This is a genomic window from Celeribacter sp. (assembly GCF_048266405.1).
Classification (GTDB): domain Bacteria; phylum Pseudomonadota; class Alphaproteobacteria; order Rhodobacterales; family Rhodobacteraceae; genus Celeribacter.
The window spans coordinates 510367-618338 of record NZ_JBLWZO010000001.1 but is presented as its reverse complement, the minus strand read 5'-3'; the positions used below and the strand labels follow the sequence as shown (position 1 = coordinate 618338).

The following is a 107972-nucleotide window of genomic DNA, read 5'->3' as shown; positions in this document are numbered from 1 at the left end:
GTCGTTGAGCCCGTATTCAATACGCCCGTTATCAATGCTCGCGCCAAAGGACATGTCCGAGGGGATCACAGGCACACCCAGATCGGCAAACATCGCGGTCAGATGCGGATAGTTGGCGTAGTTGAACACGATAAAGCCCGTGTCCACAGGTTGATCACCCCGCAGCCCTGCCATGACGGTGCGCGCATGACCGCCCAAGCGCGCCTCGGATTCATAGACGGTGACGTCATGGGGTTCGGCAAGCAGATAGGCGGTGGCAAGGCCGGAAATACCCGAGCCGATGATGGCGATACGCGGACGGGGAAACGGGACGGCATCAAAGGACATGGGCACTCTCAATTTTGTTTAACATACCACAGTTACGCACGGTCGCTTAGATCGGATCACTCATAGGTCAAATCATTTCCTCGCTGACGCCACGCCACCCAAAAAAGTTGGCCTTAGACTGATCCAACTCTCGACGTGCCCCGTAAGAGAGATATGCTGACCCATGAACATAAAGCTTCAGTCGATGTGTCCCCCGCCATTCTTGAGGGCGCGCGTTTGCTGATTGCGCCTCAGGGGGAGGCCCGCGTGCAAGACACCGAGCCAACAGTCTATTCGGAGCAGACGCAATGGATGCTTGCCGTGCGTGATCAACGTGATCGCGCGGCCTTTTGCGCCTTGTTTGATTATTTCGCGCCACGGATGCGCGGGATGATGATGAAGTCGGGATGCTCTGCGGCGCAGGCCGACGACATCGTGCAAGATGCGATGCTATCGGTGTGGCGCAAAGCGGGCAGTTTCAATCCCGAACGTGCCGATGTGGCAGGGTGGGTGTTTCAAATCGCCCGCAACCGCCATATCGACATCATCCGCAAGGAGCGCCGTCCCGTGCCCGAGGAACTGGCCACGCCAGAGACCACGGGCGAACACGCCGAACAGGTGGTGGCGATGGAACAAGAGGCGAGCAAGTTACGCGCCGCTTTGGCCACGCTGAAACCGGAGCAGCGCGATTTGGTCGAGAAAGCCTATCTCGGTGAGCTGACGCACGCTGAAATTCAAACACAGACGGGACTGCCGCTTGGCACGATCAAGTCCCGTATCCGCCTCGGCCTCGAACGGCTGCGGCATGAACTGAAAGGAGCGCGGTAGCCGATGAGCGGTATCCGTCACCATATCCCTGAGGCGCTTTTGGCCTCCTATGTCGCGGGCTCTTTGCCCAAGCCGTTTGCCTTGGTCGTTGCGGCCCATGTGTCGCTGTGCGAGACGTGCCGCGCCTCGCTGGCCGCGCATGAGGCCGTCGGCGGTGCGCTCCTTGCCGACTTCGAGCCGATCGAGGTGGGTGATGCGCTGCGCGACCGCGTGTTGGCCCAGCTCGACGAAGAGGTCGCCCCCGAGCCACATTTCGCCGCGCAAGGTCCGTTCCCCGCGCCTGTGGTTGAGGCTTTGGCGGGCAAGGCACCGAAATGGCGCTCGCTTGGCCCCGGGGCAAAGCAATGCATTCTGTCTGACGACGACCAAGGATCGCTGCGCCTGTTGCAGATCAATCCGGGGATGGCGATGCCCGACCATGGACACGGCGGGTTGGAGATGACCCTCGTGTTGCAAGGCGCGTTTTGCGATGAGACGGGACGGTTCGGGCGGGGCGACTGCGAAGTGGCCGATGACGATCTCGAGCACACGCCGATTGCCGAAGCGGGCGAGGTCTGCATTTGTCTGGCTGCCGCCGATGCGCCGCTCAAATTCAATTCGCTGGTCCCGCGCTTGCTTCAACCGTTTTTCCGGATCTGATGTGATTTGCTGTCGAGGTGGCGTCTGTCACGTTGCCCGACAGATGCCCGACAGATGCCCGACGCAAAGCCGACATACAAAACGCCGCCCCATTCAGGGCGGCGTTCTTCGTGAGATTTGTCATGGATCAGTGCTTACGCGCGCCCATCTGTGCGCCTGTTTCCATCCCTTGCAAAAAGGCGGAGGTGAGGCGGTCCATCGGGTCGGCAGGTGGAGCGGAGGCCGCAGTCTGTGCCGCGTGAGGTCGACGTTGCGACCGCGAGCCACTCAGGCCCAAGATCACAAGCCCAACGCCCGTATAGCCGCCGCCAAGGATCAGCGCCGCGATGGCAGGCGTTGTGACGAGCAAAAGCGCGAACCATGCCGAGACGGTCAACATCACCACGCCAACCGCCACAAGGACCGAGCCGAGCGCGCCAATAGCGGCGCGACGGGCGGTGTCTTTGGCAGCATATTTGAGGTGGTCAAACATCGCGCGGTCCTTAGCGACGCGCCGCGACAAGACCCGCGAGAAAGCCCAAACCGGCAGCAATGCCAACAGAGGCAGATGGGTTGTCGCGCACTTTGTCCTCGACCTGTTCATAGGTGGCTTGTGCGTGTTTTTGCATGACTTCGGCCTGCTCCGCGCCCTTGGCTTTGGCTGCGTCAAAGGCCACTTGCGCGCTTTGTTTGAGCGCCTGTCCATTGTCCTGTGCCTTTGAACTCAGGGTCTCGGTCAGAGTATGGATGTCCTCTTTGAGGGCGGTAATCTGGTCTTGAAGATCTTGAGTGGTGACGTCTTTGGTAGAGGCTGTAGCGCGTGCCATTTGAACTTCTCCTTTTCGATTGCTTCACCAATCCAACGCGGCGTCTTAGCCACATGTTCCGCTCTTTCGGAAAAAGATATTTTGGAACCCGATGTGCCTCCCACGGGTTGAGTTACCAGATAGCGCGTTCAAAGCGTGCAGCGTAACCCAATAGAATAAAAGGAGAATACCAATGCTTGGTTGGGCACTTACATTCCTTGTTGTGGCACTCATAGCGGGTCTTTTTGGCTTTGGGGGGATCGCCTCTGCCTCGGTCGGAATCGCGCAAGTTATATTCTTTGTCTTCTTGTTGCTGTTCGTCATCGCGATGGTCGCGCGCGCCGTGCGTGGCAAGCCACCGCTTTAAAACAGTGCAAAAGAAAACACCCCGCAGATAGGTCTGCGGGGTGTTGGCTGTCGAAGCGGACGCGTGCGTTCTAGGCGTGAAGCGTTTCGGTCGAGGCAAAGAACATCGCTTGGCTCACCGCAGATTGCACCTGCTCTTCCGAGTAGGGCTTGGTGATCACAAAGGCAGGTTCGGGGCGGTCGCCCGTCAACAGGCGCTCGGGGAATGCGGTGATGAAAATCACAGGAATATCGCCCGCGCTCTTGAGGATTTCGTTGACCGCGTCGATGCCAGAGGAGCCATCGGCCAATTGGATGTCCGACAAGATGAGATCGGGCTTTTCTTTCTCCGCCAGTGTGACGGCGCCGGAGGCTGTCCGGCCCACACCCGTGATCTCGTGGCCCATATCGGAGACAATGGATTGCAGGTCGAGCGCAATGATGGCTTCGTCCTCGATAATGAGAATGCGGCCCGCAATGCTATCTTCCATTTCGGTGCGCGCAGAGTTGAGCAGGGCTTCGACCTCGGCTTGGTCGATTTCCATAATCTCCGCGATCTCTGAATGCGAAAAGCTCTCGATTGTGGAGAGCAAAAGGGCTTCACGCGAGTTTGGTGTCAGTGACTTGAGGTGTTGCTGGGCGCGACGGGCAAGGTCGCTGTTTTCCTCGGCAACCGGCGCACCTGCGCTGTTCCAGATCAGGTGAAAGGCGCGAAACAGGGCGACTTTGGTGTTCGACGTCCCCTCAGCCGTGGAGCGGTCGGAGATGAGCGCCTCCAACGTCGCCGCAGCATATGCATCGCCGCTGTTCTGACTGCCCGTGAGCGCACGCGCGTAGCGGCGTAGGTACGGCAGGTTTTGCGCAATTACGTCGGCGAAGCTTGCGGAGGCTCCTGCGTTCGCTGTGGTGTTGGTCATTATCTCACCTAATTTTTTTGCTTTTCTCGGGAACTAAACGCCTTAGCTTCGAGTTTAGTTCCTAAGCCGTTGAAAAAAGTTTTCTAGGACACCCGAATGACGCAAAGAAATATGAAATCCAATCTGAATGATCAGATTGAGGAAAATCTTCGCAAGGTCTACGAAGCAACCGTAGAAGAAGATGTTCCGGATCGCTTTGCGCAACTCCTGGCGCAACTCAAGGCACAGGATGCCGAACAGTCTACGGGTGATGATACGCCTGATGATGGCGCAGAGCAATGAGCGGGCGTGACACTGGCAAAGTTGCCCCCGACAAAGCTTCCGCTTCCTCTAAAGACCCACGTGACGAAATCACCCAACATTTGGGGCCAATGCGGGCCTTTGCGCTCTCATTGACCCGCAACGGCGCTGCGGCGGATGATTTGGTTCAGGATACGATCGTGAAAGCATGGACCAACATCGAAAAGTTTGAAGATGGCACCAATATGCGGGCATGGTTGTTTACCATTTTGCGCAATACGTTTTATTCCGGTCGTCGCAAATCCAAACGCGAAGTGGCGGATGTCGATGGTGCAATGGCTGCGACACTGTCGGTCAAACCCTCTCACGATGGCAAACTTGCCATGCGCGATTTCCAAGCTGCCTTTTCGCAATTGCCCGATGAACAACGCGAGGCTCTGATCCTCGTGGGCGGCGGCGGGTTTACCTATGACGAGGCCGCCGAGACCTGTGGCGTCGCTGTGGGCACGATAAAAAGCCGCGTGAACCGTGGTCGTTTGCGTTTGGCTGAATTGTTGAACCTCTCGGAAAACGAAACAATGGACATGACGGATAAATCGACACTTGCAGTGGTTTCGGACCAGATGATTTCGTCACGGTATAGCTCATGATCACCCGTCTGCGGCGCCGTGCGGACAGTTTGGCCGTTCGCGTTTCTGCGATCCTTGCGGTCGTTTTGCTACCCGTTGGCGTGATCGCCTTTGCCCAGACGGCAGGGCTGTTGCGTGAAAACCGGTCCCAGTCGGAAAGCAATCTGTTGGCGCTCACCTCCGAAGCGGCGTCGGCCGAAGAGGGGTTGATGCGTTCGGGGCTTGGCGTGGCTGAAACCATTGCGGCATTGGTTCCCAAATTGCTCGGGGAAGACAGCGAGAAGGAAGGGGAGGTGTGCGATTCCTTCCTGAATGCTTTTGTGACGTCATCCAACCAGTTTTCCTTTGCTGGGTATGTGAGCAATGATGGTGCATTCGTGTGCAGCTCGAACGGCACGCGCGCGCAGACAACTATGGTCGATTTGGCGCAAAACATGGCCAAAAATCCCGTTCCGCACACCACCGTGAACCTGAACGCGCCCTTCTCCGAAACCTCTGTGATTGTTGTGGCTCACCCTGTTTGGGCAAGTGATGGCACCTATCAGGGGTATACCGTGGTCTCCTTGCCGCACTACAACCTATACCGGCGGTTGAAAAAAATGACCAAGGACCGCCCGATTGATCTCATCACGTTCAACCGTAACGGTGAATTGCTGTCTTCAGAAAACGGCTTGACCGATGTGGAAAGTCATATTCCTGTTGGTCGTTCGCTTCAGTCTTTTGTCGGTGGTCGCCAACATGCGTTTACGGCAATGACGGCGGACGGCCAACGGCGCGTCTTTGCATTTGTGCCCATTGTCCCGGGGCTGGTCTATGGATTGGGCAGTTGGGATGCGGCTGAATTGGGGTTCACTTGGAATCGCTTGGCCGCAAGTGTGCAGCTTTTGTTTCCCGTATTGATGTGGGTGGCTAGCCTCGTTGTCGCCTATGTGGCGATCCGCAGTCAGGTCATCCAGCCTACGCGCAACCTGCGCGCGCGGATGCTGTTGTTTATGCGCTCCCGTCGCTTGGAGCCGACATCAATGGATATCATGCCTGCCGCTGAATTCCGCGAAATCGAAGAGACATGGAACCGGTTGGCCACGAGCATTCTGCATGATGAGGCCGAACTCGAAGATGCTATTCACGACAAGACCGTGCTGTTGCGCGAGGTGCATCACCGCGTCAAAAACAACCTGCAACTGGTCTCGTCGATTTTGAACATGAAGATCCGCAAGGCCCCATCCGAAGAGGTCCGCGAGGCTTTGCGCAATATCCAAGGTCGCGTTTTGGGTATCGCAACGGTTCACCGCAACCTCTACGAGACTTCGATGCAGGGCCGTGTGCGTGGTGATGAATTGATCAAAACCATCGCGCAAAGTGTGATCGCCGCGGGCCGCATGGAGGAGAGATCGTTTTCGGTCAAAGAGACGTTTGAACCCGTGATCGTTTACCCGGACCAGGCCGTTCCCTTGTCGCTCGTAACCTCAGAAGCGCTTGGAAACGCAATGAAATATGCCGGAGCGTCAAGTGCAGATGCGATTGCCTTGGAGGTGACGCTGCGCAAGGTGGACGAGGCGACAGGGATGCTCGAAATCCGCAACACCAAAGGCGATGTGACCTTGGCGTGTAGTGTGCCGGAAGGCACAGGGCTTGGCACTCAACTGATCGCGGCCTTCACCGCGCAGCTTGAAGGGACGCTAGAGGTCGAGGATGGCGCGGATGAATATGTGATGCGTATTATTTTCCCGCTCAAGGATTTTGAGGGCGATGAGAAAACTGAGGAGGAGGCGTAAATTACGTCTCGGTATCTAACCAGATTGTCACAGGCCCATCGTTGATCAGAGATACTTTCATGTCCGCGCCGAAGACACCTGTTTCGCTTGGAACGCCCGCAGCCCGAAGCGACGCGGTGAAGTGTTCATAAAGCGCCTTGCCCTCATCGGGCGGGGAGGCTGTGGAAAATCCAGGGCGGTTGCCTTTGGTGTCTGCGGCCAATGTGAACTGGCTCACGACAAGGGCGCTGCCGCCGACGTCACGTAGGCTAAGGTTCATTTTTCCCGCATCGTCTTGGAATATCCGCAGCTTGGAGATTTTTGTGGCGAGCTTGTCTGCCTGCGCTGTGGTGTCGCCACGCATCGCGCAGACCAGTACCAATAGACCCGCACCGCATTGGCCGACGACGGCCCCGTCGACACGGACACTGGCCTCGCTGACCCGTTGGACGAGCGCTCTCAAAGTTCAGATTTCCACGGCGGATTGGCACCCGCCCGCGATACAGTGATCGCGGCGGCTTGAGAGCCCAGCGATAAGGCCGCGCGGATGCTGTCCTCATCAAGATCGGCCACGGCGTCTTTGGTCAGTTTTCCTGCCGCGTCCAAAGAGGCCAGAAGTCCCGCGTTGAAGGTGTCGCCCGCGCCGACCGTATCGACGACCTCAACCTTGTTGGCCTTGACCTGAACGACCTTGCCCGTGGATGTGAACCCGCGCACGCCCTCGCTGCCCTCGGTGAGGCAAACAAGTTTCGGTCCTTGGGTCAAAAGGGTCTGGATATGGGCCTCGATATCGCCGTCTCCCATCAGCCAGATCAGGTCTTCGTCGGAGACTTTGACGATATCGGCAAGCGATAGCAAATGTTCGATACGTGCACGAAAACGCGGCTCGTCGCTAATAAATCCAGGTCTAATGTTCGGATCTATCATGGTGACGCATGTGGGGGCCGCCTGTGCGAACAGGGCTTCATAGGCTGCGCCGCAGGGTTCAACAGGCAAGGAAATCCCGCCACAGAACAGCGCGTTAACCGTGTCAGGCAGGGCAGGCAGATCATCTTGCGATAGCATCCGCCCTGCGGTGTTTTCGTCGTAAAATGCGTATGTTGCATGCCCGTTTACGAGTTTGACAAAGGCCACCGTACAGGGGCGATCTGCCGTCACGGATAGGGAGGCATCAACCTCGCTTTCGGCCAGTTTGGATTTCAACAACTCGCCAAAGAAGTCGTTTGAGAACCCCGAAAAGAACCCCGTTTGTGCGCCGAGGCGCCCCAAGGCGATGGCGGTATTGAATACCGCGCCGCCTGCATAGGGGGCATAGGCATCTTCGCCCTGCGTGGACTGACGCGGCAGCATGTCGATCAGAGCTTCGCCTGCACAAAGGATCATGTTGTTCTCCTCGTTGAATTTGGACTTCGTTCTAATTCTGTTACCGCTATCAACGCAAGCAGTTCTTGAGCAATAACGTTGGTGGCGAGCAATTGCTCACTTGCCGTGCTGTCGTGTAGATTTATTGCGGAGGTTGGTTGATTGCGATCAGATAGCCGACAGCACCCGCAAGCAGCGCGACGCCTAAGGCCGCAAAGGCGATTTTCCATGCCGAATAGGGGCGCTCGCCCTGAACCCGCCCCGTGCGGCCGTTAACGACAAAACGGTATGTCTTGCCACGATACTTGTATGCGGCCATCCAGACGGGCAGCAGGATATGCTTGAACGTGACAGCGCGGACTTGGGTCTGGATGTTGTGAACCCGCTGGCGGTCGCCACCGATGTCAAATTTCACATCGCGTAAAATCACACGGTCCATATGCTCGCGAGCGGCGGCAAAGCCCTCGTCGATCGTCACCGAATAGGCTTCCGAGCGAAACCCCGCGAGGTAATCAGGCACATAGGGCTCCATTTCCGAGAGATCCCACGGTTCCAACCCTTGTGTGTATTTGCGCGGCAAGGCGTGGGAGGCGAGCACCAAGATGTCGTCAAAAAACCGTGCGACATGGCCCGACCTGTTGCTCCAGCGCGTTTTGCGTTGGCGGATCGTCTTGGTCTCGCCATTTCGTCTGACAGTGCGGGTGACGTAATAATCGTCGCCACGTTGGCCGCTATATTGTGATGACGTGTCGGCATCAAAGGTCCAGTAGGGGACGTAGATCCCGTCGAGTTTCCGACCTTTGCGTGCGTATTTTCTCAGGCCATTGGGCGCAAACCATAGTCGTCCGAGCCAATCGGACATGGCGTCATGGGCCTGTGGCTCGGTTAAGGCAAAGGGCAATAGGCCGCGGGGTTTGATCTGGCGGTGCATCCCCGTGTCTGTAACGACGGGGGTGGCGCAATAGGGGCACTGGGCCGCGTGGACCGTGTCGCTAAATTCGACCCGCGCCCCACAGTTGGGGCATTCGGACATGCGGGATTCTACGATGTCCTGAGCGGGAAGCTCTGCCGATAGGGCCGTGCGGTAATCAAGCTCGCGCAGTGGCAGCGCCGCGTCCCGATCAAGGGCCTCGTGGGCCCCGCAGTGATCACAGGCCAGATCGCCGCTTTCAGGCGCAAAGCGCATGTCTGCGCCACATGTGCCGCAGGGAAAGCGGTGGTCCTCAACAACAGGCGTTGGCTCATCTGGGGTTAGATCACGGGTCATGTGTCAATCCGTCTACTCGAATACCGCTGTAAGATGCCCGCGTCCGAGTGCGGCTGCAAGTCAGCACAGTTGCGGCGGGTCGCAATGGGGTTGCGGCGTTTAACGTTCACGTTGTTCAAAGCTCACCAGTTGCGCAATGTCATGGCATTGGGCGGTGGTAAATCGGATGATGTGGCAAAACAGATGCGTGCCTGATCCGTCGCGGGTGAGACGGCCTGAGACTGTGCCCGCTTTGCCATGTGTGACCACTTGGTCGATGGTGATAGAGACAGGGGCTTCGTTGTCGGCGAGGGCTGCCACAATAACATCACGCCCCACGGCACAGGGCGCATCCGAGCGATCCCATGTCGCTGTCACCGCCAACCGCGCCTCGGGCAGGGTGCCAACGCCCATCAGAGCCAGTGCGATCTGCTCGACGGCTTCGCTCTCGGGGGCGATGGCGGCCTTTGCGGAGCGGCGCACTTGGGTTTGCATGGAGGGGCCTCTTCGGTCAGACCGTTCAGTCTTGTGGTGACGAATAGTATCGACACGCGACCTTTAGGGGCCGCGTGTGCGTGCTGGGATGGTTTAGGCCGCGCAGGAGCGTGTGCTTACGCGCCTGGAGGTGGTGGGGGCGGTGGTGCGATGGTGAACAGTTGCGCCAACTCCGTTACCTCGTCGGCCTTGAGCCAGCCGTCCTGACCTGGGGTCCAGACATGGCTGTCGCGTGTGAGTGCGCCACTGGCGACCTTCTGACCCATCTCGGCCTTGGAGAACGGTCCTGTCGTGGTGCCGTTTTCAGCAATGTGCCAGACATGCTCAACAGGGGGCGGGGGCGGTGTCTGAGCAGCTGTGGTGGGACGTGGGCCCCAAGGGCCAGCAAGTCCGCCAGACTGAACGCCCGCGTTTTGTGCCGATTGCGTGGCCATCGCCATGCCCATCCCCGCACCAAGACCCGCGCCCATGCCGGAGGCCATTGCGCTGTCGCCTGCACTCATGGCATCGGCGGCGGAGAACTTCATGTAGTTGTCGAGATTGCCGACAATGCCCATCGAGGTGCGCTTGTCCAACGCTGCCTCAACGGCATCGGGCAGCGAGATGTTTTCGATGTAAAACTCAGGGATTGTCAGCCCGTATTCTGCCACGATCGCGGAGATTTCTGTGGCGACCAATTTGCCCAGATCGGCGGTATTGGCCGCCATATCAAGCACGGGAATACCGCTGCTTGCGATGATGCGCGAAAAGGCCTGAACGATGATGTTGCGGATCTGGTAGCTGATCTCGTCCATCGTGAATTCGCCGTCCGTGCCGACGATTTCGGTGAGGAACCGCGCAGGGTCCGACACTTTGACCGCGTAGGTGCCATAGGCGCGGATGCGCACGGGGCCAAACTCGGGGTCGCGGCACATGATCGGGTTTTTGGTACCCCATTTGAGATTGCCGAAACGGGTGGTGTTGACGTAATAAATTTCCGATTTGAACGGTGATTTGAACCCGTGATCCCAATGGTTGAGTGTCGTCAGGATCGGCATGTTGTTGGTCTCAAGCATATAGAGACCGGGGGTAAACACGTCCGCCAACTGTCCTTCATGTACGAATACGGCTGCTTGGCCCTCGCGCACGGTCAGTTTGGCCCCGTATTTGATCTCATGGGCTTCGCGCTCAAAGCGCCAGACCATCGTGTCACGGCTGTCGTCGACCCAGTGAATGACGTCGATAAATTCGCCGGAAAGAAAATCGAAAATTCCCATGTCGGACTCCTGTCTTATGAAGATTCGCCCATCAATTCGCGTGCGATTTGGGTCGCAATGACGCGGGCAGTGTCGGGTGGCATGCCGGCTTTTAGCCGGTCGTCGTATAGGATGCGCAAAAGCAATTCGTCGTGACGCGTGAGCAGCGCGAATTCCTCGTCATCGTTGAAGATGGACGGGCGCGCGCGGGGGCTGTCATTGGCCAGGCCAAGCCCCTGTGCGATTTCCTCGTGGAAGCAGGATTTGCGCATAAGGTCGGGGTGTTCGCCGCGAATAACCGCTACGGCGGTGGTGTAGGCGCCGTCATCGTCAGGATCGGAAGCAATCACGAGGCAGTAGGCCGAGGAGGGCATGTTAACGACCGAACGGATCGCTGCCTTTGGCAGACCGGGGATCAGTTGCGTGAGGCGGGGAGCAGCGGCGCGGCGCTCGTCTTCGTTGAGGACAAGCACATGGAAATTCGGGCGGTCCGAGACGGAAATGGGGTGACCCGTGGCGCGTCCCAATTGTGCGCTCAATGCACTCAATGTGGCTCGGTCCTTGGCGCGTTGGGCTTCGGGGACAGAGGCCCCGAATTCAAGCCCGAGCCGCACTGGGATATTCCATTTGTGTAAGGACGAGCTCTGGGTGCGGGCCACATAGTGTCCGCCCACATCTGTATATTCGTCGTTAAGCGCAATGGCCTCGAAATTGGTGGCCAACTGTCGCGCGCCAAAGGGCGTGTCTGGCCCGCCGCCATCGGTGCGCATCAATTCGTTGCGCAACAGGTCTGCTTGGACCTTGGCGTAATAGCGCGACATTTCAAGGCTTGCCGCCGAGCGGGTGGCTGGGGTTGACGGGGCGGGTGTAGATGAAGGCACGCCTGCAGGGCGCGGCGTTGGAGCCGATTGCGGAGGGACAGACGCCACGCAGGCGCTTAGGGCGAGCGCCACCGCGCCCGCACCCACCGTTTTCATGATCCCGCTGCCGCCCATATCAGGACGGAACGGACGTGGCTGCGTTGTCGCCTGTGCCCGTGCTCTTGGATTTGGCAGAGGCCAGAGCATCACGCAGCTCGCCTTCCATTTTCTTAAGCTCTTCTTCAGCGGAGGCGCGTTTGCGCTTGCCCTCGTCGGCGATTTGGAGGCTTTCCTCAATGGTGGCGATCAACTCGGCATTGGCCGTTTTGACGGCTTCGATGTCGAACACGCCGCGCTCCATTTCCTCGCGCACAACCTTGTTCGCTTGGCGCAGGTTCTTGGCGTTTGAGGTCAACAACTCGTTGGTTAGATCATTGGCCTCTCGCACCGCATTGGCGGCTTCGGCTGACCGCTGTATGGTTACGGCTTGGGCCAGTTGCGTTTCCCAAAGCGGAACGGTGTTCACAAGTGTGGAATTGATTTTCGTGATCAACGATTTGTCATTTTCCTGCACCAAGCGGATCGAGGGCAGGGATTGCATGGTGACTTGGCGTGTCAGTTTGAGGTCGTGAACGCGACGTTCGAGGTCGTCACGTGCCGAACGCAGATCGCGCAATTCCTGCGCCAGCATCACCTGCTTTTCCTCGGCGGCGGCGTTGACCTTCATCTCCTTGGCAGGGATGGTTTTGGTGTCGAGTTCTTGAAGCTTTTTCTCGCCCGCGCGGATGTAGACGGCCAGTTCGTCGTAGAAGGCCAGTGTTTTCGCGTAGAGAATGTCGAGCGATTTGACGTCTTTGAGCAGCTTGTGCTCGTGGCTCAGGAGATTGTCGGTGATCTTGTCGATCTGTTCCTGAACAGTCTCGAAACGAGCGATGAATTTCGCCATGGGGGCGGCGCGTCCCAACAGTTTTTCCCACCATGACCGTTCGCGGCGCACGTCTAGTTCGGAGACGGAGAAGCCGCGAATGGTGGAGACGATGCTGCGCAGGCTGTCACCTGCGGGGCCAACGTCCTTGTTACGGACTTCAGCGAGCATGGATTGGGAGATTTCTTGCAATTCGGCCTGAGCGCCCGAGCCAAAGCGAACGATGGAGCCCGTGTCGGTCATGTCGATTTCGGCCATCGCACGTTTGACGTCTTCGGCGGCGGGCGCATCTTTGCCGCGCACAGGTACCAATTCGCCTTTAGGTTCAGGAAGAACCACCGCGGTGATTTCTTCGACGTCTTTGAGTGTTGCTTCTGCCTTCTGGCGCACGGTGTCCGACATGTGTTTACCCTTCGTCCGATATGGATGTGTAATGTTTAATTCTTTTGGCCCGGCGTGTCATGCAGTGCGCGCCGTGGCTTGTGTTTAGCGGATGCCTTCGCGAGACAATCGTTCGCGAAGCACGTCGATCTCAATGTCGAGATCGGTTTTGTTATCAATGAGGAGCTTGTCTGTGCGGGCTGCAAAGTTCGCCTCCAGATCGTCCAAGAGTGCAAACCATGAGCTTCGCGCCTCGGCATTGCGCGAGCGCTCCCACAGGTCCACGAATTTGGTGGTCGCATCCCGTGCGCCCAATAAGTAGACGCCCAAATATTTGCGGGCGGCGGTGAGATCGCGGGGGTCTTCCTCTACGGTGCGGCACATGGTGCGGGCGGTGGTGATGAATTGATCCAGACGACGCTGTGCTTCGCGGTCGCGGGTGCGCAGCATCGCTTGGTGCATGATTTCGAGATGTCCCTCGGCCTCATCCACAACGCGCGCCACGCGGTCTTGTTGAAAGGTGTCGATCCCGTCCATGCCTTTGTTTTTGAGCGGATCAAGGCCAAAGGCGAGACTGTGCAAAATCGTTCCGAGAACGGCAAAAATCACCGTTTCGGCCACACCCCAACCGAACCACCCGACAAGGCCAAGACCGAGGCCAGTGAGGAGTGAGCCGAAAATTTTGCGCGGAAACGCAGGGCGGCGGGAGACTTTGCGGGCTTCATAGGCCTCTTGGGCTTTTAATCCTTCGCGGGTCAGGAATCCTGCTCCGACAAGACAGCCCAATGCGGCGAGATAGCCCGCCATCGTCTCAGGGTCGGCCTGAAAGGCTTTCCATGCCAAAGGGATCGCGGCGAAGAACAACAGGTTCGAGCGTGCTCCGACATGCGTGGGGCGCTTGCCGTCAAACGGGCGTTTGTCGGTGGGGGCCGAGGAGGGCGTCGTCGTGGTGGCGTTGTCCTCGGGTGAAAAGGTAGAGCCGTAGCGTTTGGCCATGCTCACATTCCCTGCGCTTTGATCGTTGCGTAAAAGGTTAGCGCCACCAAAAGGTAGTAGGCCAGTTTTGAAAACTTACTGTCACTCATCCGTGCGTCTCTTTCCCTCACGCGATCGTTATTCCTCCAGATATAGGAAGGAATGAGGCCTCTTGAAAGGGTTAAGGCGTCAAGGGCGGTTTGTTGCCGCCCTTTTACGTTAAGTTTTTCGCTCTTGTGCGTTTAATCGCGCGATCTGGGTTTGCCTGAAGGCTTGCCGTGGGATTTGAAGCCGCCCGAGCGGGGTTTGCCGTCAGATCCGCCGCCATGAGACTTGAACCCTGCTGAACGGGGTTTGCCATCTTTGCCACCGCCGTGGGATTTGAAGCCTTTGGATTTGAACCCGCCAGCCTTGCCATCGCGATCTCCGCCACGGCCTGCGCCATCACGATCATCGCGGCGCGGCCCGCCTTTACCTTTAAACCCGCCGCCTTCACGCGGTTTGAAGCCACCGTCACGATCGCCATCGCGTTTTTTGAAGTCACGATCCCCGTCACGCTTTTTGAACCCGCCATCGCGGTCCCCGTTACGAGGTTTGAACTCGCGGCCTGCGTCACTGTCGCGCCCGTCACGGGAGACTTGGCGCTTGGGTTGGCTGCCATCTTCGATGTCGATGCCAAGTTGGTCTCGCAATATACGGGGTTTCACTTCTTCGACCTCGCCTGGCTTGATAAATCCAAGGCGGAAGGGGCCGTAGGAGATGCGGATCAGGCGGTTCACGGTCAATCCGACGTGTTCCATAGCACGGCGAATCTCGCGGTTCTTGCCCTCGCGGATGCCCACGGTCAGCCATGCGTTCGCGCCCTGTTGGCGGTCAAACACCACTTCCATCGGTTGGAAATTCTCGCCGTCAATTGTGATGCCTTTGCGCAGTGGTTCAAGGGTGGCCTCTGTCGCGTTGCCTTTCACGCGGACGCGGTACTTGCGCATCCAACCCGTGTCGGGCAGCTCCAACAGGCGTTTGAGTTCGCCATCATTGGTGAGCAGCAACAAGCCCTCGGAGGTGATGTCGAGACGACCCACCGACATGACGCGGGGCAGATTTTTGGGCAGGTTCGCAAACACGGTGTCGCGGCCCTTTTCGTCTTTCTCGGTTGTCACCAAGCCAGTGGGCTTGTGATAGAGCCACATGCGCGGCGGCTCGGCGTCGCCCACCTCTTTGCCATCCACCGTGATGCGATCCTTGGGCAGGACGTTGAGGGCAGGGGAGACAACTGTGCGGCCGTTGACCGTTACGCGGCCTTCTTCGATCATCACTTCGGCGTCGCGGCGCGAGGCGATGCCCGCGCGGGCCAGAACTTTGGCAATCCGATCACCGGGACGTGTTTCACCCTCTTTGATCTTCTGATCGCGCTTGGCATCTTGTGGGCGGAATCCCCGTTTGAAGGTCTTACCGCCTTTGGAAGCGGGGCCTTTGGACGATGGACGAGCGGGTTTTTTATCTGTGGGGCGTGTCATACGCCTGCCATAGTGCGCTTTGATGCACTTGGGAAGGGGGCACGACTTGCGTTGTGCGCATTTCCGCGTCACGAAAGGGCATGACATTTCGATCTTATATGGATTTGGCCTTTGAAGAGGCCCGTTTAGCCCAGGAGCGCGGTGAGGTGCCCGTGGGCGCTGTTGTGATTTCTCCGAGCGGAGACGTCATCGGGCGTGGCGGCAACGAGACCCGCGCGGGCTATGACCCGACCGCCCATGCCGAGATCGTGGCAATTCGCGCGGCCTGTGCGGCTTTGGGGGTGGAGCGCCTTACGGGCTGTGATCTTTACGTAACGTTGGAACCCTGTCCGATGTGTGCTGCGGCCATTTCAAACGCGCGGATTGCGCGGCTCTATTACGGGGCGGGCGATCCCAAATCGGGCGGCGTTGCGCATGGAGCCAAGGTTTACGCCCATCCTCAATGTCACCACACGCCCGAAGTTTATGACGGGATCGGCGCGGGCGAGGCCGAGGAGATGTTGCGCGCGTTTTTTGCGGTTCGCCGCTAAGGCGTGGTGGTCTGTACCGTCACACTTGCAGTAACGCCCCTGTTGGGGTAGAGATCATCGGCGCGGCCAATTTGGGTGCGCATATTCCTAAATCATTGAAATGACGCCCGTTTGTGGGGCCAGAGACCTGCGCATCTTTTGGTGTGGGCCTGCCGCGCTATGGGCATTTGCACGAGAGTCGAGATGTTTGAGATGACCCTGATGCGCTATGAGCGCGCTTTGAAAAATGCGGCTTTGATCCTTGGGATCTTGTCGACCGTGGCGATTGTTCAAAACTGGTACCCGTTGAATATGTTCCTCTCCTTGCCCTTTTGTATGATCTGGATGGGCATGGGGTGGCTTCACACCGAGCGCCAGTTAAAGTGGATCAACATTCTCTTCGCGGGCTTTTATGCCTATGGCATCGCGCGGTATTTCTATTTGGGAGCCTAAATCATGGCATGGTCCACGCAGATCGACAGTTATTGTGAGCGGGTGGATTTCACCTTTTGGTCCGAGCCCGTCAATGCGTTGACCAACGCCGCGTTTTTGATCGCCGCTCTTTATGTGTGGCCGCGCGCCAAGGCGACCCCGATGGGGCGCGCTCTTGCGGTCATCCTGTTTGTGATCGGGCTTGGCTCGTTTGCCTTTCACACCTTTGCAACGGGGTGGGCGTCTTTGGCGGATGTCCTGCCCATCGTTGCCTTCATCCTCACCTACATCTTCGCGGCCAATCGTGATTATTTCGGACTGTCTACGGGTCGGGCCGTTTTGGTGACATTGCTGTTCTTTCCCTTTGCGGCCGCCACAGCGCCGCTGTTTGCCCAACTTGGTCTGGGGTCGTCGGCGGCTTACGCGCCTGTGCCGCTGTTGATCTTTATCTATGCCTATCTGCTCAAGGCCCGTGCGCCCGAAACGGCGCGGGGCATGGCGGTGGGGGCGGTGATTCTGTGCATCTCTATCGCGCTGCGCGTGGCCGATGCGCCGCTCTGTGGTCGCCTCCCGCTTGGCACTCATTTTGCATGGCATATCCTCAATGCGCTCATGCTCGCCCATATGATCCGCGTTTATAGCCGCCACATGCTTGAAGCGGGCGGTATGACGCGCTAAAGCCTGATCCAACTAAATTGACGGAGCCTCCCCATGTCCATCGACATTGATACTGCACGCCGCGTGGCCAAACTGGCCCGCATCCGCGTCGAGGAAGACGCGCTTCCCGCGCTCGCCCAAGAGTTCAACGCCGTGCTCGGCTTTATCGAGCAACTGCAAGAAGTCGATGTCGAAGGCGTCGAGCCGATGACCTCCGTGACGCCGCAGCGGCTCAAGCGCCGTGGTGATGATGTCACCGATGGCAACCAACAAGAGAAAATCCTCGCCAATGCGCCCGATGCGCGCGAAGGATTTTTTGCCGTACCCAAAGTGGTGGAGTGAGCCAATGACCGATCTGAACAAACTCACCCTGTCTGCGGCCCGTGACGGCCTGCGTGCGAAAGAGTTCACATCTGTGGAATTGACCGAGGCCTGTCTTTCCGAGATTGAGGGGGCGGGCGCGCTCAACGCCTTTGTCCACAACACGCCCGAGGTTGCCCGCGCACAGGCCGCCGCCGCCGATGCGCGTCTTGCGGAGGGCGATGCGCCTGCGATGTGTGGTCTGCCCATCGGGATCAAAGACCTGTTTTGCACCAAGGGTGTCGCGACCCAAGCCGCCTCGCGCATTCTCGATGGTTTCAAGCCCGAGTATGAAAGCACCATCACCACCAAGCTGTTTGACGCAGGCGCGGTGATGCTCGGCAAGCTCAATATGGACGAGTTCGCGATGGGCTCGTCAAACGAGACCTCTGTCTACGGCGATGCGGTGAACCCGTGGAAAGTCGATGATCGCAACCTGACCCCTGGAGGTTCGTCGGGTGGGTCGGCTTCGGCAGTGGCCGCTGACCTGTGTCTGGCTGCAACCGGCACCGACACGGGTGGCTCGATCCGCCAGCCCGCCGCCTTTACGGGGATCGTCGGGATCAAACCGACCTACGGGCGTTGCTCGCGTTGGGGCGTTGTGGCCTTTGCCTCCTCGCTCGATCAGGCGGGTCCCATGACCAAATCCGTGCGTGATGCCGCAATGATGCTTGAGACCATGTGTGGTCACGACGCGATGGACAGCACCTCGGCCGATATTCCTGTGCCGAACTTTGAGGCGATGCTGACAGGCGACATCAAAGGCAAGAAAATCGGTATCCCGAAAGAATACCGCATCGAGGGCATTTCCGACGAGATCGCCAAACTTTGGGACGATGGTGTGAAAATGCTGCGCGACGCAGGGGCCGAGATCGTTGATATTTCCTTGCCGCACACCCAATATGCGCTGCCCGCCTACTACGTGATTGCGCCTGCGGAAGCCTCCTCCAACCTCGCGCGCTATGATGGTGTCCGCTACGGCCACCGCGCCACTTTGGCGGCGGGTGAAGGCATTGACGACATGTACGAGAAAACCCGCGCCGAGGGCTTCGGCCACGAGGTGCAGCGCCGCGTGATGGTCGGCACCTATGTGCTGTCCGCGGGCTTCTACGACGCCTATTACAACCGCGCGCGTCGTGTTCGCACCCTGATCAAGCAGGACTTTGAAAACGTGTTCGCGCAGGGCGTCGATGCGATTTTGACCCCTGCCACCCCGTCTGCGGCCTTCGGTTTGGGCGAGATGTCCGAGACCGATCCGATCCAGATGTACCTCAACGATGTGTTTACCGTGACGGTGAACCTCGCAGGTCTTCCCGGGATTTCCGTGCCTGCTGGGCTGTCGGCGGAGGGTCTGCCCCTTGGTCTGCAACTGATCGGCAAGCCGTGGGAAGAGGGCGATCTGCTGAATATCGCACATTCTCTTGAGGATGCCGCAGGGTTTGTTTCCAAGCCTTCTAAATGGTGGTAGGTGAAAACATCTGTTCATTTTTCTGGAGTGTTCCCGATGATCGGTCGCGCCTCTCTTTTGCTTGTGTCTTTCGCCGCGCTGAGCGCCTGTGATCAACCCACTGTCCCTGATAGCGGGGCAGGCGTGGGTTTCGGGTCATATACGGCCTATCAAGCACAGCGCGAGCAGGAGTTGATTGCGGGCGGCGAAGGCAGTTCCGTTTCTGTGCTGCCTCCGCGTGCTTCGACTGACAGTTCTACCGATCAATTGATCGCGGATGCGGCTGCGGCGATTCCGAATACGGCAGTCCCTGCGACAGTAGAGAATTCCGTTGGTATTTCGGCGGAGAATGATTTCGACGCCGTTGCAGGCGAGCGCTCCATTGAGGAAGACGCGGCCCGTGTGGCAGCCAACCGTTCGCAATATCAGGTCGTCGAACCCACTGCGCTCCCAAGTCGTCCGAGTGGTTCGACCACCTCGCTTGTGACTTTCGCCTTGTCGACACAGAACAATGTGGGCCAACCGATCTACAAACGTTTGATTCCCGGTGCTGCGGCCCGTCAGGCACGCAATTGTGCGAAATACCCTTCGCCTGATCTGGCGCAAGAGGATTTCCTCAAAAGTGGTGGACCCGAGCGCAATGCCAAGGGGCTTGATGCCGACGGCGACGGGTTTGCCTGTTCGTGGGATCCGGCACCGTTCCGTCTGGCCGCATCTGCTCGCAACAACTGATCCATGTCTGATCTGACGATCATTGATCATCCGTCGCCAAACTTTGGCGAACGGCGTGGTGGTGTGCGTCCCGATATGGTCGTGATCCACTACACCGCGATGGCCTCCGCCGCCGAGGCCTGTGAGCGGTTGTGTTCCAATGAGGTCGAGGTCTCCGTACATTATCTGATCGACGAGCAAGGCCGTGTGCAGCGTCTTGTGGATGAGGCGATGCGAGCATGGCACGCGGGCGCAGGGCAATGGGGCGATGTGTGCGACGTCAACTCCCGCTCTATCGGTATTGAGCTTTCCAACACGGGCTCCACGCCGTTTTCAGCGCTGCAAATGGACGCGCTTGAGGCGCTGCTCGCGGGGATACTTGCGCGGCATTCCATTCCGTCTGAACGCGTCATTGGTCATTCCGACATGGCCCCCACACGCAAAATCGACCCGGGACCACGATTCGATTGGCGGCGCTTGGCGCGTCGTGGCTTGTCGGTTTGGCCCGACGTCGCGCGCACACCTGCGCAAAAAGTCTCACAAGCGGCCTTTGATGCGGCGCTCGACGCCTTTGGCTACGCGCCATGTGACGTCCCCGTAGCGCGCCTCAATGCGTTTCGCGACCGCTTTCGCCCGCGCCACACTGGCCCGCTTGATGGCGTTGATCTCGCGATGGCCCAAGACCTCGCGCGGCGCTTTCCCGTTGACCGCAGCCCTTCCACCGCCTAAGTCCCAACCCGCACGGATGGCTGGATGACCGCGGGTTTTGGGAGCGCAAGCTTACTGGGACGCGAGGAAAGTCCGGACTCCATTGAACAACAGTGCCGGGTAACGCCCGGCGGGGGCAACCCTAGGGACAGCGCCACAGAGAACAGACCGCCTTCTATACGGAGGTAAGGGTGAAACGGTGGGGTAAGAGCCCACCGCGCGAGCGGCAACGCAAGCGGCACGGCAAGCCCCACTGGGAGCAATGCCAAATAGGGGTCTCGTGTGAGGTCTGTTGTGCGTTCGCGCATACCGCTCACAGGGAGGTTCAAGCCCGAGAGACCCGGGTTGGCAGCTTGAGCGTATTGGTAACAATGCGCCTAGAGGAATGGTCATCGAGGGGGCAACCCCAGACAAAATCCGGCTTATAGGCCATCCGTGCAAATTATGATCAGACCTTTGATGTGACACCTTCGAGGCGACAGAGATCAGATCATCGCGGTCACATCGGCGTGAGGGTGCTGCCCCTCTTGAATGCCGCCCATGTCTTCGTATATGTGGCCTGTGAGGACGACCTCCCCAAATGGACAAATTTCTGGGACGACCCAGAGCCACAATTGAGGTTGCTATGCGCTCTCCGCTTGATCGTCTTCGTCACGCTATCTTCTTTGAAATCCTCGCTCTTGTATTGGTTGTTCCGATCGGCGCCGTCGTCTTTGGACTGCCGATTCACGATTTCGGAGTTGTCGGTGTTGTTAGCGCTACGCTCGCGATGCTTTGGAACGGGATCTATAATTACGTATTCGATCTGGTGCTGCGGCACCTTACAGGCACCACGCTGAAGGCTGGACGCGCACGTATTTTGCACGCTGTTCTCTTTGAGCTTGGTTTGTTGATCGTCTTGATTCCGTTCATCGCGTGGTATCTCGCCATCCCACTTTGGCAGGCCTTTTTGATGGATGTGTCCTTGGCGGGTTTCTACATCGTTTATGCCCTTGGCTATAATTGGGCCTATGACAAGATATTCCCCCTGCCGGAATGGAGCCAGCCGTTGGAAGCCGAGTAGAGCTGCGTTTGCGTCGCTGACAGCCGCTGTAGAGGCTGGGTGGTGGCATGCCGCCCAAAGCGCAGCTTCCAAGGGTGCAAGCGCTTGGAATTTGCTCTCAACGTCCCCATATTGATCTCAATAGTTATTCCACAGAGGGAAATCCGTATGAGTTTCGTGAAAACACTGGCCACTTTGGCTGTCGGCTTTGCGGCCGCAAAGGGCGTTAGCAAAGTAAAGGCGATGGGCGGCATGGACGGCGTGCGTGACGCGTTGCGCAAATCCGGGTCTGAGGGCGGCATGGCTGACCAAATGGGCAAGATGGCGGAACAGTTCGGCGTTCCCGGCGGGGCTGATGTCGTGCGCAACATGATGGGCAAGTTCGGGAATCAGGCCGCGGATATGTCCGAGGCGACCGAAGCGGGTCTTGGCTCGCTCATGTCCGCAATGGGTGCGGCGGCAACGGCGGGGGCGGGCGGTCTGTCCGAAATGTTCTCGGCTGTGACCAAAGACACGCCTGTGGGTGAAGTGGCCGAAGAGAACGCTAAACTGATGATCAGCGCGATGATCATGGCCGCTAAATCTGATGGCGAGATCGACGCCGAAGAGCGCACCAAGATTCTCGATCACCTGACCGATGCCTCCGATGAAGAAATTGCCTTTGTCCAAGAGCAGCTCGACGCGCCCGTTGATGCGCTGGCTTTGGCCCGTTCGGCGGGTGAAAACGCCAAGGTTCAGGTGTATACGGCTGCGCTTATGGCGATCTCCGTCGATACGGATGCCGAAAAGACTTTCCTCGCGACATTGGCGCAGGGGCTCGACCTCGACAGCGTGAAAGTGGCGGAGATTCATACCTCAATGGGTAAGCCTGTTTTCTAAGGCTCTAAACCATAGAGAACTAAGTAAGGGCGGCTCATCGGGCCGCCCTTTGCGTTCTACGGGGCCTTATGCGGGCTGCGCCGCGCGGCTTTCCTGTCGCAAGAGATAGAAAGACGCGCCGAGGATCATAAGCGATCCGATCCACATGGAGCCGGGGGGTACAAAGCCAAAGGCAAGGACGCCGAACCCGACATTCAGTGGCAGCTTGAGGTGGTCGAACGGCTGCAAATAGGCCGCGTCCGCGATGGCATAGGCCTTGGCGATGGCATATTGCGACAGCGCGGTCAGTAGCCCCGCTACGATCAAAATCAGGGCCGTCACCCCGCCACCCGGGGCGATGCCGCCTTCGAGCGCGAGGCCGAAGTTTAACGGGGTCAGCAGGAGCAGCAGATAGACGGTGAGGCTCTCAGGGCTCTCTGTGCGGGTCATGCGCTTCGTCAGGAGCGAGGTGAGCGCCCAGAAGGCCGCAGCCCCCACAGGGTAGAGCACATAGAGCGAGAAGCTCTCCGACCACGGGGCAAGGATGATCATGCCGCCAGCGAAGCCCGCAGACACAGCCAGCCATCGTTCAAGCGTTGCTGCCTCGTCGAGAAACAGGTTGGCGCCGAGGGTGACGAAAAAGGGCGAGAGCATGATGAGCGCAATGGCCTGCCAAATCGGCACATGGGCCAGCCCCGCAACCCAAAGCTGCACCCCGATCACAGCGGCGCCGACGCGGATGAGGTGGAGCATCAGGCTATTGGTTTTCATCGCCCGCACCCCTTCGCGGATCACCCAGGGCAGGGAAAACAGCAAGGCAATGAAATACTGCCAGAACGCCATGCGTGCCGAAGGCACGGCCAGCATCATCGTGGCATATTGAGTCATAAGGTTGATCAGCGCGAATAAGGTGCCGGCGATCACCATCAACAACGCACCGGAACGCGCGGGGCCCATGGTCGCAATCAGACCGGTCAGGCGGGTGGGAAGAGTCATGTATCAAGTCCTTTCATCTCTTGCACATAACTCAAGGCATGAGGGACTGAGGCGCGGGCCACTGGCCTTGGCGCTTGATCCTTCTCTCTTTCATCCGGACTATGACCGTCGGCTCCGGAGTTGCACCGGATCTGCTGACCCTGCATCCCTCGTAAGAGAGGCACAGGCGCTCGCGGGCTTACGAAAGGCGTCTGGCCTTTTGCTTACCGCCGGTGGGGAATTTCACCCCGCCCTGAGAGGTTACACGGCCCAACTGGCCGCTCAATCTATGTAGGCGGTGGTGTGCTGACGTGCAAGCGGGCAGGGGGAGAACACGGGTGCTGCGAGGAAAGATCATTCTCTTGGCCGATTTTTACGGCTACCCCATTGACTCGGAGGGTGAAGCCTTTAAAAGGCGGACTTCAAGTATTCCACGGGATGGCCCGACCACCCGTTGCACAGACCAACTGGAGTTTTAAAAATGGCGAAGCCAACCACGATCAAAATCCGCCTGAACTCGACAGCGGACACGGGCCACTTCTACGTGACCAAAAAGAACGCCCGCACCATGACCGAAAAGATGGTCGTAAAGAAATACGACCCGGTCGCGCGTAAGCACGTCGAGTACAAAGAAGGCAAAATCAAGTAAGCCATCTTTTCAGACGAAAAATGCTAAACCGCGTGACCTCCGGCAGGTCGCGCGGTTTTTCTTTGTAAAACACCCACCGCGCCGCCTGCCTCTCACCACCCCAACCCGAGAGAGGACAGACCAATGAGTGAGTGTAATCTAATTGAACCCAATAGCGGGCTTCCCCCGTCATCGTTACCGATCTTGGAGCCGCGGCTTGCAAAGAGCGCGCATATGGCCGTGCCGCCCTTTGTTGTTCGCACTGCGAAGGCAATGGACGCCACCGCCATCGGCGCGCTCTTGCGAACGTGTTATACTGAGGGCCTGAAGGCGGACTATCACCCGAATGTGCTGGCCGCAGCGCTCCCGATTATCTCGCAGCCCAAAGACAGCCTGATCCGCTCTGGTACATACTTTGTTGCCGATAGCGGTGAGGACCATCTGGTGGCCAGTGGAGGCTGGAGTTGGCATGGTCCTGTGGGTGGGGTCGCCCCGCGCGACACCGCGCATATGCGCCACGTTGTGGTGAGCCTTGATCACATGCGGCGCGGTGTCGGGCGTGTGTTGCTCGACTACATCTTTGCTTCGGCCCGTGCGCAGGGTGTGCGGCGGATGATCTGCACATCAACAATCACGGCGGCGGGGTTTTATGAGGCGATGGGATTTGTCAGCCGTGGCGAGGTCGCGTTGACCTTGGGGCCAGGTTTGAGCTTTCCAGCTGTGCAGTTGGTGCGTGAACTGTAACGGCAACCTTACCGGTCTTGCATCGTAGCTCATAAAAAAGGCCGCCCCGTGGGGCGGCCTTTTCATGTCGGGATGGGGTGCGTGTTACTCGCGGTTGCCCAAGAATTGCAGCAGGAACATGAACAGGTTGATGAAGTCGAGATACAGGTTCAGTGCACCCATGATCGCGGACTTTGCAAGCCATTCACCATCCATCGCATGTGCGTGCGCGATGTAGTCGGTTTTGATCTTCTGGGTATCCCATGCTGTGAGGCCCGCAAAGATCAGAACGCCGATAACGGAGATCGCGAAATGCAGCGCCGAAGAGCCGAGGAAGATGTTCACGATCGAGGCGACGATCAGGCCGATCAGACCCATCATCAGGAACGCGCCCATTGCGGAGAGGTCTTTCTTCGTGGTGTAGCCATAGAGCGACAGGCCCGCGAAGGAAATCGCGGTCACGAGGAAGGTCTGCGTGATCGACATGCCCGTAAAGACGAGGAAGATCGACGAGAGCGAAACACCCATCAAGGCGGCGTAGGCGTAAAAGAACGTCTGTGCGCCCGCAGCCGACAAGCGATTGATCGCAGCGCCAAAGGCAAAGACCATGGCGAGCGGCGCGAACATGACGACCCATTTAAGGGGCGAGGCATAGATCGCAACGCCGAGACTGGTGAGGTATTTCCCTTCACCCATCATATATTCGGACGGTGTTGCGGAAACGGCGAGGTTGGACAGAGCCCAAGCGGCCAATGCCGTAATCAAAAGGCCGACGGACATTGTGCCGTAGACTTTGTTCATATGAGCGCGAAGCCCTGCATCGATCTGTGCAGAGACTCCCGTCGCTTGGGTGCTCTGGTGGACGGTGCGATAGTCAGCCATTGACTGTTCTCCCTAAGGCAAACTGGTTGTCGACCTTAAATTGGTCGGTTCTGGTTTGATATTGGCATGTCGGGGGAGGAATTCAAGGCAAAGAGGCGGGAATTTCGCGCGAAACAGAGTGTTGCGCGGTTCATTGTCCTGCAAAGTGTGAAAAAGACCGCGATGCCAAAGGCACCGCGGTTAGGGACAGGTCGGGGGGACCTGATCTTGGGGACGTTAGAATTGAAAGGGCGCGCTTAGGAGATCCAATGCGCGGGCACGTCCCATGCGGGGCGTGCGGCCTCGGAGATGGCTTCTTCGCGGGTCAGGCCGATGTCGCGCAGCATGGCGTCATCAAGCGCGGCAAGGGATTTGCGTTGGCGGGTGACAGAGCGGGCCGCCACAATGCGCGACAGCAAGGACGGTGCGCGGCGCGAACCGAAGGTGCGGGAGAGGGACAGTGACGACATGGGCGGACTTTCATATTTGTGATGTATTGGGGTCGAAGAATCATTTCCTTTGATGTTTATGCCGCAATGGTTTAAATTCTCAAAACGAATGATTTTGCTGATGTGTATCACGGAGATTGATGGATGGTTAGGAATTTGGATATGACGGCATTGCGGTCGTTTGTTGCTGTTGCGGACAGTGGCGGCGTCACGCGTGCGGCGAGCTATCTCAACCTCACGCAGTCCGCGGTCTCGATGCAGCTCAAGCGCCTTGAGGAGAGTCTCGATTGCAAATTGCTTGACCGCTCCGCGCGCACCATCGCGCTCACGGCGCAGGGTGAACAGATGCTGTCCTATGCGCGGCGTATGTTGGATCTCAATGATGAGGCCTACGGGCGTTTGACCGCGCAGGAATTCGAGGGAGAGATTGTCCTCGGTGTGCCCCATGATATTGTCTATCCATCTATTCCGCAGGTCTTGCAGCAATTTCACGCCGCCTTTCCACGGATGCGCGTGACCTTGATGTCCTCGTTCACCAAACAACTCAAAGAGGACTTCGCGCGCGGTGAGTGCGACATGATTCTCGGCACGGAGGATGACGTGGACGCGGGCGGGGAGGTGTTGATCGAGCTGCCACTCGTCTGGGTCGGTGCGATTGATGGCACTGCATGGCGTCAGCGCCCGTTGCGTTTGGCGTTCGAGCATCGCTGTGTGTTTCGCAAAAGCGTCCAAGAGGCCTTGGATGGCGCGGGCATTTCGTGGGAGATGGCCATTGAAAGTGCCCAGTCGCGCACCATTGAGGCGTCCGTTTCGGCAGACCTCGGGGTTCATGCGATGTTGGAGGGGGCGACGCCGCCCCTGTGCGAGCCTGTCCGTCACGGCGGTGCGCTGCCTGATTTGCCCACCAAAAAGGTGACCTTCTATTCCTCCGACCTGATGAAGGGGGAGGCAGCAGACAGGCTGCGTGATCTTATTCGTCAAGCCTATGCACAGCGTAGCGCCATGCGTCTCGCGGCGCAGTAGGCCTTTACGGGTTAATGATAACCTTGCCTGTTGCTTTGCGCTCTTTGAGGAGTGCCAAGCCTTCGGTCGCTTGCGTTAAAGGCAGGCGATGTGAGATATGCGGGGAAATGTGCCCCGAGGCCGCCCAGTCAAACAGCTGCGCCAATGAGGCTTTTAAAGGCGCAGGATTGAACCCGAGATAGGCGCCCCAGTAGAACCCGATCGCGGTGATGTTTTTCACCAACATATGGTTGGGTTTGAGCGTGGGAAGGTCGCCGCTCGCAAAGCCAATGAGCAAGATGCGCCCATCGGGATTGGTGGCGCGGAAACAGGCCTCAAAGAGATCGCCGCCGACCGCGTCGTAGACGACATCCGCGCCGCCGAGCGCTTTGATCTGATCACGGATATCGCCGTCGCTTGCGTCGATTAGGTGGTCAGCCCCTTTGCTCTTGGCGATGGCCAGTTTGTCGGCGCCGCGTGCAATGGCGATCACCTCGGCTCCCATGCGCTTGCCGATCTCAACCGCCGTCAGGCCAACGCCGCCAGCCGCTCCCGTCACCACGAGGCGTTCGCCCTTTTGTAGGCGAGCCTTATAGCTCAATGCCATATGCGATGTGCCATAAGCGATTTGCAGTGCGGCGGCGGTGTCGAAATCAACGGACGCGGGCAGGGGGATGCAGCGCTCTGCTGCGGCATTCGCATGGGTTGCCAACCCGCCCTGACCCGAAAACGCGGCCACGCGATCCCCGATTTTGAAATGTGAAACCTCCGTGCCAAGGGCTTCGACCTCGCCGGTGAGTTCCAGCCCGAGGGTGAAGGGCAGCGTCGGCGTGTCCTGGTAATGGCCTGTGCTCATCAGCAAATCGGCAAAGTTCAACCCGCAGGCCCGCACACGGATACGTACCTCTTTCGCGGCGGGCGCGGTAAGGGGGCAAGTGACCAGTTGTGGCGGGCTTGCGAAATCGATCGTGCGAAATGCCAATGTGGTGGAGGTCATGCCCTAGCCTTTTTCACTGTGTCCAAATATGTGGTGGAGTTACACAAAATATGCTATATTTGGAATATGTATTGGGATTGAAAACCTCTGGTTGTGCGTATAGTAACGAACAGTGTGCAAATTTATGACATGCTCGCGGTAGGGAAATGAGCCGATTTGTCATAGGCTATGAAGGAGTAGGTCACAGGCAGTCTGTTTCTTTAGGTTTTGATTGACCTAGCGTCATGTTAAGTTGCAAATTTTAATTATTATTAATGGTTGAGTAAATAGTGACGTTACGAAATTTTGCAGAATTGCCTGTTATGGATAGGTTCGCCCGCAAAGGTTGTGCTAGGTACAGCGAGTCTCGGTCGAAGCGTAGGTCCAGTGAGATCTCAAGTATCGAGGCAGAGTGAGTTCGAAGGAGCGGTTAAAATGAAGCATCCTGTGGATGTCCATGTGGGGAAGCGTGTCCGCCATCGTCGTTGGATGGTTGGTATGACACAACAGCAATTGGCTGAGAAAGTTGGAATCAAGTTCCAGCAAATCCAGAAGTATGAAACGGGCATGAATCGTGTGTCTGCGTCCCGTCTTTGGGATATCGCAGAAGCACTCGGTGTGCCGGTGTCGTTTTTCTTTGAAGGGGCTGATGACGCTTCGAATGAAAAGCTGCCCGCACAGAACGAGAACGTTCCCGCGGATATTCTGGCGGACAAGGAAGCACTCGAATTGGTGCGATCTTATTACGCGATACCAGAGAACCAGCGACGCCGCTTGTTCGAGTTGGCGCGTGTCCTTTCTGACGTCGCCTAGTCGACATACCAATTGATCTAACAAAGCCCACGTTGCCCTGTGCATCGTGGGTTTTGTTTTGTCTGCGTCTTGACCCGCCTTGCGTCAGGCACTACCGCGAAGGGGACGAAAGCGGTAGAGGGATTACGGGCATGGTGCAACTAAACGACGCGCAGATCGCTGAGGTTATCGAAACGGCACAGGCTGCGGCGGATGCCGCACGTGAGGTGACGTTGCGCTATTTTCGCGGCTCTGAATTAGGCACCTCCTCCAAACGGGCCGATTTTGACCCTGTCACGATTGCCGACCGCGAGGCCGAACGCGTGATGCGCGAGATCATCACAGCCCGCCGCCCAGATGACGCTATTCTGGGCGAAGAACACGGTACAACGGATGGCACATCTGGCCTGACGTGGGTGCTTGACCCCATCGACGGAACGCGTGGCTTCATCTCTGGTACGCCCACATGGGGGGTGCTGATTGCCCTGCGCGACGAGAATAGCGCCCTCTATGGCATCGTTGATCAGCCCTATGTCGGTGAGAGATTCGCGGGCGGATTCGGCACGGCGACGTTGACAGGGCCGCAGGGGACGCGCGATCTTGGCACCAAAACGAACGCGGATTTGGGCGAGGCGCTTATCTTTAGCACCTTTCCCGAAGTGGGCACGAAGGCCGACGCCAAAGGGTTCCAAGCCCTCGCGGCGCAATGCAAGCTCACCCGCTACGGTATGGACTGCTACGCCTATGCGCTGCTTGCGGCGGGACAGATCGATCTTGTCGTTGAGGCGGGATTGCAAAGCTATGACATTCTTGGCCCATTGGCCGTGATCGAGGCCGCTGGTGGAATCGTAACGGATTGGCAAGGTGGTTCTGCGATGGACGGCGGGCGGGTGATCGCTGCGGCCAATGCTGAAATCCACGCAAAGGCCTTGGAAATACTGTCTGAATATTAAAGCGAGCCCTAAGGATGCACCATTGTTTTTTGATCCGGAATGCCGACACCATTTTGACGATGGACGACGGGCGCACCGAACTTAAAGGTGGTGATATCCTCGTGCGTAATGGCGTGATCGAGGCCGTGGGCAAGGGGCTTTATGACGATGATGCGCAGATCGTCGACGGGCGCGGCACCATTGTGACGCCCGGATTGGTAAACACGCACCACCATTTGTATCAAACGTTGACCCGTGCTGTGCCCGCTGCGCAAAACGCGCTGCTGTTCGGGTGGCTGCAAACGCTCTATCCGATTTGGGCCAAATTCGGACCGGAACACATGCGTGTTTCGGCGATGGTCGGCCTTGCAGAACTGGCACTGTCGGGGTGTTCGATGTCCTCCGACCACCTGTATCTCTACCCCAACGGGGCGCGGCTCGACGATACCATTGATGCAGCCCGCATGATCGGGATTCGTCTGCACGCGACGCGCGGGGCGATGTCGATTGGCGAGAGCGACGGAGGCCTGCCGCCTGACAGTCTGGTGGAGCGCGAGGCGGATATTCTCAACGATTGCATCCGCGTGATTGATAAATTCCATGATGCCTCCGAGGGCGCGATGGTGCGCGTGGCTGTGGCTCCCTGTTCGCCCTTTTCCGTCAGTCGCGAACTGATGCGCGACGCGGCCCTTCTGGCCCGTGACAAGGGGGTGATGATGCACACCCATCTGGCCGAAAACGACGAAGATATCGCCTATAGCCTTGAGAAATTTGGCTGTCGTCCGGGGCAATATGCCGAAAGCCTCGGGTGGACGGGGCCCGATGTATGGCACGCGCACTGCGTCAAACTGGATGCCCAAGAGATTGACCTGTTTGCGAAAACCAGGACAGGCGTGGCGCATTGCCCTTGTTCGAATTGTCGTCTTGGCTCTGGCATCGCCCCTGTGCGTGCGATGCGGGATGCGGGTGTGCATGTGGGGCTTGGCGTCGATGGGTCTGCGTCCAATGACGGGAGCAATCTGGTCCTTGAGGCGCGTCAGTCCATGTTGTTGCAGCGTGTGGCCTTCGGCGCAGACAAGATGAGCGCGCGTGAGGCCTTGGAGCTGGCAACACGCGGCGGGGCTGAAGTTCTGGGGCGAGACGACCTTGGCCAACTGGCTGCGGGCAAACGCGCTGATATTGCGGTGTGGGACGTGTCCGACATCGAAAGCGCAGGGTCATGGGATCCCGCCGCATTGCTGCTCGCGGGGCCGACACAGGTTAAGGATCTATTCGTTGAGGGGCGTCATGTGGTGGCCGACGGGTGGCTCACCACCGTGCATTTGCCCGAAGTGTTGCGCCAGCAATCCGCCCTCGTCGAGCGACTGATGGCCTAACAGACCCCGTTATGCGGGTGTGACCTGTTTGCCCATCACGTAAGTCGCCGCAATTGCGCGGTCGTCGCCCATCATTATGGTGGGGAACACCGCTTCCCAAATGTTATCGGCTCGTGTGCTACGTTGCGCAATCGCAGGGGTAGACGCGAGGTCGATCACCGTGAGATCTGCCTCCATGCCCACGGCGATAGAGCCGATTTTGTCTTGCATATGCAACGCATTGGCCGACCCGTAGGTGGCAAGCCACAACAACTGTGCGGGGTGTAGCGCCGTATGGGTGAGCTGTCCGATCTCATAGGCCGCTGCCATCGTGCGCAACATGGAAAAGGATGATCCCCCGCCCGTATCCGTGGCCAGACCAACGCGAAGGCTCTCCGCAGTGCGTGCGCCCATATCGAACAGGCCCGACCCGATAAAGGTGTTGGAGGTCGGGCAATGGATCAACGAGCAGTCCATCGCCTGCAAATGGTCGATTTCGCGCGGTTCGAGATGGATCGCATGGCCAAACAGAGCGCCCTCGCGCACCAATCCGAATTGCTCATAGGTGTCGAGGTAATCGCGGGCCGAGGGGTAAAGACCCTTCACCCATTCGATCTCGTCGGTCTGCTCTGAGAGATGGGTTTGCATCAGGCAGCTTGGATGCTCGGCCCACAGTTTGCCCAAGGCGTCGAGCTGTTCGGGGGTCGAGGTGGGCGAAAAGCGCGGGGTGATGGCATAGGTCGCGCGGCCCGTGCCGTGCCACCGTTCAATCAGGGCCTTGCTGTCGTCATAGGCACTTTGCGCCGTGTCGCGCAGATAGTTGGGGGCCGTGTCGCGATCCATGCAGGTCTTGCCCGCCACGATCCGCATTCCACGGGCCTCGGCGGCGGTGAAGAGTGCATTTACGGACGCGGGGTGAATGGTGCAAAAACTGGTGACGGTTGTGGTGCCATTGGCGAGCAACAGGTCGAGATAGGTTGCGGCGATTTGATCCGCGTAGGCGGGATCGGAGAATTTGGCCTCTTCAGGGAAGGTATAGGTGTTGAGCCAGTCAATCAGCCGTTTGCCCCATGAGGCGATGATTCCTGTTTGCGGATAGTGAGCATGGGCGTCGACGAATCCCGGAGCGATCAAGGCATCTCCGTGGTCAAGATGCTGCGCATCGGGATGGCTGCGGCGAAGGGTGTCGCTGTTCCCGATGGAGGCGATTTTTCCGTCTCGGACGAGAATTGCGCCGCCCCGATGTGCCTGCACGGCTTCGGGGGCGGGGATGTCGAACGGGTTGCCTGTAAAAGTGACAACAGTACCTGAAATCAAGGTTTCCATGCGCGGCGAGCCTTTTCCAATTGCTCCCCACAGACTAGGCGCGGATTTTGCGAAGGTAAATCGCAGTTGGCTCTGTTTCTCTATGGCAAGCTGCCCTAAACTCGCCACCTATCAAGAAACGGGCACATCATGATCGACGAAGACAGCGAATTGCATCCAGAGATTGAGAAGGCTGAGGACGTGTATTCGCTCAGTGCGCGGCGCTTGTCCGCAATTCTCTATGCGCTTGATCGCAATGACCGCGACGAGATGATGGCGGAGATGGAGCCGCTGCACGCGGCTGACATCGCGGACATGCTCGAACAGATCAGCCCTGATGACCGTCATCGCCTGATTGCGCTGTATGGCGAGGATTTCGACGGTGATATCCTCTCCGAACTTGATGAAGGCCTGCGCGAAGAGGTCATCAGCGTCTTGCATCCGAACGTCTTGGCCGATGCTGTGCGCGACCTTGAATCCGATGATGTGGTCGACCTTGTTGAAGACCTCGAAGAGGACGCGCAAGAGGCCATCTTGTCGACCCTTGAGGATGCTGACCGTGTCGCCGTTGAAAAGTCGCTGGCCTATCCCGAGTTTTCTGCGGGCCGTCTCATGCAGAGCAATGTGGTTATGGGGCCGGAGCATTGGACTGTCGGTGAGGCCATTGACTACATGCGCAAAACCGAGGAATTGCCTGACGATTTCTACCATATGGTTCTGGTGGACGCCAAAATGCGGGCTGTGGGTCATGTGACGTTGGGAAAAATCCTTGGCGCGCCACGCGAAAAATTACTGACCGATTTGCTGGAGCCTGGGTTTCGGACCTTCAAGGTGGACGAGAGCGAATCCGATGTGGCCTATGCCTTTAACCAGTATCACATGATCTCCGCTCCGGTGATTGATGAACACGAGCGCGTGGTCGGCGTGATCACCATTGATGACGCTATGAATGTCCTCGATGAGGAACACGAAGAGGACATCATGCGACTCGCAGGTGTGGGTGAGGGGTCTCTGGCCGATAAGGTCATTGAAACCGTACGCGCCCGTTTGCCGTGGCTCGCCGTGAACCTTGTTACCGCCATTCTTGCTTCGCTCGTGATTGCGCAATTCGAGGCGACGATTGCACAGTTTGTTGCCCTTGCCGTCTTGATGCCGATTGTGGCCTCAATGGGGGGTAACGCAGGAACACAAAGCCTCACGGTGGCGGTGCGGGCCATTGCCACACGCGACCTTACGGGGGCAAACGTGTGGCGGGTGATCCGTCGTGAGATTTATGTTGGCTTGGCCAACGGAATCATCTTTGCCGTGATTATGGGTGTTGTGGGTGTGGTTTGGTTCGGCTCGCCCGCGCTCGGGTTGGTTATAGCCGCAGCGATGATTATCAACCTCGTGATTGCGGGGCTTGCGGGTGTTGGTGTGCCTGTCGTGCTTGAAAAAATCGGCGTCGACCCCGCGCTTGCATCTGGGGCGTTCGTGACCACTGTGACGGATATTGTCGGATTCTTCGCATTCTTGGGGTTAGCAGCAATGGTGCTCTTTTGAGTGATACAGTCGATCTCAAAGCGCTGGCGCGCAATGTCGCTCGCGAACGCCGTGCCGAGGCCCACGCGGGGCGGGCGCAAACGGCGCGTCAGGCTCGTCAGATTCTTATGGGGTTTTTGACCCCGTATTTTGGCAAAACTATCGCTGGCTACATGCCGATCCATACCGAGATTGATCCCTTGCCGTTGATGGCGGCGCTTGCGGACCATGGTCCTGTCTGTGTGCCAGTGGTCGAGCGTGACGCGGCCCCGTTGCGGTTTGATCGTTGGACGCCAGAGACCGAGATGGTTGAGGGCGCGTTCGGAGCCGAGGTGCCAGCCCGCTCCACGCCCGTGACGCCGCAGATCGTGATTGTGCCTCTGTTGGCGTTCAACCGTGAAGGGCATCGATTGGGCTATGGCGGTGGATTTTATGATCGCACATTAGCGCAGTTGAGGGCTGAAGGCGGCGAGGTGATGGCCGTTGGCTTGGCCTACGCAGGTCAGGAAATGCGTGATTTTCCCGTTTCATCCTTGGATGCGCCCCTCGATGTGATTGTGACCGAGGCGGAGATTTTGACCTTTTGACCGCACGCAACCTTTGCCCATACCTTGCCAAACGCCTTTGTGACGCCTAAGGAACCGCCATGAAAATACTGTTCCTCGGAGATATTGTCGGAAGCGCGGGTCGTAAGGCTGTGCTTGATCGTGTGCCACGCCTGCGGACGGATTGGGGCCTCGATTTCATCGTTGTGAATGGCGAGAATGCCACCAACGGCATGGGGTTGTCGGGCGATCACGCCAAGGAATTGTTGGAGGCAGGGGTCGATTGTCTGACCCTTGGCGATCACTCTTTCGATCAGCGTGACATGATGCAGTTTTGCGAAAAAGAGACGCGGATCATCCGCCCGATCAACTTTGCCAAAACCGCTCCCGGACGTGGGGTCCGCATTTTTGAGGATGCCCGTGGTCGGCGTATTCTCGTTGCGCAGGTGCTGGGCCAAGTGTTCATGAAACGCGCCTATGATGATCCGTTTTCCGCATTGGATCAGGTGTTTATGAACCACAAAATCGGCGGTCATATCCAAGCGGCCTTGATTGATGTGCATTGCGAGGCAACGTCGGAGAAAATGGCCTTTGGTCATTTCTGCGACGGGAAGGCCTCGGTCGTGGTTGGCACCCATACCCATGTCTGTACAGGCGACGCGCAAATCCTGCCCGCAGGGACGGCCTATTTGACCGATGCGGGCATGTGCGGCGATTATAATTCGGTGATCGGCATGGATAAGGCCGAACCTATGCGCCGTTTTGTGACGGGTATGGCGAAGGGACGGTTCTCGCCGGCACAGGGCGAAGTGACGCTTTCGGGGGTCTATGTGGAAACCGACGACAAGACCGGCCTTGCCACACGGGTCAAGCAAATCCGCGAGGGCGGGCGGCTTGAGCAAAGTATCCCGTAACGCGGTTTTTGCCCGCTCAATCTGAATTGTTGCCCTGTTTTTGAGCAGTTTGAGCCATGCGTCTTTGGGGCGCACTGCGTTTTCTTGCTTGTTTCACAAGAACGTTAGGGGCCATATTGTGCGCAGCGTGAACTAGCGGGCGAGGCCATATGGAACTGTTCAATTTCGACCAAACGACAGAAGCGGTGATCTCGCTTCTCGTGGTCGGGTTCATGTTCGTCCTCTTTGTGCGTGAAATCTATCCTACTGAAGTTGTCGCTATGGCAGGGGCCGCGATTATGCTCGTTTTGGGTATTTTGCCCTACGATGCAGGTCTGGCTGTTTTGTCGAACCCTGCGCCGTGGACCATTGCGATGATGTTTGTGGTCATGGGGGCCTTGGTGCGCACTGGCGGGTTGGAATGGTTCACCTCAAAGGCGGGGCACTACGCCGAAAGCCATCCGTCCATCGCTATTGGCGCCTTGCTGTTTGTCGTGGTCATCTTGTCTGCGTTCGTGGCCAACACGCCCGTCGTCGTCGTCATGATCCCCGTGTTCATTCAACTGTCCACGAAGTTGAAAGTTCCTGCTTCCAAGCTTTTGATCCCCTTGAGTTATTCAGCCATTATGGGCGGGACGATCACCTTGATCGGCACCTCGACCAACCTGCTTGTGGATGGTGTGGCCCGCGCCCAAGGCCTTGAGCCTTTCACGATTTTCGAGGTCTCGATCCTCGGTGTGATCATCACGATTTGGGGCTTTATCTATCTCTATTTCATCGGGCGTCATCTTTTGCCCGAACGCGATAGCCTGTCGGCGATGCTGTCCTCGGGGCGCTCGAAGATGAAGTTTTTCACCGAGGCCGTGATCCCTCCCGACAGCAACCTGATCGGGCGCGAAGTGTCTGGTGTTCAATTGTTCAAACGCGATGGTGTGCGCCTTATTGACGTGGTGCGCGGGGATCAGTCCTTGCGCCACAATTTGAACTCTGTGGTTCTTGAGGTGGGCGACCGCGTTGTGTTGCGCTCGCAGATCGCCGAGCTTTTGAGCCTTCAGCGCAATAAATCGCTCAAACGTGTGGATCAGGTGTCGGCGGTGGAAACCACGACCGTTGAAGTCTTGATCACGCCCGGTTGTAAAATGGTGGGCCGCGCTCTTGGCTCCATGCGGTTGCGTCGTCGCTACGGGGTCTATCCGCTCGCTGTGCACCGTAAAAACCAGAACCTCGGCCAACAGATCAACGACCTTGTGGTGCGCGTTGGCGACACGCTTCTGCTCGAAGGGGCCCCCGCCGACATTCAACGCTTAGCCAGCGATATGGACATCGGGGATGTGACCAAGCCGACCGAACGGGCTTATCATCGCTCGCACGCGCCCATTGCACTCATTGCCATGATGTCGATTGTGACGCTGGCCGCATTGGGCGTGGCGCCGATTTTGGTCTTGGCCGTTCTGGCTGTGGTCATTGTGCTTGTCACGCGCTGCATTGATGCGGAGGAAGCCTTTGCGTCTATTGACGGACGCTTGCTCGCGTTGATCTTTTCCATGCTTGCCATCGGGGCCTCATTGGAAGCCTCGGGCGCAGTGCAAATGATCGTCTCGGCGGCGGCTCCTTTTCTCGAAGGAATGCCCGTCTTCTTTGTGGTGTGGTCCATCTATTTGTTGACCTCCTTTCTCACGGAGCTTGTTTCCAACAATGCGGTTGCTGTTGTCGTGACACCGATTGCCATCGGTCTTGGCCACTCTATGGGGCTTGATCCGCGCGGTCTTGTGGTCGCTGTGATGGTCGCGGCCTCTGCGGCCTTTGCAACGCCGATCGGCTATCAAACCAACACGATGGTCTATGGCCCCGGTGGGTATAAATTCACCGATTACATGAAAATTGGCATCCCTTTGAACCTCTCCGTGGGGTTGTTGACCTCTGCGGTTATTCCGTGGTTGTGGCCTCTATAACCGCGCCAACCCTTGCGGCCCCTGCGTTCCATCGCCTATAGAGGCCCAAAGCCAAAAATTTGATTGACGGAGGACCTCATGGCAGGCCACTCAAAATGGGCAAATATCCAGCACCGTAAAGGTCGTCAGGATAAATTGCGCTCCAAGCTCTTTTCCAAGCTCGCCAAGGAAATCACCGTGGCAGCGAAAATGGGCGATCCTGATCCCGATAAGAACCCGCGTTTGCGTCTGGCCGTCAAAGAGGCCAAATCGCAATCCGTTCCAAAGGATGTGATTGACCGCGCGATTAAGAAATCGCAGGGCGGCGATGCGGAAAACTACGATGAAATCCGCTATGAGGGCTACGGTCCGGGCGGTGTCGCCGTGATCGTTGAGGCGATGACCGACAACCGTAACCGTACCGCATCAAGTGTCCGTTCGATCTTTTCCAAGAACGGCGGCAACTTGGGCGAAACTGGCTCCGTTGGTTTTATGTTCGACCGTAAGGGTCAGGTGATCTACCCCGCGAGTGCTGGCGATGAAGACACCGTGATGATGGCGGCCATTGAGGCGGGCGCAGAGAACTGCGAAACCACCGAAGACGGTCACGAAATCATCTGCGCCGATACGGATTTGAACGAGGTGTCTAACGCCCTTGAAGCCGTTTTGGGGGAATCCGAAAGCACCAAACTGATCTGGCAGCCGACCACAACCACCGAGTTGGATCTGGAAGGTATGCAAAAACTGATGAACCTGATCGAAGCGCTCGAAGACGACGATGACGTGCAGACCGTTACCGCCAATTTCGAAGCCTCCGATGAGGTGATGGCGCAGCTTTAAAAACTGGGTCATGGTTTTGAGAGCCCCGTCTGGAATGGCGGGGCTTTTTCCATTGAGGGGACGCAATGCAGGCAATTCTCGCAGGTTTTTTCACAGGGCTGTCCCTGATCTTGGCCATTGGGGCGCAAAACGCCTTTGTCCTGCGCCAAGGGCTTAAACGCTCACATGTGTTTGCCGTGGCGCTGACCTGTGCGCTGTCCGATGCTATCCTGATCTCTGTGGGCGTCTTTGCTTCTGCAAAAGTCTCCGCCGCCTTTCCGCTTGCCTTGCCACTCATGCGGTGGGGTGGGGTTGCGTTTCTCATAGTCTACGGCGCACGGGCTGCGTTGTCAGCCTATCGTGGCGGTGGACATCTCGATCCTGCGGACGGGAAGGCGCAAAGCCTTGCTGCGGCGGTCATCACGTGCCTCGCGCTGACATGGCTTAACCCGCATGTGTATCTCGATACGGTGGTGTTGATCGGCGCGATTTCTGCGGATTTCGGTCCCGATCGCGGAGATTTCGCCATTGGGGCGGTGACGGCGTCTTTTGTGTTTTTCTTTACGTTGGCCTACGGCGCGCGGCTCTTGGCGCCTGTGTTTGCCCGCGAAGTGTCTTGGCGCGTCCTTGATGGATTGATCGCCCTTGTGATGTGGTCCATCGCCTTCAAACTGGCATCGGGCATATGAGCGCCTCCTCGCCTTCTCTCAACCGCCCCGTAGCGGGTATTGCGTGGATGGCGGCCACCACGATCAATTTCGTGATGGTCAACGTGCTCGTCAAATATGTTGGTGACAGCCTGCCCATCTTTGAAAGCGCGTTCTTACGGTTTGCGCTTGGGCTTGTGTTCCTGATCCCTTTCATTGCTCAAGTGCGCCAGACAACGTTCACGCGCCGCATCGTCAAACTGTCGGTGGCACGCGCGACCTTCCATGCCTTTGCAATGGTTGCGTGGTTCTATGCGATGACCCGAATCCCGATGGCTGAAGTGACCGCAATGAACTTTATGAACCCCGTCTATGTCACGCTCGGGGCGGTGTTGCTCTTTGGCGAGAAAATTGCGCTGCCACGGATCATGGCGCTTTGCGTAGCGTTTCTTGGTGGCGTGGTCATCTTGCGGCCTGGATTGCGCGAACTTGATCCCGGGCATCTGGCAATGATTTTCTCCGCGCTCTTCTTTTCGGGGAGCTATCTTCTTGCCAATGCCCTGTCCAAAGACCTGCCTGCTGCAGTTGTTGTGTTTTTGATGTCGGCAATCGTGCCATTCGTGTTGCTGCCCTTTGCACTGGCTGATTGGGTGGCGCCGTCATGGCATGACATTGGCCTGCTGTTTTTCACCGCGTTTTTTGCCACCGCCGCGCATTACTGCATGACGCGGGCGTTTTCCTGTGCACCCCAAGCCGTGTTGCAGCCCGTCACCTTTGTGCAGCTCGTTTGGGCCACGACCGTGGGTTATTTCCTCTTTGGCGAGGGAATCGATGTCTTTGTGCTTATCGGCGGGGCGATGATTATTGGTGCGGTGACGTTTATCACGTGGCGCGAGGCCCGTCGCAAACGGCGGCTATAGGGCTCTGAAATTCAACGAAAAAGATTGCGCTAACGCTTGTTTGTATTGATCCGCGTCAATGCGCGAAGTGGCTGTGGATGTCACCCTGTAGGCGACGCAAAACACAGGAGACACACGCATGTCACATACACCGCACCGACTGTCGAAGGACTTTCCCGAATTGGCTGACCGCATTTCGGAACTCAAAGAGTCGGACCCGCATTTCGCGCGGCTGTTGGACGACTACAACGCGCTGAACGATAAGGTGCATTTGGTGGAAACCGATGTTGAGCCAATGGATGATCTGGCCCAAGCCGACCTGCGCAAGCAGCGTATGGCCCTGAAAGACGAGCTTTACGCGTTGCTGACGGCACAGGCCTAAGGGCCGGAAAAATACTCTAGGTTCGGGCGCATTATCCTGTGGGTGATGCGCCCTTGTTCTGAGATCGTGGTCCGCGCCGCGGTTAAGACGGTGGCGTGTCGGGATCGGTTGGGCCGTCGATCTGTGCTTGGAAATTATCAAAAAACTGATCCGCCATTTTACGGGCAAAGCTGTCGATGATCCGCCCGCCGAGTTGCGCGAGTTTCCCGCCCACCTTGGCGTCGACCTCATAGCTCAATTCCGTGCCGCCTTCGACTTCTGCGAGGCGCACCTGCGCAGCCCCCTTGGCAAAGCCTGCAACGCCGCCTGTGCCCTCGCCAGTGATGGTGTAGCTTTCGGGGGCTACGATATCCGAGAGGGTGACTTTGCCTTTGAATTTGGCCTTCACGGGGCCGACCTTTTGTTTGACCACTGCCTCGAATCCCTCTTCGGGCGACCCCGTGAGAGATTCGCAGCCGGGAATCGCTGAGGCGAGCGTGTCGGCATCGTTGAGGTGCATCCAAACTGTTGCGCGATCAGCCATAAGAATTCTGGTGCCAGAGAGGTCCATTTTGGTGTCCTTTTTCGAATTTATTTGACTGTGAAGCGGAAGAAATGAGGTTTCAAGCAACAAACTTGCGAGAGAGGCTTGCAAGGTCTCTCAGCTTGGGCTAAACGCCCCTCCAACGGGTCGTTAGCTCAGTTGGTAGAGCGCTTCGTTTACACCGAAGATGTCGGGAGTTCGAGCCTCTCACGACCCACCATTTCCCTCCCCCAAATCAATACCAAATGATTGTCGCTCCGAATGGGGCTCCTTTTGAAGTCCTCGTGATCTATGCGAGTGAAATAGCGCTGTTCGTAGATAAAGTGGCCGTAGCGTATTTGTTCTATGTGCCCGCGCTGTTTCGCAATACGGGGCGGTAAGTGCGTCGGGTAGGGGTGTCTTTGGCTTCTTTCGTTTTTTTTCTCTCAATCGCTCATTGTCTGCTTGACGCGCCCGCGTACCAGACATAGAACGCCCCTCACGTTCAGGACAGTGTTCTGGACGGGTAGCGAGCGGTTGTAGCTCAGTTGGTTAGAGTACCGGCCTGTCACGCCGGGGGTCGCGGGTTCGAGTCCCGTCAACCGCGCCATCGCTGCCCGAAATAGCCTGAAAAGGTACGTCGTAAGACAAATGCGCGGTTGTAGCTCAGTTGGTTAGAGTACCGGCCTGTCACGCCGGGGGTCGCGGGTTCGAGTCCCGTCAACCGCGCCACTTACATCTCACAGAAATGTGGCCCAGATGTTCGACGAAAAAGCCGCTCCTTTCAGGGCGGCTTTTCGCGTTTCAGGGCTTTGAAGGGGCGAACAGGCCGCGTCTATTCGATTTGGTAGGGCAGGGTGCCCCGCTTGTCTGGATCAATGGTCAGACGGCGCTCCAAGGGCGGCACTGAGCGTTGGTGGCAGTTGCGCCGCTCACAGATGCGACACGAGATACCGATAGGCTCAAAGGCTGCGGGTTTGGTCACGTCGAGATCGTCGGCATAGACCATTTCCGAGGCGTGAGTGACCTCACATCCCAAGCCAATGGCGTAGCGGCGCACTGGGGCGTGAAAACTGCCTCCGGATTTGGCCACATCGCGGGCAATCGATAGGTAACGCACCCCGTCTGGGGTCTCCGCCAATTGGCGTAGGAAGTGTCCTGGGCGCTCGAAGGCTTGGTGGACGTTCCACAACGGGCAAGCGCCGCCGTAGCGGGCGAACTGGAGCCGTGTGGAGGAGTGGCGTTTGGTGATTGTGCCAGCTTGATCGACGCGGACAAAGAAAAAGGGAATCCCCTTGGCGCCGGGGCGTTGCAGGGTAGAGAGACGATGGGCCACCTGTTCAATCGACGCGCCAAATTGCTCGCTGAGCATTTCGAGGTCGTGGCGTGTTTCTTTCGCGGCTTCGAGAAAGTCGGTGTAGGGCATGAGGGCCGCGCCTGCGAAATAGTTGGCCAAGCCGATGCGGGCGATTTGACGGCTTTCCTCGGAATGGAACCGCGCCAGATCAAGGGTTGCGTCGAGCAGTTGCGACTGTGTGACCAAGGCCAGTTGGTGCAGCAATTGAAACGTCTGTGTGGAGCGTGAGGCGCGCGATGAAATCGTCAAGCGACCAGTGTCGGGGTCGTAGCGGCGTAGGTCATCGGCTGCATATCGCACGGTGATCGCGTGTTTGGCCAAGGCCTCGGTTGCCAGTGCGGCGACGTCGCGGGTGTCGCCATTCGCGCGGGCAAAGTTCTCGGCGGCACGGTCGACTGAGTCGATATAGTTGTCGCAGTAGTGGAAGAAGTCGCGCACCTCTTCCCATGGCGAGGCGCGGGTGGGGCGGTCTTCGCGGTCAAAGGCTTCGTCCATTGAGGCGAGGCGTTCGTTGGTTTGGCGGTAAGCGCGGTGCAACTCCAAAAAGGAGCGCGCCAAAGCGGGGGCGTTCGAGGCCGCGAGGCGCAAATCGGCCAAGGGTGGTGCGCCATCGGCAAAGACCGGATCAACGAAGGCTTCGCGCATATCGGTCACAAGGCGTTCTGCATCGCCTGTCGACAGTTCGGTGACGTCAAATCCGAACTCTTGGGCAAGGGCCAGAACCACCCCCGTAGAGACGGGGCGATTGTTGTTTTCCATCTGGTTGAGATAGGGCAGGGAGACGCCAAGCTTTTCGGCAAAGGCCCGCTGCGTCAGTCCGAGCCGTGTACGTGTCTCACGCAGTTTCGCGCCCGCATAGAGTTTTTGCTGTGCCATAACCCGCCCTCCCGAGGATTAACCGCCGTCAACCCTTTGCAGGTTTGCTCAACAGTGGTGTTCGGTTTGCAAATTACAGCGGCCGTCGCTGTCACGCAAGGCCGAGGCGTTTCTCGCGTAGCATGACGGTGAGAATTGCCACGATTGCACCGAGCGACATCACGGTCATTAAGAGCAACAGGGGCACTTCGCCTGAGGGGCCATCTAGCAAGGTGCCTGCATAGGCGGAGATCGACGCGCCGCCTGCGAGCATAATAGAGCCGCCAAGCCCCGCAGCGGTGCCCGCCAGTTGCGGGCGTACCAACAGGGTGCCGGCAATGGCGTTAGGGAGTTGCAAGCCGTTGCCGAAGCCCAAGAACACCATCGCCCCAAAGAAAATGTTGACCGAGCTATGGCCAAATGCAGAGAGCAAAAGCGCTCCTGTGATGCCTATCGTTGCGACAATGCCGCCTGCGAGGATCATGCGGTTGATGCCAAATCGACGCGAATAGCGACCCGAAAAGAAGTTGCCAAAGAAATAGCCGAGCGCGGGCGTGCCCATATAGAGGCCGAGCGTGGCTTCGGACAGGCCGAACTGGGTTTTCCCGACATAGGCCGAGCCGCCGATATAGGCGAAAAAGGCACCAGAGGCGAAGGTGACGCTCAGGGCGTAACCGACGAAGCGCTTTGATGTGAGCAGCTCCGGGAAGTTGCGCCATTGGCTCAATAGGGAGAATTCGGATTTCGGCGCGGTTTCTTTGAGGTCAAACCAGATGACGAGCAATAGCAGGACACCTGAACCGAACAGCACCCAGAAAGACGATTCCCATCCGTAGAGATTGGTCAGGAAGCCGCCAATGGTGGGAGCGACGAGGGGGACGAGGGCGGTGCCCATCGTCACGTATGCGATCATGGAGCCCGCTTCATCGGGCGGTGAGATGTCGCGCACAATGGCGCGCGACAAGACCATTGCAGTGACAATGGCAGATTGGCCTGCGCGCATCAGGAGGAAAACCTCTAAACTGGGCGCGTAGATGACGCCTAATGTTGCGATCAAAAACAATCCAATGCCAACAAGGATCACGGGGCGTCGTCCGTATCGGTCCGAGATCGGGCCAATCACCACTTGAAGCACCGCATTGGCAGCGAGAAAGACCGCAACGGAAAGCTGAATGAGACCATAGGTTGTGCCGAAATGCTCTGCCATGCGCGGCAGGGCGGGCAGGTACATGTTCATGGTCATGGCCTGCAATCCTGCCATCATCATCAAGGTCAGGATATGAGGTGGGGTGGCTCGATCGAGGAAGCGTGCGCGTGTTTTTGTCATTGGCTGAGAATAGGCGGGTGGCGCTGTCTGTCCATGCCAATTCGTGCGCAAAACCGCACATGTGGGCGTGCATGGAAAATTGCGGTGCTTGTGCGGGTGATCTACCGAAGTTTGCAGTTTTGCATTTCGCGATGGGGTCTAGTTGCATCCTTTGCAAATCTGCCAGACTCTTCTTTGAGGCGGCGCATTCCACAGATAAGGTGCATGGGAATTGACGAGGAGGCCACCCGTGAAAGACATTATCAAAGAACTACATGACCGCCGCGACGATGCCCGTATGGGTGGGGGGCAGCGCCGTATCGATGCGCAACATGCCAAAGGCAAGCTGACTGCGCGTGAACGGATCGAGTTGCTGCTTGATGAGGGCTCGTTCGAAGAGTTCGACATGTTCAAAACGCACCGCTGTGTCGAGTTCGGCATGGAGCAGAGCAAGCCTGCAGGCGATGGTGTGGTCACAGGATGGGGCACCATCAACGGCCGGATGGTCTATGTGTTTTCCCAAGACTTCACCGTGTTTGGCGGCTCCCTGTCGGAGACCCATGCGCAGAAAATCTGCAAGATCATGGATATGGCGATGCAGAATGGCGCGCCTGTGATTGGGCTCAACGACTCTGGTGGGGCACGTATCCAAGAGGGCGTGGACAGTCTCGCAGGCTACGCCGAAGTGTTCCAGCGCAACATTATGGCCTCCGGCGTTGTGCCGCAAATCTCCGTCATTATGGGGCCATGCGCGGGTGGTGCTGTGTATTCGCCCGCCATGACCGACTTCATCTTTATGGTCAAAGACACGTCCTACATGTTCGTCACTGGCCCTGACGTGGTGAAGACTGTGACCAATGAGGTTGTGACCGCCGAGGAGCTTGGTGGTGCCTCGACGCACACAAAGAAATCGTCCGTCGCTGATGGCGCGTTTGAGAACGATATTGAAGCGCTCAGCGAAGTGCGCCGTTTGGTTGACTTCCTGCCGCTCAATAACCGCGACACCGTGCCGACACGGCCGTTCTTCGACGATCCTGCGCGGATTGAGGAGAGCCTTGATACGCTTATTCCCGACAATCCGAACACGCCTTACGATATGAAAGAAGTGATCCATAAGATCGCGGACGAGGGTGATTTCTACGAGATTCAGGAGGATCACGCCAAGAACATCATCACGGGCTTTATCCGCCTTGAGGGGCAGACCGTGGGCGTTGTGGCGAACCAGCCGATGGTTCTGGCCGGCTGTCTCGACATTGACAGTTCCAAGAAAGCCGCCCGTTTTGTGCGCTTTTCTGACGCGTTCAACATTCCCGTTTTGACCCTTGTTGACGTGCCGGGGTTCCTGCCTGGCACGAGCCAAGAGTATGGCGGTGTGATCAAACACGGCGCGAAATTGCTCTTTGCTTATGGTGAGGCAACGGTGCCGAAGGTGACGGTAATCACGCGCAAAGCCTATGGCGGGGCCTATGACGTGATGTCGTCCAAACACCTGCGCGGCGACTTCAACTACGCATGGCCTACGGCGCAAATTGCGGTGATGGGGGCCAAGGGCGCGACGGAAATTATCCACCGTGCGGACCTTGGCGATGCGGAGAAGATTGCGCAGCACACGGCCGATTATGAGGACCGTTTCGCCAATCCGTTTGTGGCTGCTGAACGGGGCTTCATCGACGAGGTGATCCAACCGCGTTCGACACGTAAACGGGTGGCGCGTGCCTTTGCGAGCTTGCGCAATAAAAAGCTCGAGAACCCGTGGAAGAAACACGACAACATCCCGCTTTAAGGGTGGTTTTGAGGGGCGCATGACACGCAGCACTTGGCATATCCGGACAGAGGGCGACACGCTGACCTTGTCGCGTCGTCTGCCTGCCCGCTTTGATTTCGCGGCCTCGTCCGTGATTGAGGGAGGGGCAGGGCTGCGCCGTGGACGGATTGCCCGTCAGGTGCGTCAGGATATGTGGCGCGCGCTGCAATCTCTGCGCGGGTTCCAACCCGCTGTGGCGGTCCGCATCGTGGGGTCCGACCTTGAGGTGACGGCAGGGGGCGCGGTTGCTGGCGCCTTTCCTAAAGCGCATTGCGAAGCGATCGTGGCGGAAGTGCTGTCCGATCCCGTGCGGCGCAATCGCTGGGTAACTTTTGCGACGCGGGAGGGGGAGCGCCATGCGTAAGACAGTTATTGCATTGTCGATACTGGCCTCGTCTGCCGCTGCGCAGGCGGAGCTGTCCGTTGCGTCCGATCCTTCTATCGCGGTGCCTTCGGGGCAACCCGTAGAGTTTTACGAAAGCCTGTCGGACCGTCCCGCAATGGGGCTGACTGCACGGTTTCGTTTTCTGGCGCCAGAGCTTCCCGCGCGATTGCAGGCGATGAGCTACGAAGATTTGGAGGCCGATCTGGCATATCTGTGCGAGACCTATGCCCTACCGCGCCTCGGTGATCCCGAGCCGTCGATGATTGTGATTTCTTTGGCCTCTGCCCCGTCCGAATTTGGCACGCCCAATCCGGATGTGCCCGAAGTGTTCGAAATGTATCGCCCCGAGAGTGGCACCTGCGCATGGGAGGCGTTCTAATGGCCCCTAAATTCCATCTCTTTGGCAATGGCCCGCGCCCCGTCGCGCCGTTTTCCCATGCGGTTGAAGATGACAGTTGGGTGATCCTGACGGGGCAAATGCCAACCGATCCTGACGCGCCGGACGCACCGTTGCCTGTTGGCATTGCGGCGCAGACCGCCCGTGTGATGGACAATCTCGCGTTGATCTTGGGTGAATTGGGTCTTGATCTGAGCCATGTGGTGCAGTGCCGCTGTTTTCTAACGGAGTTCGAGCGCGATTACGCTGTGTTCAATGACACGTATAAGAGTTATTTCCCCGCGGACCGTTTGCCCGCACGGACGACAGTGGGCGTTACCGCTTTGGCGGTGGGTGCCTTGGTCGAAATCGACTGTGTCGCTCGCCGTCCCGATCAGGAGGCTCTTTGATGGCTCGCGACTATATGCACAAACACCGTGGTTTCCCTGGACGTCTTCCAGGGTCCGATTTCCAATTCACCATTCGCCGCGCAAATCCCAAAGGGGTGACGCCACTCAAAGCGCTTGAACGCTTCAAAGATCGCAAGGCTGTGGACCGCCGCGCGGATAGCGCGTTCATGGAAAGTTTGTGGATTTACTTTGGTGAAGAGCCTTTTGAACGTGGCAACCTCGATGCGGGCCGTTTGTCATGGCTGTTTGGCCGTGAAGTGGTCCCCGCAGATCCCGAGAATTTTGACCCTGCCTCTTATGAGGCGATGCTGATGATCAACACCAAGGTTGCCAAAGTGACCTTTGCCGAAGTGATGGAGCTTGAAGGCGGCCAAGGGCCCGACGGGTTCAAAGAAGACGAGATCTGGGACACCTGATGCGCAAAACTCCGCTCGCATATTCGCCACTTGCGCTGATCACCGCCTGTTTACCGCAGCGTGATGGCCGCAGTCTTGTGCGTTTCGGAGTGCGCCCCCATGTTGGTCTTGTGTCGGACATGCCCAGCACCATGACGGCACATGTTGAAAACCGTTACCCTTCCCCTCTGGCGAGGTCCATGCGCCCTTTGTGTGGTCCTCGCCAACTTTCTCCAGTCGGGTGGGACGGGAATGGTGTGCCGTTCTTTGCCTATTTCCCGCTGGCGTTTAAAAAACGCTTGGCACAGCACGTATTTGGGCGCATCTTTGGAGGGACATTTACCCAACAAAGAGCAAAAAAATGCGTAAAACAATTCTCGCTTTCTCTCTCCTGTCCGCAACAGCCCTCGCAGGCTGCATGGAAAACCAAGATGTTCAACGTGCCGTTGTCGGCGCTGGCCTTGGCTGTGTCGCAGGTGAAATCATTCAAAACGGCAAATGCGTCACGGGAGCTGCCATTGGCGCAGCTGGCGGCGCGTTGCTCAACGACATGTAATTCCGCGACGCCGCGCTTCGCGCACGGCACGCTTACATCACATCACCAAAGGTTCCCGAGCTGGCTCGCTCGGGAGCCTTTTTCTATTGGCGCGTCGCCAATCGCGACGCTTTCGAATGCGCAGGGTCTGCCCGCGCTATCGAGACCACTGTAAAGAGAGAGGGACGGGACATGTTCGACAAGATTTTGATTGCGAACCGTGGCGAGATTGCTTGCCGTGTCATCAAAACGGCGCAGAAAATGGGGATCAAAACGGTCGCAGTTTACTCGGACGCCGACAAACATGCGCTGCATGTGAAGATGGCTGACGAGGCGGTTCATATCGGTCCGCCCCCCTCGAACCAATCCTACATCGTGATCGACAAGATCATGGACGCCGTCCGTCAAACCGGCGCGCAAGCTGTCCACCCCGGCTACGGGTTCCTCTCCGAGAACTCCAAGTTTGCCGAGGCGCTTGCTGCCGAAGGCGTCGCCTTTATCGGGCCACCTACGGGTGCGATTGAGGCGATGGGCGACAAAATCACCTCAAAGAAACTCGCGCAGGAGGCCAATGTCTCTACCGTGCCGGGATACATGGGGCTGATCGAAGATGCTGATGAAGCGGTGAAAATCTCCAATGAGATCGGCTATCCCGTGATGATCAAAGCGTCCGCTGGTGGCGGCGGTAAGGGGATGCGCATCGCTTGGAATGACACCGAAGCGCGTGAAGGCTTCCAAGCCTCCAAAAACGAAGCCGCAAGTTCCTTTGGTGATGACCGCATCTTTATCGAAAAGTTCGTTACGCAACCGCGTCACATTGAAATTCAGGTGCTGTGCGACAACCACGGCAATGGTGTGTGGGTGAATGAGCGTGAATGCTCCATTCAGCGCCGCAACCAAAAGGTCATTGAGGAGGCGCCAAGCCCCTTCCTTGACGCTGCAACGCGCAAAGCGATGGGTGAAGAGGCGTTGGCCTTGGCCAAAGCGGTGAACTATTCCTCCGCAGGGACCGTGGAATTCATCGTCGATGGCGACCGTAATTTCTACTTTCTTGAAATGAACACCCGCCTTCAGGTGGAGCACCCTGTGACCGAGCTGATTACGGGCATCGACCTTGTCGAGCACATGATCCGTGTGGCTTACGGCGAGAAACTGTCTCTCACGCAAGACGACATTGGCATCAACGGGTGGGCCATTGAGAGCCGTCTTTACGCCGAAGATCCTTATCGCGGGTTCCTGCCCTCCATCGGTCGGCTTGAGAAATACCGTCCGCCCGCAGAGATCGCGACAGACGACGACATCGTGCGCAATGATACGGGTGTTTATGAGGGTGGCGAAATCTCGATGTATTACGACCCGATGATTGCCAAGCTGTGCACATGGGGCAAAACCCGTTCGGCGGCGATTGAGAGCATGCGCAATGCGCTCGATGCCTTTGAGGTGGAGGGGATCGGTCACAATCTGCCGTTTCTGTCGGCGGTGATGGATCATCCGCGGTTCAATTCGGGGGATATCACCACGGCCTTTATCGAGGAGGAATACCCCGACGGTTTTGAAGGCGTGACCCTGCCTGACGCGCAACTGGAACGCATCGCGGCGGCCGCGGCCGCCATGTACCGTGTGGCCGAAATTCGTCGTGCCCGTGTGTCGGGTCGGATGGATAACCACGAACGTGTGGTGCCTGACGATTGGGTTGTGCAAATCGACGGACGTGATTTCCCTGTACATATCAATGCCGATAAAACGGGCTCTAACGTGTTGCTGAACGGCAAGACGCTGCGTTGTGAAAGCAATTGGACCCCGGGGGATAGTCTGGCCGTGATCGACATGGAAGGCGGCCCGCTCACGCTCAAGGTCGGCAAACTTCCAGGCGGCTTCAAAATCCGTAACCGTGGCGCGGAGATGAAGGTGTTCGTGCGTTCACCACGTGCTGCTGAATTGTCCAAACACATGATCGAAAAACTGCCACCGGATACCTCGAAGCTGTTGCTGTGTCCGATGCCCGGTTTGGTCGTCAAAGTGGATATTGAGGTCGGTGACGAAGTGCAGGAGGGCCAGTCCCTATGCACGATTGAAGCCATGAAAATGGAAAACATCCTACGCGCAGAACGCAAAGGCGTGGTCACGAAAATCAACGCGGGCGCAGGGGATAGCCTCGCCGTGGACGAGATCATTATGGAGTTCGAGTGATGGCACTTATTCGTCAAATTCAAGAAAAAGAAGAGCACAAAAGAGCAAACATCCACGGAGAAGTCGAAGCAACTTTTGTCATTTTCGAAAAGGACGGCGAGACTTATTTGCAAATTGATACATATGGTTCGCCCAATAGAGCTGAAATGAAGGTGAGCCAGTCTATTCAATTGGGCAAAGAAGGTCGCGACGCTCTTCGGACCCTTTTAGCGAAAATCGAGTAATGTTCTCAACTCGTCATAAAGTGCCACTCACTGTCGGGGCGATGACGGGGGCGCACGGGGGGACACCCTCGTGGCGTGGCTACCCTTCGTCTCGGGCTGCTTCCTTGGCCTCACGCACCTCTTGTTGGCGCAGTGGGGTCTTGTCGATGGCCCGTGATATTTCGCGCACGTCCCACGGGTCAGGCTTGCGCAGCATCACGCGGCTGTCTTTGTCGACGATAACAAGGGAAAATCCCCGTGGGCGCAGCTTTGTGCGTATGGCGGATTTCGCGCTTGGGTCGGCATCTGTCAGCACGACGACATCGCGCTCTGCCAGAATCTCGGGACGGTCCGCGAGCAATTCCAATTGCTGTTGGAACGCAGGATCGCGCGGGTTGTCGGCAAAGACCACCAACACCCGATTGACCCATTTGAAGTCATCCAGAACTGCCTCACCTGCGGGCGCTATGGATAGCTCCATAGGTGTAGGTGTTTCTTGTGCCATGCTTGCCAAAGGTGCGCATAGGCACAGTGCACAAACTGCGGATATAAATGCTTTTTTCATCACGCCTCCCGTTCCTTTCCATATAGGGCCGATTGAGGCGTAAACCAAGGATCATCCCCGTGAATTGGCCATGAACGGGATCAGATGCAACAGATAGGAGCCGCACATGACCGACAGAAAACTCTGGGAAGAGCTCGCTGCAAAAGAATTGCGTGGCAAGCCGTTGGACAGTTTGAACCGTGAGACTCTCGAAGGCATCACCATCAAACCGCTCTACGCCGAGGACGACCTCGAAGGGCTGTCACATTTGGGCAATACGCCGGGTGTTGATCCTTTCACCCGTGGCCCGCGTGCGACCATGTATACGGGCCGTCCGTGGACAATCCGTCAATATGCGGGCTTCTCGACCGCCGAAGAATCCAACGCGTTTTATCGCAAAGCGTTGGACGCGGGCCAACAGGGGGTCTCCGTGGCCTTCGATCTGGCCACGCACCGTGGCTATGACAGCGACCACCCGCGCGTGGTGGGCGATGTCGGTAAGGCCGGTGTGGCGATTGACTCGGTTGAGGACATGAAAATCCTCTTCGACGGCATTCCGCTCGACAAGGTGTCCGTGTCGATGACCATGAACGGCGCGGTGATCCCGATCTTGGCCAGTTTCATTGTCACGGGCGAGGAGCAGGGCCACGACAAATCCGTGCTTGCGGGGACCATCCAGAACGACATTCTCAAAGAGTTCATGGTCCGCAACACCTACATCTATCCCCCTGAACCTTCGATGAAAATCATCGCCGATATCATCGAATACACCGCCAACGAGATGCCGAAATTCAACTCGATTTCGATCTCGGGCTACCACATGCAGGAAGCGGGTGCGAACCTCGTCCAAGAGCTTGCCTTCACCCTTGCCGACGGGCGCGAATATGTGCGCACGGCGATCAAGGCGGGGATGGACGTGGATAAATTCGCGGGTCGCTTGTCGTTCTTCTTTGCCATCGGCATGGATTTCTTCATGGAAATTGCCAAGCTGCGGGCCGCGCGTCTGTTGTGGAGCCGTGTGATGGAGGAATTCGAGCCGAAGCTCGCCAAGTCCAAAATGCTGCGCACCCACTGCCAGACCTCGGGCGTGTCGTTGCAGGAGCAAGACCCCTATAACAACGTGATCCGCACCGCCTATGAGGCCATGTCGGCGGCCCTTGGTGGCACGCAGTCGCTGCATACCAACGCGCTGGACGAGGCGATTGCGCTTCCGACCGAGTTCTCCGCCCGCATCGCCCGCAACACGCAGCTCATCTTGCAAGAAGAGACACAGATCACCCGCACCGTCGATCCGCTCGCGGGTTCCTATTACGTTGAGAGCCTGACCAATGAGTTGGCCGAAAAGGCATGGGCATTGATGGAGGAGGTCGAGGAACTTGGGGGTATGACTAAGGCCGTCAACTCGGGGATGCCAAAACTGCGCATCGAGGAGTCAGCGGCGAAACGTCAGGCCATGATCGACCGTGGCGAAGAGGTCATTGTCGGCGTGAACAAGTACCGCAAAGACAAAGAAGACCCGATTGATATTCTCGATGTGGACAACGTGGCCGTGCGCGAAAGCCAAGTGGCACGCTTGGAACAGATCAAGGCGAGCCGCGATGCAAACGCGGTTGAGGCGGCCCTCGGAGCGCTTGAACGGGCGGCCATGTCGGGTGATGGAAACCTACTTGAATTGGCCGTGGAAGCCGCGCGTGCGCGGGCCACTGTTGGGGAGATTTCGATGGCTATGGAGAAAGCATTCGGGCGTCACCGTGCTGAGGTTAAAACTCTCGCAGGGGTCTATGGCGCAGCCTACGAAGGGGACGAGGGCTTTGCCCAAATCCAGAAGGACGTCGAAACCTTTGCAGAGAAAAACGGCCGCCGCCCGCGTATGCTCGTGGTGAAAATGGGCCAAGACGGCCATGATCGTGGCGCGAAAGTGATCGCCACTGCCTTTGCCGATATCGGTTTTGACGTGGATGTAGGCCCTCTGTTCCAGACGCCAGAGGAAGCCGCACAAGACGCCATCGATAACGATGTGCATATCATTGGCATCTCGTCACAGGCCGCAGGGCACAAGACCCTCGCGCCCAAATTGATCGAGGCGCTCAAGGCTGAGGGTGCGGACGATATTATCGTGATCTGCGGCGGCGTCATTCCACAGCAGGACTACGAATTCCTGTATAACGCAGGTGTTAAAGCGATCTTTGGGCCAGGGACAAATATCCCCGCGGCGGCGCGTCAGATCCTTGAATTGATCTGATTAAACGCACGAGTATCCAACATGGAAAGGGCCAGATGCGTGATGCGTCTGGCCCTTTTTGATGTCTGATGGGGGCGTGTTAGTCCGCTGGCTCTTGCACAACAGGCTTGGTGACGCCGACATCTTTGACGGCGGGTTTTGCAGTCTCAACTGATGGGGCGAATTTCAGGACAGTAAAGCCCACAAGCGCAGAGAGGATCGAGCCAGAGAGCACACCGATGCGCACTTCGTTCATGTGATAGGCATCCTCAAACGAGAGTCCGCCAATAAACAGCGACATGGTAAACCCGATCCCTGCAAGTGCTGCGACGCCAAAGATATGCACCCACGAGGCCCCGTACGGCATTTTGGCAATGCCCATTTTGACCAATAGATAGGTCATGCCAAATACGCCGATGATTTTCCCTGCGAACAGGCCGCCCGCGATGCCGATGGGTAGTGGGTTGAGGAAATCAGAGGCTGAGACACCCGTTAGAACAACACCGGCGTTCGCAAAGGCAAAGATCGGAACGATGAGGAAGAACACATAGGGGGACAAGGCATGTTCCAAGGCGTGAAGCGGTGATTTGCCCCATTTGTCTTTCATCGGGATGAAGAAGGCGGTGATCACACCTGCAAGCGTTGCGTGGACCCCAGATTTCAAAACGAGCACCCAAAGCACAACACCTAACAGGATGATCGGTGCGATGCGGTGAACCCCTGCGCGATTGAGCATGAACATCAAGAACAGCGGAATCGCGGCGAGGAACAAGTAATCGAGATGCAGGTTCGCCGTATAGAAAAACGCGATGATCAAAATGGCCCCGAGATCGTCAAGGATCGCGAGGGTCAACAAGAACACTTTCAGCGAGGAGGGCACGCGGTCGCCCACGAGCGCCAAGACCCCGAGGGCAAACGCAATGTCTGTCGCCGCAGGGATCGCCCAGCCGCCGACAGTTTCAGGCGTTGACAGGTTGAACGCGAGGTAGATCAGCGCAGGTACAACCATTCCGCCCACCGCCGCCATTCCAGGCAGGACAATATCGGAAGGATTTTTCAGCTTGCCTTCAAGCAACTCACGCTTGAGTTCCAGTCCGACGAGCAAGAAAAACACGGCCATCATGCCGTCGTTGATCCAGAGGATCAAAGGCTTCTCGACGCCTGATCCGCTTAATGTAACGGCGACATACGACCCCAAAACTCCGTCATAAAACGGAAAGAGCGATGAGTTCGCGATGAGCATGGCGGCAAATGCCGCCACCATTAATACGATCCCGCCCGATGCGTCGCCGTCAAAAAACTTCTCTAAGCGCCTTAGAAGCATTGCTTTTTCTTTTCCTATTCTATTGGTTTATATCTCTGGATTGAAATGGGGCTTCGTGCTCCTATTTCAATAGAAAAAAGGTCAGGTTTATGCATTGCGCTCTCGATCACCTCGTTATTTCGGCCCCGGACCTCGAAACAGGGCGTCTTTGGGCGCAAAACCTGCTCGATATCCCGTTTGGTACCCGTGGGGTCCATGCCCAAATGGGTACTCATAACCACCTCACAGCTCTAGATCGTGGGGCCTATCTCGAAGTGATTGCCGTCGACCCTGAAGCTGCGGCGCCCGCCCATCCGCGCTGGTTCGATTTGGATAACTTCCGCGGCTCGCCGCGTTTGAGCAATTGGGTGTTGAACGTTGATGATCTCGATGCCGCTATGAGCGTAGCTCCAGAAGGCATAGGGCGTGTCGTCCAATTCGAGCGCGGTCCCTACAGTTGGAAAATGGCTGTGCCGGATACGGGGAAACTGCCCTTTGATGGCTGCTTTCCCGCGCTGATCGAGTGGCAATCGGAGCATCCCGCACCTGCGCTTGACTATCACGGATTGGCACTGCGCCGGCTCAAGCTGTCACATCCGCAAAGCGATGCCCTCAAGACAGCCCTTGAACCTTTTGCAGAGGCGATGGACAATGTCCGGATTGTGAACGCCAGTGTTCCGTCATTGCACGCGGAAATTGGAACCCCATCAGGAGAGATTTGGATCACATGAGCCTACGCAATGCCACCAAAGCCGATGCCGCAGCGCTCAAGGCGATCATGGCCCCCGTCATCGCCAATACGACCGCAACCTTCTCGTCTGTTGAACGCAGCGTGGCCGATTGGGAAACTCTGATCGAATCCCGTATCGCGCGTGGGCGCGCCTTTTATGTCGCGGAGGTGGACGGCGAGGTGATCGGATACGCCACCTACGACCAGTTCCGTCCTGAGAATTACGGCTACCGCTTTACGATGGAGCATTCGGTTTACCTCAGCGACAAAGCGCAGGGCAAAGGCTGGGGGCGTATTTTGATGATCGCGATCGAGGAACACGCGCGCGAAGCGGGGCTGCATTCCATGATTGCTGTGGTCGACGGCGACAATAAGGATTCGATCGCGTTTCATGCCGCTCTTGGCTACAAGGAAGCAGGGCGTATTCCGCAATCCGGCTACAAATTCGACAGGTTCCTCGACGCCTTGTTCATGCAGAAATTCCTGTAACGCGTTTTGTGACCTGACAGTGCCGCAAGCCGCGGTTATGGTGCGTCTATGTCAATCTGGACACGCATATTGGATGCCATTTCGGCACTGGCTGCGGGTGAGAGCCTTGCGGATGTCTTCGCGCGTCTGCGTTCTGCGCCCGAACGGCGTGTGGGATTTGCGATTGCGGTGATCGGGCTTGGCGCAAAGATGGCCAAGGCCGACGGGCAAGTAACCCGCGACGAAGTGACGGCCTTTCGTGAAGTGTTTCAAATCGCCCCCGAGGACGAAGCCGCCGCCGCGCGGGTGTTCAATCTCGCTCGCCAAGACGTGGCAGGGTTCGAGGATTACGCCAAACGCGTGAAAGCGATGTATGGCGATGACTGCCAACCGTTGTGCGATTTGATGGACGGGCTGTTTCACATCGCGATGGCGGATGGGACCTACCACCCGGGTGAAGATGCGTTTCTCGCCCGTGTCGCCGAAATCTTCGAGATAAGCGACCGCAAGTTTCGCGCCATGCGCGCGCGCTATGTGCCCGATGCGACGCCTGACCCCTATGATGTCCTTGGCGTTGATCCGCACTCTGAAACGGCAGAGATCAAGTCCGCCTACCGTGACCTCGTGCGTGAAACCCACCCTGATCGCATGATTGCACGTGGCGTGCCCGAAGAGGCCGTCAGACTGGCCACCGACCGCATGGTGGAGATCAATGCGGCATGGGAAGAAATCCAAGCGGAACGTGCAGCCTGATATGCGGATCGCAACCTACAATGTCGAATGGTTCGACAGTCTGTTTGACCGTAAGGGACGTCCCTTGCTCGATGGCGAATGGTCGGCGCGCTATAACGTGACGCGGCGCGACCAGTTGGAAGCATTGGGTATTGTGTTCAATGCGTTGGATGCCGATGCGATTATGGTCATCGAGGCCCCTGACACCAACCGCCGCCGCGATACGGTGCGGGCTTTGGAGCAGTTTGCCGATTGGGCGGGTCTGCGGGCGCGGGCCGTTGAGATGGGCTTTGTGAACGAGACACAGCAAGAGATTGCGGTGATGTATGACCCGCTCGTGCTGCGGGCGCGCCATGATCCCAAGGGGCTTCCACTTGGCATGGGGGATGGCACCGAGCCGCCCGCGTTTAATTCCGTTTATCGTCTGGACCTTGATACCGATCGGGATCGCGACCCTGTGCATTTTTCCAAACCGCCTTTGGAGTTGGCGATGGAGGTGCGCGAGACGGATTTTGCTTTTCGGATGATTGGGGTGCATATCAAATCCAAAGCGCCCCATGGCGCACGTAACGACCGCGATGTGACACGTATCTCCATTGAGAACAGGCGCAAACAACTGGCGCAGTGCATCTGGTTGCGCGAGCGGGTTGAGGGACATCTACGCGACGGCGAGCCGATCATCGTTTTGGGCGATTTTAATGACGGTCCAGGTTTGGACGAATATGAAAAGCTCTTTGGCCGCTCGGGCGTCGAAATCGTTTTGGGGGAGGGCGAAGAGGGTATATCCCCCGATTTGCATCTCTATGATCCTCATGCCCGCCAAGCGCTTTTGCGCAAACTGGCAGCAGCTCCGACCTCTGCGCGGTTTTATATCGAGCCTGAAAAACGATACCTATGTGCCCTGTTGGACTATGTGATGGTGTCGCCCGATTTGGCCAAAGCGGCCACATGGCGCATCTGGCATCCGTTCGATGATCCTGCGTGTTATCACACGCCCGAATTGCGCGAGGCTTTGCTGACCGCTTCCGACCATTTCCCCGTCTCGATTGATCTGGAGTTCCCTACAAAATCTGAGGGGTGAAAATTGCGCGGGTCGAGGCTATATTAGCTCTATGAAACCGCTCGCCAAATCTCTTTCGCTCGTCGTGACGCTGCTTTTCGGCCCTGTTCAGGCCGAGGAACCCGCCACGCCGCCTGTTGCGGGACAAAATGAGATCGAGGAGGGGTTAGACCTCCTTGGCACGGGAGCGCAGCGCCTTTTGGAGCATCTTTTCAAGGAGATGGAGCCTGCGCTTGAGGACCTTGGTGCGGGGTTGGGGGCGGTGGTCGATAACCTCGACAGCTATCACGCGCCCGAATTTCTGCCCAATGGTGATATCCTTCTGCGGCGCAAAACACCTCCGCCCCGTGCGACACCGCCAGAGGGAACAATTACGCCAAACGACGACGGTTCGTTGGATATCTAACCCGATTTTTTCTTCCCATATTTGATGATTGGCTCGGCGCCCAAACTGGCTGCGAGCGAATTGAACCGGGCAAGCGCCACTTCGCTAAACAGGTCAACGGCCTCTGGTTCGATCGTGAGGGTGAGCAGCTTTTTCTTTGGACGGTAGTCGAGTGCGGCCATCGTGTCTGGCGTGTCGAGTGCGAACATGGCGCCGAACCGCATGGCCTTGCCAAGCACTTCTGCGTTCTGAATCTCTTGCTCGCTCAAGAGCGCGATGAGTGGCTCGAACGGTGTGCCTTGGCGCGAATTCTTGTAGCGATGCAAAAGCGCCAACCCGAGGAAAATGCGCTCTTTGTGCGACAAGCCCCCGAGGTTGGCGCGGGTTGCATTGTCGAAACAGACCTCGGCGCGATAGTCGGGATGGGCGCGCCACGTCACATCATGCAACAGGCACGCGGCACGTACGAGGCGCATTTGTTCGTATTTTCGTGCGCGAAACATTGGCGCGATGAAATAATGCAATCGCTTACCAAACCCGGGCAGGCGGGCGTCTTTGCGTTCGGCAAAGCGACAGGCCTCGATGAGTGGATCGCGTTCACGAATGCTTTGAGGCATCTGCTCATACAAAAGCCCCTCGCGAATCCCGTAGGACGACACGCAAATGTCTTTGGGACGAAAGGTGCGCGTCAGTTGGCGCAGCACTTCGGCGGCATGGGGGACAAGCGCCATACGCGCAGCCGAGGTGCCAATTTGGTTGCGGACCGCCACCATGTCGTTGGACCGGATGAACTCAATCGTATCGGTGACGGCGCGGGTGGTCATGCGGTATTCATGTAGCACGTGCAGGGGGTAATCGCGACGGTGCATGTCGATCCGTGCAATAGCACGCCATGAGCCGCCGACCAGATAGATGCGCTTGTAGGATTTAGCCCCCATCTTTTCCCAGAGGGCCGCCATAATCGGTTTGATGTGTTCCTTGACGCCTTTGCGACCACCTTTGAGGCCTTGAAGTGTAAGAGCGCCGAGAGGGGAGGTCACGCGCTTGCCGATTTTGCCCTTGTGAACTTCGGCTAACTCCATCGACGAACCGCCAATGTCACAGACCAAGCCATCAGCCTCGGGCCAACCGAGCAGCACACCTTGAGCAGAGAGCCGTGCCTCTTCTTCGCCGTCGATCACCGTGATTTTGAGCCCTGTCTCGGCTTCGATCTGTGCCCGAAAGGCGGGGCCATCCTCGGATTCGCGCATGGCAGCGGTGGCGACGGCGGTGAGCGGTGAAATCCCCATGCCATTCGCCAGTTTGGTGAACCGTTTGAGCGCGGCGAGGGCGCGCACTTTGCCTTCCGGGTTCATGCGGCCCGTTTCGCGCAAACCGGCGCCCAAGCCACAGAGGATTTTCTCGTTGTAGAAATAGGCCGGACTGCGGGCCGCGCCGTCAAACACGACCAAGCGCACGGAGTTGGACCCGATGTCGACCACGCCAACGCGTGACAGCGCACGGGCACGGGCATCGTCAAAGAGGGGACGACCGAAGATGCCCCAATCGGTTGATCCATTCGTCGTTGGTATCGTGCTATCGGTTTCTGTCACGTTTCGTCCCAATCGGTTGCGTGTCACGAAAGAATAAAGGGCTTTTCGAGCGCAAACCCTATGGTGGCGCTGCTACCCCGTTGCAAGTTCGTCGTCGTGGGTCAGCTCGGGCACGTCTTTGACGCCTGCTGATCCACGCCCCGAAAGTGACGGGTGTTGCATAAAGAATTGATGGCAGGAAAAGGGTTTTTCCTCTCCGCTAAGGTCAGGGCGCTCCCACGATCCTGTGGGGGATAAAATCCAACTTTGTGCAGTGTCTGCCATGTTGGCCGCCATGATTTGGCGTACGATTTGGGCTTTCACCGTGGGGTTGAGAATTTCCACGAGCGTCTCCACGCGGCGGTTCAGGTTTCGGCCCATCCAGTCGGCAGACGAGATATAGACCCGTGCTTTTTTCGAGGGTAGCCCCTTGCCATTGCCAAAGCAAACGATGCGCGAATGCTCCAAGAACCGTCCGACGATGGATTTGACACGGATGGTCTCCGACAGTCCCTTGACCCCTGGGCGCAATCCGCAAATGCCGCGAATAACGAGGGAGATTTTTACCCCTGCTTTGGAGGCATCATACAGGGCGTCAATTACCTCGGGGTCGATCAGGGCATTCATTTTGGCCCAGATTTCCCCGGGCTTCCCTTCGCGGGCAAGTCGCGCCTCGTTGGCGATCCCTTCGAGCAAGCGCGCTTTGAGGCTTGTCGGTGAAATGGCGAGGTTTTCCAATCCTTCGGGTTCGGCGTAGCCCCCGATATAATTGAACACCTTTGTGGCGTCGCGCCCGAGGGCGGCGTCACAGGTGAAAAAGCTCAGGTCGGTATAAATCTTGGCCGTGATCGGGTGGTAGTTGCCCGTGCCATAGTGGGTATAGGTGGTGAGTTGCTCGCCCTCGCGGCGCACCACGGTGGAGATTTTTGCGTGGGTTTTGTAGTTCGTGAACCCGTAAACCACATGGACGCCAGAACGCTCAAGACGCCGAGACTGGCGGATATTGGCGGCTTCGTCAAAGCGGGCTTTTAATTCGACCAAGGCCGTGACCATCTTGCCGTTTTCTGCGGCGGCGCAGAGGGCGGAGACGATCGGGCTGTCGTGTGATGTGCGATACAGCGTCTGTTTGATCGCCACCACATCGGGATCGTTCGCTGCTTGTGTTAAAAAACGGATGACGAGGTCGAAAGTCTCGTAGGGGTGATGTAGCAGGATATCTTTTTGTTGGATCGCGGCGAACATATCTCCGTCGTGATCCTGAACACGCTCGGGGACGCGCGGGGTGTAGTTGGGCCATTGCAAATCGCGACGGTTTTTGAGGATGAGTTCGCTCAAATCCGACAGGCCGATCATGCCACGCACTTCGATCACCTCATCTTCGGTGATGCCCAACTCTTCCTTGATGACATTGGCGAGGGCATCGGGTGCCCCAGTTGAGATTTTCAATCGGACCACTTCGCCACGGCGGCGGCGTTTGAGCGCGGTCTCGAACTCTCGCACGAGGTCTTCGGCTTCTTCCTCAACCTCCAGATCGCTATCCCTCAACACGCGGAACACACAAGAGCCGATGGCGCTATAGCTTGGAAACAGGCGGTCGATATGGATCAGGACCACATCTTCGAGCGGCAAAAACCGATCAGGCGTTTTGTCCGTCGCGGGCAGGCGTACAAAGCGTTCAAGTGGCGCGGGGATTGGCACCAAGGCCTGAAGCGGCTTGCTGTCTTTCGTGCGCTCCAACTGCAACGCCAACACCAAGCCGAGGTTTGGCACAAAGGGGAACGGGTGTGCGGGATCAATGGCGAGGGGCGACAAAACGGGGAAGATCCGCTCCAGGAACACATTTTGCAAATGCTCCAGATCGGCCTTGGTCAGTTTGGAGCGTGTCAGGATCGAAATGCCCTCGTTCTCCATTTCACTGCGAATTTTGATCGACGCATCGTTTTGCGCGGCCATAAGGCGGCGTGCATCGTCGGCAATAAGTTCCAACTGTTCCGCAGGGGAACGACCATCAGCGGCGGGGGTGGTGTTGCCCGCCTTGGCCAATTCGCGCAGGCCCGCCACGCGCACGGTGTAAAATTCATCGAGGTTGGTCGCTGAAATAGAGACGAAGCGCAGCCGTTCCAACAGCGGCACACGCGGGTTGCGGGCTTCCTCAAGAACACGCCAGTTGAACGCCAGCCATGACAATTCGCGGTTGAAAAACCGTTCGGTCCCTTCGGTCTTGCTCGGGGGCAATTGAATGGGTGTTGCAAAATCGGCGTTCAGGAAATCGGTGGGGAGCGTCATGCTGCGGTCGGACCTTTCGATTATGGATCAGAACCTTGCGGCCCATCTTTCTCTCAAATTCCCGACTTGTCTAGCACCTGTGCGGCAAGTTTTTGTGACACTGGTTTTCGCGCTCTCAAACTGGCGGCATCTAGGGCATCAACGATATCACGCACGGCGGCGGCAGACCGCTCGATCCTCTTGATCAGATAGGGGACCAATGTATGCGGAATGGCGATTTGGTGGTCTTCGAAATGCTTCACCAACATCGCGGACAGCAGCGCATCGTCAGGCTCTTCGATCCGTGCCACGGCAGTGCCCTCCATGCGCGAGGCCAAATCGGGGAGGGTCAATGCCCAGTGGTTCGGGGCCTGTGTGGCGGTGATGAGCAATCGGCCGCCCTCGGCGAGTGTGAGGTTGTGTAGGTGGAACAAGGCCTCTTGTGCCGCAGGGGCATCGGGTAGGGCGGGGAGGGTGTCGGCGTCCTCCACGACCACGTTGCGTCGTGCAGCAATGGCGGGCACATCAAGGGTGGCAAGCTGCGTCGCGGCGATGATGGCGGCGTTGTTATCATTGGCCCAGACATGCGCCAGATGGGTTTTTCCCGAGCCTTTGGGGCCGATGAGAGCGAGCTTTCCAGAGGGCCACATCGCAGCGTTTTCGAGCGTTGCCACGGCCAAGCGGTTGGATGGCGCGACGAAAAACGCGTCGCGACCCAAGGCTTCGCGGGTCGGCAGGTCAAAGGTGAGTTGCTGTGACATCGTTTAAGAGGCTGTGTCGTCGGGGTCCGAGGACGCACCACGTTCAGTGTCTGCTTCAAGACCCATATAGAGGCGGCTCCCCTTGTATTCGTCGATCCCGAACCGTGCCAGAACTCCAATGGCGGCGGCAACGGGGACGGCGATCAACATGCCGACAAACCCGAACAGTGTCCCGAATGCGGTCAGCGAAAAGATCAACCAAACAGGGTGCAGCCCGATGGAGGAGCCAACAAGGTTCGGTGTGAGGATGTTGCCTTCAAAGAACTGGCCAATGGCAAAAATGGCGATGACGGCGGCGATCCATTGCCATTCCCCCCAAAACTGAAACAGGGCCAGCCCGATGGAGAGAGCGCCGCCAAACAGGGCGCCAACATAGGGGATAAAGGTCAGTGCCCCTGCAATGGCTCCTGCAACGAGACCGAAATTCAGGCCGACAAGCATGAGAGCGACGGCGTAGAACGTGCCTAAAATGAGACAGACCATGCCTTGCCCACGGATGAATGCGGCGAGGGTTTCGTCGATTTGGCTGGCGAGGCGTCGAATGGTGGGCGCGTGATCACGGGGCAGGATCTTGTCGATTTGCGCCACCATGCGGTCCCAATCCATCAAGAGGTAAAAGGTAATGACCGGGACGAGAACGAGGATCATAGCCACGTTGAGTACGCTCATCGCGGAGGCCAAGGCGGTTTGCAGGAACTCGCCACCTTTAGACTGGATGGTGTCGCCGATTTGCAGCAAGGTTTGGTGCAACTGGCTGTCTTCATCAAGAATTCCGGGGAAGTGCGCGGTGAGGAAAGCTTGTAAGTCATCAAGTAGTTGCGGCGCGGTTTCGACCAGACCCGTGGCCTGTTTGACTAATGCAGGCAGCACCATCAGGGACACGATGACAAAGAGAACGACTGCAACCGCTGTGATTAAAATGGTTGCGGCAATGCGTGACAGGCCCCATTTTTCGAGGCGATCCGCGACGGGGTCGAGCATATAGGCCACGGCCATGCCCAATACAAAAGGCAAGATCACGTTGCCTAAGAGATAGAGCAAGGCAAAGAACACCACCGCAGCGATGCCCCAATATTTTGCCTGTTCTTTTACTGGCAGCGCCATGCGACCCCCTTTGGTTGCCCCACATATCGCGGATAGGCACCAGTGTTTCAAGGGGGCGCGTGGTTTATGAGGCCTGTGCTAGGTCGTCGCTTTGCGTTGAGGGGGGCGTGGCCTCCGCGGGGTCGGTGACAAAAACCGCGACCATATCGGAGAGGGCTTGCGCACTGTTCGACAAAAGGGTGTTGGCGGCAGTTGTTTGTTCGAACATGGCGGAGTTTTGCTGTGTGACGCCTTCGAGTTCCGAGATCGAGGTGTTGACGTCCGATAATTGCCGCGACTGGACGATCATGGCTTCAGCAGATGATTGGAGGCGGCAGGTGATTTTGTCGACCGACTCCTTGATCCCGCCAAGCGCCTGTCCCGTTCTATCAACCAGCTCGGCTCCGCTTGAGACCTGTTGGCTTGAGCGCTCGATCAATTGGTTGATCTCACGAGCCGCATCTGAGGAGCGTTGTGCAAGTGCGCGTACCTCTGAGGCGACCACGGCAAAGCCACGGCCCGCTTCACCTGCGCGGGCGGCTTCCACCCCTGCGTTGAGCGCGAGCAGGTTGGTTTGAAAGGCGATGTCGTCAATCACGCCCGTAATCTTGTTGATCTCGTTTGAGCTTTCTTCAATGCCACGCATTGCGTTCACGGCCTGCTCCATGATGGCGGAACCCTCGGCCGCGTCACCTGATGTGGCCTCTGCGAGTTTGCGCGCGTCTGAGGAATCTGCGGCGACGGAGTTGAGGGATTCGTTGAGGTCTTGGACCGAGCGGGCGATATTGGCCAGTGCGGCGGCCTGACGTTCTGTGCGTGTGGACAGATCATTCGCGGAGGCGGCAATTTCGCCGGATTGAATCTGCATGGAGCTTGATTGCTGGCGCACTTCCTGCATGGCAAAGCCAAGTCGGGCAACCGTTTCATTGAAGGCGGCACGTAGCCCTTCGTAGTCTTGGTGCAAATCTTCGTCGATGCGTGTGCTCAAATCCCCTGAGGACAGTTGGTCGAGGTGTTTTTCAAAGACGTCAAGCAGGTCAGCGAGGGCAGCATCCCGCTTGGCGCGCGCTTGTTCCTCTTCCTGACGCGTGAGGTCATGTTCGTGTTGGGCTTCTTCGTGGGCGCGCAGGGCCTCTTGTGCCACTCGGCTTGAGGCGGCCGCTTGCTCTGTGGCCTCTTGGGCCTCTTTGAGCGCGGCTTCTGCGCGGGATTTCTCCTGTTCGGCGCTTTCAAGGGCGATGCGCACCTCCTCGGCTGCGGCAAGGGTTTGCGCCTGACCCTCTTCGATAATGCGGTTCAGCGCGACCCGTTTGACAATCATGTAACCGAGGGTGGCCGTTTCCATCACCACGATTAGTGCATGGAAAGCGGTACGCATGATGTTAAAGCCCAACTCGGAGGTCGGGTAGACCAGCGCAGGCATGGCAAAGGTCAATACAAGGTGATGAACCGCGATGGTACCCGCAGCCAACAACAGCGCACGAGGGCCACTCATCAATACAATCATAGCCAGAACGGCGAAGTAGAGCATATGGCTGTCGATCTGAAGCGGATGGCCGATCAGCGCCGCGTTGAAGGTGATCGCGGTGCCGACCAGAGCCTGCGCGGTGAGCGCGCGTGAAACTCGCGGTGTCATGCGCCCTGCCAATAGGGCCAAAGCGCTAAAAAACACCGCTCCGATGGCCGCGATGTTTAGGTTCCCGCCCTGTAGCGCGATAAAGGCGACCATAAAGATCGATATCCCAACGGTGGTGCGCCCAAGCAGTTTGACGGCGTCGACTTGTGTCGACTCAAAGGTTTGGGTTTGATCAGGCATTTTTCACTCCACAGATAGCGGCGATCAGGGTGCCGTCGAGCAACGCCCAGACGCCGTTTTCGCGCAAGGTTGCAAGGTCAATTGACGGGGCAGGTTGAACAAGGACGCCAAAGGGCGCGCGTCCTGGCGAAATCTCTGTCAGTCCCGCCTGTGCGAGCGTGGCCTTTCGATCTGCCCACGGCGGAATGATCGCGAGAGCGGGCCCCGACTGGGTATATGGCATCGACATTACGCTTAACGGCGCAATCGCGAGGCTGAATAGGAGGGTCATCCCCACCATAAAGCGTTCAAGAAATGTCACGTATTTGCCCCTCAAGGTTGTTCTCAAGTCACATCCTTAAGGCAGAGAAATTGCGAATTCCTTAAGTTCGGTCGACAGGCGATGCGGTCGACAACCCAACGGGTGTTGAGCCCAACAGGCGTTGTGCGTCTTGTGCGGCTTGGCTCAATCGCTTAGACGAATGAAAACCGCAATTTTCACGAGGCCTTGCCCATGCGTCTTTCGCGCTATTTTCTGCCCGTTCTTAAAGAAACCCCCTCTGATGCCCAAATCGCGTCGCACCGATTGATGCTGCGTGCGGGGATGATCCGTCAGCAAGCGGCGGGTATTTATTCGTGGTTGCCGTTGGGGCTGAAGGTGCTCAAGAATGTCGAGCGGATCGTCGATGAAGAACAACAACGCGCGGGTCACATCCCTCTGTTGATGCCAACGTTGCAATCGGCGGACCTCTGGCGCGAGAGTGGCCGTTACGATGACTACGGCGACGAGATGCTGCGCATCACGGACCGCCACGGGCGCGACATGCTTTACGGTCCGACCAACGAGGAAATGATCACGGATATCTTCCGTGCCCACGTCGGCTCTTACAAAGATCTGCCGCTCACTCTTTATCATATCCAGTGGAAATTCCGCGATGAGGTGCGTCCGCGCTTCGGGGTGATGCGGGGCCGTGAATTCCTGATGAAGGATGGTTACAACTTTGATTTGACCAAAGAGGACGCGCTGCACGCCTATAACCGTCATCTCGTGTCCTACATCCGCACCTATGAGCGCATGGGGCTTCAGGCGATCCCGATGCGGGCTGACAGTGGTCCGATTGGCGGCGACGACACCCACGAGTTCCTTGTTCTGGCCGACACGGGCGAGTCCGAGGTGTTCTACGATGCCAATGTAACCAACATCAAACTGGGCGAGCGGGATATTGATTACGATAGCGTTGAGGATTGTCGCGCTGTGATGGAAGAGTTCACCACACTCTACGCACGCACCGACGAGACCCATGACGAGGCGGAGTTCGCTAAAGTGCCTGCCGAGCGTCAACGCACCGCGCGCGGCATCGAAGTGGGACAAATTTTCTACTTTGGCACCAAGTATTCCGAACCAATGGGCGCCAAGGTTCAAGGCCCCGATGGCAAACCCGTTCCCGTTCACATGGGGTCGCACGGCATCGGCGTGTCACGCCTGTTAGGCGCAATCATCGAGGCGAGCCACGACGAGAACGGCATCATCTGGCCCGAGGGCGTCACGCCGTTCCACGTGGGCATCGTCAACCTCAAGCAGGGCGATGACGAGGCTGATGGCGCGTGCGAGGCACTCTACAAGAGCTTCACTGCCCTTGGCCTTGAGCCGCTCTATGACGACCGTAAAGAACGCGCTGGCGGTAAATTCGCGACGATGGACCTGATTGGCCTGCCATGGCGCATTACAGTTGGCCCGCGCGGTTTGAAAAACGGCGTGGTCGAAGTGACCTGCCGCCGGACAGGTGAAAGCGAAGAGATGACGCCCGAATTGGCCGTCGAAAAAATTGCGCAAATCTACGCCAATCTCTAAGCATTTCTGGCGGATTGCCGCCGTATGACCGACAGTGAAAGGCAGGGCGTTTGTCCTGCCTTTGCGAATCCCCCAATGTTGATCGCAATTAGACCCAACAACGGGCGGAAGGTAGAGCATGATATTTAGAGTGCTGACATTGGTCGGAGGCCTGTTCGGTGCGGCTTGCGCATCGCAGTTTCCAGAGTTCACACAACAATACACCCAAAGGCTCGGCGGGCAGGTCGAAGCGCTCGGTGTTGTGATTGCGGATTTCGATCATTCTGCGCAGCGGGCCGATATGACCCGTGACGAGGCTTTGGCCTCTATGGGCGGAAGTGTGTTTATGGAAAACCGACGTCGCGACATGCGCCGCACGATTGAGCGCCATGCCGCTCTTAGTGAGGACCAGATTGCTCTGCGGACTGCGACGCCATTGCAGCGTCTCACCATGCCGCACCGTGTTGCCGACACGCAATTGGCCCGCGCCACTTGGGATGATTTCGTCCCCGCCTTACCGTTATCTATTGAGGGGCTGATCGCGGGATTTGTCGGATTTCTGGGCGGGTATCTTACCATCGCGGGCCTGTTGCGTCTGCTCGCGTGGCCCTTCCGAAAGCGCCGCAAAAAGAACGGCGGTCTGACCTTTACCTCCTGAGGCAATTTGCGCGAGGGCTTTGCATAATCATGCGTTGACCGCTCGGATGACTTGCGCAATGTTGGCGCTAACAAGGGAGAGAGATATGGCAAACGCATTGATTACATGGGGCGGCTGGGACGGACATGAGCCTGACAAGGTGGCTGCGCTGTGCCGTGATATTCTGACGGGTGAGGGCTTTGACGTTGAAGTCGTCGATCATCTGGACTGCTTTGCGGACCAAGCCGCACTTGAGGCGGTCGATCTGATCGTGCCGATCTGGACCATGAGCCAGATCGAGAAGGACTATGTGGTGAACGTCTCCGAAGCTGTGGCGCGTGGCACAGGCCTTGCGGGTGTCCACGGCGGCATGTGTGATGCGTTTCGTGACCAAGTTCTATGGCAGTTTATGACAGGGGCCAATTGGGTCTCCCACCCCGGCGGTGATGGCGTAAAATACACCGTAAATATCTGTAATTCCTCATCTCCTTTGACAGCAGGGATCAAGGATTTCGAGGTGGAGAGCGAGCAATACTACTTGCACACCGACCCCGCCAACGAAGTCCTTGCCACCACGCGCTTTCCGACCGTGACATGGTATCACACGCCCAATGGCGCGGTGGATATGCCTGTGGCATGGACCAAACGGTGGGGCTTGGGGCGGGTCTACTACAATGCGCTCGGCCACCATGCCGATGTGATCGACCACGGTCCAGCGCGTGAGATGGTCCGTCGCGGTCTGTTGTGGGCCGCACAAGGGCGCAAAGCCGCACAGGATGCGGGCGAGAAACACGCGGATTATGCCTCGGATCTCAACAATTACTGATCTGCGCGTGAGTGGCTGAGCCTTGACCTTTTGGTCGTCGCAAGGGAGTGTCGGGCAACCTATTTTGGAGCCCGTTTCGCCCGATGACCGAAGGCCAGTCCACCAAGCCGTTTTCCCGTTTCGAATGGATGATCGCGTGGCGCTATCTGCGTGCGCGGCGCGAGGAGGGGGGCGTGTCTGTGATGACATGGATTTCCCTCATCGGTATCACCTTGGCCGTGGCGGCGCTGATCATCACCCTGTCCGTGCGCACGGGGTTTCGCACCGAATTCGTGGATACGATCCTCGGAGCCAATGCACACGCCACGGTCTATTCCTCTGTTTATGTTGATGAAAATGGCCAAACGGCGCGCTCCATTTCCAATTATGACGAGTGGGCCGACAAGCTCTTGGCGCTTCCCGAAGTGATCCGTGCTGCCCCCTTGGTTCGTGGGCAGGTGATGGCGTCGCGCAGCGGGTCAAATGCGGGGATCGAGGTTTACGGCATCGCCAAAGACGACCTGATGACCATCCCGCGCGTGGCTGAGCATCCTGATGAAAGCTGGGGCGATGTGGCGCGGTTCGAGGAGGGCATCGCGATCGGCTCTGGCGTGGCGCGTGAATTGGGTGTGGTGGTCGGAGATACCATCAAACTCATCTCGCCTGACGGGGCCAAAACCGCCTTCGGGACAAGCCCGCGCGTGTCGGCATTCGAGGTTGTCTATATCTTTACCGCAGGGAGATATGATATTGATAAAACAAGGGCTTACCTGCCTTTCGCCGAGGCGCAGCGCTACTTCAATTCCGAAGGCGCAGCTGACGAGATCGAGGTCATGCTGGCCCACCCCGATGCGGTGGATGAGATCAGCTTCGAGTTGATGCAGGCGGTGGGGGACAACGGGCTTGTCTGGACGTGGAAACAGTCGGCTGGGGCCTTCCTCAGTGCGCTTGATATGGAAGACAACGTGATGTTCGTGATCCTGTCGGTTTTGGTGCTGATCGCGGCGATGAATATCGTCTCCGGCCTCATCATGTTGGTCAAGAACAAGGGCCGTGATATCGGCATCCTGCGGACCATCGGATTGACGGAAGGCTCTGTTTTAAGGGTGTTTTTTATCTGTGGCGCGGTCACTGGCGTGCTTGGGACGGCCTTCGGGGTTTTGATCGGATCGCTGTTCGCGCTCAACATTGATAGCATTATGGCCTTCGTCAACTATCTCAACGGCGGCGGGGCGTGGGACCCGAGCATTCGGGGCATCTATGCGCTGCCTGCGGAGTTGCGATTTGTTGATGTATTTAAAGCGGTTAGCCTGTCTTTGGGGCTGTCGTTCATCGTGACGATTTTCCCTGCGCGACGGGCGGCGCGGATGAACCCTGTGGAGGCGCTGCGCTATGAGTAATATGTTGCATTTAGAGGGCGTCACCAAGGTCTACAACGCGCAAAAGCATAACGAAGTCAATGTCTTGCGTGGGGTCGATCTCGACGTGGCCAAGGGCGAAGTTGTCGGTCTGATCGCGCCTTCGGGGGCGGGGAAATCGACACTGCTGCATATCGCGGGCATGTTGGATGTGGCGAGCGGGGGAACGGTGCGGATCGGCGGGCAGGATGTGGGCGGATTAAGCGACCGCAAACGCACGGCGCTGCGCCGCCAAGGCATTGGATTCATTTACCAATTTCACCACCTTCTACCTGAATTTACCGCCCTTGAAAACGTGGTTTTGCCGCAACTGGCCAACGGGGTGCCTGCCCGTGATGCAGAGGCTAGAGCCTTGAAATTGCTTGATAAAGTCGGAGTGAGGGCCCGCGCCGATCACCGTCCTGCGGCGCTGTCGGGGGGCGAGCAGCAACGGGTGGCGTTCTGCCGTGCGCTTGCCAATAAGCCATTGTTATTATTGGCAGATGAGCCAACGGGGAACCTCGATCCAGAGACCTCGGACCGCGTGTTTGCGGCGCTTATGGACGTGGTGCGCGACGAGGGATTGTCGGCGCTCATCGCCACGCACAACATGGAACTGGCCGCCAAAATGGACCGCGTCGTGCGGTTGGACCAAGGGCGGATTGTGGCCGTTTAAACGGTGTCGGATAGCTGTCGGACATGTGTCGGACCCCTGTCGGGCATCCCGCGGCGGGAACAGGACGCAGCCTCACCGCGCCCCATGCCGAAATTCCCGCAGCCTCAACGCCCGCGCCCCCTCATCAGTCGGGCTGCTTCTCCGCAGCCTCAGCGATTGCCGTGATCGTCTCTTGCGCGATGCGCACCTGTGGCGCGTGCAACGGATCATCCGACTCCGCCAAGGCGGGCGAGGCCATCAGCGCGGCGAGGGTGAGGGCAAGGGATTTGAAGAATTTCTGCATGGGCTGTCTCCCGTCTCTGTCTGTCTTGTTGCGACTGCCCTCGATAAAGGCACGCCGCCGCGCCGTCACAAGGCAACGCGCGGCGATGTGATCGCGGGTGACAGGGGCGTGATCGCGGGTCGGTTTTTGGCGGGCGGGGCCTCGGCGGATCAGTCCTCGGCGGGCGGCTCCTTGCGGAAAAAGGCGGCGTAGCCGCTCGCGATCAGGGCGAGACCCGCGACGATGAGAGGCGTGGCGATCACGCCGAAATCCTCATCGCTCAATTCCCACGGCATCCGCAGCGGGCAGTTGGCGCTGCCCGTGGGGGAAAAGCCGCAGGCATAGCCTTGCAGACCGACATACCACAGCAATGCGGCGAGGAAGGCGATCAGGCAGAGAAAAAACAGAATGCGCATGGGCGGCTCTTTTGTTGGGGCAGGGGCAGCTTAAAAGCGCAGGGGCGTCGAGGCAATGGCGGGTGGGGCTGTCCTGAGTGACGGGCCGCACAGTTCGCGCTCATGCCTCAGGGCAGGGCGGTTTGGTTTTGGCTGTGCCGTGGTGGTGTCCAGAGTGATGATTTGCAGAGCAAATCACGAGCGCCCGACCCGCCCACATGTTACTGGCTCACCTTTGGTGAGACGGGCGGGCGCTTTCGCACCCACCTTCGGGTCAGGCGCAAGACAGAATGCAACGCATTTGCGAATGCGGAAATATGATTTGTCAGTTCCACCAACTTAGAGCAAAAAATAATGCCCCCATAATCGTGAGCAGGACGATAATTCTAGAGAGTAAGATGCTTTCATCACTACGTTTATTGTAGTGAGCATGGTCAATGCTAACCAGAAGGTCATTCTGCCGTTCTAATAGGGCTATGATTTGGTCGAGTTTTTCTCCATTGTCGGATGATTCATATTTCAGACTTTCGATATTTTCACTTATTTGTTCCACGTAGTGTGGGACTCTTGCGCGAGCCTGCTCTTGTTCTTCTAACTCTTCTAAAGTGGGAGTGTAGTGTATCGGATCCGACATTATTGTACCCACAGTGTTATTAACATTAATGGCACCTTAACCCCTAAACATCCAACTCCTCAACAAACTGCGCATTCGCTTGAATATACTGGAAGCGCAGTTCGGGTTTTTTGCCCATGAGACGCTCGACCAGATCTGCCGTTTCTCCTGGGATGTCCTCGTCGATTGTGACCCTGATCAACTTGCGGGTTTTGGGGTCCATCGTGGTCTCTTTGAGGTCTTTGGCATCCATTTCGCCAAGCCCTTTGAAACGCTGCACGTCGATCTTGCCTTTGCCGCCCAGACCCTTTTCCATCCAGAGGTCTTTTTCCGCATCGTCGGTCACGTAGAGGTGCTTTGGCCCTTGGGTGAGGCGGTAGAGCGGCGGGCAGGCGAGGTAGAGGTGGCCTTGGTCAATCAGCGGGCGCATCTGGGTGTAGAAGAAGGTCATCAGGAGCGCGGCGATATGGGCGCCATCGACGTCCGCATCGGTCATGATGATGATCTTGTCGTAGCGCAGATCCTCGATGTTGAAGCGGGTGCCCATCTGGACGCCGAGGGCTTCGCACAGGTCGGAGATTTCCTGATTCGAGTTGAGTTTGCCTGAGGCCGCGCCAAGCACGTTGAGGATTTTGCCTTTGAGCGGCAGGAGCGCTTGGGTCTCGCGTTTGCGTGCGCCCTTGGCCGAGCCACCCGCAGAGTCGCCCTCCACGATGAACAGCTCGGTGCCCGAGCGGTCTTTGGAGGTGCAATCGGTCAGCTTGCCCGGCAGGCGGAGCTTTTTGGTCGCGGATTTGCGTTGGGTTTCTTTCTCTTGGCGGCGGCGCAGGCGTTCTTCGGCGCGCAGCACGAGGAAGTCGAGGATGGAGCCTGCCGATTTGGTGTCGGCGGCGAGCCAGTTGTCGAAGTGGTCGCGCACGGAGTTCTCGACGAGGCGGGCGGCCTCGGAGGTGGCGAGGCGGTCCTTGGTTTGGCCGACGAATTCAGGCTCGCGGATGAAGCAGGAGACAAGCGCACAGCCGCCCGTGAGCAGGTCTTCGCGGGTGATGTCCTTGGCCTTGCGGTTGCCGACCAACTCGCCGTAGGCCTTGACGCCTTTGAGGATGGCGGCCCAGAAGCCGCTTTCGTGGGTGCCGCCCTCGGGGGTGGGCACGGTGTTACAGTAGGACTGGATGAAGCCGTCGCGGGCAGGGGTCCAGTTGATGGCCCATTCGACCTTGCCCGGCACGCCGAAGCGGGGGCCGAACTCGACGGTGCCCGCGAAGGGGCGCTCGGCGTAGGTGGTGGATTTGCCCAATGTCTCGCTGAGGTAATCGGCCAGACCGCCGGGGAAGTGGAAGGTCGCCTCCATCGGCGTTTCGCCGTCGTCGATTTCCGATTTCCACCGCAGTTCGACACCAGAGAAGAGGTAGGCTTTGGAGCGCGCCAGCGTGAAGAGGCGCTTGGGCTTGAAGCGGTGCTTGCCGAAGATTTCCTCGTCGGCGTGGAAGGTCACGAATGTGCCGCGCTTGTTGGGAGCTGCGCCGATTTTCTCGACGGGGCCGAGGGGGATGCCACGGGCAAAGCGCTGCTCGTAGAGTTCCTTGTTCTTGGCCACTTGGACGATGAGGCTGTCGGAGAGCGCGTTGACCACCGACGAGCCCACCCCGTGCAAGCCGCCCGATGTGGCGTAGGCGTCGCCCGAGAATTTCCCGCCCGCGTGGAGTGTGCAGAGGATCACTTCGAGTGCGGATTTGTCGGGAAACTTGGGATGCGGGTCGATGGGGATGCCGCGCCCGTTATCGGTGACGGTGACGGAGTAATCGGCGTGCAGCGTCAACTCGATGCGGTTGGCGTGGCCTGCGACGGCCTCGTCCATCGAGTTGTCGAGGATCTCGGCCACAAGGTGGTGCAGCGCCCGCTCGTCCGTGCCGCCGATATACATGCCCGGGCGTTTGCGCACGGGTTCCAGTCCCTCGAGCACCTCAATGGAGGAGGCGTCGTAATCGGTGGACGGTTGGGACGTGTTTGATTGGCCTGAGAGAAGGTCGTCGGACATGGGGCTTTTGCTCGATTCTTGGGGTGTCGTCATTGTGGCTCTTTGGGGCGCGAGTAGACCATCCACGCGGGACGGACGCAAGGGGAGCCGTGGAACGCGGACCGTGAAACCTTGGCCCAGATCAAGGTATCTTCGGGCGCGATGTGGTATAAGCCCTCAACCCACACAGACGATTAGGAGAAAACGCATGACCGCACCGACAGACGCCGCAACCGCCCCGACACCCGAGACCGAGACCGCGGGGCCAACGGAGTTTCCGACGGTGACGGGCGACAAGGTCGCGCGGGCGTTCGAGGCGGGGGTCTACCCGTACGAGGATAAGATGTCGCGCAGGGACTATGAGGCGCAGAAGGTTGCACTTCAGGCCGAATTGCTCAAGGCGCAGCTTTGGGCGCAGGAGACGGGCGAGAAGTTCGTCCTGCTGTTTGAGGGGCGCGATGCCGCGGGTAAGGGCGGCACGATCAAGCGCTTTACCGAACATCTCAATCCGCGGGCGGCCCGTGTCGTGGCGCTCAACAAGCCCACCGATGTCGAACGCGGCCAGTGGTTTTTCCAACGCTATGTCGAACACCTGCCCACGAATGGCGAATTCGTGCTTTATGACCGCTCATGGTACAACCGTGCGGGCGTCGAGCGGGTGATGGGCTTTTGTACGCCTACCGAATATCTCGAGTTCATGCGCCAGACCCCTGTGTTCGAGCAGATGCTCACGCGCTCTGGCATCCGTCTGTATAAATACTGGTTCTCGGTGACGCGGGACGAACAACAGCGCCGGTTCAAATCGCGTGAAACCGACCCGCTCAAACAGTGGAAACTGTCGCCCATCGACAAGGCGTCTTTGGGTCTGTGGGATGATTACACCGAGGCCAAAGAGGCGATGTTCTTTTACACCGATACGGCGGATGCGCCGTGGACCATCATCAAATCCAACGACAAGAAACGCGCGCGGATCAACTGTATGCGTCACTTCCTCTCGACGGTGGATTATCCCGATAAGGACCACGACATCGTCGGGCGCCCCGATCCGCTCATCGTCGGCCATGCCTCACATGTGGTGCATAAATCCGACCACATCCTCGGCACCGCGCTCCACCCCGAAACACGCCGCGGTAAGAACGCTTGAACGGGCGATGTGATCAGCAAACACCAAAAGGCCGCCTTTGTTTGGGGCGGTCTTTTGGGTTGGGGGGGGATGGACGCGCTTTCAGCATCCTAACCTTAAAGCCTTCTCACGGCCTAAAGCCGCCGTTTGCATTAGATCCGCCTAAGGGCCGCTCCAAGCCCCTAAAACGGATTCTTCACAAATTAGTTCTCTCCATATGCGCGGTTGACGAGGTCTGTGTGCTCCGGCAGTTCAAACTTCGCGAATGTCTTGCCAGCTTCGATCAATAGAGGTGGGCTTGGAAGGTCAGGGAATATCTCTGCAAGCAAGTGCCCCATGGCCTCAGATGATAGGACAAAAATCATCATTATCATAGTTGTCGCTTCATCCAGATTCCTTGCAAGAGAGCCCGCTGCCGCGCTGTCCGAAAATAGGAGGGTCGAATGATAACTGCCGTGCACGATCTCTGATGAAGTCGCATGACCTGCTTGCTCAACCGATTCAAAAAGCATGCCCGCTTTACTACTTCTTGTTCCAATTATCTTACATCTGGCATGCCTATCGAGCTCACACTCGAGTCTTGCGTTTTTTTGTTTTTCAAAGAAATCAATGGCTTCAGCCACTATATTAGACTTGCGTGAAATTCGATACCCTGCTGGAATCACCTCGCGATAATTCCCGGCTGAGTAGTGTCTCTTTTGGTTTTTGAAGGCACTATATACGGAATATAGAATCGAGCGATTAGCGGCCTCTCCGTTGTCCGACAGCACGTATGCTGCTGACAGCAACCGCTCATAACACATTCTTGCTATCGGGAACGCATAAGGGAGGCGAATTGACTTTTCCTCGATAAGCTCAGGAAGGAGCGTTCCGACAGCGCACACAGAGTGGATTAGGCTGCCAGAAACTCGAAATTGATCTTCATTGAGAACCTTATTCAGCTGCGATTCTACGGTGAGTTCAACACTTACTCTATTGAGTAAAACGAGTAGTAAGTTTGCCAGTTCTGCATAGTGCGCCGACTCTTCAGTCGGGTTCGTATCGAAATGAACTTTCTTCAAGCATCAAACTCCATCAAGGGTACCGCATTCTTTCAAGCATATCGAAATAGGTTACTTCAATTTTCGCAATACATGCCATAATTATGTCTACTTACGGGAAATGGTTACAACTTTGCAAAGCCTGCTATCTGCGCATAGCTGACCTTGATACAGTGTGCAGCGAACGACCGCTCTCCGCCCTTGTCGCTTCCGTCTGCACAGCTTACAGCATCAATCAAACCGTCCTCAAACCCGACACTGCGGTGCGCTCCGTTGACGCGTTCATCCATCCGTCCAAATGCAAAAGGCCGCCCTGTATAAGGGCGCCCTTTTTGGATGGGGGGTGTTGGGGGCTTAGCCGTTGTTGCCGAACCCGTGCATGCGTTTGGCCCATTGCAGGCCGACGATGGCGCCTTTGAAGCGGGGGAGGAGGTAGAGCGACAGCAGGACCGTGCCAGAGGCGAAGATCGCGACGAGCGTAAGCGGGTCGGGGCGAAATTCGATGAAAGCCCAGCCGAGGATCGGGCCCATCAAGTGGCCGACGATCAGGATCGTCAGATAGGCAGGGCCGTCATCGGCGCGGTGATGGTGCAGGTCTTCGCCGCATACGGGGCATTCGTCACGGACTTTGAGATAGCCTTTGAGCATGGGGCCACCTCCGCACGACGGGCAGCGGCGACGCCACCCGCGCAGCATGGCGGGGCGCAATTCGCGTTCACCATCGCCGATTTGCGTGGCAGAGCCGGAAAAGGATTGGTCAGTCATGAGCAGGTCGCCTTTGTCGTCGTTCGATGCGTTTGGGTCGTCGGGTGTCGGCCTGAATTGTGCGTTTGGGCCATACCCTAAGCCAAGCCTTATAAAAGAGTATAGCCTCCTTTGTCGCCGCGTCCGGTTGTCGCGCTGTTTTGCGGGGTGAATAGCAGGGGCGGAAACGGGGGCGACAAAATAGTTTGGCCAAAAGCGACGGAAAGTGCCGCGCCCTGCGTTTGATGTTTAGAACGCGCGGAGATCACGAGGGGTGAAACGGCCGCGCGAGGGTAAGATCATAAAGGAAGACCTACTATGAAACGTAACACAATCATCTCCGCTATCGCACTCGTCGCTGTTTTGGGCACCGCAGGCCTCGCCTCTGCTGCCGGAATGGGCGGCCACGGCAAAGCCGACGGTATGGGCCGTATGGGGCCACAGATGGGTGCGCCAGTTGATTTCGCAACGCTCGACGCTGATGGCGACGGCACTGTGACACAGGCTGAACTTGACGCGCAAAAACAAGCCCAGTTCGACGCAATCGACACCGATGGCAACGGCACGGTCAGCGCAGAAGAGCTGATGGCGAACCATGAGGCCAAAAAGGCCGAGCGGATGAAAGACAGAACCGACAAGATGATCGCCGCACGCGACACCGATGGCGATGGTGTGTTGAGCCTTGAAGAACTGACCTCGCGTCCGCAAGTCTCGATGTTTGATCGCATTGACACCGATGGCGACGGCGCAATCAGCCAAGCCGAGTTTGACGCAGCCAAAGCCAAAATGGCCGAGCGCGGTGATCGTGGCGAACGCGGTCATGGTGGCAAAGGCCACCACGGCGGTAAAGATGGCGGTCGCGACAAGCGCTAAGCTCTAAAATACCGGTGGGCGCGCTTTAATGTGCGCCCGCCAATAGACGCCAGACAGGACTTGGGATACGCATGGCGGGTGATGAACATGCCTTTTGACGCTCTTGGTGATGTCTCTAACGAGGCGTTGCTTGTTGCCTTTGGTAACGGTGACCGCGCATCCGCGCAGGCTTTAACCATGCGGCTGACGCCTGTGGTTCTGGGCTATGCGACACGGTTGTTGCGCGATCATGCGGAGGCCGAGGACGTGGCTCAAGAAGCGATGATGCGGCTTTGGAAAATTGCCCCCGAATGGCGGCAAGGCGAGGCGAAGGTGACGACATGGCTCTACCGTGTTGTGACCAATCTATGCACCGACCGTTTGCGCAAGAAGCGCGGCACAGGGTTGGATGAGATCGCGGAGCCAGAAGACGGCAGTCCAAGCCAGGATGCGCGATTGATGGAGAAGGCGCGGGCCACCGCGCTGGAGACGGCCTTGGGCACATTGCCGGAACGTCAAAGACAGGCTGTGGTGCTGCGCCACATCGAGGGGCTTTCAAACCCTGCGATTGCCGAAATCTTGGGCGTGAGCGTGGAGGCGGTGGAAAGCCTGATTTCACGCGGCAAACGGTTGCTCGCCAAACGACTGGCGGGCGAAAAGGAAAGATTGGGGTTCGAAGATGACGAAACGTAAAACAGACCGTTGGGGGCCATCCCCCCTAGAGGCACCGCTTGATCCACAGACGGATGCAGCGTTGGACGCGATGTTTGCGCAAGCGCGTGATCGCGACCCCGTTCCCTCGTCCGATCTGTTGGCGCGGATCATGGCAGATGCCGATGCGCAGATTGCAGCAATGGCGCCGACACGCCCGCAGCCAGTCAAAGCGCAGCACCCGTTGATGCGGGCGGCTCTGGCCGCTCTGGGCGGATGGCGCGGCCTCACAGGCGTGGCGACTGCAGGGGTGACGGGGTTGGTTCTCGGCCTTGGAGCGCCCACGGTGGTGACGGATTTCGCGCTGGGCACCTCTGGTAGTGCGACAACAGAATTGACGGCGGAGGTCAGTTCCTACGCCCTCGACGATCTTGTGCCGAGCTTCTACGATCTCGGGACGGAAGGATAAGCCATGAGTGAACTCGAACAAACTCCGCCTCAAAAGGGCACATTCCATTGGAGTCGTGTGGTTTTGGTGGTGTCTTTGGCGCTCAACCTTGCCGTTGTCGGCATGGTTGCAGGGGCCGCATTGCGCCGCGATGATGACGCGCGTGGCGACGGAGAGCGGGTGCGTGTCATGCAGACCCGCGACTTTGGCTTTGGTCCCTATGTGGGGGCCTTCGAGGGCAAGGACAAACGCGAGCTTGGCCGTGCGTTCATGGAAAAAGCGGGCGCACGTGTCGAGGCACGTAAGCGTGTCGAGGCGCAGTTTAATGCGGTGATGGCTGCTTTGCGCGCCGAGCCGTTTGACCCGTCGGCGTTTGAGGCGGTGATCGTGGAGCAACAGGCGGATTTGGCAGCCCGTCAGGAAATCGGCGCACGTCTGTTGGCGCAGAAGGTGGCGAATATGACCCATGACGAGCGGGCGGCCTATGCCAAGCGCCTTGATGAGATGGTCAAGCGCGGCCCGCAAGAGCCGCCGAAAGACGGCCCGCACAAGGACGGAAAAAAGAGCGACCACAAGGATGGTCCGCGCAAGGACGGGAAAAAGGACTAGGCGTGCTGCCCTATACGGGCGCGCCCCGTGCTTCCATCAGACCGAAAGAAAACGCCGCATCAAAGCGGCGTTTTTTATGTGGAGCAAAGGGTTTAGGTGTCGCGGTGGTCGCGCGTTAGGCAGCTGTTTTGCCTAAGGTGACTTGATTGCGCCCTTCGGCTTTCGAGGTGTAAAGCGCCATATCCGCGATGTCGATGAGCGTGGAAACAGAGGCCCCGCAGTGCGGCATGTCGGTACACATGGCCAAGCCGATGGAGATCGACACCGTGACGGGCTGCCCCTTATCCGAGAGCGTCGCAGGGGTCGCGCAGACCTCGCGGCGGATGCGTTCGGCGGTGCGTTGGGCGCTCCCAAGCGTTGTGGCGGGCAGGGCGATGAGAAACTCTTCGCCCCCGATCCGCGCGACGAGATCTTGCGGGCGCAGCTTGTCACGCAAGCGCCGCGCCACCTCGACCAGGACCGCATCGCCAACCGAATGGCCATAGCGGTCATTGACAGATTTGAACTTGTCGATGTCGACAATCATCACCGCAAAGGGGGCCTTTGTCTCGATGGCTTCGGAGGCCAGCCGTTCGAGATAGGGTAGCGCATAGCGGCGATTGTAGAGGCCCGTCAGCGGGTCGATCGAGGCCATGCGCAGGCTGCGGTCGATGGTGTCGCGCAGGCGGTCGGCCTCGCGTTTGCGGCGGATCAGAGATCGCAGCCGTAGGGCAAGCTCCTCAGGGTCGCGGCACTGGGCCATGATGTCGTTCGCGCCCAGATCAAGCGCCACAAGGGCGTCGGGTTTCTTGCCGTCTGGATGCAGGGCGACGATGGCGGCGTGACGGGTTTCTGAATAGCCGCGAATGTCCGACAAGAGGCGCATATCCTCGTTCGGGTTGTCAAATTCGCTCGAGATGACAATGACATCGGTCTCTTGGCTTGTGCGCATGGCGTGCAGGAGCAAATCGCGGCGCACCACCTCGATATCGGCGTGGATCAAGCCGCGCAGGGTGCCGCGCAGCTTGACTGCATCATCCACCTTGTTGGCGGCGAGTATGACGCGGGCTTGTGGTTCATAGGGTGTTTGGGTCTCGATGAAGCCCATTTCGCGGGCGGTTTGTTCGCGGCGGGTCAGCTCGTCGGCGGTGGCCGCGACCCGCAGCAGGGCCCGCACTCTGGCGCGCAATTCGATGCTGTCGACGGGTTTGGCGAAATAGGCTTCAGCGCCTGCGCGCAGGGCTGCGAGGCGGTGTTCGTTATCGTCGGGGCCGACTACCGCGACGGGAATATGGGTCAGGGTTGGATCGGCTTTGAGGAGGTGGCATACGCCGGCGGCCCCCGTGTCGCCCAAATCCGTATCGACAATGATCAGATCAGGGCGTTTGGTGGCGGCGTTGTGGAGGACGTCATCGGCAGAGCTGGTCATAAATACATCGTAACAGGCAGCGTTCAGCATGACCTTCATGGTAATGCGGCTCGTGGGAACACTATCTGCTATGAGTATGCGACCTGGCATTTGCTCTTACTTTTCCTCTTTCACTTCGTCGCGGGTGTCCTACTAATCGCGCTTGCGGTCAGATTGCCCCGAGATCTAGTTTAAGATGCCATTAGATTGGTTAATAAAACGTTTCCACCTTAACAGGAGTTACCAGATATGAAGCAAGAATCCGCCGAGGCTTTGGCCCTCAATGTCCTCGCGTGGCTCGTGGGAGATGAAGAGATTTTGCCTGTTTTTCTGGGCTCTACGGGCATGGACGGGGCCGAGTTGCGGGCGCGGGCGGGCGAGGGCGAGGTCTTGGCCGCTGTGCTGGATTTCTTAATGATGAATGACGAATGGGTTAACCGATGGGCGTTGGAGACAACGAGTGACCCGACTCATGTCATGCAGGCCCGTTATGCGCTTCCCGGAGCGGAGCAGATCAATTGGACGTGAGAGCAAAGATGACACAGACCGCCACGTCGCCTTGCCCCGTGCGGGCGGTGTTGTTCGACAAGGACGGCACGTTGATTGATTTCCAAAAGACATGGGGTCCGTGGGCAGTGCGTGCGATCCGCGATCTAGCGGCGCAGACGGGCCACGAGGCGGCACAGATTGCGCAGACGCTGCAAATTGATCTGGCCACACAGATGTTTCATCCCGACAGCCCTGTGATTGCTGGCACCCCCGACGATCTGGTGGAGTTGTTGCGGCCCTATATGCCCACCTTGTCGTCGCGCGAAATTCTAATGCGGATCACGCCCGCGGAGGGGGACTTTCAATTGTGGCCTGTGGAGGGGCTGGCGGCGATGCACGCGACCCTGCGCGACGCGGGGATCGTGCAGGGGGTTGTGACCAATGATTTCGAGAGCGAGACGCTGCGCCAGATCGAGGATTTGGGCCTGAGCGGGGTGTTCGACGTGGTGATCGGCTATGACAGCGGGCATGGCGGGAAGCCCGCGCCCGATGGCTGTCTGGCGGCGGCAAGGGCGCTTGGGGTGACGCCACAGGCCACTGTGATGGTGGGCGATAGCCTGCATGACCTGAGAGCGGGGCGTGCGGCGGGAATGCGCACGGTTGCGGTGCTCACAGGGGTGGCCACGCAGGCGGATCTGGCGCCACATGCGGATCTGGCGCCACATGCGGATGTGGTTCTGACCTCGGTTGCCGATCTCCCCGCGTGGCTGATGGCGCAAGACGAGGCGTGAGGCGGTGCTGCGCGCCCTTTAAGTCCGCGACATTTTTGGGAAAATTTGAACGATTGTCTGTGCTGATAGGGTAAGTTGACCTAGGGGCATTGGCACTTTCTTAAGACTGCGGCGGTAAGCAGGTCGCAGGTAATAGGTAAGGGCCGGTCAAGATGCACGGGATGATCAATCGCGCTTTGCAGTGCTTTTTGCGTGATACATACGGGGCTCAGACATGGGCGGAGATCGCAGAGGCTGCGGAATTGGGCTTCGATAATTTCGAGGCGATGCTGGCGTATCCCGACAGTGTGACAATTGATGTCATGAGCGCTACCGCGCGTCATTTCAAAAAACCTGTGGAAAGTATCCTTGAGGATGTGGGCACCTATATGGTGTCGCATCCCAATGTCGAGCCGATCCGGCGATTGCTGCGGTTCGGGGGAGGCGATTTTACGGAATTTCTGTTTTCTCTCAATGAATTGCAGGGGCGCGCGCGTATGGCGCTTCCCGATATTGAGGTGCCGAAACTGACGGTCGAGCCAGACGGGGAGGGGCAATATCTATTGGTCTGTTCCCATGATGTGCCCGGCTTCGGCTATGTCATGTTGGGCGTATTGCGGGCGATGGCGGATGATTATGGCGCTTTGGTCTTTTTGGAGCATCAAGGATGGAAAGATACGGCTGAGGAGGTGATCCATGTTTACCTCTTGGAAACGGCTTTTGCACAGGGGCGCAGTTTCGAATTGGTCGCTGCGGACGAGGCTGTCGAGTGAAACATGTCGCCATAGACAGCGGTCGGATGCGCCAGTTACAGACTGTCGATATCCTGATGCCGATGAATTTGGCCTTTGACGCCGAGGGCACCATTCTCCATGTGGGGCCGACGCTGCGAAAACTGCGCCCCGGCATGGAGATGGTCGGGCAAAAGGTCAGTGATCTGTTCGACATCCGCGACAACGGGCGCGGCCAGTGTGACGGGCCTGTGCCGCTCTATACCAAGCTCTATCTCACCTTCAAATCCAGTCCGGCGACGAGCCTGAAGGGGCTTGCGGTCGAGGTGCCCGAGGTAGGCTATTACCTGTTGAACCTGTCGTTCGGAATGTCGGTGGTCGAGGCGGTGGGCGCCTACGGGTTGAGCGATGCGGATTTCGCACATACCGATATGGTGATCGAAATGCTGTATCTGGTCGAGGCCAAATCAGCGATCCTTGAAGAGATCAAACAGCTGAACGCCCGCCTGCAAGGGGCCAAGTCCCAAGCGGAGGAACAGGCGTTGACGGATGTGTTGACGGGGCTGCGTAACCGCCGTGCAATGGACCTTGTGTTGGCGCGGCTGATGCGCGGGCATGTCCCGTTTGCGCTCATGCACCTCGATCTGGATTACTTCAAAACCGTCAATGACACCTATGGCCACGCCGCAGGGGATGCGGTGCTGACGCGTGTTGCCGAGATCTTGCGCGAAGTCACCCGCGAAGACGACATGGTGGCGCGGGTCGGCGGCGATGAGTTTATCCTGATCTTCAGCAATATGGTGGATCACGAACGGCTCTTGCGTACGGCGTACCGTATTATCTCACGTCTTGAGGAACCGATTGAACATGGTGATATCACCTGTCAGATTTCGGGCTCGGTCGGGATCACCACGAGCGATTTTTACAAACATCCAGAGGCGGATCAGATGATCCACGATGCCGATCTGGCGCTCTATGCCTCCAAACATGCGGGGCGCGCGACGGCGATTGTGTTTGACCCGACGATCCACACCGATAGCGCCACAGCGGCCTATCGCGAGGCTCTCGAATAACGCGACTCCTCTCTGGCGAAACACATTCAAATGTGTCTATTCTTTCGCTATCTTTGGGAGGAAACCATTATGAAACAGCCTATCATTCCTTTGTATCGCCGTGCCGTTTGGGCCAGTCTTCCTGTCTTGGCCAGCCTGACCACAATGGCCGGAGCGACCGAGGGCATTGCCGACAAATATCCGCAATCGGTGCTCTACGACAAACCCGTTCAGGTCACACAGCATGTGTATTCGGCGATTGGGGCGACCGCGCCGCCGACCTATGAGAACGCAGGCCACAACAACAACCTCAGCTTTATCGTGACGGGCGACGGGGTGATTGTCGTTAATGCGGGCGCGAATGTCGCGCTGTCGCGGGCGCTGCATGAGGAGATCAAGACGATCACGGATCAGCCCGTGAAACTGGTGATCAACGAAAACGGTCAGGGCCATGCGATGCTCGGCAACAAATACTGGACCGATCAGGGCATTGATGTGTTGGCCCATGTCGATGCGGCGCAGGCCTTCGAGGATAACAGTTTCCAAGCCTTGGAGAGTATGAAGCGGTACGCGCGTGAAAACGGCGACGATACCGAGGCGGCCCTGCCCACGATCACCTTTGAGGACGAATACATCATCGACATGGGCGATTTGCATATTGAGGTCTTGCACCTCGGTCCCGCCCATAGCGCGGGGGATATTTCGGTGTGGATCGCGCAGGAGGGCATTGTGATCGCGGGCGATATTGCCTTTCACGAACGGATGCCACCGATCTTCTCGGACACCTGCACAAGCTGTTGGATGGAGACATGGGAGAGCGCCTTTGAGCCGCTCGGCGCGGCCTATGTGATTCCCGGGCACGGGCACCCGACCACGATGGATGTCGTCCGCGCTGGCACCTATGACTATCTCGCCTATCTGCGGGGCAAGATCGCGGCGCATCTGGAGGATGGCGGATCGCTCGATGATGCGTATTATGTGGACCAAAGCCCCTATGCCAATCTCGATACTTTCGAGGAACTGGCGACCAAAAATGCGGGCGTGGTCTATACGGAGATGGAGTTTGAATAATGGCAGCAATCCCCCCTGTTTGTGATTTCGGTTGGCGCGCCCCTGCGTTTTCCTTGCCCGCAACGGACGGAAAAACCTACACATTTGACGATGTGGCGGGGGAGAAGGGCACGCTTGTGATGTTCATCTGCAATCACTGTCCTTACGTGCTTGCGGTTATAGACAGGATCATTCGCGATGCCCGTGAGCTTCAGGGCCTCGGGATCGGGGTGGCGGCGATCTGTGCCAATGACGCGGAGGCCTATCCCGACGACAGTTTCGACAATATGGTAAAGATGGCGGCGCAATGGGCGCTGCCATTTCCCTATCTGCATGACGCTGATCAATCGGTGGCGAAGGCTTACGACGCGGTCTGCACCCCTGATTTCTTCGGCTTTGATGCCGAGGGTGGTCTGCAATATCGCGGGCGTCTGGATGCCTCGCGCAAGGTCGCTGGCCCCGCGGATCTCAAGCGCGATCTGTTCGAGGCCATGCGCGAGGTAGCGCAAACGGGCAAAGGCCCGCGCGAGCAAATCCCGTCGATGGGCTGTTCGATCAAATGGAAAGACAGCTAGGGCGTTGAGTGTCTAGGCGTTCATTTGGGAGGAGGCGAAAGTGGCAGCCCGTAGGGGAATCGAACCCCTCTTTCCAGGTTGAAAACCTGGCGTCCTAACCGATAGACGAACGGGCCACTCTTTGCGTGAGGGGGGTTTAGAAGAGCCGCGCGTGATGTGCAAGAGGCAGATGCAGGAAAAATGCGTCTTGTTGTGAACTCTCTGGCCCGACGTTTCGCCTCGCTTTTTTGATGCGGTCTGCTTGCAGGGGGGCAGCGTCGCGAATGGGGCGCGGTAGGCATCAGTGAAACCACAGAGGACGCCTGCGGGTAGGCGCTGCTGCGGGATTAAAATGTCTGTGGGGAAAGTGGCAGCCCGTAGGGGAATCGAACCCCTCTTTCCAGGTTGAAAACCTGGCGTCCTAACCGATAGACGAACGGGCCACTCTTGGCGTGAGGCGGTTCTTATGTAATGCGGCCTGTCTGCGCAAGAGATAATTTGCACCCATGTCACAAAAAATTTTATCGGGCGCGATTGAGGGCGCTGGGCGGGCTGTTTTAGACGGGGGCAGCATCATCCAGACGCAGTTGCGCGCTGCGCCGTCCGCCCCATGTGTTGATCTCCAACCGGCCCGCAAGATGGAATCGTTTGCCGCCATGCGCTTCAAGTGCGGGACCGATGGGACCGTCGAACGCCCCAAAGCAAATCGCGTCAAGGCGCGGGCCTAACCCGTCTGAGAATGTCACCTTCAGATGGCTTTCGCCAACGCGGCGGGCGAAGTGGATCTGGCAATCGGGAAAGGCAAAGCGCGGGGCCGAGGCCGAGGCGCCATAAGGCCCTGCGGCTTCCAGTTGTTCGATCAGTTCCACAGTCGCCGCCCCCGGCATCAAAAGCGCATCAAGTCTGAGATCGCGCGGGCCACCTTCGCCCGCGCCCTGTTTGGCCAAAAGCTCCGAGAGGCGGGTCATTGCGGGCTCTAGTTTGTCGCGCGCGACGGTGAGGCCCGCCGCCATTTTGTGCCCACCGCCTTTGACGAGTAGACCTTCGGCGGCGAGTTTCTGGATCGACGCGCCAAGGTCCACGCCTGTGACCGAGCGGCCCGAGCCTTTGCCCATGCCGTCTTCGTCAAAGCCGATGACAATGGCGGGGCGGTTGGTGGATTCTTTGAGCCGCGAGGCGACGATTCCCACCACGCCGGGATGCCACCCGTCCCCTGCGGCCCAGACAAGCGGCGCGTCAAAGCCGCGCGCCTCCGCTTGTGCCAAGGCCTCTTCGCGGACGTTGTTCTCGATCTCGCGGCGCTCGGTGTTGAGCGCGTCGAGGCGCTCGGAAATAGCCTGTGCCTCGTGTTCGTCGTCGGTCGACAGCAACCGTGCGCCAAGATCAGCCGCGCCAATGCGCCCGCCCGCATTGATCCGCGGGCCAAGCATGAAACCAAGCGCGTAGGAGGTCGGTGCGGAGTCCATCCGTGCCATATCGGCAAGGGCGCGTAGCCCAATGCGATCGCGGTCGGCCATTACCCGCAGCCCTTGACGCACGAGGGCGCGGTTGACGCCAATGAGGGGCGCGACATCGGCCACGGTGCCTAAGGCCACAAGGTCGAGCGCGCGCATCAGGTTGGGGCTTTTCGTGCCCGCGTCGCGTAGTTTACGGGTCACGTCTACGAGCATCAGGAACACGACGCCCGCCGCGCACAGATGGGCCAGTTCGCCGCTTTCGTCTTGGCGGTTCGGGTTCACCACGGCCACACAGTCGGGCAGGGTTTCGCCACCAAGGTGGTGGTCGAGGACGATCACATCCGCGCCTTTGGCGGCGGCAATCGGGCCGTGCGAGAGCGTGCCGCAATCGACGCAGACGATCAGGTCATGGTCACGGGCAAGCGCCTCCATCGCGGGCTCGTTGGGGCCATAGCCCTCGTCGATGCGGTCGGGGATATAGAGCGTGGCGGTCTGTCCCATATCGCGCAGCCATGTCACAAGCAGCGCTGCCGAGGTGGCCCCGTCCACGTCATAGTCGGCAAAAATGGCGATGCGTTGGCCCGCCTTAACGGCCTCGATGAAGCGTGTCGAGGCTTTGTCCATGTCGCGCAACGTAGTGGGGTCGGGCAGCAATTCTTTGAGCGTGGGAGCCAAAAACGACTCGGCGTCCTCAGCGGCCACGCCGCGCCTCGTTAGCGTGTGGCACAGCGGCAGGGGCAGGCCCGTTTGCTGCGCCATCGCCTCGGCCAAGCGGTGGTGTTCGGGCGAGGGGCCAACCCAGCGGCGGGCGGTGAGTGATGCGGAGACATTGAGAAAATCGGTCATGCCCCCTTAATGCCCTTTGGCGGGCAAGGGCGCAACGGGGTTGGCGTGGTGCGGGAGACGCGACACGAAAAAGGCGCCCGCAGTGTTGCGGACGCCTGATTTGATCTGCCTTGTGCAGGTGCCGTTATTTGACGGGGTTGCGGTAGGTCATGCGGCGCACGGAGCCTGTTTTGGAGCGCATCAGAATGGTTTCCGTGGTCAGGTATCCCGGTTCGCGTTTGATGCCGGGGACGATGGAGCCGTCGGTGACGCCTGTGGCGGCAAAGATCACATCGGATGTCACCATGTCGTCGCGGGCATAGATGCGGTCGAGATCGGTGATGCCTGCTTTGGCGGCGCGGCCGCGTTCGTCGTCGTTGCGGAAGGTCAGACGACCCCACATTTGACCGCCCATACATTTGAGCGCGGAGGCGGCGAGAACGCCTTCGGGTGCGCCGCCGGAGCCCATATACATGTCGATGCCTGCATTGGGTTCGGCACAGTGGATGACGCCCGCAACGTCGCCGTCGGTGATGAGGCGAATGGCGGCCCCTGTGGCGCGCAGTTCGTCGATGATTTTCTCGTGGCGTGGACGTTCAAGGACACACAGGGTGATCTTGTTCGGGGCGACGCCTTTGGCTTTGGCGAGGGCATGAACGCGCTCGGTCGGTGTCATCTCTAGGGAGACGACATCCTTCTCATAGCCGGGGCCAATGGCGAGTTTGTCCATGTAGACATCGGGGGCGTGCAGCAATGTGCCGCGCGGGGCCATAGCGATCACGGTGAGTGCGTTGGGCATGTCCTTGGCGGTCAGGGTTGTGCCTTCGAGCGGATCAAGGGCGATGTCCACGGCGGGACCGTTGCCCGTGCCGACCTCTTCGCCGATATAGAGCATGGGGGCTTCGTCGCGCTCGCCCTCGCCGATGACCACGGTGCCGTGGATGTCGAGCTGGTTGAGTTGATCGCGCATGGCGTTCACGGCGGCTTGGTCGGCGGCTTTCTCGTCACCGTGGCCTACGAAATCCGCAGATGCGATGGCGGCCTGTTCGGCAACGCGGGCGAGACCGAGCGACAGCATGCGATCGTAAAAGAGATTTTTGGAAGGGGCCATTGGGTCAAGTCCTGTCATTACATGGGTATCAAACGTATTTGCCCTTCATGCGCACAAGACTGTCACAGCTTCAAGACGGGGGAGGCCATGTGTGCGCTAACACGGCATTTGTTTGCGCTAACGCATTGGGGAAGGCCAATAATTTCGGGTGTCAGGGCGCCAAAAGCCATCCGCCGCCCGCGTAGAGCGGGGCGGCGGGCGTGTTTGAGTCTGCGGTATGCGCGGGTTGGCTAGACGGCTTCGATGCGGATCGCGACGGGCTTCTCGGAGAGAACGTTTGCGCCCTCCATCGCCGCCATGGCCACGTCGAGCGAGCTGCGCGAGGTGGGGTCGGTGACGATCAACACGGGCGCCACATCGGGGTCGTCGTGTTGGCCGTATTGGTGCATCCGCTCGATGGAGACGCCTGCATCGCCCAAGGCCGTTGTGACTTTGGCCAAAACGCCGGGTTTGTCGATGCACGACAGGCGCAGGTAGAATGAAGCGGGTGTGGCGGCCACGGCGGGTTTGGCCGTGTCGAGCATGTCCACAGGCACGCCGAAGGTGGTCAGGCGAATGCCGCGAGCGATATCGAGCACATCGGACATTACGGCAGAGGCGGTTGGTCCCATGCCCGCGCCCGCGCCGCGCAAGACGATCTGACCCACTTCGTCGCCTTCAAGCACCACCATATTGGTGGCTCCGTCGAGTTGACCGAGTGGCGATGTGTCGGGAACAAGGCAAGGCGTCATGCGCTGCTCAAGGCCGCGACCCGTCATTTGAGCGACGCCCAAGAGTTTGATTTTATAGCCCATATCGGCAGCTTGGCGGATGTCGTCGATGGTGATGCGTTCAATGCCCTCAAGCACCATGTCGCCAAAGTTGACGCGGGTGCCAAAGCCGATGGCGGCGAGCAGGGCCAATTTGTGGCCCGCGTCGATGCCGCCCACGTCCAAGGTCGGGTCCGCTTCGAGATAGCCGAGCGCATTGGCGGCGGCAAAGACCTCGTCATAAGACAGGCCTTCGTTCTCCATGCGGGTCAGAATGTAGTTACAGGTGCCGTTCATCACGCCGATGATGCGGGTGATGGTGTTGCCTGCGAGACCTTCGGTGAGGGCCTTGACCACGGGGATGCCGCCGGCGACGGCTGCCTCGAAGCGCAAAACTGCGCCGTGTTTTTCGGCCTGTGCCGCCAATTCGTTGCCGTGCAGGGCCAACATCGCTTTGTTGGCCGTCACGACATCTTTGCCCATCGAGAGTGCGGCCTCGGTGGCAGCTTTGGCGGGGCCATCTGCGCCGCCCATCAATTCGACAAACACATCAACGTCATCGCGCAGGGCGAGGGAGACGGGATCATCCTCCCATGCGTAGCCTGAGAGGTCGACGCCGCGATCCTTGGCGCGGGTGCGCGCGGAGACGGCAGAGACCACCACGGGGCGACCCGTGCGGGCGGCCAGCAGGTTGGCTTTGCTCTGAAGAATTTTGATCACGCCTGTGCCAACGGTGCCAAGACCCGCGATGCCGAGACGCAGGGGGGCTTTGGTGGATGGGGATTTGGCCATGTTGAACTCCGCGCGGTGACGATAAACTGTGCGCTCTGTTAGCTCTATTCGCGGCGCTGTGCAACGGGCGTGGGGCAGGCGGGTGCGGGATTAATTGACGGCGGCGGCAAGGCGGGCCCGTTCGGCGGTAGACAGCACGGGTTGCCCGGCCAGACGCGCGGCGCGGGCACGCAATGCGGCGGCACGGGCGGCGAGCGTGTCGGTGGTGGCCGCAGGGTCCGCGTGCGACACAGAGGTTATGGTCTCCAGTTGATCGGAGGGGAGGAGCGTGGGCCAGTCGGAGCTGACGGGCAGCGGGGAGGTCCATCCCGAAAGATCGGGACGATCCGCACAGGCGCTCAGACCAGTGGTGACAAGCACGAGGGGGATCAAAAGGCGCGTGCTGCGGGGCATGGGCAGTCCTACAAAGGTGTCCGAACAGGGCCGAGGATCGGCGGGGGTGAAGCCCGAAGCGGGGTTGCGGCACCATAGACCCGCGCTCAGGCAGGGGCAATCCGTCTGCGCCCTGTTCACGGGGGAAAAGCGGGGTTGCGAGGCGGTCTTGGGAGCGTTTGCGTCTTTCTCTTTGGCGGGAGGCGCGGTAGGGGAGAGGGCAGACACTGACAACCGTTAGATTTGGAGCCTTGCCGTGCGAGAGACTTTTATCCTTCATCCGTCGCCGATCCGCCGTGTTTTTTCGGCTGCGATGATGCTGTTTTTGGGCGCGTTGCTTGTCTATGTGGCGTTGGCCACGGGGACGATGCCCGTCTTTTGGCGGCTTGTGCTGTCTGTCTTTGGTCTTGCGTCTCTTTATGCCGCGATGCGGTCATGGAACGCGACGGCGACCCATTTGGTACTGACCCAAGACGCCCTCGAAGATGCCGAAGGCCGCGTTCTGTGCCGCGTTGACGAGATCGAAAAGGTCGAGCGGGGCGCATTTGCGCTCAAACCCTCCAACGGCTTTGTTGTGGTGCTGAAATCGAGAGCGCCCCGCGCATGGGCGCCAGGTCTGTGGTGGCGGTTCGGGCGCAGGGTTGGCGTGGGCGGCGTGACCCCTGCGGGCGAGACCAAGGCAATGGCCGATATTCTGGCGTCGCGCCTGTTGTCCCAGACCCCGATTGCCTGATCTGTGATCCCTACGGGCGGCGATGGCTGCTGGGGCGATGGGGCTGAAACGAGAGAGACCGCGCTGTTATGCGCGGTCTTTTATGTTTGTGGCTCGTGTGTGGTGGCGAGGTTTAGTAATGACTGCCCCAACGGCCGCCGCCTGACCAATAGGTGCCATCCCATTCTCCATCGACATCCGGGTCATCGGACATGCCCGCTCCGCCTTCGTCGGACCCGTCGTCATAGGCAATTTGTGTGGAGAAGCGTGGAGTTGTCGTCACGAAATCCGAAAAGAACACTTCACCGAGGCCCACGTTAAAGGGGGCAGTCCATGGACGTACTGTTTCGACCACGATCACTTCGCCGCCATCGGTGAGAATGGGAAGCCGCTCGGAGATGTCGGAGATGTCAGCATCCTCCAAGGCCGAGTAGGTTCCTGTTGCGGCAGACCAAAGCAATTCGTAGTCGCCGTCTTCGTCATCTGATGTGGACCAACGGACCGACGAGACGCGCAGCGCAATGTCGCCTTCGTTGTTCAGAAACCGGTAGATATTGCCGAGGCCCTCGATAAATTCGGGTGTGATCGCATCGGTTTGACGGGTCACATAGTCGGAAATTGTATAGGCGGCCTTGTTGGCGCGCGCTTTTGCATCGAATGCGGTGAACCAGCCGTAGGAGAGCATAACGCTCGTCAACAACAGCGGTGTGACTAAAATGGCCTCTACGGACATAGAGCCTTCATCCGAACGACGGAACGCATTCAGGCTGTTTTTGAGTACCTTCTGACACTTAACAAGCATTGCACCATCCTCTCGATTACGGGAATTCCCCGTTTTAACCATGAGGTAGGGTCGTTTATGTTTGAGACCATTGTTGAGCGTGAATGAGGTATGTTTGTGTTCGGATATTACGGATTGAGGTAAATGTGGTCACAATTGTTAATTGATATTTTCATTAATTTACAGCTGCTTATATCTATTGTGAAAATTGACATTGGCGAAAAGTGACGCGCCGCGCCAGTTGGGATGACTGGACGCGGCGCGGAATGATGAATGTGGGGCAAGCTGTGTCGGGCTGTGGGCAGGTGTCGCCACGCAGAGCGTTAGCCGCCACCCAAGGAGCCGACTTCGCCTACGACATCTCCGACAATGTTCGCGAGGGAGGAGCCGTCATCCTCGGAGCCGTCATCATAGGCGACTTGGGTCGCGAAGCGTGGTTGCGTGGTAATGACGTCGGAAAATTTGACGTCAGCCAGTCCCAACTTGAACGGTGCAGACCAAGGGCGGACGGTTTCGATCACCACCACCTCATTGCCATCTGACAGCAAGGGGAGGCGAGGTTCGATCGCGTCGAGGGTCTCGAGTGAGGCAAGCTCGCCAGTCCCCGAGGACCACACCAATTCGTAGGCACCCTCTTCGTTGTCGGCAGTTGACCACCGTACGGCAGAGACGCGCAGCGAAATGTCGCCCTCGTTATTGAGGAATTTATACATCTCGGCCAAGCCCGCGACGAACTCCGGTGTCACGGCCTCGGTCTGACGCGTCACGTAATCGGCCAAAGTATTGGCCGCTTTATTGGCGCGCATTTTGGCATCAAAGGCCGTGAAATAGCCATAGGACAACATCACAGCGGTGAGCAGCAACGGGGTCACAAGAATCGCTTCGACCGACAGGCTGCCATCGGTATTTTGGCGAAAGGCACGTCTGGCCTTGCTCAGGATAGGGAAGTGGAGATGCGCCATGTGGGCAACCTTCCTTTAGGTGTTGGGTTCGTTCACGAAGGCGGCTGTGGTCGACATGACCAGATCGCCAGATCCCGTTGGTTGCAACGCGCCCCCAATCCATGTGGTCGGGAAGATCGGATTCACGGTGATACATGCACGAACCAGCATCAACTCGTTCTCGTCACCATCCTCGAAGGTGGTGTCGGGAACGGCGTGAGTCGATTTATCGATACATGCCGCCATTGGGGGAGGGGTGAAGCCCACGGCATCAACAGGTTCCATCGCGATATGCAGGTTGCTCTCGCAGCCGCCCACGTATTTGGCGTATTTGCAGACGGAGGATTTGAGCGTCTCGGCGTTCACAGGGGTGAGCATCCCGAGGCGCACATCGCGCATCGCCAGGTCAAGTCCACGGTCCATCATTGCGTGAGACACGGTGTAATAGCCGATCTCGTAGCCCCCCATCATCAACATGGCGAAGGCGGGAAAGATCACGACAAACTCGATGGTCGAGTTGCCGTCATCACGCCGCCAGAAGCGGCGCGATGTTGAGCGGAGCTTTGACAGGAGGCTCATTGGGTCAACCTCAGTTCTGTCACTTTGGTCGCAATGGCAGAGAAGGCGTCGTTCAGTTCCAGACCATCCACATCGTAATAGTGGGAGTCAGAGGAGGCGCATTCCCGCATGACTGTGTCGGCATTGGTGCCATCGACTTCAAAACCGATCGTGAAGATCAGAACACCTGCATCCTTAGCGGCATCACAAACAGCAAGCATACGGTTGTTTTTAGTCGAGTTGTTTACGGCTGTATGGGTTGCGTCCATCCAATCGTAGTAGTCGCTGGAGTTGCCTGACGCTTTGTAGCGGCGATAGGCGTGGCCATCGATGGTGTACTTCTTCCAGACGTCTTTCCAATCCATCAGCTCGGCCGATGAGCCGCCATATGGGGTCGAGCGGTAGTCGCCGGTTTCAGGCACATAGTAGCCGTTAGTGTAGTAGCACGAGTAGTAGTTACAGGTGCGATAACGGGCGGGCATAGAGGTTTTGCCGTTGTAGATGTAGATGTCGGATTTACCCTCACGGTAGGGGTCGGGCATGTGGAACTGGTCTGTGTTCACACCATCCGTCATCACCACCATGACCTTCAGGTTGCCGCCGGATTTTTCGAGCGGATAGCCAGTGTTGCCCCCAAGTTTGGAGTTGGCAGGGTCAAGCAGGGCCGCACCCCATTTCACACCGATGTCGATGGATGTGTTCCCGTCAGCCTGAATGCTGGACACCATAGATTTGATTGCAGCTTCGTTGTTCGAAAAGGCAAGGATTTCGTTGTCGGGGTCCGGATTACAGACAGGCAAGGTGAGGCCAGAACTGCTGCGGTTCTGATACCAGGGGTCAATGACCATTGTCTGCTCATAGCGACGACCGTCGTCATTTCCTGCGAATTGCAAGTGCGTGTTGTTGAAATCCGATCCCTCGAAGTTGATGCAATGGGCATCATGGTGAGCGTCGTCGATATCGAGTTTGGACAAGAGGGTAGCACCTGCGTTCACTTGTGTGGCGTAGGGGACTACGTTCATCGAGACATTCGCGCTGGCGGAGTTCTTGAACACGATATCGGTAAAGTCCCACGCCGCGTTATGCAATTTCGTAAGACGTCCCATGTCGTTCATGGAGTTGGACACGTCGAGAACGAGAGAAACTTCGAGATCGGTCATCCCTTGTTCCGCTGTCGCATAGCTGTTCAGATCGAGACGGTCGATGGATGCGAATTTCATAAAATATGTTGGAACAACAGCGTCGACTTCTGCCGTGATGCGGCGACCCGTGGGGGTCATTTCCGTACGCACGTCAGAGAGGTATTGTTTCAAACCTGCTTTGCGGAAGTAGTCATTTACGACTTCTTCCGGGTCCAACGAGTTGTCGAGGTTGGCCGCAGCCAGCACCGCACGGTCAAGCGTGCCTTGCAGCTCCGAGCGTAATTGCTCGTGGCGCACAATATCGACTCCGATCCCGCCAAGGACCAGAATGATCACGAAAGTGAACAGCCCGAAGATTGCAAGCGAGCCGTCTTCATTGCGCATGTTCTCGCGCCAAATTTCACCAATGCTCTTTTTCGCATTGGTGCGGACACTCAAATCCGAGGTGTTCGTTGTCCCGAAGGACGCTTTCTTACTCTTTTCCATAGCACCAATCCGCTTATGCGTTGTGGTGCCCCCAATAGTCCCCAGTTTCTTTTCGTATAGGCTGCGTCTAAGCGCATTCCGCCCCACAAAAAGAGTTGCACTAGATTTACCAAAAGGACGTGGGGTTCGTAAATCAAAACCCGCTGAACTGGCCGATATTTCACCAATGATGGCAATGGCTTGGCATTAACCATGTTTAGCGAACGATCTGGCCGCATTTGGGCCGTATTTCGCCATGGTCTTGCCACATTCTGCACAGTTCCGCCACATTTCATAGAAAGCCGACGTGGAAAGGCGGGTGATTCCGAATCACTCTCCCATGGTTTTTGGGAAATGATTACGATGGAGTTAATTTGGCTGTCGTGGAGTGGATTTTGTGCTGATCTGCGCGGATGTGCGGGCATAATACGGGCGCGTGGCGGGCAAAGACATGGGTGAGCAATGGGCGGACGTTAACCGCCTCTGGACACTGTGGTCCCTCAGGCGGATACTGCGCCCATGTCATTGCCTCCCGGATTCCTTGATGAGTTGCGTTCGCGCGTGTCGCTGGCCCAAGTGGTCGGCCGCAAAGTCATGTGGGACAACAAAAAATCCAACCAAGGCAAAGGCGATATGTGGGCGCCATGCCCGTTCCATCACGAAAAAACCGCGTCCTTCCACGTCGATGACAAACAGGGATTCTATTACTGCTTTGGTTGCCACGCCAAAGGGGATGCCATCGGGTTCGTCAAAGAGACAGAGAATGTGAGCTTCATGGAGGCGATTGAAATCCTCGCCCGTGAAGTGGGGATGCCGATGCCCGAGCGTGACCCGCAGGCGCAAAAGAAAGCGGACAAGCGCACGCAGTTGGTTGAAGTGAACGAAATGGCGCTACGGTTCTTCAAGATGAGCCTGAGCCAGTCCGTTGGCGCTCAAGCGCGGGCCTATCTGGATCGCCGCGAAATGAAATTGGCGACCCGCGAGAAATTCGAAATCGGTTATGCGCCCAACGGCAATGTGCTTCTGGCCTATCTCAAGGACAATGGTGTGTCCGAGGAGATGGCTCATGCGGCGGGGTTGGCGGGCAAACCCGACGATGGCCGTTCGATGTATGATTTCTACCGTGACCGCATCATGTTCCCGATCCGCGACGCGCGCGGGCGGGTGATTTCCTTTGGCGGGCGGGCAATGGACCCCAATGCGCGGGCGAAATATCTCAATGGTCCGCAGACGGATCTCTTTGATAAATCCAACGCGCTCTATAATCAAAAGAACGCCCGTGCGGCCTGCGGACGGGGGCAAACCCTGATCGTGGCCGAGGGCTATATGGACGTGATTGCTCTGGCTGAGGCGGGGTTCGAGGCGGCGGTGGCGCCCCTTGGCACCGCTGTGACCGCGACGCAGCTGCAACTGATGTGGCGGATGCATTCCGAGCCTGTGATCGCGCTTGATGGCGACAAGGCAGGGCTGCGGGCTGCCTATCGCGTGATTGATATCGCTATGCCGCTGTTGCAGGCGGGCTCTGGCCTGCGGTTCTCTGTGATGCCCGAGGGACAAGACCCCGACGAATTGATCAAGGCGCGTGGCCCACAGGCTATGCAGGAGCAGATCGACGCGGCCTTGCCTATGGTGGCGCTGTTGTGGCGGCGCGAAACCGAGGGCAAGGTATTCGACAGTCCCGAGCGCCGTGCGGCCTTGGATAAGGTGCTGCGTGACACCATTCGCCCCATTGCCGATCCGTCGATCAAGGCACACTACGGCGATATTCTCAAAGAGATGCGCTGGGAGCTGTTCCACCCCAAACGCGAAAACAACGCGCCGCGCCAACAGGGCGGCGGGGCGTGGCAGCCGCGCAAAGGCGGCAAGCGCAGCGGGCAGGGGGGCAAATGGAGTGTTGCTCCCGCGATCCCGACCGAAGGTCTCAAGTCATCGCTTTTGGTCTCTGGCGGTGACGGATTTGGCGATCTGATGCGCGAGGCTGTGGTTCTGGCCACAGTGCTGCGCAATCCCGCTTTGGCCGTGACCTTTCTGTCGCAGCTTGAAAACCTGCACCCGTCGACACCAGAGCATGGCAATATCCTTCATGCGATCCTGACCCATTGCGATGCGGGCGATGGTTTGTGGCAGGCGGTTGAAGATATGGTGGGGCGCGGCCCCCTTGATCGGCTGATGGCGCATCCCCATGTGCAGATTGCACCACCCGTGCGCAAACCTGATTTGGAAACGGCGGAGGTGTGCCTGGTCGAAGAACTGGCCAAAATCAAAGCCCGTCGTGGCTATTTGCGAGAGGTGAATGACGGGATCGTGGATTTGGTCGAAGCAGGCGACGAGAACGTCACATGGCGTTTGGGTGCCGCAGCCGAGGCCCGCAACAAAGCAACGCGGGCCGAAGCCGAGGATCGCACCGAATTCGACATTGCCGACAATGGCGCGGAACTAAAGCGCGACGAGCGTGAGGTGTTTCGCGACCTGCTGTCACGAATCGGACCCGACAAACAAAGCTGACAAAGCCCCCTGACAAACGCGGATTACGCCCTATATCTAGCCTTTGTTGACGGGGTGAACGTTGCGGCGCGGTAACGGCTTGGCTTGTAATCTCCGTCCAGAGACGCGAAACGGTAAGTAATCTTCGGTATGCGGGTGGCGAATCGCCGAATCGCATGACATGATTCGCAATTACGACCTGATTCGGTTTCCATTTGGAGGCTGGATTGCGGGAACACGACTTCGGATGAGGAGAGCCGAATGGCTGCCAAAGACAACGACGACGCCAAACGTGACGATCAAGACGGAGACGTAATGCTCGATATGAGCCAAGCGGCCGTCAAAAAGATGATCGCCGAGGCGCGTGAAAAAGGCTACATCACCTACGATCAACTCAACAAAGTGTTGCCGCCTGATCAGGTGAATTCCGAACAGATCGAAGATGTGATGTCGATGCTCTCCGAGATGGGCATCAACATCATCGAGGCGGAAGAGGCCGAGGAAGAAGAAGCCAAGGGCGGCGAATTGGTCGAGACCAAAGCGCGTGATCTGACATTGGCCGGTGGCGACGCCGAGAAGCTCGATCGCACCGATGACCCCGTGCGGATGTATCTGCGTGAAATGGGATCGGTCGAATTGCTGTCGCGCGAGGGCGAGATTGCCATCGCGAAGCGTATCGAAGCTGGCCGCAACACCATGATTGCGGGGCTGTGCGAAAGCCCGCTGACCTTCCAGGCGATTACCATCTGGCACGACGAGCTTTTGTCCGAGGACATTTTGCTGCGCGACGTGATCGACCTTGAGGCCACCTTTGGCACAGGGCTTGATGACGACGAGCAAGAAAGCGTTGTGGGCGGCGTGGCTGCGGCTGCGACCACCAGTGAGACTACAAAAGAAAAGCCTCAGGAGCTCGACGCGGACGGCAACCCGATTGCGGTTGACGATGACGACGACGATGAGGACGAACAGGCCAATATGTCGCTTGCCGCGATGGAGGCCGCACTCAAGCCATCCGTTTTGGAAACCCTTGCGACGATCTCCTCCGACTTTGCACGGCTCTCCGAGATGCAGGACCAACGTATGTCCGCCACGCTCAACGAGGACGGGTCTTTCTCCGAGGTCGAGGAGCAAGAGTATCAGAAACTGCGTTCCGAGATTGTGGTCCTGGTGAACTCGCTTCACCTGCACAACAACCGTATCGAAGCGCTGATCGACCAGCTGTACGGCATCAACAAGCGTATCATGTCCATCGACAGCGGCATGGTGAAACTCGCCGACCAAGCGCGGATCAACCGCCGCGAATTCATCGACGAATACCGTGGGGCCGAGCTTGATCCGACGTGGCTTGAACGCATGGATGCCAAGACCGGTCGCGGCTGGCAAATGCTCATTGACCGCTTCTCCGACAAAGTCGAAGAGTTGCGCGGCGAGATGGCGCAAGTCGGCCAATATGTTGGTGTTGATATCTCTGAATTCCGCCGCATCGTGCAGCAAGTTCAGAAGGGCGAAAAGGAAGCGCGTCAGGCGAAGAAGGAAATGGTCGAGGCCAACCTGCGTCTGGTGATTTCCATCGCCAAGAAATACACCAACCGTGGCCTGCAATTCCTTGACCTCATTCAGGAAGGCAACATCGGTCTGATGAAGGCCGTCGATAAGTTCGAATACCGCCGCGGCTATAAATTCTCCACCTACGCGACATGGTGGATCCGTCAGGCGATTACCCGTTCCATCGCGGACCAAGCCCGCACGATCCGTATTCCAGTCCATATGATCGAAACGATCAACAAGCTGGTGCGGACAGGGCGTCAGATGCTCCACGAGATCGGTCGCGAACCGACGCCTGAGGAATTGGCCGAGAAGCTGCAAATGCCGCTCGAAAAAGTCCGCAAGGTGATGAAAATCGCCAAGGAGCCGATTTCGCTCGAAACGCCGATTGGCGACGAGGAAGATTCGCAACTCGGCGATTTCATCGAGGACAAGAATGCGATCCTGCCGCTCGACAGCGCCATTCAGGAGAACCTCAAAGAGACGACCACACGCGTCTTGGCGAGCCTCACCCCACGCGAAGAGCGCGTGTTGCGGATGCGCTTTGGGATCGGCATGAACACCGACCACACTTTGGAAGAAGTGGGCCAACAGTTCTCCGTGACCCGCGAACGTATTCGTCAGATCGAAGCGAAAGCGCTGCGCAAGCTGAAACACCCCTCGCGGTCGCGCAAGCTGCGCAGCTTCTTGGATCAGTAAAGAAAAGGCGCTCTTCGGAGCGCCTTTTTTCAAGGACCGTGTGGCACTGACATGAGTGCCTTTGCGTGTCCTATTCTTTGTTGATCCTTTGGGTGTGGGTGCTGTGCAATTTGGACTGTGTTGCGGCTTGAGTTTTTCCGTGACGACCGTCACACTCATCGCGATCCAACCGACATGAGGCACATCAATATGGCATTTCTTTCAAAACTGTTCGGCAGCAAATCCGCGCCCAAATCAAAGTCCAAGGATGTCGAGCCAGAGGTGTATAAGGGGTTTACGATCTACCCCGAGCCCATGCGTTCGGAGGGGGGCTACCGTATTGCTGCGCGGATCGAGAAAGAGATTGCGGGAGAGACGAAGGTGCATAATCTGGTGCGTGCGGACACGCTGTCGAGCGAAGATGACGCCCGTCAGGCCAGTCTGCACAAGGCTCAGATTTTTATCGATCAGATGGGGGATGGCATTTTTGGCTAAGGCCAACATGATGCCGCATGATCCTGTTCCCTGTTCTTTTTGAATAGCGTTCGGAATGACACTGCCCGCCAACGCATGAGGTGCCTATGTCCTACCCATCCCACATACTCGTCGCCGCTGTTTTAAGCGTTGCCGCGTCGCCTGTTTGGGCGATCTGCGCGGGCAATCAGGAGACTGTGTTCGCCTGTTCCTTCGGGGCCAAACAGGTGGAATTGTGCCTGACCCCAACCGAGAACCGCGTCACCTATCGGTTCGGACCCGAACAGGCCCCTGAGATCGAATTGACTCGCGGCTTTGACGAGATCACGATGCAGCCGTGGAATGGCATCGGGCGCGCGATCTGGGATCGCGTGACGATACCCAACGGCGATTTTTCCTATAGCCTGTCGTGGTCCTACGATAAAATGGACCAAGAGGTGTCGGGCGGGATTGACGTTGCCCGTGGCGAGACGGTCTTGGCCACTTTGACCTGTGAGGACGCGGGCGAGGGCGGCGCGATTATGGAGCTTGAGACCTTGAGCTTTGCGATGCAGGACGCGGGGTTCTGTCGCTCCGACACGTCAGAGGCCTTGCGGGAAGGGCCCTGCGAATGAGCCACACCACCTTTGAACTTCCGACACAGGGGCAGGGGCTTTACGAATTTACGGACACTGTTGCACGGTGGGTTGCGGGCGAGGGGCCGATGGAGGCCGCGTTGACCTTGATCGTGCAACACACTTCCGCCTCACTGTTGATACAGGAAAATGCCGATCCTGAGGTGAGGACGGACCTTAAAGCCTACTTTTCACGCTTGGTGCCGCCCACCACGGACCCGAGCATGGGCTACCTGACCCACACCTATGAGGGGCCCGACGATATGCCCGCACATATCAAGGCGGCGATGCTGCCGATCACTTTAATAATTCCCGTAATTTCGGGGCGTATGGCACTCGGAGCATGGCAAGGACTTTACCTTTTCGAACATCGCGACCGTCCGCACCTGCGTCGCGTCATGGCGCTGCTGCGCTGAGGGTTCCCACCTGATTTTTGTGGCTCTTCGGTCAATAAACTCGCCCTACAATATATTGCGGTTTATTTTCTATCTACCCAAGGGATGGTTGGCTCCCTATAGTGCCTGTGGATAAGTGGGGCGTAGACCCTACACAAAAGAGGCAGTGTTAGAGAAAAGGGGACGCCAATGCGTTGTCCGTTTTGCGGAAATTTAGATACTCAAGTCAAGGACAGCCGTCCTGCCGAAGATCACGTTGCGATCCGTCGTCGTCGGTTCTGTTCGGCCTGTGGCGGGCGCTTTACGACATATGAGCGGGTTCAATTGCGCGATTTGGTTGTTGTGAAAACCAATGGTCGTCGCGAAGATTTCGACCGTGACAAACTGGAGCGCTCCATTCGGATCGCAACCCAGAAACGCCCCATCGAACCGGAACGTCTGGATCAGATGATCTCGGGGATCGTGCGGCGTCTGGAAAGCATGGGCGAGACGGATATCCCGTCAGGGTCCATTGGGGAAATCGTCATGGAAAGCCTCGCGCGGATCGACACGGTGGCCTATGTGCGATTTGCCTCCGTCTATAAGAACTTCCAAGCTGCTGACGATTTTGACAAGTTTGTCAGTGAGTTGCGCCCTGATCAGCCCGAAGAATAAGCGCTGATATGTGCAACGACGCCCATATGCGCCACGCCTTGACGCTTGGGCGTCGGGGCCTTGGCTCGACGTGGCCCAACCCTGCGGTGGGCTGCGTTATTGTGCGTGACGGGCGCGTTGTCGGGCGAGGGTGGACACAGCCGGGCGGGAGGCCTCATGCAGAGGCAATGGCGCTTGCGCAGGCGGGCGATGCGGCGCGTGGTGCTGTTGCCTATGTCACCTTGGAGCCTTGTTCCCATCACGGTAAAACGCCGCCCTGTGCCGATGCTTTGATCGCGGCGGGGGTAGCCCGTGTCGTGGTGGCTTTGGGGGATCCCGATGATCGTGTTGATGGTCAGGGGGTCGCGCGTTTGCGGGCGGCGGGTATTGAGGTCATCACGGATGTCTGCGCCGCACAGGCCCGCGCCGATCAAATCGGATTTCTAACCCGCGTCCAAGAGGGGCGCCCGATGGTGACCCTCAAACTCGCGACCTCTTGGGACGGGCGGATCGCCACGGTCACGGGCGAGAGCCAGTGGATTACGGGTGCGCCTGCCCGCCGTCGCGTCCATGCGATGCGGGCCAGTCATGATGCGGTTTTGGTGGGCGGCGGCACGGCTCGTGCGGATGACCCGAGCCTCACCGTGCGCGACCTTGGCGTGACGCGACAGCCCGTTCGGGTGGTGGTGTCGCGTCAACTTGACCTGCCGCTGACGGGCAAACTGGCACAAACGGCACATGAAATTCCCCTTTGGCTCGTGCATGGGCCTGAGGCCTCGCCCGATCTTGTGTCTGCGTGGACGGGTCTTGGCGCAAAGTTGCTGTCGGTGCCCGTGGTGCGCGGCCAGTTGGACCCGCGCGCAACGCTCGAAGCGCTTGGCGCGGTAGGGCTCACACGGGTGTTCTGCGAGGGGGGAGGGGCGCTTGCAGCATCGCTTCTGGCGGCGGACTTGGTCGATCACGTGGCGCTTTTCACCGCAGGGCTTGCCATTGGTGCGGAGGGAAAGCCCTCTATCGGGGCGCTTGGTCTGGATCGTCTTGGCGCGGCAAAACGGTTTGAAATACAAAGCGTTGAGCAGGTCGGTGATGATGCGCTTACCCATTGGGTGCGCCGCTAATTAGCTCAAAAAACGATCCCGCAGTTTGACGAGGAAGGCCAAGGCAGTTTGCGCCAGTGCGCTGCGGCCTTTGGGTTGCGCGATCAGAATGTCGAGCGCTGCTTCGGGGCTGATCGGTGCCCCTGTGGCGGGATCGAAATAACGCGGTGCGTCGATGAGGGCAGCATGGGCGAGCCCCTCCAATGTGGGGCGTGCGGCGCGGCGGGCGGGCACGGGGCCACGGTCATCTGTCAGCCCCCAACCTGCGTAAAAGGGTGTTCCTGTGCAGGTCACGGGCGTGCCGCGCAAAAGCGCCTCGAACCCCATGAGCGAGGTCATGGTCCAGACGCGGTCACAGGCGTCGATGAGCGCGAGCGGATCGGCATGGCGGGCGGTGACATCCGCCAGAGCGTCGAGGGCTTTGATGTCGCCTTGGCGCAGGCCCGCTTCGACATCGGGGTGGGGCTTGAAGACGATACAGGCGTCGGGATGCGCGGCGCGTGCGGCCTCCAAAAGGGCGCGGTTGGTGGCTATGTCGCCTGCGCCGCATTGGATTGAGGCATCATCCTCAACCTGTCCGACAACGAGGATTTTTTCACCCTGCGGCAGGTTGGGAATGGCCTCACCGATGTTGTATTTGGTCAGCCGCGCATCGCGTAGAAGTGCCAGAAATCTGCGAATGCGCTGTGCTGCATGATCGGGCAGGTCGGCCCGCTTGGCGATCCATGCCTCAAGGCGGCTCGGGCGTGTGGGGTCAAAGTAGACGCCAAGATCGTCGAGAATGAGCGAGACAGGCGGGACAAGGGCGGCGCCCAGCCCTTTGGACCGTAAAAAACCATCTTCGACACGCAGGTCGGCCTCTGTGTCTCGCCCCCATGCCATATGGCGCAGGCCCGAGGCGCGGGCGGCGGTGATTTTTGCGGGGGCATCGGTGATGTCGATCTTTGTCCGTCCAAAAGCCGCGCGCATATGTTTGTGTTTCCACCGCGCCAAGCCTGAGGCAACGTAGCCTTGCGCATCTTCGCGAGCGGCGCGGTGGCGGGCTTCGGCGTGGGCCATGGCGTCTTCGAACTGGCACGGGGTGCCATCGAGGGGATTGCTCCACGTTGGATAGAGGATCATCGCTGCGGCAAAGAGTTGTGCGCGGGTGAGCTTGCGAGAGCGGTGTGGGTCTGGATTTTCATCCTGTGTCAGCCCCCAACCCGCGTACCACGGCGCGCCAAAGACCCGTGGTTGGTGGCCCGATAGAATGGCCTCGAAGCCAAGGGCGGCGCTCTGGGTGTAGACGCGGGTGGCATACTCGAATAGGGGCCACGGATTGGCTGTATGCGGCACAACCGTGATGGTGTCTGAGGCGTCATCTGCGGTGAAATGGCCATCCTCACAGGTCAGGATCACCACATGCGGGCGCACCAGTTCGATCTGCGCAAACACCAACATTTCACGCATGAGGGCATCGCTATCGGCTCCCTCGGCAAAGCTTTCGTCCGTGCGGGGCTGATCCAGAACGAGGACATATGGCGTTTTTATTTCGGGATCTTTGCTCGAATACGCCGAATACTTGCACATTTGCGACAATCGCCACCATTCAATCCCCGTCCGCGCACGGTTGAGCAGGGCGGTGTCATCAAGAGGCGCCGTGGCCAGAAGGTGTGCAAGATGTGAGCGAGGTGCCGCGGCCAAGGGGCAGGATACGGGGTCGGCCCACACACCCATTGGCGTAAGGTCAGCCCACAAAGGGGCCGCGCCTATCCATTGGGGCGGGGCGTTGGGATCATCGGCGGCCTTGGCCTGTGCGAGGCGTTCGGGATGGGCCGCGAGATCGGGAGAAACGAGGCACCGCCCCGAACGGGTGTCCGAGGCGGTGTTAGAGAGGTTCATGAGCGCAGATCAGTTGCCAGCCGACGCCAGCGTGTCAGCGGCCGAGATAGAGCCAGTAACTGCTCCAAGTGTTTTCTGCCACTGAACAAACGGAGCTTCGGTGACATAGACCGTATCGCCATCGCGGATCACAAAGTCGCGGGCAAGGAACAGCCCGTTTGGCTCTGTCAGGTTCAAGACATAGACCAGACGCTGTGTGCCTGTGATGTCATCACGTCCCAAGACCTGTTTGGAAATGGCTTCGCCTTCGTTGCGGAAGACAAAAACACCTGTGGGGTCGGCTGCGTTTGTTTGAAGGCCGCCAACGCGGGCAATGGCCTCAAGCGCGGAGAGGGTGCGGCTTTCGAATGGAACGACCGTTTGCGTGCCAGTGGCCCCGAGCGCCATAAATTCACGTGGGTCAGCCTCGACCAGAATACGGTCGCCATTGCGTAGCGCGATGTCAAAGTTTGGCTCGGTAAAGATATCTTGGTACCAAACAGTGCCTGTTTTGCCGCCACGGGTCACACGAACGCGGGCAATGTCCGGATCGACGGAGACGCCGCCTGCTGCGGCAAGCATGGCCGAGAGGGTGCGGGTGGGGCGCTCAATCGGGTAAACGCCGCGGCCAGTGATGTCGCCCGCCACGGTAACGGTCGAGCCGTTACCTGCGGCCCGTGAGACGAGCACCTGTGGGTCAGGGGTCTGGGTGTCGAGTTTTTCGGTGATGATACGGCGGATCGCTTCGGGGCTATTGCCTGCCGCTTTGATCCGGCCTGCGTAGGGGACAAAGATGAAGCCTGCGCCGTCAACCTGCACTTCGCTCAGGACCGTGGCATTGGCGCCTTGATTGGCCAAAAGACCGTCATCGACGTTTTCCCAAATGGTCAGGGCCAAGGTGTCGCCCGGGTTGATCGTGTCGGAGCCTACCACCCCTGCATCAAGGAAGGCTTGGGTAAAGCCGAGCGACTGGGTCACGCCTGTCGCGGCATTCACACGGTCGTTGACGGAGACGATGAAGGCATCCCCTTCTTTCAGGACGGAGCCTGCAAAGATTTCTTTTTTGTTCGGACCTGATCGGGGCAGGCCACAGGCGGATACACTCGCCACAAGTGCGGCGGCGATCACGGCACGGACCATGCGCGATTTAAATACGTTCACTGCTCTTACCTCTCGATGCTCTTTACAAGCTTTTGCCGATAAATACCTGATTGCGGGATTAAAATCCACTGTACAGCGAGGCGCACGTATTTTCGGCGGTGCAGGTGTTGCCCATGCGCCGCGACAGTTTTGGGACAGGGTAGTGAGTGTAGGCGGGCAGGGAATGAGCGCTAAATATGGTGTAGTGTGCGGGCCGCGCTGGTTTAACGGGGTGTCCGCACGGGTTGGCGCGGTGGTGCTTTTCCGCTGATCAGCGCCGCATAGGGTCCGTGATCGGCGAGCATCATATCGACGACATGGCGCAACAGTTGGCGCCGTCCCCGTGCGGAATAGAACCCGCCCGGAACTTGGCTCGTCTCCAAAAGAAACTGTCGATAATCCTTATAGGCGCGGGTGTCGGGGCGCTCGGGGGCGGCGAAGAATTCGGCAAGCGGTTGATGGGAAACAAACTCGGGCTTGGCGAAGACCGCCGTTCCAAAGGTGCGCAGCGGCAATCCGCGAGCGAGCACCTGTTGGCCCGCTGTGGAGTTTACGGTGACGGCGGAGCGCGCATAGTTGAGCAGTGAGGCGAGCTTGCCACCACGTACAAAATGAACGCGTCCCTTTACGCCGAATTTTTCCGCGAGACGCTTGACCTCAGCAGTGAGATTGCGCCGTCCGTTTTCGAGTGGATGGGCCTTGAAAACGAGGTGGTGGTGTCGCGGTGCCCCTTTGGCAAAACCTTCGATCACGTCGGAGATAAACTCGGGCATGGTGGAGTAGGGTGAATGCACCTGAAAACTCGCATCATGTTCGAGTTGCAGTAGCGCGATATGGAACGGGTGTCCCGATCTGCGAATGCGGGCGGTGTGTATCCTGCGCGAGAGGCGGTGCACGGGCATCATCATCAAGCGTTTGAAATAGAGCATGAATTCGTAGGTGACGGGCAATTCCCGGTGACCGCGAAAGTGCTTGAACACGCCGTTCCGGAACATCACGAACCAATGGTAGAGTGCGCCGTAAAAGATGTGGTGGCGCATGTCGCCCCAATGGTCGGGGGCCTCGACATTGTCGTGGTCGATATTGGCCAAAGCCATACGCATATCTTCGACGGTGAGACTCATCAGTTCCGAATGACCATTGGCGCCATCGCGTTCGTAGCTGATCCAGAAGGGGCGGATATAGCCCTCCTCAAAGACATGGATGCGCAGGCCGAGTTGTTTGGCGCGGGCGACGGCCAAGGCATGTACGGGGCGCGGGTCGCCGTAAAGCACGATGTCGGTGACGCCCTTTTCCTCGACAATACGCTCAAAGCTGTCGGGCCATGCTTCGGGCGTTCCCGTGTAGGGGAGGAAGGTTTTGGTCGAAAACCAGAACGCACGATCCCCTGCGTTAAATCCAACCCGCCAGACGGTCGCTCCCGCAGAGCGTAGCATTTTGCCCAACTGCCAAAAGAACGGCCCGTGCGGGCCTTGCAGCATCAAAAAGACACGCGCCTCGGCAGAGAGCGGGGAAACGGGATCACTGTTTACATCGTTGGACATACGGAGGTGTCGCCTTTTGCGTCGGTTTTGAACGGCCTAGCGGGGCAATCGGGCCAATTTATGGCTCAGAGTTTCCCTTTAGGGGGCAGCTGTCAATAAATCCAGACGCTTCGGTATAGCAACGGACTTGCAGGGCGTCCTGTCGCAGGATACCTCTTGAGCGCGAAATGAGAGGATTGACCATGTTTACAGGCATCATCACCGACGTCGGACGCATTCTTGAGCTTGAGCAAAAGGGCGACCTGCGCGCACGGATCGGCTGTGCCTATGATGTCGACGGGATCGACATTGGTGCGTCGATTGCCTGTAACGGGGTCTGTTTGACGGTGATTGCGCTTGGCTCTGCGCCACAGGCGTGGTTCGACGTTCAGATCAGCGCGGAAAGCGTGAGCAAGACCAACATCGGGGATTGGGTCGTGGGTGCGCCGCTGAATTT

The 107972-nt window shown here is 58.2% G+C and carries 115 protein-coding genes, 5 tRNA genes, 1 other RNA gene and 1 riboswitch (2 of these 122 only partly in view); of the genes, 72 read left to right on the top strand and 49 right to left on the bottom strand.

Translation table 11 applies throughout. The annotated features are described in order from the left end of the window. Positions 1 to 327, bottom strand: partial view of an NAD(P)/FAD-dependent oxidoreductase gene (locus tag ACN0TS_RS03205; RefSeq protein WP_417257856.1) — the 5' portion only. It extends 972 nt beyond the left edge of the window; only the first 327 of its 1299 coding nucleotides appear in the window; the start codon lies at positions 325 to 327; its stop codon lies beyond the left edge, outside the window. A gap of 291 nt (positions 328 to 618) precedes the next feature. On the opposite strand from ACN0TS_RS03205, the gene ACN0TS_RS03200 reads away from it, so the two are divergent. After that, positions 619 to 1134, top strand: a complete 516-nt coding sequence (locus tag ACN0TS_RS03200; RefSeq protein WP_417258179.1) for a sigma-70 family RNA polymerase sigma factor — start codon at positions 619 to 621, stop codon at positions 1132 to 1134. Positions 1135 to 1137: 3 nt separating this feature from the next. Then, positions 1138 to 1773 (top strand): ChrR family anti-sigma-E factor, encoded by a 636-nt coding sequence (locus tag ACN0TS_RS03195; RefSeq protein WP_417257855.1) that lies wholly within the window; start codon positions 1138 to 1140, stop codon positions 1771 to 1773. A 127-nt stretch (positions 1774 to 1900) separates the two neighbouring features. On the opposite strand, the gene ACN0TS_RS03190 is transcribed toward ACN0TS_RS03195, so the two are convergent. Continuing rightward, positions 1901 to 2245 carry a phage holin family protein gene (locus tag ACN0TS_RS03190; RefSeq protein ID WP_417257854.1) on the bottom strand — a complete coding sequence of 115 codons (345 nt, stop codon included), beginning with the start codon at positions 2243 to 2245 and terminating at the stop codon, positions 1901 to 1903. Positions 2246 to 2255: 10 nt separating this feature from the next. Further along, positions 2256 to 2579, bottom strand: coding sequence for a DUF883 family protein (locus ACN0TS_RS03185; protein WP_417257853.1), 324 nt, complete (start codon positions 2577 to 2579; stop codon positions 2256 to 2258). 172 nt (positions 2580 to 2751) lie between these two features. Between ACN0TS_RS03185 and ACN0TS_RS03180 the strand changes: the two genes are divergently transcribed. Continuing rightward, complete coding sequence (locus ACN0TS_RS03180; RefSeq protein WP_417257852.1) at positions 2752 to 2925, top strand: DUF1328 domain-containing protein; 174 nt, start codon at positions 2752 to 2754, stop codon at positions 2923 to 2925. Between the two features lie 70 nt (positions 2926 to 2995). Here the strand turns inward: ACN0TS_RS03180 and ACN0TS_RS03175 are convergent, their stop codons facing one another. Then, positions 2996 to 3820, bottom strand: coding sequence for a response regulator (locus ACN0TS_RS03175; RefSeq protein ID WP_417257851.1), 825 nt, complete (start codon positions 3818 to 3820; stop codon positions 2996 to 2998). A 96-nt stretch (positions 3821 to 3916) separates the two neighbouring features. Here ACN0TS_RS03175 and ACN0TS_RS03170 point away from each other — a divergent pair, with 96 nt between their 5' ends. The 3 genes from ACN0TS_RS03170 to ACN0TS_RS03160 are packed head-to-tail and all read left to right on the top strand — an operon-like array spanning position 3917 to position 6464. Then, positions 3917 to 4102: a NepR family anti-sigma factor gene (locus ACN0TS_RS03170; RefSeq protein ID WP_417257850.1), complete on the top strand. Its 186-nt coding sequence runs from the start codon at positions 3917 to 3919 to the stop codon at positions 4100 to 4102. Further along, complete coding sequence (locus ACN0TS_RS03165; protein WP_417257849.1) at positions 4099 to 4710, top strand: RNA polymerase sigma factor; 612 nt, start codon at positions 4099 to 4101, stop codon at positions 4708 to 4710. The genes ACN0TS_RS03170 and ACN0TS_RS03165 overlap by 4 nt, the downstream gene beginning before the upstream one ends. Then, positions 4707 to 6464: a sensor histidine kinase gene (locus ACN0TS_RS03160; RefSeq protein WP_417257848.1), complete on the top strand. Its 1758-nt coding sequence runs from the start codon at positions 4707 to 4709 to the stop codon at positions 6462 to 6464. Before ACN0TS_RS03165 ends, ACN0TS_RS03160 begins: the two co-directional genes overlap by 4 nt. A gap of 1 nt (position 6465) precedes the next feature. Here the strand turns inward: ACN0TS_RS03160 and dtd are convergent, their stop codons facing one another. From dtd to ACN0TS_RS03115, 9 genes are all read right to left on the bottom strand, one after another. Further along, on the bottom strand, positions 6466 to 6906 hold the full coding sequence (gene dtd, locus ACN0TS_RS03155; protein ID WP_417257847.1) for a D-aminoacyl-tRNA deacylase: 441 nt from the start codon (positions 6904 to 6906) through the stop codon (positions 6466 to 6468). Then, the gene (locus ACN0TS_RS03150) at positions 6903 to 7826 is read right to left on the bottom strand and encodes a carbohydrate kinase family protein (protein ID WP_417257846.1); all 924 of its coding nucleotides are present in this window, start codon (positions 7824 to 7826) and stop codon (positions 6903 to 6905) included. The genes dtd and ACN0TS_RS03150 overlap by 4 nt, the downstream gene beginning before the upstream one ends. Before the next feature lie 121 nt (positions 7827 to 7947). Further along, a complete protein-coding gene (locus tag ACN0TS_RS03145) occupies positions 7948 to 9072 on the bottom strand; it encodes a primosomal protein N' (replication factor Y) - superfamily II helicase (RefSeq protein ID WP_417257845.1) in 1125 nt (374 codons plus the stop codon). Positions 9073 to 9171: 99 nt separating this feature from the next. Next, positions 9172 to 9546, bottom strand: a complete 375-nt coding sequence (locus ACN0TS_RS03140; protein ID WP_417257844.1) for a hypothetical protein — start codon at positions 9544 to 9546, stop codon at positions 9172 to 9174. Positions 9547 to 9662: 116 nt separating this feature from the next. Then, positions 9663 to 10802 carry an SPFH domain-containing protein gene (locus tag ACN0TS_RS03135; protein ID WP_417257843.1) on the bottom strand — a complete coding sequence of 380 codons (1140 nt, stop codon included), beginning with the start codon at positions 10800 to 10802 and terminating at the stop codon, positions 9663 to 9665. Positions 10803 to 10816: 14 nt separating this feature from the next. Then, on the bottom strand, positions 10817 to 11758 hold the full coding sequence (locus ACN0TS_RS03130) for a DUF2927 domain-containing protein (protein WP_417257842.1): 942 nt from the start codon (positions 11756 to 11758) through the stop codon (positions 10817 to 10819). A gap of 19 nt (positions 11759 to 11777) precedes the next feature. After that, positions 11778 to 12968: a toxic anion resistance protein gene (locus ACN0TS_RS03125; RefSeq protein ID WP_417257841.1), complete on the bottom strand. Its 1191-nt coding sequence runs from the start codon at positions 12966 to 12968 to the stop codon at positions 11778 to 11780. An 84-nt stretch (positions 12969 to 13052) separates the two neighbouring features. Beyond that, positions 13053 to 13943 (bottom strand): 5-bromo-4-chloroindolyl phosphate hydrolysis family protein, encoded by an 891-nt coding sequence (locus tag ACN0TS_RS03120; protein WP_417257840.1) that lies wholly within the window; start codon positions 13941 to 13943, stop codon positions 13053 to 13055. Between the two features lie 221 nt (positions 13944 to 14164). Further along, positions 14165 to 15439 carry a pseudouridine synthase gene (locus ACN0TS_RS03115; protein WP_417257839.1) on the bottom strand — a complete coding sequence of 425 codons (1275 nt, stop codon included), beginning with the start codon at positions 15437 to 15439 and terminating at the stop codon, positions 14165 to 14167. A gap of 80 nt (positions 15440 to 15519) precedes the next feature. On the opposite strand from ACN0TS_RS03115, the gene ACN0TS_RS03110 reads away from it, so the two are divergent. The 10 genes from ACN0TS_RS03110 (at position 15520) to ACN0TS_RS03065 (ending at position 22184) form a co-directional block, all read left to right on the top strand. Then, positions 15520 to 15969 (top strand): nucleoside deaminase, encoded by a 450-nt coding sequence (locus ACN0TS_RS03110; protein WP_417257838.1) that lies wholly within the window; start codon positions 15520 to 15522, stop codon positions 15967 to 15969. Positions 15970 to 16152: 183 nt separating this feature from the next. Further along, entirely contained in the window at positions 16153 to 16401 is a 249-nt protein-coding gene (locus ACN0TS_RS03105) for a peptidase (protein ID WP_417257837.1), read from the top strand. Positions 16402 to 16404: 3 nt separating this feature from the next. Beyond that, positions 16405 to 17058: a ceramidase domain-containing protein gene (locus tag ACN0TS_RS03100; RefSeq protein ID WP_417257836.1), complete on the top strand. Its 654-nt coding sequence runs from the start codon at positions 16405 to 16407 to the stop codon at positions 17056 to 17058. 33 nt (positions 17059 to 17091) lie between these two features. Next, entirely contained in the window at positions 17092 to 17379 is a 288-nt protein-coding gene (gene gatC, locus ACN0TS_RS03095; protein WP_417257835.1) for an Asp-tRNA(Asn)/Glu-tRNA(Gln) amidotransferase subunit GatC, read from the top strand. A 4-nt stretch (positions 17380 to 17383) separates the two neighbouring features. Next, entirely contained in the window at positions 17384 to 18865 is a 1482-nt protein-coding gene (gene gatA, locus ACN0TS_RS03090) for an Asp-tRNA(Asn)/Glu-tRNA(Gln) amidotransferase subunit GatA (protein ID WP_417257834.1), read from the top strand. A gap of 36 nt (positions 18866 to 18901) precedes the next feature. Further along, a complete protein-coding gene (locus tag ACN0TS_RS03085) occupies positions 18902 to 19576 on the top strand; it encodes a hypothetical protein (protein WP_417257833.1) in 675 nt (224 codons plus the stop codon). Between the two features lie 3 nt (positions 19577 to 19579). Next, a complete protein-coding gene (locus ACN0TS_RS03080; protein ID WP_417257832.1) occupies positions 19580 to 20284 on the top strand; it encodes an N-acetylmuramoyl-L-alanine amidase in 705 nt (234 codons plus the stop codon). A 12-nt stretch (positions 20285 to 20296) separates the two neighbouring features. Next, an RNA gene (gene rnpB / locus ACN0TS_RS03075) (RNase P RNA component class A) lies at positions 20297 to 20704 on the top strand. 184 nt (positions 20705 to 20888) lie between these two features. After that, positions 20889 to 21326 (top strand): PACE efflux transporter, encoded by a 438-nt coding sequence (locus ACN0TS_RS03070; protein WP_417257831.1) that lies wholly within the window; start codon positions 20889 to 20891, stop codon positions 21324 to 21326. 147 nt (positions 21327 to 21473) lie between these two features. Then, on the top strand, positions 21474 to 22184 hold the full coding sequence (locus tag ACN0TS_RS03065) for a DUF533 domain-containing protein (protein ID WP_417257830.1): 711 nt from the start codon (positions 21474 to 21476) through the stop codon (positions 22182 to 22184). A 66-nt stretch (positions 22185 to 22250) separates the two neighbouring features. On the opposite strand, the gene ACN0TS_RS03060 is transcribed toward ACN0TS_RS03065, so the two are convergent. Further along, the gene (locus tag ACN0TS_RS03060; protein WP_417257829.1) at positions 22251 to 23159 is read right to left on the bottom strand and encodes a DMT family transporter; all 909 of its coding nucleotides are present in this window, start codon (positions 23157 to 23159) and stop codon (positions 22251 to 22253) included. Between the two features lie 78 nt (positions 23160 to 23237). Further along, a riboswitch (FMN riboswitch) is annotated at positions 23238 to 23403 on the bottom strand. 216 nt (positions 23404 to 23619) lie between these two features. On the opposite strand from ACN0TS_RS03060, the gene rpmG reads away from it, so the two are divergent. Continuing rightward, positions 23620 to 23787: a 50S ribosomal protein L33 gene (gene rpmG / locus ACN0TS_RS03055; protein WP_009572866.1), complete on the top strand. Its 168-nt coding sequence runs from the start codon at positions 23620 to 23622 to the stop codon at positions 23785 to 23787. 213 nt (positions 23788 to 24000) lie between these two features. Next, on the top strand, positions 24001 to 24510 hold the full coding sequence (locus ACN0TS_RS03050; protein WP_417257828.1) for a GNAT family N-acetyltransferase: 510 nt from the start codon (positions 24001 to 24003) through the stop codon (positions 24508 to 24510). A gap of 84 nt (positions 24511 to 24594) precedes the next feature. Here the strand turns inward: ACN0TS_RS03050 and ACN0TS_RS03045 are convergent, their stop codons facing one another. Together ACN0TS_RS03045 and ACN0TS_RS03040 are read right to left on the bottom strand one after the other, a co-directional pair. Continuing rightward, entirely contained in the window at positions 24595 to 25371 is a 777-nt protein-coding gene (locus tag ACN0TS_RS03045) for a Bax inhibitor-1/YccA family protein (RefSeq protein ID WP_417257827.1), read from the bottom strand. 236 nt (positions 25372 to 25607) lie between these two features. Next, the gene (locus tag ACN0TS_RS03040; RefSeq protein ID WP_417257826.1) at positions 25608 to 25820 is read right to left on the bottom strand and encodes a DUF1127 domain-containing protein; all 213 of its coding nucleotides are present in this window, start codon (positions 25818 to 25820) and stop codon (positions 25608 to 25610) included. 123 nt (positions 25821 to 25943) lie between these two features. Here ACN0TS_RS03040 and ACN0TS_RS03035 point away from each other — a divergent pair, with 123 nt between their 5' ends. Beyond that, on the top strand, positions 25944 to 26822 hold the full coding sequence (locus ACN0TS_RS03035) for a LysR family transcriptional regulator (RefSeq protein WP_417257825.1): 879 nt from the start codon (positions 25944 to 25946) through the stop codon (positions 26820 to 26822). Positions 26823 to 26826: 4 nt separating this feature from the next. On the opposite strand, the gene ACN0TS_RS03030 is transcribed toward ACN0TS_RS03035, so the two are convergent. Continuing rightward, positions 26827 to 27798, bottom strand: coding sequence for an NADPH:quinone oxidoreductase family protein (locus ACN0TS_RS03030; RefSeq protein ID WP_417257824.1), 972 nt, complete (start codon positions 27796 to 27798; stop codon positions 26827 to 26829). Positions 27799 to 28212: 414 nt separating this feature from the next. Between ACN0TS_RS03030 and ACN0TS_RS03025 the strand changes: the two genes are divergently transcribed. From ACN0TS_RS03025 to ACN0TS_RS03015, 3 genes are all read left to right on the top strand, one after another. After that, complete coding sequence (locus ACN0TS_RS03025) at positions 28213 to 28590, top strand: helix-turn-helix domain-containing protein (RefSeq protein ID WP_417257823.1); 378 nt, start codon at positions 28213 to 28215, stop codon at positions 28588 to 28590. A 131-nt stretch (positions 28591 to 28721) separates the two neighbouring features. Beyond that, positions 28722 to 29522: a histidinol-phosphatase gene (gene hisN, locus ACN0TS_RS03020; protein WP_417257822.1), complete on the top strand. Its 801-nt coding sequence runs from the start codon at positions 28722 to 28724 to the stop codon at positions 29520 to 29522. Between the two features lie 14 nt (positions 29523 to 29536). Continuing rightward, positions 29537 to 30877 (top strand): 8-oxoguanine deaminase, encoded by a 1341-nt coding sequence (locus ACN0TS_RS03015; RefSeq protein ID WP_417257821.1) that lies wholly within the window; start codon positions 29537 to 29539, stop codon positions 30875 to 30877. A gap of 9 nt (positions 30878 to 30886) precedes the next feature. On the opposite strand, the gene guaD is transcribed toward ACN0TS_RS03015, so the two are convergent. Then, positions 30887 to 32182, bottom strand: coding sequence for a guanine deaminase (gene guaD / locus ACN0TS_RS03010; RefSeq protein ID WP_417257820.1), 1296 nt, complete (start codon positions 32180 to 32182; stop codon positions 30887 to 30889). A 129-nt stretch (positions 32183 to 32311) separates the two neighbouring features. Between guaD and mgtE the strand changes: the two genes are divergently transcribed. The 8 genes from mgtE to ACN0TS_RS02970 all read left to right on the top strand — a co-directional run bounded on the left by mgtE (position 32312) and on the right by ACN0TS_RS02970 (position 39798). Beyond that, entirely contained in the window at positions 32312 to 33703 is a 1392-nt protein-coding gene (mgtE, locus tag ACN0TS_RS03005; protein WP_417257819.1) for a magnesium transporter, read from the top strand. Beyond that, positions 33700 to 34269 carry a 5-formyltetrahydrofolate cyclo-ligase gene (locus ACN0TS_RS03000; protein WP_417257818.1) on the top strand — a complete coding sequence of 190 codons (570 nt, stop codon included), beginning with the start codon at positions 33700 to 33702 and terminating at the stop codon, positions 34267 to 34269. Before mgtE ends, ACN0TS_RS03000 begins: the two co-directional genes overlap by 4 nt. A gap of 59 nt (positions 34270 to 34328) precedes the next feature. Then, entirely contained in the window at positions 34329 to 35141 is an 813-nt protein-coding gene (locus ACN0TS_RS02995) for a TIGR00282 family metallophosphoesterase (protein WP_417257817.1), read from the top strand. Between the two features lie 149 nt (positions 35142 to 35290). Then, positions 35291 to 37072, top strand: coding sequence for an SLC13 family permease (locus tag ACN0TS_RS02990; protein WP_417257816.1), 1782 nt, complete (start codon positions 35291 to 35293; stop codon positions 37070 to 37072). A 78-nt stretch (positions 37073 to 37150) separates the two neighbouring features. After that, complete coding sequence (locus ACN0TS_RS02985) at positions 37151 to 37891, top strand: YebC/PmpR family DNA-binding transcriptional regulator (protein ID WP_417257815.1); 741 nt, start codon at positions 37151 to 37153, stop codon at positions 37889 to 37891. Between the two features lie 65 nt (positions 37892 to 37956). Next, positions 37957 to 38559 (top strand): LysE/ArgO family amino acid transporter, encoded by a 603-nt coding sequence (locus ACN0TS_RS02980; protein WP_417257814.1) that lies wholly within the window; start codon positions 37957 to 37959, stop codon positions 38557 to 38559. Beyond that, on the top strand, positions 38556 to 39437 hold the full coding sequence (locus ACN0TS_RS02975; protein ID WP_417257813.1) for a DMT family transporter: 882 nt from the start codon (positions 38556 to 38558) through the stop codon (positions 39435 to 39437). The genes ACN0TS_RS02980 and ACN0TS_RS02975 overlap by 4 nt, the downstream gene beginning before the upstream one ends. A gap of 118 nt (positions 39438 to 39555) precedes the next feature. After that, complete coding sequence (locus ACN0TS_RS02970) at positions 39556 to 39798, top strand: YdcH family protein (RefSeq protein WP_417257812.1); 243 nt, start codon at positions 39556 to 39558, stop codon at positions 39796 to 39798. Positions 39799 to 39880: 82 nt separating this feature from the next. On the opposite strand, the gene ACN0TS_RS02965 is transcribed toward ACN0TS_RS02970, so the two are convergent. Further along, a complete protein-coding gene (locus ACN0TS_RS02965; protein ID WP_417257811.1) occupies positions 39881 to 40348 on the bottom strand; it encodes a CoxG family protein in 468 nt (155 codons plus the stop codon). 117 nt (positions 40349 to 40465) lie between these two features. Between ACN0TS_RS02965 and ACN0TS_RS02960 the strand changes: the two genes are divergently transcribed. The 3 genes from ACN0TS_RS02960 to ACN0TS_RS02950 all read left to right on the top strand — a co-directional run bounded on the left by ACN0TS_RS02960 (position 40466) and on the right by ACN0TS_RS02950 (position 41032). After that, positions 40466 to 40541, top strand: a tRNA-Val gene (locus ACN0TS_RS02960). A gap of 292 nt (positions 40542 to 40833) precedes the next feature. Then, positions 40834 to 40910 (top strand) — tRNA-Asp (locus ACN0TS_RS02955). A gap of 45 nt (positions 40911 to 40955) precedes the next feature. Continuing rightward, positions 40956 to 41032 (top strand) — tRNA-Asp (locus tag ACN0TS_RS02950). Positions 41033 to 41135: 103 nt separating this feature from the next. Here ACN0TS_RS02950 and ACN0TS_RS02945 read toward each other — a convergent pair. Together ACN0TS_RS02945 and ACN0TS_RS02940 are read right to left on the bottom strand one after the other, a co-directional pair. Continuing rightward, positions 41136 to 42533 carry a helix-turn-helix domain-containing protein gene (locus ACN0TS_RS02945; RefSeq protein ID WP_417257810.1) on the bottom strand — a complete coding sequence of 466 codons (1398 nt, stop codon included), beginning with the start codon at positions 42531 to 42533 and terminating at the stop codon, positions 41136 to 41138. Positions 42534 to 42624: 91 nt separating this feature from the next. Next, entirely contained in the window at positions 42625 to 43779 is a 1155-nt protein-coding gene (locus tag ACN0TS_RS02940; protein ID WP_417258178.1) for a multidrug effflux MFS transporter, read from the bottom strand. Between the two features lie 289 nt (positions 43780 to 44068). Between ACN0TS_RS02940 and ACN0TS_RS02935 the strand changes: the two genes are divergently transcribed. The 8 genes from ACN0TS_RS02935 to ACN0TS_RS02900 all read left to right on the top strand — a co-directional run bounded on the left by ACN0TS_RS02935 (position 44069) and on the right by ACN0TS_RS02900 (position 50137). Next, complete coding sequence (locus tag ACN0TS_RS02935) at positions 44069 to 45601, top strand: acyl-CoA carboxylase subunit beta (protein ID WP_417257809.1); 1533 nt, start codon at positions 44069 to 44071, stop codon at positions 45599 to 45601. A 19-nt stretch (positions 45602 to 45620) separates the two neighbouring features. Continuing rightward, positions 45621 to 45986: a hypothetical protein gene (locus ACN0TS_RS02930; protein ID WP_417257808.1), complete on the top strand. Its 366-nt coding sequence runs from the start codon at positions 45621 to 45623 to the stop codon at positions 45984 to 45986. Continuing rightward, positions 45979 to 46386 carry a DUF6497 family protein gene (locus ACN0TS_RS02925; protein ID WP_417257807.1) on the top strand — a complete coding sequence of 136 codons (408 nt, stop codon included), beginning with the start codon at positions 45979 to 45981 and terminating at the stop codon, positions 46384 to 46386. The genes ACN0TS_RS02930 and ACN0TS_RS02925 overlap by 8 nt, the downstream gene beginning before the upstream one ends. Then, positions 46386 to 46793: a RidA family protein gene (locus ACN0TS_RS02920; protein ID WP_417257806.1), complete on the top strand. Its 408-nt coding sequence runs from the start codon at positions 46386 to 46388 to the stop codon at positions 46791 to 46793. The genes ACN0TS_RS02925 and ACN0TS_RS02920 overlap by 1 nt, the downstream gene beginning before the upstream one ends. Before the next feature lie 14 nt (positions 46794 to 46807). Next, a complete protein-coding gene (locus tag ACN0TS_RS02915) occupies positions 46808 to 47209 on the top strand; it encodes a hypothetical protein (protein ID WP_417258177.1) in 402 nt (133 codons plus the stop codon). 340 nt (positions 47210 to 47549) lie between these two features. Continuing rightward, positions 47550 to 47744 (top strand): YMGG-like glycine zipper-containing protein, encoded by a 195-nt coding sequence (locus ACN0TS_RS02910; protein WP_417257805.1) that lies wholly within the window; start codon positions 47550 to 47552, stop codon positions 47742 to 47744. A gap of 171 nt (positions 47745 to 47915) precedes the next feature. After that, positions 47916 to 49913 carry an acetyl-CoA carboxylase biotin carboxylase subunit gene (locus tag ACN0TS_RS02905; protein ID WP_417257804.1) on the top strand — a complete coding sequence of 666 codons (1998 nt, stop codon included), beginning with the start codon at positions 47916 to 47918 and terminating at the stop codon, positions 49911 to 49913. After that, positions 49913 to 50137 (top strand): hypothetical protein, encoded by a 225-nt coding sequence (locus tag ACN0TS_RS02900; protein ID WP_417257803.1) that lies wholly within the window; start codon positions 49913 to 49915, stop codon positions 50135 to 50137. Before ACN0TS_RS02905 ends, ACN0TS_RS02900 begins: the two co-directional genes overlap by 1 nt. Before the next feature lie 79 nt (positions 50138 to 50216). Here ACN0TS_RS02900 and ACN0TS_RS02895 read toward each other — a convergent pair whose 3' ends face one another. Then, a complete protein-coding gene (locus tag ACN0TS_RS02895; RefSeq protein WP_417257802.1) occupies positions 50217 to 50681 on the bottom strand; it encodes a DUF4174 domain-containing protein in 465 nt (154 codons plus the stop codon). A gap of 106 nt (positions 50682 to 50787) precedes the next feature. Between ACN0TS_RS02895 and scpA the strand changes: the two genes are divergently transcribed. Further along, positions 50788 to 52902, top strand: a complete 2115-nt coding sequence (gene scpA, locus ACN0TS_RS02890; protein ID WP_417257801.1) for a methylmalonyl-CoA mutase — start codon at positions 50788 to 50790, stop codon at positions 52900 to 52902. 79 nt (positions 52903 to 52981) lie between these two features. On the opposite strand, the gene nhaA is transcribed toward scpA, so the two are convergent. Then, positions 52982 to 54205 carry a Na+/H+ antiporter NhaA gene (gene nhaA / locus ACN0TS_RS02885; RefSeq protein ID WP_417257800.1) on the bottom strand — a complete coding sequence of 408 codons (1224 nt, stop codon included), beginning with the start codon at positions 54203 to 54205 and terminating at the stop codon, positions 52982 to 52984. 89 nt (positions 54206 to 54294) lie between these two features. On the opposite strand from nhaA, the gene ACN0TS_RS02880 reads away from it, so the two are divergent. Genes ACN0TS_RS02880 through ACN0TS_RS02860 form a run of 5 tightly spaced genes read left to right on the top strand, consistent with a single transcriptional unit; the run spans position 54295 to position 57580 of the window. Next, positions 54295 to 54915 (top strand): VOC family protein, encoded by a 621-nt coding sequence (locus ACN0TS_RS02880; protein ID WP_417257799.1) that lies wholly within the window; start codon positions 54295 to 54297, stop codon positions 54913 to 54915. Continuing rightward, the gene (locus ACN0TS_RS02875) at positions 54912 to 55403 is read left to right on the top strand and encodes a GNAT family N-acetyltransferase (RefSeq protein WP_417257798.1); all 492 of its coding nucleotides are present in this window, start codon (positions 54912 to 54914) and stop codon (positions 55401 to 55403) included. The genes ACN0TS_RS02880 and ACN0TS_RS02875 overlap by 4 nt, the downstream gene beginning before the upstream one ends. Positions 55404 to 55451: 48 nt before the next feature. Continuing rightward, positions 55452 to 56135 carry a TerB family tellurite resistance protein gene (locus tag ACN0TS_RS02870; RefSeq protein ID WP_417257797.1) on the top strand — a complete coding sequence of 228 codons (684 nt, stop codon included), beginning with the start codon at positions 55452 to 55454 and terminating at the stop codon, positions 56133 to 56135. A gap of 1 nt (position 56136) precedes the next feature. Then, the gene (locus tag ACN0TS_RS02865; protein WP_417258176.1) at positions 56137 to 57195 is read left to right on the top strand and encodes an endonuclease/exonuclease/phosphatase family protein; all 1059 of its coding nucleotides are present in this window, start codon (positions 56137 to 56139) and stop codon (positions 57193 to 57195) included. A 31-nt stretch (positions 57196 to 57226) separates the two neighbouring features. Beyond that, entirely contained in the window at positions 57227 to 57580 is a 354-nt protein-coding gene (locus ACN0TS_RS02860) for an AAA+ family ATPase (protein ID WP_417257796.1), read from the top strand. Here the strand turns inward: ACN0TS_RS02860 and ACN0TS_RS02855 are convergent. The 6 genes from ACN0TS_RS02855 to ACN0TS_RS02830 all read right to left on the bottom strand — a co-directional run bounded on the left by ACN0TS_RS02855 (position 57577) and on the right by ACN0TS_RS02830 (position 65356). Beyond that, complete coding sequence (locus ACN0TS_RS02855) at positions 57577 to 59151, bottom strand: Ppx/GppA family phosphatase (RefSeq protein ID WP_417257795.1); 1575 nt, start codon at positions 59149 to 59151, stop codon at positions 57577 to 57579. The genes ACN0TS_RS02860 and ACN0TS_RS02855 overlap by 4 nt on opposite strands. Positions 59152 to 59223: 72 nt before the next feature. Continuing rightward, a complete protein-coding gene (locus tag ACN0TS_RS02850; protein WP_417257794.1) occupies positions 59224 to 61416 on the bottom strand; it encodes an RNA degradosome polyphosphate kinase in 2193 nt (730 codons plus the stop codon). 53 nt (positions 61417 to 61469) lie between these two features. Continuing rightward, positions 61470 to 62156, bottom strand: a complete 687-nt coding sequence (locus ACN0TS_RS02845; RefSeq protein WP_417257793.1) for a chromosomal replication initiator DnaA — start codon at positions 62154 to 62156, stop codon at positions 61470 to 61472. Positions 62157 to 62159: 3 nt separating this feature from the next. Next, positions 62160 to 63260 carry an AI-2E family transporter gene (locus tag ACN0TS_RS02840; RefSeq protein WP_417257792.1) on the bottom strand — a complete coding sequence of 367 codons (1101 nt, stop codon included), beginning with the start codon at positions 63258 to 63260 and terminating at the stop codon, positions 62160 to 62162. Between the two features lie 64 nt (positions 63261 to 63324). Next, on the bottom strand, positions 63325 to 65055 hold the full coding sequence (locus ACN0TS_RS02835) for a methyl-accepting chemotaxis protein (RefSeq protein ID WP_417257791.1): 1731 nt from the start codon (positions 65053 to 65055) through the stop codon (positions 63325 to 63327). Next, positions 65048 to 65356 carry a hypothetical protein gene (locus ACN0TS_RS02830; RefSeq protein WP_417257790.1) on the bottom strand — a complete coding sequence of 103 codons (309 nt, stop codon included), beginning with the start codon at positions 65354 to 65356 and terminating at the stop codon, positions 65048 to 65050. The genes ACN0TS_RS02835 and ACN0TS_RS02830 overlap by 8 nt, the downstream gene beginning before the upstream one ends. Before the next feature lie 192 nt (positions 65357 to 65548). Here ACN0TS_RS02830 and proS point away from each other — a divergent pair, with 192 nt between their 5' ends. From proS to ACN0TS_RS02805, 5 genes are all read left to right on the top strand, one after another. Next, positions 65549 to 66886, top strand: coding sequence for a proline--tRNA ligase (gene proS / locus ACN0TS_RS02825; protein ID WP_417257789.1), 1338 nt, complete (start codon positions 65549 to 65551; stop codon positions 66884 to 66886). Positions 66887 to 67004: 118 nt separating this feature from the next. Further along, on the top strand, positions 67005 to 67523 hold the full coding sequence (locus ACN0TS_RS02820; RefSeq protein ID WP_417257788.1) for a DUF2937 family protein: 519 nt from the start codon (positions 67005 to 67007) through the stop codon (positions 67521 to 67523). Between the two features lie 85 nt (positions 67524 to 67608). Then, complete coding sequence (locus ACN0TS_RS02815) at positions 67609 to 68328, top strand: ThuA domain-containing protein (RefSeq protein ID WP_417257787.1); 720 nt, start codon at positions 67609 to 67611, stop codon at positions 68326 to 68328. An 83-nt stretch (positions 68329 to 68411) separates the two neighbouring features. Further along, positions 68412 to 69707: a lipoprotein-releasing ABC transporter permease subunit gene (locus tag ACN0TS_RS02810; RefSeq protein ID WP_417257786.1), complete on the top strand. Its 1296-nt coding sequence runs from the start codon at positions 68412 to 68414 to the stop codon at positions 69705 to 69707. Then, positions 69700 to 70380, top strand: a complete 681-nt coding sequence (locus ACN0TS_RS02805; protein WP_417257785.1) for an ABC transporter ATP-binding protein — start codon at positions 69700 to 69702, stop codon at positions 70378 to 70380. Before ACN0TS_RS02810 ends, ACN0TS_RS02805 begins: the two co-directional genes overlap by 8 nt. A 124-nt stretch (positions 70381 to 70504) precedes the next feature. Here ACN0TS_RS02805 and ACN0TS_RS02800 read toward each other — a convergent pair whose 3' ends face one another. The 4 genes from ACN0TS_RS02800 to parE all read right to left on the bottom strand — a co-directional run bounded on the left by ACN0TS_RS02800 (position 70505) and on the right by parE (position 73688). Continuing rightward, positions 70505 to 70663 (bottom strand): hypothetical protein, encoded by a 159-nt coding sequence (locus tag ACN0TS_RS02800; RefSeq protein ID WP_417257784.1) that lies wholly within the window; start codon positions 70661 to 70663, stop codon positions 70505 to 70507. 149 nt (positions 70664 to 70812) lie between these two features. Beyond that, positions 70813 to 71058 carry a hypothetical protein gene (locus tag ACN0TS_RS02795; protein ID WP_417257783.1) on the bottom strand — a complete coding sequence of 82 codons (246 nt, stop codon included), beginning with the start codon at positions 71056 to 71058 and terminating at the stop codon, positions 70813 to 70815. 304 nt (positions 71059 to 71362) lie between these two features. Then, positions 71363 to 71671: a hypothetical protein gene (locus ACN0TS_RS02790; RefSeq protein WP_417257782.1), complete on the bottom strand. Its 309-nt coding sequence runs from the start codon at positions 71669 to 71671 to the stop codon at positions 71363 to 71365. Positions 71672 to 71714: 43 nt separating this feature from the next. Next, positions 71715 to 73688 carry a DNA topoisomerase IV subunit B gene (gene parE, locus ACN0TS_RS02785; RefSeq protein ID WP_417258175.1) on the bottom strand — a complete coding sequence of 658 codons (1974 nt, stop codon included), beginning with the start codon at positions 73686 to 73688 and terminating at the stop codon, positions 71715 to 71717. 187 nt (positions 73689 to 73875) lie between these two features. Between parE and ppk2 the strand changes: the two genes are divergently transcribed. Further along, complete coding sequence (gene ppk2, locus ACN0TS_RS02780; protein WP_417257781.1) at positions 73876 to 74811, top strand: polyphosphate kinase 2; 936 nt, start codon at positions 73876 to 73878, stop codon at positions 74809 to 74811. A gap of 182 nt (positions 74812 to 74993) precedes the next feature. Here the strand turns inward: ppk2 and ACN0TS_RS02775 are convergent, their stop codons facing one another. Together ACN0TS_RS02775 and ACN0TS_RS02770 are read right to left on the bottom strand one after the other, a co-directional pair. Further along, positions 74994 to 75851 (bottom strand): hypothetical protein, encoded by an 858-nt coding sequence (locus ACN0TS_RS02775; protein WP_417257780.1) that lies wholly within the window; start codon positions 75849 to 75851, stop codon positions 74994 to 74996. 333 nt (positions 75852 to 76184) lie between these two features. Further along, positions 76185 to 76595: a DUF983 domain-containing protein gene (locus ACN0TS_RS02770; RefSeq protein WP_417257779.1), complete on the bottom strand. Its 411-nt coding sequence runs from the start codon at positions 76593 to 76595 to the stop codon at positions 76185 to 76187. Positions 76596 to 76892: 297 nt separating this feature from the next. On the opposite strand from ACN0TS_RS02770, the gene ACN0TS_RS02765 reads away from it, so the two are divergent. The 4 genes from ACN0TS_RS02765 to ACN0TS_RS02750 all read left to right on the top strand — a co-directional run bounded on the left by ACN0TS_RS02765 (position 76893) and on the right by ACN0TS_RS02750 (position 79134). After that, positions 76893 to 77447 carry an EF-hand domain-containing protein gene (locus tag ACN0TS_RS02765; protein WP_417257778.1) on the top strand — a complete coding sequence of 185 codons (555 nt, stop codon included), beginning with the start codon at positions 76893 to 76895 and terminating at the stop codon, positions 77445 to 77447. Positions 77448 to 77528: 81 nt separating this feature from the next. Then, positions 77529 to 78119 carry an RNA polymerase sigma factor gene (locus tag ACN0TS_RS02760; RefSeq protein WP_417257777.1) on the top strand — a complete coding sequence of 197 codons (591 nt, stop codon included), beginning with the start codon at positions 77529 to 77531 and terminating at the stop codon, positions 78117 to 78119. Continuing rightward, on the top strand, positions 78106 to 78546 hold the full coding sequence (locus tag ACN0TS_RS02755; protein WP_417257776.1) for a hypothetical protein: 441 nt from the start codon (positions 78106 to 78108) through the stop codon (positions 78544 to 78546). Before ACN0TS_RS02760 ends, ACN0TS_RS02755 begins: the two co-directional genes overlap by 14 nt. 3 nt (positions 78547 to 78549) lie before the next feature. Then, a complete protein-coding gene (locus ACN0TS_RS02750) occupies positions 78550 to 79134 on the top strand; it encodes a periplasmic heavy metal sensor (RefSeq protein ID WP_417257775.1) in 585 nt (194 codons plus the stop codon). 115 nt (positions 79135 to 79249) lie between these two features. Here ACN0TS_RS02750 and ACN0TS_RS02745 read toward each other — a convergent pair whose 3' ends face one another. Beyond that, a complete protein-coding gene (locus ACN0TS_RS02745; protein ID WP_417257774.1) occupies positions 79250 to 80632 on the bottom strand; it encodes a diguanylate cyclase domain-containing protein in 1383 nt (460 codons plus the stop codon). A 138-nt stretch (positions 80633 to 80770) separates the two neighbouring features. On the opposite strand from ACN0TS_RS02745, the gene ACN0TS_RS02740 reads away from it, so the two are divergent. From ACN0TS_RS02740 to ACN0TS_RS02715, 6 genes are all read left to right on the top strand, one after another. Continuing rightward, on the top strand, positions 80771 to 81049 hold the full coding sequence (locus ACN0TS_RS02740) for a DUF3572 domain-containing protein (protein ID WP_417257773.1): 279 nt from the start codon (positions 80771 to 80773) through the stop codon (positions 81047 to 81049). 8 nt (positions 81050 to 81057) lie between these two features. After that, the gene (locus ACN0TS_RS02735; RefSeq protein ID WP_417257772.1) at positions 81058 to 81801 is read left to right on the top strand and encodes an HAD family hydrolase; all 744 of its coding nucleotides are present in this window, start codon (positions 81058 to 81060) and stop codon (positions 81799 to 81801) included. A gap of 152 nt (positions 81802 to 81953) precedes the next feature. Continuing rightward, positions 81954 to 82553 carry a heme NO-binding domain-containing protein gene (locus ACN0TS_RS02730; RefSeq protein WP_417257771.1) on the top strand — a complete coding sequence of 200 codons (600 nt, stop codon included), beginning with the start codon at positions 81954 to 81956 and terminating at the stop codon, positions 82551 to 82553. Further along, positions 82550 to 83584: a diguanylate cyclase domain-containing protein gene (locus ACN0TS_RS02725; RefSeq protein ID WP_417257770.1), complete on the top strand. Its 1035-nt coding sequence runs from the start codon at positions 82550 to 82552 to the stop codon at positions 83582 to 83584. Before ACN0TS_RS02730 ends, ACN0TS_RS02725 begins: the two co-directional genes overlap by 4 nt. A 69-nt stretch (positions 83585 to 83653) precedes the next feature. Then, entirely contained in the window at positions 83654 to 84634 is a 981-nt protein-coding gene (locus ACN0TS_RS02720) for an MBL fold metallo-hydrolase (protein ID WP_417257769.1), read from the top strand. Further along, entirely contained in the window at positions 84634 to 85188 is a 555-nt protein-coding gene (locus tag ACN0TS_RS02715) for a thioredoxin family protein (RefSeq protein ID WP_417257768.1), read from the top strand. Before ACN0TS_RS02720 ends, ACN0TS_RS02715 begins: the two co-directional genes overlap by 1 nt. A 41-nt stretch (positions 85189 to 85229) precedes the next feature. Here ACN0TS_RS02715 and ACN0TS_RS02710 read toward each other — a convergent pair. The 6 genes from ACN0TS_RS02710 to ACN0TS_RS02685 all read right to left on the bottom strand — a co-directional run bounded on the left by ACN0TS_RS02710 (position 85230) and on the right by ACN0TS_RS02685 (position 90494). After that, positions 85230 to 85304: transfer RNA gene (locus ACN0TS_RS02710), tRNA-Glu, on the bottom strand. 231 nt (positions 85305 to 85535) lie between these two features. After that, positions 85536 to 85610 (bottom strand) — tRNA-Glu (locus tag ACN0TS_RS02705). Between the two features lie 114 nt (positions 85611 to 85724). Continuing rightward, a complete protein-coding gene (gene recJ, locus ACN0TS_RS02700) occupies positions 85725 to 87470 on the bottom strand; it encodes a single-stranded-DNA-specific exonuclease RecJ (protein WP_417257767.1) in 1746 nt (581 codons plus the stop codon). 124 nt (positions 87471 to 87594) lie between these two features. Further along, a complete protein-coding gene (gene glpX, locus ACN0TS_RS02695; RefSeq protein WP_417257766.1) occupies positions 87595 to 88560 on the bottom strand; it encodes a class II fructose-bisphosphatase in 966 nt (321 codons plus the stop codon). Positions 88561 to 88790: 230 nt separating this feature from the next. Then, positions 88791 to 90101, bottom strand: coding sequence for a homoserine dehydrogenase (locus ACN0TS_RS02690; protein ID WP_417257765.1), 1311 nt, complete (start codon positions 90099 to 90101; stop codon positions 88791 to 88793). 90 nt (positions 90102 to 90191) lie between these two features. Next, the gene (locus ACN0TS_RS02685) at positions 90192 to 90494 is read right to left on the bottom strand and encodes a hypothetical protein (protein ID WP_417257764.1); all 303 of its coding nucleotides are present in this window, start codon (positions 90492 to 90494) and stop codon (positions 90192 to 90194) included. Between the two features lie 235 nt (positions 90495 to 90729). Here ACN0TS_RS02685 and ACN0TS_RS02680 point away from each other — a divergent pair, with 235 nt between their 5' ends. Further along, positions 90730 to 91206 (top strand): hypothetical protein, encoded by a 477-nt coding sequence (locus tag ACN0TS_RS02680; RefSeq protein WP_417257763.1) that lies wholly within the window; start codon positions 90730 to 90732, stop codon positions 91204 to 91206. A 112-nt stretch (positions 91207 to 91318) separates the two neighbouring features. On the opposite strand, the gene ACN0TS_RS02675 is transcribed toward ACN0TS_RS02680, so the two are convergent. From ACN0TS_RS02675 to ACN0TS_RS02660, 4 genes are all read right to left on the bottom strand, one after another. Continuing rightward, entirely contained in the window at positions 91319 to 91987 is a 669-nt protein-coding gene (locus tag ACN0TS_RS02675) for a TadE/TadG family type IV pilus assembly protein (RefSeq protein ID WP_417257762.1), read from the bottom strand. Positions 91988 to 92289: 302 nt separating this feature from the next. Next, positions 92290 to 92928 carry a TadE/TadG family type IV pilus assembly protein gene (locus ACN0TS_RS02670; protein WP_417257761.1) on the bottom strand — a complete coding sequence of 213 codons (639 nt, stop codon included), beginning with the start codon at positions 92926 to 92928 and terminating at the stop codon, positions 92290 to 92292. A gap of 15 nt (positions 92929 to 92943) precedes the next feature. Then, on the bottom strand, positions 92944 to 93486 hold the full coding sequence (locus ACN0TS_RS02665) for a TadE/TadG family type IV pilus assembly protein (protein ID WP_417257760.1): 543 nt from the start codon (positions 93484 to 93486) through the stop codon (positions 92944 to 92946). Further along, on the bottom strand, positions 93483 to 95093 hold the full coding sequence (locus ACN0TS_RS02660) for a pilus assembly protein TadG-related protein (protein WP_417257759.1): 1611 nt from the start codon (positions 95091 to 95093) through the stop codon (positions 93483 to 93485). Before ACN0TS_RS02660 ends, ACN0TS_RS02665 begins: the two co-directional genes overlap by 4 nt. 498 nt (positions 95094 to 95591) lie before the next feature. Here ACN0TS_RS02660 and dnaG point away from each other — a divergent pair, with 498 nt between their 5' ends. From dnaG to ribD, 7 genes are all read left to right on the top strand, one after another. After that, a complete protein-coding gene (gene dnaG, locus ACN0TS_RS02655) occupies positions 95592 to 97577 on the top strand; it encodes a DNA primase (protein WP_417257758.1) in 1986 nt (661 codons plus the stop codon). A gap of 240 nt (positions 97578 to 97817) precedes the next feature. Next, complete coding sequence (gene rpoD / locus ACN0TS_RS02650) at positions 97818 to 99800, top strand: RNA polymerase sigma factor RpoD (protein ID WP_417257757.1); 1983 nt, start codon at positions 97818 to 97820, stop codon at positions 99798 to 99800. Between the two features lie 189 nt (positions 99801 to 99989). Then, on the top strand, positions 99990 to 100274 hold the full coding sequence (locus ACN0TS_RS02645; RefSeq protein ID WP_417257756.1) for an HlyU family transcriptional regulator: 285 nt from the start codon (positions 99990 to 99992) through the stop codon (positions 100272 to 100274). A gap of 86 nt (positions 100275 to 100360) precedes the next feature. Further along, positions 100361 to 100867, top strand: a complete 507-nt coding sequence (locus tag ACN0TS_RS02640) for a hypothetical protein (protein WP_417257755.1) — start codon at positions 100361 to 100363, stop codon at positions 100865 to 100867. After that, on the top strand, positions 100864 to 101283 hold the full coding sequence (locus ACN0TS_RS02635) for a secondary thiamine-phosphate synthase enzyme YjbQ (RefSeq protein WP_417257754.1): 420 nt from the start codon (positions 100864 to 100866) through the stop codon (positions 101281 to 101283). Before ACN0TS_RS02640 ends, ACN0TS_RS02635 begins: the two co-directional genes overlap by 4 nt. A 168-nt stretch (positions 101284 to 101451) precedes the next feature. Then, the gene (nrdR, locus tag ACN0TS_RS02630) at positions 101452 to 101916 is read left to right on the top strand and encodes a transcriptional regulator NrdR (RefSeq protein ID WP_417257753.1); all 465 of its coding nucleotides are present in this window, start codon (positions 101452 to 101454) and stop codon (positions 101914 to 101916) included. 26 nt (positions 101917 to 101942) lie between these two features. After that, positions 101943 to 103013: a bifunctional diaminohydroxyphosphoribosylaminopyrimidine deaminase/5-amino-6-(5-phosphoribosylamino)uracil reductase RibD gene (gene ribD / locus ACN0TS_RS02625; RefSeq protein WP_417257752.1), complete on the top strand. Its 1071-nt coding sequence runs from the start codon at positions 101943 to 101945 to the stop codon at positions 103011 to 103013. Here ribD and ACN0TS_RS02620 read toward each other — a convergent pair whose 3' ends face one another. From ACN0TS_RS02620 to ACN0TS_RS02610, 3 genes are all read right to left on the bottom strand, one after another. Then, positions 103014 to 104873 carry a capsular polysaccharide biosynthesis protein gene (locus ACN0TS_RS02620; RefSeq protein WP_417257751.1) on the bottom strand — a complete coding sequence of 620 codons (1860 nt, stop codon included), beginning with the start codon at positions 104871 to 104873 and terminating at the stop codon, positions 103014 to 103016. It lies immediately after the preceding gene. Positions 104874 to 104882: 9 nt separating this feature from the next. After that, positions 104883 to 105992 carry a polysaccharide biosynthesis/export family protein gene (locus ACN0TS_RS02615; RefSeq protein WP_417258174.1) on the bottom strand — a complete coding sequence of 370 codons (1110 nt, stop codon included), beginning with the start codon at positions 105990 to 105992 and terminating at the stop codon, positions 104883 to 104885. A gap of 224 nt (positions 105993 to 106216) precedes the next feature. Continuing rightward, positions 106217 to 107536: a capsule biosynthesis protein gene (locus ACN0TS_RS02610; RefSeq protein WP_417257750.1), complete on the bottom strand. Its 1320-nt coding sequence runs from the start codon at positions 107534 to 107536 to the stop codon at positions 106217 to 106219. A 182-nt stretch (positions 107537 to 107718) separates the two neighbouring features. Between ACN0TS_RS02610 and ACN0TS_RS02605 the strand changes: the two genes are divergently transcribed. After that, a protein-coding gene (locus tag ACN0TS_RS02605) for a riboflavin synthase (RefSeq protein WP_417257749.1) crosses the window boundary here: on the top strand, positions 107719 to 107972 show its beginning. 346 nt of this gene lie beyond the right edge of the window; only the first 254 of its 600 coding nucleotides appear in the window; its start codon is at positions 107719 to 107721; its stop codon lies beyond the right edge, outside the window.

Excerpts from the sequence above, each read along its gene's own strand:
- ACN0TS_RS02660 (WP_417257759.1), bottom strand. The coding sequence starts at position 95,093 with ATGGAAAAGAGTAAGAAAGCGTCCTTCGGGACAACGAACACCTCGGAT.
- ACN0TS_RS02965 (WP_417257811.1), bottom strand. The coding sequence starts at position 40,348 with ATGGACCTCTCTGGCACCAGAATTCTTATGGCTGATCGCGCAACAGTT.
- hisN (WP_417257822.1), top strand. The coding sequence starts at position 28,722 with ATGGTGCAACTAAACGACGCGCAGATCGCTGAGGTTATCGAAACGGCA.
- ACN0TS_RS03105 (WP_417257837.1), top strand. The coding sequence starts at position 16,153 with ATGTTTGAGATGACCCTGATGCGCTATGAGCGCGCTTTGAAAAATGCG.
- recJ (WP_417257767.1), bottom strand. The coding sequence starts at position 87,470 with ATGACCGATTTTCTCAATGTCTCCGCATCACTCACCGCCCGCCGCTGG.
- ACN0TS_RS03120 (WP_417257840.1), bottom strand. The coding sequence starts at position 13,943 with ATGGCCAAACGCTACGGCTCTACCTTTTCACCCGAGGACAACGCCACC.
- ACN0TS_RS03065 (WP_417257830.1), top strand. The coding sequence starts at position 21,474 with ATGAGTTTCGTGAAAACACTGGCCACTTTGGCTGTCGGCTTTGCGGCC.
- ACN0TS_RS02805 (WP_417257785.1), top strand. The coding sequence starts at position 69,700 with ATGAGTAATATGTTGCATTTAGAGGGCGTCACCAAGGTCTACAACGCG.
- ACN0TS_RS02910 (WP_417257805.1), top strand. The coding sequence starts at position 47,550 with ATGCGTAAAACAATTCTCGCTTTCTCTCTCCTGTCCGCAACAGCCCTC.
- nrdR (WP_417257753.1), top strand. The coding sequence starts at position 101,452 with ATGCGTTGTCCGTTTTGCGGAAATTTAGATACTCAAGTCAAGGACAGC.
- ACN0TS_RS03135 (WP_417257843.1), bottom strand. The coding sequence starts at position 10,802 with ATGGGAATTTTCGATTTTCTTTCCGGCGAATTTATCGACGTCATTCAC.
- ACN0TS_RS02840 (WP_417257792.1), bottom strand. The coding sequence starts at position 63,260 with ATGGCGCTGCCAGTAAAAGAACAGGCAAAATATTGGGGCATCGCTGCG.
- ACN0TS_RS03170 (WP_417257850.1), top strand. The coding sequence starts at position 3,917 with ATGACGCAAAGAAATATGAAATCCAATCTGAATGATCAGATTGAGGAA.
- ACN0TS_RS02795 (WP_417257783.1), bottom strand. The coding sequence starts at position 71,058 with ATGCGCATTCTGTTTTTTCTCTGCCTGATCGCCTTCCTCGCCGCATTG.
- ACN0TS_RS03025 (WP_417257823.1), top strand. The coding sequence starts at position 28,213 with ATGAAGCATCCTGTGGATGTCCATGTGGGGAAGCGTGTCCGCCATCGT.
- ACN0TS_RS02995 (WP_417257817.1), top strand. The coding sequence starts at position 34,329 with ATGAAAATACTGTTCCTCGGAGATATTGTCGGAAGCGCGGGTCGTAAG.
- gatC (WP_417257835.1), top strand. The coding sequence starts at position 17,092 with ATGTCCATCGACATTGATACTGCACGCCGCGTGGCCAAACTGGCCCGC.
- ACN0TS_RS02985 (WP_417257815.1), top strand. The coding sequence starts at position 37,151 with ATGGCAGGCCACTCAAAATGGGCAAATATCCAGCACCGTAAAGGTCGT.
- ACN0TS_RS02975 (WP_417257813.1), top strand. The coding sequence starts at position 38,556 with ATGAGCGCCTCCTCGCCTTCTCTCAACCGCCCCGTAGCGGGTATTGCG.
- ACN0TS_RS03110 (WP_417257838.1), top strand. The coding sequence starts at position 15,520 with ATGACATTTCGATCTTATATGGATTTGGCCTTTGAAGAGGCCCGTTTA.
- ACN0TS_RS03100 (WP_417257836.1), top strand. The coding sequence starts at position 16,405 with ATGGCATGGTCCACGCAGATCGACAGTTATTGTGAGCGGGTGGATTTC.
- ACN0TS_RS02900 (WP_417257803.1), top strand. The coding sequence starts at position 49,913 with ATGGCACTTATTCGTCAAATTCAAGAAAAAGAAGAGCACAAAAGAGCA.
- ACN0TS_RS03125 (WP_417257841.1), bottom strand. The coding sequence starts at position 12,968 with ATGTCGGACACCGTGCGCCAGAAGGCAGAAGCAACACTCAAAGACGTC.
- ACN0TS_RS02865 (WP_417258176.1), top strand. The coding sequence starts at position 56,137 with ATGCGGATCGCAACCTACAATGTCGAATGGTTCGACAGTCTGTTTGAC.
- ACN0TS_RS02850 (WP_417257794.1), bottom strand. The coding sequence starts at position 61,416 with ATGACGCTCCCCACCGATTTCCTGAACGCCGATTTTGCAACACCCATT.
- ACN0TS_RS03040 (WP_417257826.1), bottom strand. The coding sequence starts at position 25,820 with ATGTCGTCACTGTCCCTCTCCCGCACCTTCGGTTCGCGCCGCGCACCG.
- ACN0TS_RS02905 (WP_417257804.1), top strand. The coding sequence starts at position 47,916 with ATGTTCGACAAGATTTTGATTGCGAACCGTGGCGAGATTGCTTGCCGT.
- ACN0TS_RS03030 (WP_417257824.1), bottom strand. The coding sequence starts at position 27,798 with ATGACCTCCACCACATTGGCATTTCGCACGATCGATTTCGCAAGCCCG.
- ACN0TS_RS02670 (WP_417257761.1), bottom strand. The coding sequence starts at position 92,928 with ATGGCGCATCTCCACTTCCCTATCCTGAGCAAGGCCAGACGTGCCTTT.
- scpA (WP_417257801.1), top strand. The coding sequence starts at position 50,788 with ATGACCGACAGAAAACTCTGGGAAGAGCTCGCTGCAAAAGAATTGCGT.
- ACN0TS_RS03165 (WP_417257849.1), top strand. The coding sequence starts at position 4,099 with ATGAGCGGGCGTGACACTGGCAAAGTTGCCCCCGACAAAGCTTCCGCT.
- ACN0TS_RS02920 (WP_417257806.1), top strand. The coding sequence starts at position 46,386 with ATGGCCCCTAAATTCCATCTCTTTGGCAATGGCCCGCGCCCCGTCGCG.
- ACN0TS_RS03200 (WP_417258179.1), top strand. The coding sequence starts at position 619 with ATGCTTGCCGTGCGTGATCAACGTGATCGCGCGGCCTTTTGCGCCTTG.
- ACN0TS_RS03035 (WP_417257825.1), top strand. The coding sequence starts at position 25,944 with ATGGTTAGGAATTTGGATATGACGGCATTGCGGTCGTTTGTTGCTGTT.
- guaD (WP_417257820.1), bottom strand. The coding sequence starts at position 32,182 with ATGGAAACCTTGATTTCAGGTACTGTTGTCACTTTTACAGGCAACCCG.
- ACN0TS_RS02765 (WP_417257778.1), top strand. The coding sequence starts at position 76,893 with ATGAAACGTAACACAATCATCTCCGCTATCGCACTCGTCGCTGTTTTG.
- ACN0TS_RS02770 (WP_417257779.1), bottom strand. The coding sequence starts at position 76,595 with ATGACTGACCAATCCTTTTCCGGCTCTGCCACGCAAATCGGCGATGGT.
- ACN0TS_RS03015 (WP_417257821.1), top strand. The coding sequence starts at position 29,537 with ATGCACCATTGTTTTTTGATCCGGAATGCCGACACCATTTTGACGATG.
- ACN0TS_RS02640 (WP_417257755.1), top strand. The coding sequence starts at position 100,361 with ATGTCCTACCCATCCCACATACTCGTCGCCGCTGTTTTAAGCGTTGCC.
- ACN0TS_RS03160 (WP_417257848.1), top strand. The coding sequence starts at position 4,707 with ATGATCACCCGTCTGCGGCGCCGTGCGGACAGTTTGGCCGTTCGCGTT.
- ACN0TS_RS02715 (WP_417257768.1), top strand. The coding sequence starts at position 84,634 with ATGGCAGCAATCCCCCCTGTTTGTGATTTCGGTTGGCGCGCCCCTGCG.
- ACN0TS_RS03130 (WP_417257842.1), bottom strand. The coding sequence starts at position 11,758 with ATGAAAACGGTGGGTGCGGGCGCGGTGGCGCTCGCCCTAAGCGCCTGC.
- dnaG (WP_417257758.1), top strand. The coding sequence starts at position 95,592 with ATGTCATTGCCTCCCGGATTCCTTGATGAGTTGCGTTCGCGCGTGTCG.
- ACN0TS_RS02750 (WP_417257775.1), top strand. The coding sequence starts at position 78,550 with ATGAGTGAACTCGAACAAACTCCGCCTCAAAAGGGCACATTCCATTGG.
- proS (WP_417257789.1), top strand. The coding sequence starts at position 65,549 with ATGCGTCTTTCGCGCTATTTTCTGCCCGTTCTTAAAGAAACCCCCTCT.
- ACN0TS_RS03190 (WP_417257854.1), bottom strand. The coding sequence starts at position 2,245 with ATGTTTGACCACCTCAAATATGCTGCCAAAGACACCGCCCGTCGCGCC.
- nhaA (WP_417257800.1), bottom strand. The coding sequence starts at position 54,205 with ATGCTTCTAAGGCGCTTAGAGAAGTTTTTTGACGGCGACGCATCGGGC.
- ACN0TS_RS03145 (WP_417257845.1), bottom strand. The coding sequence starts at position 9,072 with ATGACCCGTGATCTAACCCCAGATGAGCCAACGCCTGTTGTTGAGGAC.
- ACN0TS_RS02665 (WP_417257760.1), bottom strand. The coding sequence starts at position 93,486 with ATGAGCCTCCTGTCAAAGCTCCGCTCAACATCGCGCCGCTTCTGGCGG.
- ACN0TS_RS02730 (WP_417257771.1), top strand. The coding sequence starts at position 81,954 with ATGCACGGGATGATCAATCGCGCTTTGCAGTGCTTTTTGCGTGATACA.
- ACN0TS_RS02740 (WP_417257773.1), top strand. The coding sequence starts at position 80,771 with ATGAAGCAAGAATCCGCCGAGGCTTTGGCCCTCAATGTCCTCGCGTGG.
- ACN0TS_RS03150 (WP_417257846.1), bottom strand. The coding sequence starts at position 7,826 with ATGATCCTTTGTGCAGGCGAAGCTCTGATCGACATGCTGCCGCGTCAG.
- ACN0TS_RS02870 (WP_417257797.1), top strand. The coding sequence starts at position 55,452 with ATGTCAATCTGGACACGCATATTGGATGCCATTTCGGCACTGGCTGCG.
- rpoD (WP_417257757.1), top strand. The coding sequence starts at position 97,818 with ATGGCTGCCAAAGACAACGACGACGCCAAACGTGACGATCAAGACGGA.
- ACN0TS_RS02990 (WP_417257816.1), top strand. The coding sequence starts at position 35,291 with ATGGAACTGTTCAATTTCGACCAAACGACAGAAGCGGTGATCTCGCTT.
- ACN0TS_RS03080 (WP_417257832.1), top strand. The coding sequence starts at position 19,580 with ATGTCTGATCTGACGATCATTGATCATCCGTCGCCAAACTTTGGCGAA.
- ACN0TS_RS03070 (WP_417257831.1), top strand. The coding sequence starts at position 20,889 with ATGCGCTCTCCGCTTGATCGTCTTCGTCACGCTATCTTCTTTGAAATC.
- ACN0TS_RS03085 (WP_417257833.1), top strand. The coding sequence starts at position 18,902 with ATGATCGGTCGCGCCTCTCTTTTGCTTGTGTCTTTCGCCGCGCTGAGC.
- ACN0TS_RS03140 (WP_417257844.1), bottom strand. The coding sequence starts at position 9,546 with ATGCAAACCCAAGTGCGCCGCTCCGCAAAGGCCGCCATCGCCCCCGAG.
- ACN0TS_RS03060 (WP_417257829.1), bottom strand. The coding sequence starts at position 23,159 with ATGACTCTTCCCACCCGCCTGACCGGTCTGATTGCGACCATGGGCCCC.
- ACN0TS_RS02945 (WP_417257810.1), bottom strand. The coding sequence starts at position 42,533 with ATGGCACAGCAAAAACTCTATGCGGGCGCGAAACTGCGTGAGACACGT.
- ribD (WP_417257752.1), top strand. The coding sequence starts at position 101,943 with ATGCGCCACGCCTTGACGCTTGGGCGTCGGGGCCTTGGCTCGACGTGG.
- ACN0TS_RS02980 (WP_417257814.1), top strand. The coding sequence starts at position 37,957 with ATGCAGGCAATTCTCGCAGGTTTTTTCACAGGGCTGTCCCTGATCTTG.
- ACN0TS_RS02685 (WP_417257764.1), bottom strand. The coding sequence starts at position 90,494 with ATGCCCCGCAGCACGCGCCTTTTGATCCCCCTCGTGCTTGTCACCACT.
- mgtE (WP_417257819.1), top strand. The coding sequence starts at position 32,312 with ATGATCGACGAAGACAGCGAATTGCATCCAGAGATTGAGAAGGCTGAG.
- ACN0TS_RS02860 (WP_417257796.1), top strand. The coding sequence starts at position 57,227 with ATGAAACCGCTCGCCAAATCTCTTTCGCTCGTCGTGACGCTGCTTTTC.
- ACN0TS_RS02620 (WP_417257751.1), bottom strand. The coding sequence starts at position 104,873 with ATGAACCTCTCTAACACCGCCTCGGACACCCGTTCGGGGCGGTGCCTC.
- ACN0TS_RS02790 (WP_417257782.1), bottom strand. The coding sequence starts at position 71,671 with ATGTCGGATCCGATACACTACACTCCCACTTTAGAAGAGTTAGAAGAA.
- parE (WP_417258175.1), bottom strand. The coding sequence starts at position 73,688 with ATGTCCGACGACCTTCTCTCAGGCCAATCAAACACGTCCCAACCGTCC.
- ACN0TS_RS02720 (WP_417257769.1), top strand. The coding sequence starts at position 83,654 with ATGAAACAGCCTATCATTCCTTTGTATCGCCGTGCCGTTTGGGCCAGT.
- ACN0TS_RS03175 (WP_417257851.1), bottom strand. The coding sequence starts at position 3,820 with ATGACCAACACCACAGCGAACGCAGGAGCCTCCGCAAGCTTCGCCGAC.
- ACN0TS_RS02940 (WP_417258178.1), bottom strand. The coding sequence starts at position 43,779 with ATGATGATGGCAGGATTGCAGGCCATGACCATGAACATGTACCTGCCC.
- ACN0TS_RS02925 (WP_417257807.1), top strand. The coding sequence starts at position 45,979 with ATGCGTAAGACAGTTATTGCATTGTCGATACTGGCCTCGTCTGCCGCT.
- ACN0TS_RS02880 (WP_417257799.1), top strand. The coding sequence starts at position 54,295 with ATGCATTGCGCTCTCGATCACCTCGTTATTTCGGCCCCGGACCTCGAA.
- ACN0TS_RS02915 (WP_417258177.1), top strand. The coding sequence starts at position 46,808 with ATGCACAAACACCGTGGTTTCCCTGGACGTCTTCCAGGGTCCGATTTC.
- ACN0TS_RS03180 (WP_417257852.1), top strand. The coding sequence starts at position 2,752 with ATGCTTGGTTGGGCACTTACATTCCTTGTTGTGGCACTCATAGCGGGT.
- ACN0TS_RS02675 (WP_417257762.1), bottom strand. The coding sequence starts at position 91,987 with ATGCTTGTTAAGTGTCAGAAGGTACTCAAAAACAGCCTGAATGCGTTC.
- ACN0TS_RS02930 (WP_417257808.1), top strand. The coding sequence starts at position 45,621 with ATGACACGCAGCACTTGGCATATCCGGACAGAGGGCGACACGCTGACC.
- ACN0TS_RS02800 (WP_417257784.1), bottom strand. The coding sequence starts at position 70,663 with ATGCAGAAATTCTTCAAATCCCTTGCCCTCACCCTCGCCGCGCTGATG.
- ACN0TS_RS02820 (WP_417257788.1), top strand. The coding sequence starts at position 67,005 with ATGATATTTAGAGTGCTGACATTGGTCGGAGGCCTGTTCGGTGCGGCT.
- rpmG (WP_009572866.1), top strand. The coding sequence starts at position 23,620 with ATGGCGAAGCCAACCACGATCAAAATCCGCCTGAACTCGACAGCGGAC.
- ACN0TS_RS02895 (WP_417257802.1), bottom strand. The coding sequence starts at position 50,681 with ATGAAAAAAGCATTTATATCCGCAGTTTGTGCACTGTGCCTATGCGCA.
- ACN0TS_RS02635 (WP_417257754.1), top strand. The coding sequence starts at position 100,864 with ATGAGCCACACCACCTTTGAACTTCCGACACAGGGGCAGGGGCTTTAC.
- ACN0TS_RS02690 (WP_417257765.1), bottom strand. The coding sequence starts at position 90,101 with ATGGCCAAATCCCCATCCACCAAAGCCCCCCTGCGTCTCGGCATCGCG.
- ACN0TS_RS03185 (WP_417257853.1), bottom strand. The coding sequence starts at position 2,579 with ATGGCACGCGCTACAGCCTCTACCAAAGACGTCACCACTCAAGATCTT.
- ACN0TS_RS02815 (WP_417257787.1), top strand. The coding sequence starts at position 67,609 with ATGGCAAACGCATTGATTACATGGGGCGGCTGGGACGGACATGAGCCT.
- ACN0TS_RS02970 (WP_417257812.1), top strand. The coding sequence starts at position 39,556 with ATGTCACATACACCGCACCGACTGTCGAAGGACTTTCCCGAATTGGCT.
- ACN0TS_RS02610 (WP_417257750.1), bottom strand. The coding sequence starts at position 107,536 with ATGTCCAACGATGTAAACAGTGATCCCGTTTCCCCGCTCTCTGCCGAG.
- ACN0TS_RS02615 (WP_417258174.1), bottom strand. The coding sequence starts at position 105,992 with ATGGTCCGTGCCGTGATCGCCGCCGCACTTGTGGCGAGTGTATCCGCC.
- ACN0TS_RS02845 (WP_417257793.1), bottom strand. The coding sequence starts at position 62,156 with ATGTCACAGCAACTCACCTTTGACCTGCCGACCCGCGAAGCCTTGGGT.
- gatA (WP_417257834.1), top strand. The coding sequence starts at position 17,384 with ATGACCGATCTGAACAAACTCACCCTGTCTGCGGCCCGTGACGGCCTG.
- ppk2 (WP_417257781.1), top strand. The coding sequence starts at position 73,876 with ATGACCGCACCGACAGACGCCGCAACCGCCCCGACACCCGAGACCGAG.
- ACN0TS_RS02755 (WP_417257776.1), top strand. The coding sequence starts at position 78,106 with ATGACGAAACGTAAAACAGACCGTTGGGGGCCATCCCCCCTAGAGGCA.
- ACN0TS_RS02735 (WP_417257772.1), top strand. The coding sequence starts at position 81,058 with ATGACACAGACCGCCACGTCGCCTTGCCCCGTGCGGGCGGTGTTGTTC.
- ACN0TS_RS03045 (WP_417257827.1), bottom strand. The coding sequence starts at position 25,371 with ATGGCTGACTATCGCACCGTCCACCAGAGCACCCAAGCGACGGGAGTC.
- ACN0TS_RS02835 (WP_417257791.1), bottom strand. The coding sequence starts at position 65,055 with ATGCCTGATCAAACCCAAACCTTTGAGTCGACACAAGTCGACGCCGTC.
- glpX (WP_417257766.1), bottom strand. The coding sequence starts at position 88,560 with ATGGCCCCTTCCAAAAATCTCTTTTACGATCGCATGCTGTCGCTCGGT.
- ACN0TS_RS02645 (WP_417257756.1), top strand. The coding sequence starts at position 99,990 with ATGGCATTTCTTTCAAAACTGTTCGGCAGCAAATCCGCGCCCAAATCA.
- ACN0TS_RS03115 (WP_417257839.1), bottom strand. The coding sequence starts at position 15,439 with ATGACACGCCCCACAGATAAAAAACCCGCTCGTCCATCGTCCAAAGGC.
- ACN0TS_RS03050 (WP_417257828.1), top strand. The coding sequence starts at position 24,001 with ATGGCCGTGCCGCCCTTTGTTGTTCGCACTGCGAAGGCAATGGACGCC.
- ACN0TS_RS02875 (WP_417257798.1), top strand. The coding sequence starts at position 54,912 with ATGAGCCTACGCAATGCCACCAAAGCCGATGCCGCAGCGCTCAAGGCG.
- ACN0TS_RS02745 (WP_417257774.1), bottom strand. The coding sequence starts at position 80,632 with ATGCCAGGTCGCATACTCATAGCAGATAGTGTTCCCACGAGCCGCATT.
- ACN0TS_RS02760 (WP_417257777.1), top strand. The coding sequence starts at position 77,529 with ATGAACATGCCTTTTGACGCTCTTGGTGATGTCTCTAACGAGGCGTTG.
- ACN0TS_RS03195 (WP_417257855.1), top strand. The coding sequence starts at position 1,138 with ATGAGCGGTATCCGTCACCATATCCCTGAGGCGCTTTTGGCCTCCTAT.
- ACN0TS_RS02810 (WP_417257786.1), top strand. The coding sequence starts at position 68,412 with ATGACCGAAGGCCAGTCCACCAAGCCGTTTTCCCGTTTCGAATGGATG.